We start from the raw sequence: 95,042 nt of genomic DNA, 5'->3' as shown, positions 1-95,042 counted from the left end.
TCTCAAACCGCCCCGGCCAGACCCTCGAAGAAGGCCCCGCCGCGTCGGTGAACGGGCTTATACGGCCACCCACATACACCGTCAATCAAAAAATCATATAAAAATCAAAAAACTTGCTGAAACCCTTTCTGACGGTTCGGGCCATGCTGCCATCCCCGTCTCACAGCTTTCAAAACTGCCCGCATAGCCTTACGATTTCAGAGTTATCAGGCAACGTTATAGGCCATCACGCCTAACCGTGACATTACTCACCTGAATTTAACGCTTATAGTGGATCATCATATGGCGTGCGGCACGCCACACACATTTTGTGAGCCGTTTTCGTTTCTGGAGTCCCCGAATGACGGTTGATGCACTTCTCTCAAACAGCAAACAACTCTCACCAGATGAGGTCGAGTGGCAGCTCATTATCGATGCCATTGATCCCGCAATCCGCTCCGCGGTTGCCGATATGGTAGAGAACCATGCTGCTGCGAGTGTGGAAGTCTTCTATTCGACACTTCTGACACATCCGGAAGCCACGCCGTTTCTCTCCAACCAAATTGTTAACGACCACCTTCATTCCGCTTTGCTGAGATGGCTGCAATCTCTCTTCTCATCTACAGCGCCCGACCTCGCACAGCTTGTAGCGACGCAGCGCCGGATCGGATTGGTCCACGCCCGCATGCGCGTCCCGATGCACGTCGTCATGCATGGAGCACGCCTTCTTAAAAACACACTGAGAAAACTACTTTTCGAGATTTTCCTCACGCCTGCCGATCTATCGACCGCCATCGACTACATCGAAAACATGATGGATCTGGCTATCGAAATGATGAGCCGAGAATTCGTAAGGGATCTCCAGAAAGAAATTGAGACAGACGAAGCGTATCGACTTGTTACGCTCGGACAGGACGTCACTCTTGAACGAGAGGTTCAACGTGCAGCACTCCTTGACTGGGGGCACAAGATTTTACTCGCCATTTGCTGCAACGCTCCCCCTCCCCTCCCCTCACTGGAAAGTTCAGGATTTGGGCTTTGGCTCAATCACAAAGGGAGCCTGCTGTTCCCCAATACGATGGGTATCGAGCACATTCGAACCTCAATGCGTCGTATAGATCGTGTTCTGATTCCAGCTCTATCGGCTCAGGTTCCCCCTGACACAGCTCGCATTCACGAGCTACAGGCCCAGATAGAAGAAATCCGCTTCCTTATGGACGACCTTTTTAAAGAGAGTGAGGCACTTGAAAGCGGGCGCGATCCTTTAACCTCTACTCTTAATCGCCGTTTTCTACCGACGATCATGGCGAGGGAAGTCGCTCAATCTCTCCGTCGGGAAGTTCCGTTCAGCATTCTTATGATCGACATTGATCATTTCAAATCGATCAATGATCGCTACGGGCACACTGGTGGGGATGCCGTCTTGAGAGGTGTCGCTGAAAAGCTAATCTCCTCCTGCCGGACAAGCGACTTTATCTTCCGGTATGGTGGTGAAGAGTTTCTGATCGCGTTGGTTGAGACGGATATAAAGAGAGCGTTCCAGGTTGCGGAGCATATTCGTGAAAACGTCACGCATATTCTCACTCAGCCAACAGGTTCTTCATTTTCTGTGACGGTTTCGATCGGAGTAGCCACATTTGATGGACATCCGGACTATACCCATCTCATCGAAGATGCCGATCGCGCCCTCTATTATGCCAAAGCTGAAGGAAGAAATCGAAGCGTCATTGCTACCGATGCTTTAGCGAGCCTTCCGCAGCTTCAGTAAATTTATATTCTCGGAAAAACACCCCTATCTGAATTTATTCTTATACAAAGTCAGATAGGGGAAACGCGCCTCAGAGCTTACTGCTCATTCATTGCTGTATTCAGGATCGCAGCAAGACGGACACCTGCCTGCTGCAACCGAAGCTCGATGATTGGCCAAGCAAGAGCTGTATAGGCTTCCTTAATATCTGCCCCTTTAACCTGGGGAAGTGCGCCATAAGCGACAGACCGTGCCAAGGAATGGCTTTCGTCAGCCCAATCAATAACAGCATGGCGAACATCACCACCAGAAAGATCGGCCACCCAGTATGCCGTTTCATCAGGTGTGATAGTCGCCCCCAGTCGAATGGCTTCATCACGAGCACGACTGAAGTCGATGGAATAATGAGGCCCAACAACCAAATTAGCCTGCCGATCCAGCACGCCTTCATCCCATAGGGCATGGAGATTCATATGCCCGTTTGCGGTATCGCCAAAATATGAAAGGCGGATAGCATTCCCGCCTTTATCATTATTCCGCTCCGCAGCATGCAACGGCTGATGCAAGTCGCCAACCAGATGCACAACCCACTTCAAAGCATAAAGCCGCCGCTCCGGAGAGGCCGTGTGATCAGCGAGGGTTTTTTCCAGCTCGGGCAGTTTCTCAACAACGCAGTTTCCATCCGCACAATCGCGAGCCTGGTCATATGCTGGCTGAGAAACATCTGTATCAACGTAATGCCAAAGCAGCGTCTCCGGCTCTCCCCCCTTCTTTTTAGGAACATGTCCGATCGTATCTGGCCATGATGCGACCTGATCCAGCGTTTGATGACCTTCCATTGCCAAAAGTGCAGTTGTTGCTTTCGCAGCCGCTGGCGTCAGGCGATCCTGAGCAATATCCGCGACAATAGCATGGCCATACGGTCCCCAGGCGAACGCCTGAGAAGTCATTCCTATCGTAGCAGCACAGAGCAGAGGGACAGAAAGAAGCCAGGAGCGCATAAAAGAACCATTTCGGACGTTATGAAGTCTCATTGCTTTTCTCACCCTTCCGAAACACTCACAAGTGGCTCTCTTGGTACACTGAACCGATTAAAATGACCGAACCGTTCGGCCTACCCCTTCCCTCATGGCTTCTGACCTCGTAGAGAGGATAAGGACTAAAATGACTGAAATGGCGTGACGCAATTGCAAAAGCCACCTGCCCCGCTAGACCCATCTCAATCTCCGCAGTGGAGCCTTACGTCAGAAGGGAACAGCCCTCTTCTGACACTTCGGGGTGTGTGGCTGGCAAGAACAGGAAACATTCCTCAGTTTCCGAAAGACGGGCTACGTGCAGCGCCTGCTGGAAGCACCATCACTTTTGATATGTCCCCCATCACCGACTGGGACACAGGGCTGATCGCTTTTCTTTGGGACATTAAACGCAGCGGGCACGACAGACATATCACTCTGGATGCTCAAAGCTTACCGGCCCCTGTAAGACAGCTTCTCGAACTCCTACCAGACGCCTCTGATGGCCCTCCTCCCGCGCCCGCCAAGCGTCTCCCCGTTCTTGAACGAATTGGGGGGCACACGATCAGTAGCCTCACTGAAATCGGCACCGTTACAAGTTTAGGTGGAATGACCCTTCGCGGAGGGCTTCAAGCTCTTACAGGGCGAAGCCGGATGCGTCTTTCAGATCTTTTGAGTGACACTGCAAATGCCGGCCCTCAGGCATTGCTAATTGTAGGCATCGTCAATTTTCTGATTGGTGCCATTCTGGCGTTCGTTGGGGCGGTTGAGCTTCAGAAATTTGCTGCCGGTATTTACGTTGCAAGCCTTGTCGGCATCGCCATGGTTCGTGAAATGGCCGCCGTCATGACCGCCATCATCATGGCAGGACGAACCGGAGGCGCATACGCAGCGCGCATTTCCACCATGCAGGGCAATGAAGAAATTGATGCCCTCAACGTCTTCGGCATTCCAACATCCACGTATCTGATACTTCCGGCAGTCCTATCGCTCGTTATCACGATGCCATTTCTCTACCTCTACGGCTGCCTGATCGGCATGCTGGGAGGGTTCGTGGTCGCAATTTCCATGCTCGATATTACGGCTGCTGGCTATTTCCATCAGACAATCACGTCCTTCGGTATCGGCCAGTTTATTTTTGCATTTGTTAAAAGCATTGTCTTCGGTGCCTTCATTGGGCTGACCAGCTGCCGAATTGGCTTAAAGGCAGGACGATCAGCCGCTGATGTCGGCATCGCGGCTACCCGGGCTGTTGTGGTGGGAATTGTCGGGGTCATTGCGATTGACGCCATTTTCGCCGTTATCGCCGACGTGCTGGGAATCTGACGCATGACCGATACCCGAAAAACCGTTCTTTCAATGCAGGATGTCACTCTCGCATTTGGACCGAAGGTTATTCAGAAGAACATCTCTTTAGAAGTTAAGAAGGGCAGCATTTTTGCCGTTATGGGCGGCTCTGGCTGCGGCAAGAGTACACTTCTGAAAAGTATGATTGGCCTGCTTCGCCCCACGGCTGGCGAATATCAGGTCGATGGCGAAGATTACTGGTCTGGCACTGAAGCAGAACGAACAGAGCTCAACCACAGGTTCGGCGTTCTATTCCAGAGCGGTGCTTTATGGAGTTCCATGACTCTCGGGGAGAATGTCGCTCTTCCCCTTCAGATGTTCACGGACCTCAAGCCAGATGTCATTCGTCGGCTCGTAGAACTCAAACTGGGGTTTGTAGGTCTTCTGCCAGCCATCGACATGTCTCCGTCAGAAATCAGTGGTGGTATGCGCAAGCGTGCTGGTCTTGCGCGGGCCATCGCACTGGATCCGGATATCCTGTTCTTTGACGAACCCTCTGCGGGTCTGGACCCCATCACGTCGGCACGCCTGGATGACCTGATCCTCAATCTCCGAGATGGTCTCGGCGCGACGGTCGTTATCGTCAGCCATGAACTCTCCAGTCTCTTTCACATCGCCGACGATGGAATATTCCTGGACGCGAAAAGCAAAATCCCCATCGCGCACGGCTCTCCACGAGACCTGCGCGACCACTGCGACGAACCTCAGGTCCATGCTTTCATGCATCGGGAACGCAACGAAGAAGGACGCAATTGATGAACAAGCAGGCTCTCGTAGGCGCCTTTGTTGTAGGGGGGATCGGTCTTGGCGTGGCAGCTTTTGTGCTGTTCGGCAATTTCCATCCCTTCACCCGTATGGAAAAAGCTGTCCTTATTTTCCATGGCGCATCGTCCGGCCTGTCGGTGGGTGCACCCGTTACCTTCCGTGGGGTTCAGGTTGGCGCGGTCGATAAGGTCGTCATCGAATATAACCCGCAGACGCGAGACGCCTATATTCCAGTCTATGTCACGATGCGGCCAGACAATATTACCCTGACAAACAGCAGTGCCCACCATTTTCCAACAATCCGGGACCTCGTCTCTCAAGGCCTCCGTGGAGAAATGAATCTCAAAAGTTTTGTCACGGGCTCTTCAGAGATCGACCTAGATTTTGCGCCTGATACACCAGCGGTCATGCATCCTGACATCGCCACCCTCACGGAAATTCCAACAAAACAGTCCTCCATCCAGGCGATGACCCAAACTCTGCAGAACCTGCCGTTCAAGGAACTTGGCGACAACGCCAACGCGACCCTTGCCGCTGTAAGGGAGCTTTCTGACAAGCTGGACAGGGATATGCCGACCCTGATCGAAAGCATTCGTGCGACATCCGACCATAGTCGCGACATGATCGATGCGAGCAGAGACCTTGTTACGCACCTTCAACCGGAGCTTGAACATACCCTCAACAGCCTGAACCGACTGGCTGATGCCGGGTCCGATCAGTTGACTGCACGTGGAAAAGAGCTCCAAGCGCTGCTGTTAAGCAGCAATCAGACGATCCAGAAGGCGGGTGAAAGTCTGAACAATATTCAGAGCATTACATCTCCGCGCTCAGCGGACAGGGCTAACCTCGAAGCCAGCTTGCGCGATATCGCAGCAGCAGCCTCTGCCCTACGCGGCTTTGCAAACGATGTTGAACGTAATCCGCAACTTCTTCTGACGGGACGCCACTGATGAGACTGTACCTCGCCTCGCTCACTCTTGCCGCCCTGCTTCTCAGCGGCTGCTCCTCTCCACCAGTGCGGTTTTATACGCTTGGCGCGCCCGCCATCGGAAATGATCTGACAGCCAACACCGCATCAGCAACCGTATTAGCTGTCGATTCTGTCATCGTTCCTGACTACCTCGATAGTCAGGATATCCTTGTCAGAAATGGCGATCTTCTAGATCGCAGCGCAAATGGCCGATGGGCAAGTCGTCTGTCCAGAGGCATTACAGATCTCGTGACAGCGCAGCTCTCTCGCAGCTGGCCTTCTGTGTTCGTCACAACACATCCGACAGCAGGCTCTGCACAAACCCGGCTGGTGATCACTATCAACCGGCTGGATATCACGAAGTCTGGTCAAGGTACGCTAGAAGCAGACTGGTCCTTTGTCCCTGCTGACGAGCATCACCCGGTTGTACACCAACGCGCCAGCTTCAGTACTCAGGGATCAACAGCCACGGATGACGGGATCACTGCCGTGACACGCGCGCTCGTCGATCAGCTTGCTGCGAAAATTGGAAATTCGTCCCCCGCAATGTGAGGGATTTTCAAATTTATAGAGGCCTTGAAAAAGGCCTCTTCTTTGATGTGTCTAGGCTTCTGGCTGCGCATTCATCAACGCAGCCACAGCATCCCATGCGGGAGCAGCATCAGCAGCGCCATGACGTGTCGTCGCGAGCGCTCCGCACGCTGACGCAACCCGGACAGCCTCGGAGAGTGGCCTTCCCTGCGCCAGAGCAAATGCCAGCCCGGCATTGAAACAATCCCCAGCTGCCACAGTATCAATGGGCTCTATGTGAAATGGCGCACTGTGACCGCTGCATGTTCCATCATGCCAGAAAACGCCCCGGCTTCCCATTTTTACAAGGACCGATTTCACGCCCTTTGCCAGAAGCAAGTCCGCAGCCCTTGCCGCCTCTTCCACAGTTTCTGGTCGAATACCTGTGAGCTGAAACGTTTCACTCTCGTTCGGGGTTATAATGTCGATTTCCTGCCAGAGCGCGTCCAGAAGCCCGTTTTCCGGGGCAGGTGCCGGATCGAGCACAACTATAGCGCCCTTGATCCGCGCTTTACGGGCGGCTGCCAGAACTGCCTGCTGAGGCACTTCAAGTTGCAATAAAAGTACTGCCGCGCGCTCAATCCAGTCTGAGGCTGCGTCAACATCGGCTTCATCTACGGCCATGTTCGCACCACCAACAACGGTGATGCAGTTTTCTCCGCTCCCATCTATCCCGATCAGCGCAATTCCCGTGGCATGAGAGGCGTCTTCTCGCAGCGGAGAGAGATCCACGCCGAAGCGCTCCAACTCCTGGCGCGCCTGCGCACCAAAACCGTCCTGCCCTATACGCCCTGCCAATGCCACCTGAACTTCGGAACCAGACGCCAGACGCCCAGCGGCGGCAGCCTGATTGCTGCCTTTACCACCGAGCATGACGGCATAGCTTTCACCATGCACGGTTTCGCCAGGGAGAGGCAGGCGAACAGCCCGAGCAGTTACATCAATATTGATGCTTCCGAAGGACAGAATCAGAGGCTTTGAGTTCGGCATCGGTTTAATCTCAGAGAATTCGAGGAATATTTCTTTAGCATTGGGGGCCAAGAGGCGTCAGCAGCAAAGGAACATCTTGTTTCCACGGGCTTTTTTTTCGTATTTTTGCCCCGGCAGCTTCGACGTTGTTTTTTACTAAAAAGTCGTGAATTTTCGATATTAATGGTTTCATTACTAGGATAGGGTTTCGCAGGCCTTGGGGAAACAAGGGGGCCTTTTACCGGCGTTTCCACAGCAGAACCAAAAACATTTTAACTGACAGGGTAAGTCTAATTATGTCCTCTGCCAATCGACAGACATCCTCTCGAACTGCCACGAAAAAGGTAGCGTCCGCCTCTCGTAGCAAAAAAGCCACCCCTGTCGTTCTGGAGGCCGTTATCGAAGAGTCTCCTGTCGTGGTAGAGCCAGTTGAAATCACGGAAGAGCCTGCAAGCGGCCCGTTTCTTCCTGACCTCGTCTGTGCTTTCGACAAGGCGTGGTACATGCGCGAATATCCGGATGTGGCAGCATCTGGCCTGGATCCGGCAACGCATTATCGGGAAGCCGGATATCGGGAAGGTAGAAAACCCAATCGCTTTTTTGACCCGGAAAAGTATCGTGCAGCCAACCCGGATTTAATGGAATATGAAGATGATCTTCTGATGCACTTCATCTTCTACGGTCTGAACGAAGGTCGCAGCATCAGCTAATCCGTCTTTAAGCTTATTACACAGCGGGGCGCAGACATCTGTCATTTCATGACCCCATGCGCCCTGCGGCTTGCCCTTCCCTCCTGAACAGAAGAGAGTTGTGTCTTCGAACTCTGTCAGGAGTCCCTGTCTCGTGAATAAATCTCGCCCCCGTCTCGCTATCGATATGGATGAAGTGATTGCTGACGCCTTCACCGCTCAGCGCCTGTGGTACCAAGACACGCACGGATATCGCTGGACAGAAGACGAGTTGAAAGGGCACCATTTAGGGGATCTGGCAACTCCGGAACACGCTGCGGGAATGCAGGTACTTCTGCACGAGGGACACTTCTTTGCTGACCTTGAGGTCATGCCCGGCGCCACGGATGCGCTAAAATTTTTAAGCCAGCATTTCGATATTTTTATTACGACAGCCGCGATGGAATACCCGGCGTCTTGCGCCCCAAAATTTCAATGGCTTCAGAAACACTTCCCCTTCATTCCCGCTCTGAACATCGTATTCTGCGGTCATAAAAGTATTCTTGCTGCCGATTTCCTTATTGATGACAACGTACGACATTTTCAGCATTTTCAGGGACAGGGCATTCTGTTCTCTGCCCCACACAACCTGAATGTGGAATGGTCTCCGCGGGTCGCCAACTGGAAGGATGCCGTTGCATATCTGATGCAGCCTCATCCACAAACAGAAGCTCCATAAAACGCGTCTTTGCAGCCTCAATCCCGGAAATTACAGCATTGTAAGCTAATAGGCTTTTTTGCTTTTGGATTTGTGGTTCTGTTTAAGATAGAGGTTTTCACCCTAATTTTTTCAGCTTCTGGTCAGTGAGCACATTCCGTTTATGTCCACCCCTTATCGCGCTGGTGCGTTTCGCCTCTCCCCTGAAGATTATCGCGCGCTAACGGATGCCGCCCAAGCAAATCCAGAAGCATACTGGCAGGATCAGGGAAAAAGGCTGGACTGGATTCAAGCACCATCCAGCGCGCAGGACACTGGGACGGGATGGTTTTCAGATGGAACGCTGAACGCCAGTTTCAATTGCCTGGATCGGCACCTCAAGACCCGTGCAGATCAGACGGCTCTGATCTGGCAGGCAGAAGAAGCGGAGCACATCATCCGCCTCACATATCGTGACCTGCATGAACACGTATGCCGTCTGGCGAATGTCCTGCGTGATCACGGTATTCGTCGGGGTGATCGCGTTGCAGTTCACCTGCCAACAGTGATCGAAGGCGTCGTGAGCATGCTGGCCTGTGCACGGCTGGGCGCAATCCATGTCGTGCTGTTCGGCGGCTTCTCGCCTGAGGCTATTGCAGACCGGTTGGCCGACAGTGGCGCCAGCTTGGTGATAACGGCCAATGTCGGGCGGCGTGGCGCGAAACGCATCCCTTTCAAGACGACAATGGACTCTGCTCTGAGCCTGCGTCCCGACAGCTTGTCGGTGAAGCACGTTCTGGTTGTTAGTGTCACAGACGAACCCGTCCCCATGCAGGCAGGCCGTGATGACATGCTCAATCCACTGCTGGCATCGGCTTCGGCGTCATGCCCAATTGAAACGATGGCCTCTACGGACCCGCTGTTTCTACTTTACACGTCTGGGAGCACAGGCAAGCCAAAAGGCATTGTCCACGGAACAGGCGGATACCTGACCTGGGCCTCCTACACACACGAACTTGTCTTTGATCATCAGGCTGGTGATGTGTTCTGGTGCACGGCCGATATCGGCTGGATTACCGGTCATACCTATGTAGTTTATGGCCCGCTCTCGAACGGCGGCACCGTTCTCCTGTTCGAGGGCATGCCGTCTCATCCGAAGCCCGGTCGCTGGTGGGATGTTATTCAGGCCCATAAGGTCACCACATTCTATACATCTCCCACTGCCATTCGGGCCCTGATGCGCGAAGGAAACGACGTTCCCCGCGAATACGACCTGACCTCTTTGCGGGTGCTGGGAACTGTCGGTGAGCCGATCAGTCAGGAGGCATGGTCCTGGTTCGATGATGTCATTGGTGGTGGGCGTTGTGCCTTCGTAGATACCTGGTGGCAGACTGAAAGCGGTGGCATCCTGATTTCGCCCGTTCCAGGCGCTGTCAAGGAAAAGCCAGCGTCTGCAACACTCCCACTTCCGGGCGTAAATCCCATCCTGGTTGACGACAAGGGACATCCGCTGGAGGGCGCAACAGAAGGTGTGCTCTGCATTGATGGATCATGGCCAGGTCGCGCACTGACGATCTGGAACGACGATGCGCTCTTTGAAACAACTTATCTTCGCCCCTACCCCGGCCATTATTTTACGGGCGATGGCGCACGACGCGACGAAGACGGCTATTACTGGATCACTGGCCGGGTTGATGACGTCATCAATGTTTCTGGGCATCGCATCGGCTCTGCCGAGATTGAAGATGCACTGGCTGCAGAACATGCGATTGTTGAAAGTGCCGCGATTGGTATTCCGCATGACCTGAAAGGTCAGGGCATTGTCGTGTATGCTGTGGCCCGTGATCCGTCCCATCCTGACTTGGAAATGCTTGCCGTTCGCGCCATCGCTGCGAAAGTCGGGCGTTATGCGGTGCCCGAAAAAGTATATATCGTCCCTGATCTTCCAAAGACGCGCTCTGGCAAAAATGTCAGACGCCTGATGCGCAAAATTGCCTGCGGCGAGACTGACGGCCTTGGAGACCTCTCGACTTTGGCTGATCCAGAAATTGTGGAAGTTCTGATCGCTATTGTTCAGGGCTAACCAACCGGCACAACCAGCATTTCCAACACAAGCTGGTCGTTGTCCTGCGAGGTTAATGTGATGGAGCTTCCCTGGCGCCGAAAGCTTCCCCCATCATGGCGAACGGATGTTCTGGCAGGGCTTTCGCTCGCTTTTACAAACATCCCGCAGGTCCTTGGTTATGCCCGCATTGCGGCCATGCCATCCGTCACCGGGCTTTATACAGTTCTTCTGCCTCTTGTGGGCTTTGCCGCCTTCGGCTCTTCCAGACATCTTCTTGTCGCGGCAGATTCCGCCACTGCGGCCATTCTCTCTGGCGCTGTTACAGCCATGGCTGCACCAGGAAGCGCGCACTACATGGCGTTGGTCAGCGCTACCGCGCTCCTTGCCGGGATGCTGCTTCTGGCCGCCAGATTATTTCGCCTCGGTTTCTTGGCAGACTTTCTTTCTCGAACAGTCCTTGTTGGCTTCATGACAGGGGTCGGCGTCCAGATCGCCATTTCCATGTTTCACGACATGCTCGGCATCCATACGACATCGCATAACCCCGCGATGCAGGTGGTCGAAACTCTCACTCAGGCCGCTCATCTCAACCTGACATCCACCCTTACCGCCGGTGCCATCGTAGGCGGCCTGCTCCTTCTAAACCGGTTTTGCCCACGATGCCCTGCCGCATTACTTGCTGTCGTTGGCGCTATTCTGGCAGACAGAACAGTCCCATTCCTGACGCGGAATCTCCCGACGCTTGGCCCTATCCAAAGCGGACTGCCGAGCTTCCAAATACCCATTATCAGCTGGAATGAACTGCTTGCGCTTTTTCCAGTGGCAGCCTCATGCGTCTTCGTCATCATCACCCAAAGCGCTGCGACATCCCGCGTGTACGCAACACAGTTCGACGAAGAACTGAATGAGAACAGGGATCTGACGGGATTGGCAGCTGCCAACATACTTGCGGCAGTCAGTGGTACCTTCACGGTTAATGGCAGCCCAACTCAGACAGCTATGGCAGTGCGAGCAGGTGCCCGGAGTCAGGTCGCACAAGTTGTCTTTTCTCTTTCCACCCTGATCGTGCTCCTCTTCCTCACCACGCCTTTGCAATACCTTCCACAATGCGTACTCGCTGCGATTGTCTTCACTGTCGCGCTGGGAATGATCGAAATCCGCGCACTGCTCTCAATCCGTCAGGAAAGCCCGGGGGAGTTCTGGCTTGCACTTGTGACAGCGGCAGTCGTTGTGGGCGCCGGAGTAGAACAAGGCGTTCTGACCGCCATCGCCCTGTCGCTGTTTCGTCATGTGCGCCACAGTTACGATCCTCACACGGCAGTTCTTCAGCCCTTTACTCCTCAGGGCACACTGGAAGCCGTTCCAGCCCGCGGGGGCCTGGAGAGTGAGCCTGGACTCATTATCTTCCGCTTTTGTGCTGACCTGTTTTACGCCAACTCTACTCGCTTCAACCGAGACATCCTGACGTTGCTTAGCGATGCCCCGCACCCCGTTCGCTGCATTCTCATTGAATGCAGCCCGATCACGGATATTGATTATTCGGCAGCCAACGACCTGCGCCTGTTACTCGCAACACTCAAACAGAGGCAGGTAACGATGATTTTTGGACGCGTAAGCCAGGATCTCAGGGCAGATATGAACCGGCATCATTTGATAGTCGCAATCGGTCCCGAAAATATTTTTGAAGAACTTCACACTGCCCTTGCCGCCGCCAGGCGTTATACAGACGCGACAGACCATACCCCGGGCAGCATCGCTCCCACACACACGCCATTATGATGACCTTCTGGACGACACCAAGATGATATTCCCCGCTTACTGGAAGACCGTCGGACCATGATGGATGGCGAACAGGACAAAAAAAAAGATCTCGGCAGGCGGCAAAGCAAAAAGGATCGCACCGCGACGGCCCTAGCGTGGGAGGCACTGCGGCTGTTTTCTACTCAGGGATATGAAGAAACGTCTGTCGAGCAAATCGCCGAAGCTGCCAATGTCTCCCGCAGAACACTGTTCCGATACTTTTCTGGCAAAGGGGACATCATCCTGGCCTGGACCAGCGACATGACACAGGCATTTAATGATGCGATTGCGTCTGCCAGTCCGGATGCTTCGCTGCAGGACATGGTCCTTCTGGCCCTTCTTCCGGTTGTTCGACGGATCACCGCCAACCGGGAATACGCCTACGCGCTCGTACAACTCCTTGAACACGAACCTGCACTTCGGAGTGTCAGTCTGCAAAAATATGAGGAATGGGAAGAGGCGCTTGCTAAAGCCCTCATGGACCGCCTCCCCCCAACAGATATGCCATCACTGGCTGCACGACTGATTGCGCGGACCGCGATTGCAACTTATCGCACAGCTGTAGACGAATGGATGAAGACGGAAGGCCGTACAGATCTGGAACATATCCTGCGCCGTGCCTTTACGTTTCATCCTCTTCTCTGGATGGAAGACAGCCCTCTCAGCCTTGGCTGAAAGGGCTCTATTGTCTCAGAGATCCAGTTCAATCGTGAAGTGATACGTCCGTGGCAGGCCAGCAACCGCAGAGTTTGTAGCGCTTCCACCACCGTTGATGCTCGACGGGTAAACAGAAGCCCAGTAGCTCTGGTTCGTGACATTATCGACCCCGAAGCGGAACACGAGAGGCTGATGATAAACGTGCGTTGCATAGCGCGCGCCCAGATCCAGCGTCACATAAGACGGAGCAAACGTGGTGTTATATACATTGGCCGCCCGGCGCCCCATGTAATGCACGTTTGCATTGACAGCGCCGCCTTTAAGAAATGGCAGTCGATAATCAATCAACATGTTCGCCATTAAAGGCGGTACGCCAACAACCTGCTTGTAGGACGTCTTGGCCACACCCGTGTTCAGCAGTTGAGCATCCAGCCACGTCATGCCGCCCAGGATGCTCAGATCCTGCGTCAGATTTCCTGATGCCTGGAATTCAACGCCGTAATTCCGCTGCACACCGTAATTGGAATAAACATACGTAACAGGATCTGTATAAGCGAACGGGCGAGACATTCTAAAGCCAGCAATATTCAGCTGCAGTCTCTTGGCCACCAAAATCTTGTAACCAGCCTCATACTCTTCTGAACGCAGAGGAGCTGTCACTTCGTTTTCATTCACAGCACCTGCCGGCGCCGAAGTACCAGCCTGCAAGGACCGCCCCCAGGTGAAATAAGCCGTCTGATTGGCTGCCGGCTTATAAAGCAGACTTGTCATCGGGCTAAAGGCAGCGGCACGGCTGTAGGACGACGTTTTCGTGCCACTCGTGGCATAGTTATTGGTGCTCAGCCAACTCCAGGCCAGCGTTCCCATGATAGACCAGTGCTTGCCCAGAGAAATCGTATCCCCGGCCAGCAAGGACTGCGTCATGGTATCGGCAGATTTATAACGTCCGGAATAATAAGGCTGTGCACTCGGAAATCTCTGTGGGTTGCCGATTGTCGCCTGCCCCAGAGTCAAAGTGCCGGTCGATGACGTCGGGTTGTAGTTCCCCATGACGTAACCGTTGGTTCCAATCTCGATCTGGTGCTTCAGTGGGCCCGTATGGAACGACCCATTCAAATAAGCCGTATTGCTGCCTGCCACGAAATCATTCGCCGTAGTCGCAGCTGAAATTGTCTGACGGTAAAGTCCCGCAGAGTTCAGCAGCTGATTACCCGTACTGAAAACATTTCTGGCAGCATTCTGCCACATCCCACCCAGCTTCAGGCTCCAGTCATCATTGAAGTGATGAATGATCTTCATCAGGGCAGTATCGGTTTCCATGTTGTAACCGGCTTGCTTCTGACCATATCCCTTCTGGCTAAGATCTGGAGCATCCGGTAGCTGAATCGTCGTTGCGTACGAAAAGCCACCTGGATAGCCGCGCTGGGCATATGTGTACTGGCTGGCATCAATCTGAATGACTGTCTTCGGTGAAAGGTGAATGTCGAAATCACCACTCACCAGGTTACGCCGAAGGTGGGAGTCTGCGACGTATCCCTCTCCGTTCTGGTTCAAAAGGTTCAGCCGGTAGCCGAACCACTTGTTGTGGCCGACCCGACCTGAGACATCGAGGCTTTCCATGGGCGCGCCAATGGAATCAACACCCACAACAAAACGCTCTGTCTGTCGGTCCGTCGGGCGCTTCAATGTGAAATCAAATGTGCCAGCTGGATTTTGCGGACCATACACCGCACCAGCCAACCCATTCAGAACCTGAACACTATCAAACTGCTCCGCAGCATAAGGTGTGGTGATGACCATGTTGAGGCCATCCATACGCGTATTAGCGATAACGTCGCCCTCAAACCCACGGGACTGAGGCCGACTGGTATTCGGATCACCACGCATTTCAAGCTGGGCAGATGGCACAAATGCAATCAGATCATTAATGTTTCTGGTCTGCTGGTTAACCAGAACATCATGGGGCACCACCATGACAGACATCGGCGTGTCCAGAATGGATCGCGTGCCAAGGGGGCCAAGAGAGGCTTCCTTCGTGCGATATTCTGCTGCCGTGCCACTTCCGTTACGACGATGAACAGTGATATTCTCAGGCTCAGACGCGCGTACAGACTTCTTCGCGGCTGCTTCCGGAGTAGCTTTTTCTTTGGTTTCTGCCGCATAAGAGGGAACATTGCCCATGACAGATCCAGCCAGAAGGTACAAAGCCAGCCGCGAGAGTTTCATGCCTGAATCCTGTTCGTTGTTCTAAATTCTCCGCACCTTCTACATTTTGGCACTCAGTGCCACAATTTGAGTTTACTCAAACTGCCTGATGTGGCGATCTTTTGAGGCGCACTGTCTCTTCAGAAACACAGTTCGTCATGGTCTGCATTTCAGAGCGCCGTTCTCTTAACTGGGATGTGCGGCTGGAAAGCGCCAGAAAGCGGCTTTTTTTAATGCCCGATGTATCGTCCAGGCCGATGGAACACCATGAGCACACTACTCATGGCAAAAGCGCTTACGGCAGACAGAACGGCCTTTTCCCACGGCAAAAAGAAAGCAGACAGCGTCAGAATGGCAGCATCAATCATGATTTGAACGCGGCCGGCGTTCAGGCCACGGCTTTTCTGAAGCCAGAGCGTGATAACGCCTGTCCCGCCTACACCCGCCTGATGACGAGCCAACGAGAGAATACCCATCCCAATCACTGTCCCGCCGAATATCGCCGCGAACAAAGGCTGGACATACGCAAGCTCCATAACGCTCGGAATAACACTCGCGAGGGCAGTAATACCAAAACTGGCAATCGTGGTCTTAAGCGCGAAACGGGCCCCCATGGCGCGAACGGCAAAAAGAAGAAACGGTATGTTGATGACCGTGAACAGATTTCCAGGCGTCATCGGCACGATGTAGGACAACAGCAAGGCAATACCTGCCACACCACCGGTCACAAGCCCGGCCTTGTGCAGACACATCAGCCCCATCACAATCAGAGAACAACCAATCAGGAACGCATAAACATCTTCTGCGTGGGAGTGACGCAGCCCTGGGCCATAAGGCGAAGTCATATCCGGAAATCCAGTCGCTCGGCGGCTAAAGCTTTAAAAATAGCCGCGTCAGATCCATGAGAATTTCGCCAGATAGTGTAGTCTTTGTCCCCTGCACAGCCCCTTTCATTCCAGGGGAATATTGTTTCAATCGAGCTTTCCTGATCTTGTTTGAAACTGCTGATAGAAGCCCGTTTTACGTATGTTTGGAAACACGGTTTTCACAGCCGGCGATTCTGGAACCATGCATTATGAACGCGCTGAGATGACACATTTCCTACGATACCGGGTTCGATAGCCGGACATTCGCGATATGCTCGTGAGCAACCTCCCCTTGGCGAAGGGAAACCGAGAGGATTTTTCCGGAAATCTCGCAACAAAGTCCGAGGTTTTGTCTCTCTGTTACAATGGTGACCAATTTTCGCCACATCGGGAGACCCTTGATGGCGCATTACGAACGGAGTTTTTTATGTCCACCAAGACTAAACGATCTGTAGCTTTGCTGATGGGCTTGGCACTCACTATCGCCCCCACAGTAGCTAGCGCTCAGGGAGGTCCAGGAGGCGGCCGTGATGGCGGTGGCCCGGGTGGCGGCGGGGGACATCGCGACGGTGGCGGCCCGAATGGTGGTGGAGGACATCGTGACGGCGGCGGCCCGGGCGGTGGCGGACGCGGCCAAGGTGGAAATGGTTATCGTGGAGGCCCGGGCGGAGGCGGCGATGGCTTCCGTGGCGCAGGCCCTCATCGCGGCATGTGGCGCTCTGGTGATCGTTACAATGGAGGGGGCGTGTTTGTTGATAGCTGGCACAGATACCCAGGCCTTTATGCCCCACCTCCGGGATATCGCTGGATTGATTACGGTGGAAGCTTTCTCCTCGCCGCAATCACAACGGGCATCATTAGCAACGTCATTATGGGCAATGTGAACGGCCCGGCGGTGGTCGCTCCGACGCCGTATCCGAGCTACGGGCCTACCCCCGCTCCATACCCCGCACCTGGATACTAATTTCCAAGTTTGACAAAAGGCGCGTTGAAGACGACGCGCCTTTACGAGCATTTTCCATAATAAACATCATAGACAGCCATCAGATATCGGTAGCCATACACCGTCCTAAACGGACTGCCCTTGCCCAGCGGTGAGAACCAAAAGCCAATTTCTTGAGTTAATTCAACGGCTGCGGAGGTTCTTCCAATGGAGGAGGCTCTGTTGGCAAAGGTGACGGCGGCATTGGGGGCTGAGGCGGTCGCGGGGTTGGTAAATCAACCACCCCGGCACTGACCGTCTTCAGACCAAACGGCGGATATGGCGAAGGCCCCGGCTCTTCAGGCAACTCCACATCTGGCCATTCGTCTGGCTCTGGCGTTTCCTCTTCCTCAGATGGGTCGTCAACCATCGGGTCACCATTTGGAAATAATGGATCCTCCGTACCCGGATAATCCATTCGAAAGACAGATCTGGAAAATGATGTGCTGATCAGGATCGACATGTTCGCCTCCTACAGGGTGAACACTAAATTCTTCACCACAGCAAAGGTTCAAATTATCTCAAAAGAAACCTGATAGGCGCATGATATATGAGCGCGCCGGGAGAACGGAGAAGCAAAGCGACGGAGGTCACTTTCTTCTAATATACTGCATGCCTCCCCAGTGACGGACACGGCGGTATTGGAAACGGCATCCGCACACGTCAGTTTTCTTTGCGGCCCGGATTGTCCCGTAGTACACTTGCCCTTATGCGCTACCTTCCTCTTTTTGCCCTCATTTCTCTTTCCGCATGCTCATCAGCCCCGTGGTTGACTGGCCAGACAGACAGCCATTGTGTGCGTGAGCAGATGTTTACCGGGACACAGGGCAATCCTCTTCCCTTTAGCCATGCGATGCAGGTGTGTGCGGTCGCAGCGCAGAAGAGCAACGACGGGCATCCAAGGCCTCTCGATCTTAGAGACGATGCAACGCTACAGGCGATGGTAGAAAACCCGGATTACAACACGGCCTCTGCCTCATTTGTTCACCGAGAGGCAAAAACGAAGGTTCCAGGCGGTGTTCGAAGAGTGAATATCGACTAAAAATTCCCTACGCAGGGGAAGAGGTATGGACACGAAATTTTTCAGGATGCGAGAAATAAAGCAGCTTTAATAAGATTTTTATGCATAAAATTCATACAAGTAGCGGGCATTATCTTTTATAATCGCAACAAATAAATATACGCTTTGGATAGTATTTTACAGTCTGAGTAACATTTTATTTTACTCCACTCAGATGTTTTCCCTTGCATCTTAAACGCAATACCCCCATTATCTTTTCAGCGGGTGCTTTTACTGGGGTAACCGGCGCATGTTGCGCCATTCTTTCTCCGTAAAAGTTATGATTTCGTGTGTGTTTTGTGCACGACCGCTATTGTTAAAAAAGGAGCCTCGTTATGGCAACAGGCACCGTAAAATGGTTTAACTCCACCAAAGGCTTCGGCTTCATTCAGCCGGACAATGGTGGTCAGGACGCGTTCGTTCACATCTCTGAACTTGAGCGTGCCGGCATCCACACCCTCAACGAAGGTCAGCAGGTCTCTTACGAGCTCGAAGCTGGCCGTAACGGCAAGACGTCTGCAGTAAGCATTAAGGCTCTTTGAAGCTTTAATCAGCAGCTCGTCTGTGCGAAAAGCCGCTCTTCGGAGCGGCTTTTTTTATGCCTGAACGCCAAATCTTAATTTAGGCGTATATGCTCCTTAGCCACGTTAACGCTGCACTCCCCTACAACTCGCCAGTTTCAGATTTTTAGCGCCCCGAAACAAATACAGAAAAAATATTTTACGTGTCATCAAAGGTAGAAACAGATATGTGCGAATATAATTTTATTGTCGTGTATCTCTACTGATTTGAAGAAGGTTCTGTATGGCGCTATCCGCTCAAAAGAAAGAATGGATGGGTTTGTTCTTTGCAATCTTTCTTGTCACGACCTTAGCAATATTTGGGTGGATCGGATGGCAGAAAGTATCTGGGGATGATTCCATCACACATGTCACCATCGCAAAAATCGTCTCTGTAGACAAAATTAATGCGGGTTTGGGTGCACCAACCTCATACAAAATAACGTATGACCTGCACGGAACAATGATCAGTAATTATTTTACGGATGATTGGTACCAGACACACAAAACAAGAAAGCATTTTCTTGTCACATACAGAATGTCGAACGGCTACCATATCGACAGCATTCGCTAATACCGAAATTTACAATCCACAGAGAGGGCTATTCATCGCCCCCTCCGCACAGCGCAAGATCAGGCTAAGCCTTCTTCCTGCAGCGCCCGCTTTGCAGACGGACGAGACATCACTCTCTCCCGCAACGCCCATGCTTTGCGATGATGAGAAATATCCAGTTTCTTGAAAACAGCCCATGTCATGATAACAGCTGCGTAAGCGTCGGCTTGCGTGAAGTCGTCTCCGAGCCAGTAAGCTTTGTCGTCAGACAGCATATCCTCGAACTGAGTCATCCGCCGATGGATCTGTACATGAACAGACTTCTCTGCCTCCTCCGTCAGGTTGGGGGCAAACAAACCGCCGAATGCGCTGTGCAGATCACCACAGAACCCGAGAGCTTCCTGCAGTCTCGCTCGTTCCACGGAGCCGTAGGCTGGCCGAAAAGCCAGAACGTCCGAATGATCTCCAATATACTGAAGAACTGCCGAATTCTGGGTTAAAACAACGCCCGGCTCAATCTCGATTGCCGGTACGGCTCCTCGTGGATTGATGGCAAGATAATCTGCGCCGGTCTCTGTTTTCTTCGTGGTTGTATCTACTTTTTCAAGCGTATACGGCTGACCGATTTCATTTAGAATAATATGCGCTGCAAGCGAACACGCACCAGGCTTATAGTAAAGCTTCATAATCACTTCTCCATTGCGCGAAGACGCAGGGAATAGAATGATCTTATTCCTCATCCGAGAAAAGGCGGGAAATATCCCGCCTTCTTTATGTGAGAAAAAACTCAGGGCTGCTTTTCAAAAGCTCCAGCAATGGTCAGGCTAACGTCATCGCCGACATAGGGAACATACTTTTTAACGCCGAAGTCACTGCGATGGATTGTTCCAGTAGCCTGGAAGCCAACCGTATAAGCCTTGTCCATCGGATTCACACCAGCGCCAACGAAGTGCACATGCAGAACAACGGGCTTCGTCGTGCCATGAAGTGTCAGATTACCACTGACAACTGCATCTTCAGCACCTACCGGGGAAACTTCCGTCGAGACGAAAGTCGCATCCGGATATTTCGCAGCATCAAACCACTCATTGTTTTTCAGCTCATCCGTCAACACCGAGCTGGATGTCGCCACGCTGGAAACCGGAATTGTCACTGAAAGCTTCGATTTCTCCGGATGGCTGGCATCCAGCTTCAGGCTGCCACTCACGCTGGAGAACTGTCCCGAATAGTAGGAAAAACCAAAGTGAAGGACTGAAAAATTAACCTGAGTATGGCCAGCTTCAACCTTGTAAGAGCCGCTCTTCACATCAGCCGGCGCAGCGGCAAAGGCAGTAGTGGATACCGTAGCGCAAGCAAGAGCTGCAAAAGCACCAGAGAGTATTTTCTTCATAGGAAGATCTTTCTTTTTTGAATTGAAACAGAAGCAAGTTCAACCGAAGCGGAAGCCGGACAACGCCTTCCCCATGACGGTATCACTATAATCTCGGACACCCGGGTCCGTTCCTGCCGCGCCCGCCACAAACATCAATGGTAACAGATGCTCGGCCTTCGGATGGCAGTCTTGAGCAAACGGAGCTTCTGCCCATCGCGCCAGCCGGGACGCACGCTCGTCAGGCTCCTCACTTACGGCCCGATAAAGCCAGTCATCGAAATGCCGGGACTGCTCGGCAGCCTCTGCGTCTGGACGCAGAAAACGTCGCAGATTGTGATACGTCATCCCCGCCCCCACCAGCAGCACGTTTTCATCTCGTAGCGGGGCCAAAGCTCTGCCGATTTTTATCACGTCCTCAGCCGTCGCATTCAACGGCAAAGAGATCTCAACGACAGGAATATCGGCCTTTTCGAACGCCAGCATGAGCGGAATGAACACTCCGTGGTCAAACCCACGATAGGCATCTCCACCACTCGCAATTCCAGCCTTTGCAAGAAGCTTCTGGATGTATTCAGCAAGCTTCGGAGAGCCTGGGGCCGGATACTGGAGCTCATAAGTGTGGGCAGGAAAGCCGTAATAATCATAGATCAGTTGGGGATGGGTACCGGTTGTCACAGTAACCCGGTCAGTCTCCCAATGCCCCGACATAACAGCCAAAGCAGCAGGACGCTGAGGCAACTTAGCAGCGATCCCTCGCAAATGCTCCGCCATTCGATCCCAGACATCCGGCCAGTCCATGAAAAAGCAGGGACCACCCCCATGAGGAATAAAAATAGCAGGCTGGCGTTCTATCGGCCCTGTCTGCCTCGAATTATCCGTCATGAGAAACTCCGTCGTCAGTCGATCTGTCGCGAAGGTTGTCATCAAACTGCGACAACGATAATCCTGACTACAGGAAAGTCATCTGGCACCAGGAGTGTGAAGTGCTCGACCGGATTACCAGTATGCAAGCCTTCGTTCGGGTGGTGGGACAAGGAAGCTTTGCTGCTGCCGCACGGTCTCTGGGCCTATCCCAGACGATGGTGACAAAACACGTGTCAGCGCTCGAAGCCCATCTGGGCGTGGCACTTTTCCATCGCAGCACACGCCGTCTCTCACTGACTGAATCTGGGCAACTCTATCTCGATTGGTGCCAGAAACTCCTGAGCAGCCTTGAAGACATGGAGCAGGAAGTCACCGCAGGCGCAGCCGAGCCCCGCGGGCTGCTGCGCATGAACACGCCCGTATCTTTCGCCATTCGCCACGTCGCCCCTCTTTTGCCGGAGTTCAGCCAGAAATACCCTTTGGTGACAGTCGAACTGGGCGTGGATGATCGCCGCGTCGATCCTATTGCTGAAGGGTGGGATTTAACTCTCAGGATCGGCCATCTGTTGCCCAGCAGCCTCAAAGCCCGGCGTCTGGCGCATATCAATTTCACGCTTTGTGCCGCCCCCTCCTATCTGGCCAAACATGGTACTCCAGCCACGGTCAGTGACCTCGAACATCACACCTGCCTCGGCTACACTCTCAGCGACCCCGTGGGCACCACACGCTGGAGTTTCGGACGCCGAGGAGAACGGACCATTCCGGTCAAAAGCAGCCTGCGCTCCAATAATGGAGACGTTCTGCGCACGGCAGCATTGGCGGGCCAGGGCATTCTTTACCAGCCAACATTTATTGTCGCCGATGAGATTCAGTCAGGCCTTCTCAAACCTATCACGCTAGATACTCCCTTGCTGGAAGGTCCAGATCTGCATGCAGTGTATGTGCCCACAACGCACGTACCGCTCAAAGTCCGAGTGATGATCGATTTTCTGGCGGCACGTTATGCGCCCGTTCCTCCATGGGAGCGAGCAGGTCATCAGTCCTGAAGGCGATATCTGGCTCTCACCAGCACATCCTGCTCAAGCATTTGCAGAACGTCCCGCTGCTCCTGAACACCGACAAGAACGACCACTCCCCGAATTGTCGATCTTGCCCCCGTCACATGATCCTGAAAGACTTGGGCCAAGACCATCGACAATCCCTCACGCGAGCAGCAGGAACACCCAATGCCGTGTCTCTTGCGAAATGGAGAGGGTGCCGGCAAGGACACTACGTCTGACCAGCCCTCTTCCGGTACGTCTGCTACAAGAACGACGTCTGCCCTGCGCGATGACGGCCAGTTAGAAAGATCCGTGACGACCGAGAGAAAGAGCTGAGACATCAGTTATTCAACCGGCCGCTTGGTGCCGCAACAGGGTGGCGCCCCCATGTGTTTGTGACAATAACGCCAGCCATAACAATGGCACCGCCAACGAGTGTCCGGAACGTCGGAATCTCGTGGGTCAGAATATAGGCCAGAACCATCGTGACAGGCGGGAGCAGATACAGCAGCGCAGCGCCCCGCGTAGCTCCCAGATGCCCGATCACAAAGGCCCAGGCAGCATATCCGATTGCGGCGGGGAAAATGCCCAGTTCCAGCACGGATGCCCGTCCTGCCCATGATGCATGAGAAAAGCTGGCCAATCCTTCTGGCAGCCATGGCAGCAGGAACAGAGCACCACTGATCAGAATATAAGCGATGGTTGTGAGAGCACCGTACCGGCGGATCAGCCCTTTCTGAAGATTCGTGTACAGCGCTCCGCAAACAGCGGCTCCGAACACGAATGTCGCACCTGAACCGAAAGACAATCCGCCAGACTGCCCTTGGGCGATCAGGACAACACCAGCAAAACTAAGAATGGATCCGGCCCATCCCAGAAGAGACATGCGCTCACCAAGAAACGCCATGGCGATGAGTCCGGCCATAAGAGGCGCTGCGCTGATAAGGAGGCTCGCGGCCCCCGCGGAGACTGTCACTTCGCCGCAGTTAAAAAAGATATTGTACAGCGTGATGCCAACCGCACCGCATCCCAGAACCTGCGGAATATCGGCTTTTTGCAGGCGAGCGGGACGTTTCCAGAGCAGCCAGCAACCCGCAGCAATCGCGGCGATGGCATATCGTACGGCCGCGAGCGGGATAGGTGCGAAGTCATGCAGGGCAATACGCACAACCGGATACGCACTAGCCCAGGACAGAATGGCGACTGCTATAAAGAGTGGAAGGAAACGACCAACTGAATTTGTCATTGCTGTTCCGCGAGAAGGGATTCCCAATTCAGGGAGATGCACCACATATGACAGGCCTGTTAAAAGAAGGACAGGACAGATCCGGTTTGCCAGCAGCTTCCCTCAACCGTTATACAGGCAGGCCTCCATGCCGGGCCCGATCGCCTGGCATAATATCCTGTCCTGATTTTATTCCTGAAGAGCGCCTCAATGTCCTCACGTCCCCATCTGCTTGATGCCCTGTCAGACCAGGTTCTGCTGTGTGACGGTGGTATGGGATCGCGCGTGCAGATGCTCGATCTGGAAGTTGAGAAAGACTACTGGGGGCAGGAAAACTGCACGGAAATCCTGAATCTTTCCCGCCCTGAGCTGGTTCGTGAAATTCATCGCGGCTATTTCGAAGCTGGCGCGGATATGGTCGAGACCAATACGTTTGGTGGCTCGATCGTCACGCTTGCTGAGTTCGACCTCCAAGACCGCAGCCGCGAAATCAACCGTGTTGCTGCCACGCTGGCCCGAGAGGCGGCAGAGACCTTCTGTGACGGCCGCCATCGTTACGTCATGGGCTCCATCGGCCCAGGCACAAAACTGCCAACGCTTGGCAACATCGATTATGACACGCTTGAAGCCGGGCTGATTGAACAGTGCCGTGGCCTGATTGACGGCGGTGTCGATGGGTTCCTGATTGAGACGTGTCAGGACACGCTCCAGATCAAAGCTGCCGTCAACGCGGCCAAAGCCGCACGGATCGAACTCGGGTCGGACGCTCCCATTTTCGTACAGGTAACGGTTGAAACCACCGGCACCCTCCTCGTTGGACCCGACATCGCCGCGGCAGCCACAACCGTCAACGCGCTGGACGTCCCGTCTTTGGGACTGAACTGTGCGACTGGCCCGCAGGAAATGGCAGAGCACGTCCGCTGGTTGTCTGAAAACTGGCCAGGCCTGATTTCCATGCAGCCCAATGCCGGTCTCCCGGAGCTGGTAGACGGTAAAACGGTCTATCCTCTCAGCCCGGACGAAATGGCTGTGTGGATGGAGCGTTTCATCCGTGAAGACGGCCTCAACCTGATTGGCGGGTGCTGCGGAACGTCCACTCCTCATATTCAGGCTCTGGACGGCATGCTGCGCCGCGTGGGTGGCGAAAAATACCGTCCGGCTCCGGTCAAGCGCAGCACGATCTGGATGCCTTCTGTATCCAGTCTCTACTCGCAGGTGCCGCTGCGGCAGGAAAACAGCTACTTCTCCATCGGCGAGCGCTGCAACGCCAACGGCTCCAAGAAATGGCGTGAACTTCAGGAAGCAGGCGACTGGGATGGCTGCGTCGCCGTTGGCCGGGAACAGGCTGCCGAGGGCTCCAACGCTCTGGATGTCTGCACAGCATTCGTTGGCCGAGACGAAGTCGCGGAGATGAACGAAGTCGTCACGCGCTTCACGTCATCCGTTAATGCGCCTCTGGTCATCGATTCAACGGAGACACCAGTCATTGAGGCCGCTCTGAAGCTGCATGGTGGCAAGCCGATCATCAACTCAATCAACTTTGAGGATGGTGAAGAGCAGGCGCATGCCCGCATGAAGCTGGCAAAGAAGTTCGGCGCCGCGATGATTGCCCTGACCATTGACGAAGTGGGCATGGCCAAGACGCCAGAAGACAAACTGCGCATTGCAGAACGTCTGGTTGATTTCGCCTGCAATCAGTATGGGCTGCCCCAGTCCGACCTGATGATCGATCCGCTGACCTTCACCATCGCAACCGGCATGGAAGACGACCGTAAGCTTGGCGTCTGGACGCTTGAGGGTATTCGGATGATCCGGGATAAATTCCCTGACATCCAGATCGTGCTGGGTCTTTCGAACATTTCCTTTGGTCTGAACCCTGCGGCACGTGCAGTTCTGAATTCAGTCTTTCTGGACCATGCCGTAAAAGCAGGCATGACCGGCGCAATCGTGCATGTTTCAAAAATCCGTCCGCTGCATCTGATTGCCCCGGAAGAAGTGAAAGTCGCGGAAGACCTGATCTTTGACCGTCGGACTGCCGATTATGATCCACTCCAGAAGCTCCTGGAGCTTTTTGCTGGCCGAAAAGCTGCGGATGCCGTCAAGAAGCGCCGCGCTGAAACACCTGCGGAACGCCTCAAGGACCGGATTGTAGACGGGGACCGTAAAGGCATTGAGGACGACCTGGATGCCGCCATGCAGGATATGGCCCCGCTCGACATCATCAATACCGTTCTGCTGGACGGCATGAAAGTCGTAGGCGAGCTCTTCGGGTCTGGCAAAATGCAGCTTCCGTTCGTGCTGCAATCTGCCGAGACCATGAAAACAGCCGTAGCATGGCTTGAGCCGCACATGGAGCGCAAAGAAGGCCAGCATCGCGGCACGATGGTTCTTGCTACGGTGAAGGGTGACGTCCACGATATTGGCAAGAACCTTGTGGACATTATTCTGACCAATAACGGCTATCAGGTGATCAACCTCGGCATCAAAGTGCCCCTGGCTGACATGATGGCTGCGGCCAAGGAACATAATGCTGACGCTATAGGCATGTCGGGGCTTCTCGTAAAATCCACCGTCATCATGCGTGAGAACCTCGCGGAGATGAAACGGCAGGGCTTCGATGTTCCCGTTATTCTTGGTGGCGCGGCCCTGACCCGAAACTATGTCGAAGAAGAATGCGCCCTGTCTTACGGAGACGGCGAGCCAGGCCGCGTCGCATATGCCAGAGATGCGTTTGATGGATTGTCCCTGATGGACAAGATCGCGCAAAAAGAGTTTGACGGCTATCTGGGGGCGATCCAGAGCCGCCGTGCGGGCAAGGCAAGCCGCAAGAATGCACGTGCTCCGGAAAGCGCTGAAACGCGTGGCTTCGGCGCAGTTGATCCTGCCGCCGCACGGGAGCGTCGCAATCGGATCTCAGGCGAACTGCCTCCTCTCACGCCCCCCTTCTGGGGCGCACGGGTTGTGGAAGCTGCGCCTAACGCCGTGCTGCCGTTCCTGAATGAACGCTCACTCTATCAGTTCCAGTGGGGCTTCCGGAAACAGGGACGCTCCCTTGAGGAGTTCATGGAGTATGCGAAGATGGAACTTCGCCCCGTCCTGAAGCGCATGCTGGCGCTCAGTGCGGAGCAGGAAATCCTGCGTCCGCAGGCCATCTATGGATACTGGAAAGCTGCTGGTGACGGAAACGATCTGATCCTGTTTGAAGAAGACGGCAAGACAGAAGCCGCACGCTTCACTCTGCCCCGCCAGCCGAAGGACGACGGCGAGTGCATCGCGGACTTCGTGCGTGACGTCAATGATGAGCACCGCGACGTTGTTGGGCTTCAGGTTGTCACCGTTGGGCAGAAAGCATCAGACCTTGCCCGGGAATGGTTCGAGGCCAATCGCTATCAGGATTACCTCTATCTGCATGGCCTTTCGGTCGAGATGGCGGAAGCCATGGCTGAATACACCCACAAACGGATCCGGGCAGAGCTTGGTTTTGCGGCGGAAGATGATCGTGACATGGAGAAAATGCTCTCCCAGTCCTATCGTGGGTCACGCTATTCCTTCGGCTATCCTGCCTGTCCCCGCCTTGAGGATCAGGAACCAATCCTGCGCCTTCTGGATGCCGAGCGCGTCGGGATTTCCCTGTCTGACGGGTTCCAGCTTCATCCTGAGCAGTCAACGTCTGCTCTCGTGGTGCTGAATCCGCGCGCCAAATACTTCACTGTCTGACTCAACGGAGAACCACGGTCATGGCATCACAGCAAATCGGCGGGCTTCTTGCCCAGCTTCGACTCATCAACGGTGAACGTGGCTTCTTCGCCAACTTTTTTGGCCTCTTCTGCGTGGCGTGTCTTTTGGGACTGGCCAACATGTTCAGCCGCTCTGTCCTGCACGCAGATATGGGTTGGCTGCTCAAACCACTCATGGTGGTCATGGCCCTGTATTTCTTTCTTCCCTATCTCCTGTTGCTCATCATTGACAGACGCAGCACCAACTAACGTTCATTCACCCTACACTTCCAAAAAGACGCCCCAATATGGGGCGTTTTTCTTATCTGCACTCCGTGAGACTGCCGCATATAGATTGTCTTTTCAGTCATCGGATTTATAATAATTTTACAAAATTAAAGATTTTCCATTTCGGATATTCCATGACAGTTCTTTCCCCCTCCGCAGAAGAACGCCTGCACACTGTTCTCTCCCGGCTTGAAACACGGCTGGGCAGCCAGATCAGCAGGGCCCCTTCGGTGCTGGAAGAACATAGTCACGGTGAAGCCATGGAGGCAGCTCGCCTGCCCGGAGCCGTCATCTTCGCTGAGAGCACGGACGATGTTTCAACCGTTCTGAAGGAATGTCATGCCTCCCGCGTTCCTTTAGTCGCGTTTGGTGCTGGCACTTCTGTTGAAGGGCATGTTACGCCGCCAGAACACGCCATCAGCCTCGATCTCTCCAGCATGACCGGCATTGTGGAGATGAACCCGGACGACCTGGATTGCCGCGTACAGGCGGGCCTCACCCGACAGGCTCTCAACACACAGATCCGCGATACCGGACTTTTCTTCCCCGTCGATCCGGGCGGTGAAGCTACTCTGGGCGGCATGTGCGCGACCCGCGCTTCCGGAACGGCAGCCGTGCGCTACGGCACGATGAAGGAAAACGTGCTGGGTCTGACTGTCGTGCTTGCAACAGGCGAAGTGATCCGAACCGGAGGGCGCGTCCGGAAGTCTTCCACTGGTTATGATCTGACGTCCCTCTTCATCGGCTCTGAAGGCACGCTCGGGATTATTACGGAAATCCAGCTCAAGCTGCATGGCCGCCCTGACACCCTCTCCGCTGCAGTTTGCCAATTTAAATCTTTGAACGATGCTGTTCAGACTGCAATGGAAATCATCCAATGCGGCATTCCGATTAACCGTGTGGAATTAATGGATAGTGTTCAGATGGATGCATCCATCCGATACTCCAAACTGACCGGCTATCGCCCCCTGACAACGTTATTTTTTGAATTTGCTGGCGCGCCTGCAGCCGTACAGGAACAGGTTACCGCAACCCAGGAGATCGCTCTCGCAAACAATGGGCTTGGTTTTGCCTGGGCCGAGAGCGCGGAAGACCGGGCACGTCTGTGGAAAGCGCGCCATGATGCCTACTGGGCCGCAAAGGCCATCGATCCAACCGCCCGGGTCATCTCAACAGATTGCATTGTTCCAATCTCACGGCTGGGGGAGCTGATTGCCGGTGTCTCAAGCGACATTGCCGCATCCGGTCTTAGGGCCCCTCTTCTGGGCCACGTCGGAGACGGAAATTTCCATACGCTCATCATCACCGAACATTCCCCGGAAGGGTATGCTCAAGCGCTGGACCTAGACCGGAAAATTGTCGGTCGGGCCCTGGCTCTCGGGGGTTCCTGTAGTGGCGAGCACGGTGTTGGACTGGGGAAACTGGAGTTTTTGGCTCAGGAGCACGGTGAGGGCTCACTCGGTGTCATGCGTGCGCTGAAGAATACGATGGACCCTCACCATATTCTCAATCCGGGAAAGCTGCTTCCCAACGGGCCCGTTTATCGGGGATAACACCACCCTTCTGATATTCTGCTTTTACGGACCCTGCCTGCAATGTCTTCAGCTTCTGCCGCGTTCCCGGATGTCGTTCTGATTGGAGGCGGCATCATGAGCGCAACTTTCGCCGCCCTCCTGAAAGAACTGTCCCCCGAACTCTCCATTACGCTGTTTGAAACACTGGAACAGTGTGGGCAGGAAAGTTCAAAGGCCTGGAACAATGCTGGAACCGGGCACGCAGGAAACTGTGAACTGAATTACACGCCGCAGCGTGCAGATGGCAGCGTGGATATTTCCAAGGCTCTGGCGGTCAACACCGAGTTCGATATCTCCCGCCAGCTCTGGGCGCACTGGGTGCGGACGGGCCGCATTGCAGATCCGGGCACATTCATTCATGCCTGCCCTCATGTCAGCCTTGTCTGGGGTGAAGCTGATGTTGCTTTTCTTAAAGCGCGCTACACCGCCATGGCCAACCACCACTGCTTTGACGGAATGGAATATAGCGAAGATCCTGCTGTCATTGCGAGTTGGGCCCCTCTTGCGATGGAAGGTCGGGATCTGTCTATTCCTGTGGCGGCCACCCGCATTAAAAGCGGGACGGATGTCGATTTCGGGGCTTTGACCAGAAGCCTTCTCTCTGGCTTGCAGACCGCCCCCGGCTTCCACAGCTTTTATCGTCATCGCGTGACGGACCTGACCAAAACAACCGATGGTCGTTGGCGTGTCACTGCCGTCAATATGCAAACGGGGGCGCACAGGACTGTCCTGACGCGGTTTGTCTTTATCGGCGCAGGTGGTGCAGCACTGCCCCTCCTTCAGAAATCCGGTATTCCTGAAGCACGCCGATACGCAGGCTTCCCAGTGAGCGGCTTGTGGCTGCAATGCACCAACCCTGCCATCACGCAGCACCATCATGCGAAAGTTTATGGAAAAGCGCCCGTCGGATCTCCGCCGATGTCTGTCCCACACCTAGATACGCGGGTGATCGACGGGAAATCCTGCCTTCTTTTTGGTCCGTATGCGGGGTTTTCCACCAAATTTCTTAAGAGCGGCTCTTGGAGGGACTATTTCCACTCCTTGAACAGCAGCAACATCATTCCCGCCATGACCGCAGGCAAAGATAATCTGTCGCTTTTGAACTATCTGGTGCGCGAAGTAACACAAAGCGACCACAAGCGCTTCCAGTCCCTTCTGAACTTCTATCCGCAGGCTGATGAAAGCCAGTGGACGAAAATTGTGGCCGGGCAGCGTGTTCAGATCATCAAGCCGGACAAAGGCCTTCATGGTGTCCTGCGCTTCGGCACAGAGCTGGTCCGCAGTTCCGATCAGTCGCTTGTTGCAATTCTCGGTGCATCGCCGGGGGCATCCATCGCAGCCTCAGTAGCGCTGCAAGTCGTGGAAAAATGCTTTCCTCAGAAGATTTCTTCAAATGAGTGGCTGCCACGTCTTAAAGAGATTTTCCCCGCCTATGGGGTGGATCTGAAACAGAACGCTACCCTTTGCCGCGAATTACGTACGAGCACCGCTGCTACCTTGGATATTGATGCCTGAGTGCGTCTAAAATTGTAGAAAAGCATTCATCCGTTGTGTATACACAACATTGATGCATAACCGTATTGCTCTCTTCCGGGCTGAACGAGGTCTTTCGCGTAAAGACCTCGCTGAAGCCGTAAAGGTTAACCCCCAGACGATCGGCTATCTGGAACGCGGCGATTACAAACCCAGTCTGGAACTCGCGATGAAGATCTGTGCGGTTCTGAAAGCAGAGGTCGAAATGGTTTTCTCTCTGACGCCATTTGATTCACTGGTCGCACAGATGCGCAAGCGTATGGAGGCTGGAAAGCAGTGACATTCTCTCCTCGCCCCACTGACAAATTTTTCAGCGTCATGGACAATGTAGCCAATATCGTTGGCCGTCCTGTTTTCTGGCTTGGGGGACTGTTTCCAGACGGGACACCCGTGTCACCGACAAGCACAATTCCCCTCTGGAAACCTGTCACGATTGCAGTCTGCGCGACCATACTTTTTCCAAGCGCAATATTCCTGCTGAGCCCCGGCTGGATGATGTCAGTATTCTTCATCAGCGGAACGTTTCTTTTAAATATTTGCGCCCGGATAAAACTGCAGCATCCTTTATACAAACTGAGTGCTTGGGACAGGGATGAACGAGAGCAGCAAACCATCCTGATATGCCGAAACTCTGCCCTCATCGTGATGAGTGCAGGAGCTGTCATTATGCCTCTGTTACTGGCTTTTACGCTCATTCATGACCAGTTTCAGCTGAGCCAATTGAAAACGATCAGTCTCATTACTCAAGCTTTCCTCTGCCTGAATTATCTTGTGACCCTCGCGTCGGCAGCACAAATTGGCACATTGGCCTGGCTGGAACGCGATCAGCCATCATCACCGGATGCCGCCTGAAATTCCAATTTTTCCTGTCCAGCCCAAAACATAAAAAAGGCCGGCCTTCGTCCCCCGACGAATAGACCGGCCATATCAAGCAGACCTGAAGAGCGGTCAGGCTGCCTGAACTGTATCAACCTTTGGCTTATTGGCGCGCACTGGGGCAGCACTCGCTGCATGTGGCGTCAGGGTGCGCTGAACTGCATTCTGCCAGCCGTCCAGCATGATGCGACGCTGTGCAGGATCCATACGCGGAGAGAACAGACGTTCCTGAGCCCAGGTTGCCGCAACTTCTTCCAGGCTGCCCCAGACACCAACATACAACCCGGCAAGGAAAGCAGCGCCAACGGCCGTGGTCTCAACGTTTACAGGGCGCTCCACATCGGCCTTGAGCATGCTGGCGAGGAACTGGGCAAACCAGTCGTTAGCGGCCATGCCACCGTCAATACGCAACGTCTTGGCCCGCATCGCACCGTCCTGACGCATGGCGTGAACGAGGTCATAGGTCTGATACGCAACAGATTCCAGCATCGCACGGGCAATGTGTGCCTGCGTCGAGCCCAGCGTGAGACCACAGATCATGCCGCGTGCTTCAGGATCCCAATGTGGCGCGCCAAGCCCAACAAAAGCTGGCACCATGTAAACGCCATGGCTGTCCGGAATACGGGTTGCCATATCATCGGTCTGTGACGCATGCGTGATAAGTTGCAGACCATCACGCAGCCACTTGATACCGGCACCCGCGACGAAGATGGATCCTTCGAGAGCATAGGTCGTCTTGTTGCCAATCCGGTAACCAATGGTCGTCAGCAGACGGTTATTGGACTGAATTGGCTTCTCGCCTGTGTTCAGGAGCATGAAGCAGCCCGTACCATAGGTCGCTTTTGCCATGCCTTCTTCAAAACAGGCCTGCCCGATGAGAGCAGCATGCTGGTCACCCGCCATACCACCGATCACGATGGACTCACCGAACAGGTCAGGCTCTGTTTTGCCAAACAGGCCGCTATTGTCCTGGACTTCAGGCAGAAGCGCACGAGGCACATTGAACAGGTTCAGCAGTTCATCATCCCATTGCAGGGTGTGAATGTTGAACAGTGAGGTGCGGCAGGCATTCGTGATGTCTGTTGCATGGCGTTTGCCACCCGTCAGACGCCATAGAAGGAAGCTGTCGATTGTGCCCGCGGCCAGTTCCCCTGCTTCAGCACGCTTGCGGGCACCTGAAACGTTATCAAGAAGCCAGGCAATCTTGCTTGCTGAGAAATAGGGGTCCAGCAGAAGGCCCGTCTTATCACGAACAATTTCTTCGGCGCCCTGCTCACGCAGGCGATTGCATTCCTGAGCCGTCCGGCGATCCTGCCAGACAAGCGCATTATGAATGGGCTTGCCGGTCTTGCGGTCCCAGACCACGACTGTTTCGCGCTGATTGGTAATGCCGATCACAGCAATCCGCCCAACACCACCAGCCGTGGAAATCGCTTCACGCGCCGTCTCGAGAACGTCTTCCCAGATATCTTCCACGTCATGCTCGACCCAACCCAGCTCAGGATAGTGCTGGGGGAATTCGCTACGTGAAATGGACACGGCGCGGGCATTGCTGTCGAAAACAATACTGCGGGTCGATGTCGTGCCCTGATCGATCGCGAGAATGTAGTCTTTCTTTGCCATGCTACTTACTCCGGAAACGGACAGATCAAGAGACCTTGTCGATGACGGGACCTGTTGAGGCAGGTACGGAAGGGTTCGAAACGACGAGCACAGGCTCGGCTAGGTTTAGCGCTTCAGATGATGGCGCAGATGCTACCACAGAAATCCGAGGCATGAAGGGGCGAAGACCATACTGGTAAATCGCGGCACCAATCGGACCACCGACCATTGGCGCTGCAATTGGCACCCACCAATAGTTGGACGGAGCCGGAATGGCAGCCTGCCCCCACCCTGCAAAGAAGCAGAACAGGCGTGGACCAAAGTCACGAGCCGGATTGATGGCCCAGGCTTCCAGATACCCGGCAGACGCACCAATAATAGCAACGAGAAGACCAATGATCAGCGCACCGGAATTCGCCTGCGGAGCCTGCGTATTGTACTGGCAGGTCACGGCGAAAATACCGAACACCAGAATACCGGTCAGAACAGCCTCATCCCAGAACGCATGAGCGACGCTGATGAAATCGCCCGGATGCGTGAAGAACACGCCAGCAGAGCCGCCATCCAGTGCACGCGTCAGACCATGAGCCGCATTGTAGTGGTCAATGACCGGCACATAGAGCGAGTACACGAGTGCCGCGCCCGCCAGGCCACCCAGAACCTGAGCCCCGATATAGGGTACAACCTTCTTCCATGAGAACCCACGGAAGAGCGCAAGTGAGAGCGTCACAGCCGGGTTGGCGTGCGTGCCGCTGACTGCCCCGGTCGCGTAAATCGCAACTGTAACGGACAGCCCCCAGACGATACAGACGCCCCAGTAGGCCGTCTTGTACGGGCTGGGATCGTAAAGCGAATACATGGCAGCGACGCCATCTCCGAAGAGAATGATGATGGCGACAGCAAAGAACTCAGCAAGGAGTTCACCAAGGTAGCGTTTATTCTCTGACATGACCGGATGTCCGACATGAGAATTGAAGGAAAGATCAGGCGACGTCCTGCCGCCATGTTCCGGAGGTCTCGGAGCCAGCCGAACGTTCTGTCCCGGCACGCTCCTCGATATAGGTCTGGAGTGCGGCTTTCTCGGCATCGGTCATGAACAGACCCAGCTTCGAGCGGCGCCACAGCACGTCCTGCGCAGACCGTGCCCATTCGTTGTCGATCAGATAATCGACTTCGCGCGCACTCAGTGTCTTGCCGAACCACTGCCCCATATCGGCTTCTGCCTGCGTAGCGATATCAAACGCCCGCAAACCGTAATTCCGCATGAGCCGCCACGCTGTGTAAGGGGCCAGATGAGGCGCATACGCCTGCAGCTTCGCCACCTGGCGGTCAAAATCAGCCGGTGCAAAATCACCACCAGGCAGTGGCGTCTCAGCAGTCCAGGATGGGCCGCCCAGCACAGGAAGATGTGGAACCAGCTTCTCAAGTGCATGCTCGGCCAGCTTGCGGAACGTCGTAATCTTGCCGCCAAAAACAGACAGGATCGGTGCTCCAGACGCATCAACATCCAGCACATAGTCACGCGTTACAGCGGACGCATTGCCAGAGTTGTCATCATAAAGCGGACGAACACCGGCATACGTCCAGACCACATCATCCGGGCTGACTGGCTTCTGGAAATAGCGGCTGACGCTCTCGCAAAGATACTTGATTTCATCTGCCGAGATTTCAACCTTGCCAGGGTCCTGCTCCCACGGAACGTCCGTCGTGCCGATGAGCGTGAAATCCTGCTCGTACGGGATCGCGAAGACAATCCGCTTATCAGGATTTTGCAGAATATAAGCCTGCTTGCTCTCGAACAGGCGCGGCACCACAATGTGGCTTCCCTTGACGAGACGCACCTTGTTACGGCTTTGCACGCCAACACGATCCTGAAGAAGCTCTGCGACCCATGGTCCAGCTGCATTCACAATGGTCTTGGCCTGAACCGTCCGTTCTTCACCACTGTCGCGGTCAAGAAGCGTTGCGGTCCAGAGCTGTGGCCCGCGCTCAGCTTTCACAAGTTTGGTGCGCGTGTTGATGGAGGCCCCCAGACGGGTGGCATCCATGGCATTGAGCACAACCAGACGGCTATCCTGGACCCAGCCATCGGAATATTCGAACCCACGCACGTATTCGCTCTTGAGCGGGCGCCCTGTCACGTCCGTACGGAGGTTCACCGCGCGCGTTTTCGGCAACGTCATGGTCGTGCAGAGGTGATCATACAGGAACAGGCCTGTCCGTAGCAGCCAGGCAGGACGCAGCATCTTGGAGTGCGGCAGAACAAAACGCATCGGCCAGATGATGTGCGGCGCAATCTTTAACAGACGCTCACGCTCAATCAGAGCCTCACGCACCAGCCGGAACTCGTAATATTCCAGATACCGCAGACCACCGTGGATCAGCTTGGTGCTGGCAGAAGACGTATGGCTTGCAAGGTCATCCTGCTCGACAAGGATAACCTTCGCACCACGGCCTGCGGCATCACGGGCAATGCCGCAGCCGTTGATGCCCCCACCGACCACAAGCACGTCATAAGGCGCGCTCTGCGGACTTGAAGGCGAAACTTCACGAATCGATGACATAACAATCTCCTGCCACCACGCTCCAAAACGAGCATCTGATGTTCGTTTTCGCGCATATTGAACGATAAAGTAAAGAGGGATCTTCGGTTTATAACAGATTAGTGTTCTTTTTTTCGCGCACTACTGTGATGTTTGAGCGATATGTAGCGTCACGTTTGCCGCGTCCAGAAGCGCCTGAAATGCGTCCGAGACGGGGCGATCGGTAATCAGATCATCAATATCTGCCAGTCCACCCACGCGCCCCATGGGCTGCCGACTGAATTTTGTATGATCTGCCAGCAGCAGAACACGGCGAGAATTTCGGATAATCGTACGGGCACACTGAATTTCATTCAGGTCGAAATCCAGCAGTGTCCCGTCATCTGCGATACCGCTGATACCGATGACGCCGAACTCTGTCCGAAAAGAATCCAGGGTCTCAATCGCAGCAGAACCCAGAATTGCCCCGTCCTTAGGACGAAGCTCTCCGGCCGTGATCACGGTTCTAAAATCAGGTCTTCCGGAAATAAGAGACGCAACATGGAGGTTGTTAGTCACGACCCGCAGGTCACGATGTCCACCCAGAGACCGGGCGAAAGCCTCGGTTGTCGTACCAATATTAATAAACAGGGACGAACGGTCAGGAATAAGAGACGCCGCGCAATGGCCAATCGCATCCTTGGCTTTCAGGTTCAGAATCTGCCGTTCATTGTAGGCGATATTTTCAATGGTGGAGTTCGGTGTTGCTCCACCATGATGTCGGGTCAGAAGCCCCTGCTCTGCCAGAAACCCAATATCCCGCCGAATGGTTTGAACCGCCACATCAAACTGCTGTGCCATGTCCTCGTTCGACACATAGCCCTGACTGCGAACCAGTCGGATGATCTGTTCCTGACGAGGGTTAATCCTGATGGTGGGGTTGCTCATGCACACTGACCTGAAATGATTTCCAGGACAGTGTGACAACACGAACAAAAACGCGCAATCACGAACTTTGTCAGCGACAGACCCCGTGACGCTTTTTAATCACTCCACCATCAAAGACATCTTAGATTTCGATATTTTGAAGAACTTTGAAGCCTTCAAAGACTGGCGGCCCCACGGTCAACACTTTGCCTTGTCCGGCGCCAGCATGAGCAGCACGGAACTGCTCAGACTGTGTCCAACCAACAAAGGCCTCATAAGATTCCCAGACCGTATGAGACGCATAAAGAATATGATCTTCTTTGGCTGGTCCCTGCAGGAATTGAAAACTGACAAATCCCGGGACTGTCTTCAGCAGGACTTCCCGCTCCAGCCAGCGCTGCCGAAAAGCATCTTCACTATCAGGCCGTACCTTGAAGCGATTCATTGCAATATACATGGTGTCTCTCTCTTGTTGATATCTTCCGGCATGACGAGGTCATGCGGAACAACGAACGGACGCCCCGTGCTGCAATGTTGATGAATGCAGCCATCAGGAATCCCAAAAACGTCGTGGAGGAGTTCAGAAGTCAGGATGTCACGGGGGAGACCGTGTGACTGTATCCGCCCCTGATGCATGACGACGATACGATCGGCACAGGCCGCAGCCCAGTTCAGATCATGCAGAACCAGCAACACGCTTCCACCATGCGCCGCATGCATCTTTGCAATCTGAAGAATGAGGCGCTGCCGTGCCATATCCTGTGCCGACAAAGGTTCATCCAGCAACAGACAGCCGGGCGCACCGTTCCGGGCTGCGGCCTCAAGCTGTGCCAGCACTCGCGCAAGGTGAACGCGCTGCCTTTCTCCGCCGGATAGCGTCATAATGTCGCGTTCCATGAACGATGACAGCCCGACGCGATCCAGCGTGTCCTGTGCAATCGCGACACGCTCAGCCATCGGGCAGCCCTGCCCCGAAATAGCTGTCCCCATAAGAACCAGTTCCAGCGACGTGAAGCGCGCGCGCATCGGACACTCCTGGGGCAAGAGTGCCCGGCGGCGAGAAAGTTCGCCCGCAGAAAGCGATCCAATTTTTGAGCCATCAAAGCGGATCTCACCGCCATGCAGCGGCATCAAGCCGCATGCAAGCTTCAGGAGCGTACTTTTGCCCGCGCCGTTAGGCCCTACAACAGCAACGATTTCTCCGGCCGCGAGCGCCAGATCAAGATTGTGAACAATCTCACGACCACCCGCTCTGGCTGAGGCGTTCTGAATTTCCAGTGTCATGATGGAATGTCCGCTCCATGAATACGGCTCAAGAGCCAGACAAAGACCGGGGTCCCGAGTGCTGCGGTAATTATGCCAACAGGCAGTTCCGCAGGAGCCGCAACCAGTCTGGCAATCGTATCAGCCGCAGTGAGAAGAATAGCCCCAAGAAGAGCGCTCCCAGGCAGAACCAGACGGTGGTCTGGACCGGTGACCAACCTCACAAGGTGAGGAACCACAACGCCGACAAACCCAATAGCGCCCACAAACGCGACTACCGGCCCAACGGACGCAGCCACCCCCAGCATTGCGAGCCGTTTCGTCCGCTCGACAGGATACCCCATCAAAGCAGCATCCGCCTCACCCAGAAGCATGGCGTTCAGAGGAACAGCGAGACGTGTCGCAACCACGCCTGCAAGGACAAGAAATGGCGAGAGCAGGCCAATACGTTCCCAATTTGCCCCTGAGAAACTCCCAAGAGTCCAGAACGTCAGATCTCGCAGCGCCGTGTCGTTGGCGCGAAAAATGAGAATGCCCGTCAATGCACCAGAAAAAGCTCCGAACGCGACGCCAGCCAACAGAACAGTCGTGACAGAGGTGATGCCAGCGCGGGTCGCAAAGACGTAAAGAAGGAGTGTGACGAGAAAGCTGCCCAGCATTCCAGCCAAAGGCACGGCCCAGCCGTTTAGAAACCCTGACTGAGCCATATCAACGCCTAAGACGATGACGCATGAAGCAGCCAGAGCCGCCCCGGAAGACACGCCAATCAACCCCGGATCAGCCAATGGATTTCGAAAAAGCCCCTGCATCGTTGCACCCGCAGCCCCCAAAGCTGCACCTGCCATCGCGGCGAGCACGACACGTGGCGCACGAATATGCGCGATCACCATCCAGGCCAGATTTCTGGTCGCAACGTCAGGTGCATGCAGGAGCGTACCAATGCCTGCCCCGCTTGCACCAACCTCGACTGCGACCAGCATGACAAGAATTAGCAGCGGCAGAAGCGATAGTAAGATCCAGCCCGCATGCACGCGCATTGCCCTCACGCAGGATGCTCCGCTTTCGCCATCAGTCGTGCCAGATCCAGCGCCGCTTCGGGCGTTCTCGGACCAAATCCCAGAAGGCGCTCCCCTTCCATTCCCACAATGGCTTTTTTCTGCCCCGCTGGCGTCAAACTGAATCCGGGATCGCTCAAGAGAGCTTTGCGGATATCCTCGCCCCCTTGGTTCATTGTGAGAATGATATCGGGCTTCAGGGTTACAAGGGATTCCGTGTTCAGAAGCTTGTAGCCCTGCAGATCCGCCCCAACGTTGACGCCTCCTGCAAGCCGGATAACGGCATCGGCAGCCGTGCCACGCCCGGCCGCGAGCGGACGGTTATTCGTCATTCGCATAACAAACAGGACGCGCGGTGACGCAGCATGTGTGTCGCGCCAGTCTTTAAGAGCAGAAAACTTCTGCTGAATATCCTGAGCAAGCTGCGTGCCCGCCTGCTCACGGTTCACAACTTTTGCCAGAAACTGCGTCCGGCCAATAATAGCATCGGGCGAAGGCGTTGAATCTACGAACACAGTCGGAATACCTGACGCCACCAACTGAGACATGGCATCGGCCGGGCCTGCTGCGTCCATCGCAAGAATGAGATCCGGCTTTACGGATAACACCCCTTCCGAGGAGATGGCCCGCATATAGCCCAGAGATTTTTTATCTTTCAGTGCGGCTTCCGGCCAGGTCGAAGTCGTATCAACGGCGACAATTTGATCGGCTGCTCCAAGACGATAAAGCGTCTCGGTGATTGTTCCCCCAATGCAGGCAATTCTGGAAGCGGCTCCCAGAACAACCTGACGACCGCGACTGTCCGTCACCGTCCGGGTTGCTGCATGCAGGCAAGATGGCGTCAAAGCACTGGCACAAACCAATGCAAGAAAATAGCGGCGTTCCAATCCTGATTTATTCATCGCCCCTGCCCTTCTCTTATCAGCAGACATTCGCCGCCGAAAAAATACGATATCATGCAATCAAAAGTCATTCTCATTTAAAGACTAACTCTTTCATTCTGACTGGCGGAGAAAATCTCCTCCGAATTCAGAGCGGCCATCTGATCCAGACAGCTGGAGAAGCGGCCAAAAGCCTCCTCAGCAGCCGAAACACACATTGCCCGATCCAGATCAGCGCTATCGATCGCCGCCTTAAACGTTTTCCACGACAGGCCCCGACCTTCAGGTGCAGGAGCCAGATGCCGCGCCCCGAAACTTTCTGTCAGCCCAAGAGACATTGCCATCTTGGACAGGATATTTGCGCCCAGCTTCGATCCTTCAGCAACGTATAGCCAACCTACGGCAACCGAAGGGTTGAACGGAATCACGTTCCCACGATGCGCCATTGGGGCCGCCAGACCCAGATCACGCATGTCAGCTTCCACCCAGGGAAACCGGTTGCGTGTCTCAAGATCGGGAAGAAGATTTCGTAACATTTCGTTTTCGTAAATATTTGTCATATCTCTCAGGAAGACATACTGAGACAGAAGAAAGATCCGATACCCGTCCAGACTGGAAAAAATTCCCATGGACATGATCTTGTGATCGGTCCGGTCATGAATGGATTTTGTCTTTTCCCGTAGCGCCAGGGAAAGCGTATTGTCGGTGAAAAACGCGCTCATATCCGCCATTTCTCCTTTTAATCTCAGCTTAAATGAATGCCTGAACTGTTGGCTCTCTTCCCCACAGGAAAGAGTCGACGCGGGCTCTGTGTGGCATATTCATCCACCCGCTTCAATGAAAATGAGAATCACTATCATTTAGATTGACGCCATGAAATTCCATCGCCATTAGATGCGAACAATTCTCATTTAAGGGTGTAAATTTCCATGAGCAGGCAAAGCGCTCGTCCAACACGTTTTCTGCGACAGTCCATGCTGGCAACGTCTGCGCTCGTCTGCATTTTTGCAGCTTTATCATCTGCTCAAGCCCAGACGAGCAAAGACTCTGAGAAAGTCACTGATGCAAAAACAGACGGCATCCCAGCACATACTGGGGCAGCTCCTACAGTTCAGCTCAAGCCCCTCCACGTTAGAGGGCAGGCTGCTGCAGACATCATTGATTCCATGAAGGTTGATCCGGATGCGGACTATAGTGCTGTCGGAAAGCCACGTGTCATGACTACAACGACCACGCTCAAAACCCTTCAGTCCCGCATGATTGACAGCATTTCGGACTATGCTCGTCGCGTGGACGCGGGAGTGAATTACAACAATAACAATCTCAGCATTAATATGCGTGGGCTGGATCAAAACCGCATTCTCACCACCATAGACGGCATTCGAACAATCTGGGCGAATGACGGCGCACGTGGTGTCAGTGGGGGTGTTTCGTCCTATGATTTCAATTCTCTTGGCTCGATCGACATCGTCAAAAACGCGAACTCTGGCTTTTTCGGAACAGGTGCGCTCGGCGGCGTTGTTTCACTCAAGACACTTGACCCGGAAGACCTTCTGACAGGCAACAAAGCCTACGGCGGCCTGACCAAACTGACATATGATGGGTCCAGCGAGAGCGGATATCTCAATCAGGCCCTTGCTGGACGTTACCATAATACAATGATTTTAGTTCAGGGCGGCTACCAGACTGGCAGCCAAACCGGAAATATGGGCGGCACAGGCGGCGTTGGGTCCACACGATCAGACAAAGATCCTGCTTCCTACACGCAAGGAAACTTCTTGGGTAAAATTCACCAATACGTGGAAGGCGGTCATCGCTTCGGCTTGACCGGTGAAGTATTTGATCGAAATTATAACGAAAATACCCTGAGCAGTATTAGCTCAACATACAGCCGCTATCACACACTCGAAGAAAGCAAGCGCACGCGCGTTTCCGGAAGCTACGATTATAAATCGGAAAAACCGACAGCCTTTATCAGCGAAGCGCATCTCATTGCTTATTGGCAGAAGGTCAATTCAATCACAGATACAGCCGCCAATCGTCTGACATCGCCCATTGGCGAATATGATCGGGACAGTAACCTCGCTGTTCAGTCCTATGGAACGACGGGCTCAATCACGTCCAATGTTTTCACCGGCCCATTTCATCATGTGATTACCCTTGGCGGAGAAGCGTACATCACGGATACAAGCCAGTATGCTGCTGGTCTCGATAATTGCACGGCACAGGTCTATGCGTGCAGCTTCTTGCATGTAAACCAGTCTGATATGCCCGACGTTCACGGAACTGACCTCGGGGCAATTGTTCAGGATCGTATTGGTTTCGGGAAAATGGAATGGCTGCATATCACACCAGGCTTCCGCTTCGATCACTACAGACGTAGCCCGCAGGACACGCCCAGCTACACCAAAAATGCAGCGTATGAAGGCACACCAAACGGAGCCAGTGGCTCGCATTATTCCCCGAAGGTTCTGGTCGAAGCTCGGGTCCTGAAAAACCTCACACTTTACGGGCAATACTCCCAGGCCTTCCGTGCTCCGTCTGCGACAGAAATGTATCTGACCTATGGTGGTACAGGCAGCTACGTCTCAATCGGAAATCAGAACCTCAAACCGGAAACCAGTCGTGGCTGGGAAGTTGGCGCGCGATATGGAGATTCCAAACGAGGTGCCACAGTTTCGTTCTTCGATAATTACTATCACAATTTCATCGATACGATCACAACAACGGCGGCAGCAGCTGGCATCGGCGGATACTACCCGTTCGGTGTTTTCGAATACGTTAACCGCCAGCATGTCCGTATTTACGGCGTAGAAGCACGCGCTAACTGGACTTTCGCCAATTACTGGCAGGTATGGACGTCCCTTGCGTATTCTGATGGTCAGGATACCGATGAACATGTGCACCTGAACTCCGTTGCACCATTCCGCGGAATTGTGGGCGTTGCCTATAACCGAGAGCACTGGGGCGCGAATTTCTCCACAACATTCGCGGCGGCGCGTAACAAGGTGCAGAACATGGCGTCTAATGTGAATAAGACACCGGGTTATGCACTCTTCGATTTAACGGGTTGGTACTCACCGAAATTCTTCCCGAACCTCCGTGTTCAGGCGGGAATGTATAATATGTTCAACAAGCGTTATTATAATGCCCTGGATGTGCCTGACAGCATCAGTGTTCCCAAGTCCTATTACACACAGCCTGGCCGTAGCTTCAAAGTCACGACGCTTATCAATTTCTAAACGTCAGAAACCCGTCCTGAAGCACCGTGACGCACGCCAGAACACGTCACGGTCCTTCAAAAAAAACCAAGGGTCTCGCACCCAACCCCAGCTTTCACTGTTCGCAGTACCTTACGACTGGAAAGCTGGATTTCAGTTAACGTCCCGTCATCTTCATTTGCGACAAGCACAGTTGTTCCGTCTGGACGGAAAGCAGCGTCCATTGGCTTCTGCCCCACAGGAACGGGGTACTGGTCCCACTGTGGCAGACTGATCAATGTCACAATCGGCTCGAAATCTCCGATAACCAGAAGCCATTTTCCATCGGGACTAACCCGCACAACCTGCGCACTTTTACGATGATGCTTCAGTTCAACTTCCTGACGCAGTTCTCCAGCATCCACATCCATAAGAAATAAGGTTGGTTTGAGCGCATTACTGACCACCAGGAATTTTTCATCCGGCAGATGATCGATGCCAGCAGACGGCGCGGGCAGAACGATCGTGCGCCTGACGCTGTCATCACCAATACGAAGAACGGTGAGTGTCGCATCTTCTTCGTTTTCGGTGACGATCAGCTTACGCTGCGGCAGAACAGTAAGCCTGTGTGCATTCCGAGAAAATGCCTGCAGGATATGGGTAACTCTTTTCGTCTCGGGATCAATCACCGCCACAGCAGAACTGTTCTCACAGCAAACGTAAAGTAACCCGTCCGGCCCAAACCGTAATGTATGCGGTGACTCAAGGGGTGTCAGATCAATGTCTGAAATTCTGGTTCTGGCATACAGATCTATAACGGAAACAAAATGGTTTGGTATGGGATTGTTGCCGTGAAAACCATTCCCATACGCTGGAACAAATGCAAGCCCGCGCGTCTCATCTATAGCCAGCTCATGCGGGAGACTTGGCATCCCCCCAATATGATCCAGCACTTCAAGCGTTGTAGGATGCAGGAAAAGAAGCTGTGCCCCCTTCTTGTCCACAACAATTAGCCCACTGCAATGACTAAGGGTCATAGGACTGTCCTTGCTCTTATTTGTGTCAGATTACTCCCGATATAAAACAATATAAGAGGTCTTTAGTTTTGAATGGTCTGGTCAGGATGCTGTCACAAAAATGCCAGCCCTAATAAAAACCCAGACCAAGTGTTTGGCAAAAAACACGTCAGAAAGAACTAACAGCCGACAATTCTTCTGAACTCAAAAAAAAACAGTTTCAGGCCATCATTGCCATGGGCATGTCAGCTGACGGAATGTCTGCGATATGCAATTTGACACCTGCCCCCATCATTCTGTCAGCGATCTCTCCAGAGAGACCTGAGTCCGTAATAACGGCATCAAAATCCGTCAGGTTTGCCAGATGATTTAGCGCGCTAATTCCAAATTTTCGACTATCCACCATTAAAACGCGGCGATCAGCCATGTTCATGAGCGCACTCTTGGCTTTGATCAGATCTTCGTCCTGATGATAGGCAGAAAGACCGTGAATAGCCGAGGTAGACATGAATAATGTGTTAATCCGAAGCGACGTAACGCTGCGTTCACATAAAACGCCGAGGAATGCATCGAATGTTGGATTGTAACGCCCACCCAGTGCAATCAGGCTGATGTCACGAGACCGTCCGATCTTCGTACTGATCCCAAGACTGTTCGTCACGACTGTAAGCTGACCGATTGCTGTCAGGCGTTCGGATAGAAAGCGCGATGTTGTGGAGTCATCCAAGGCAATCGTATCGCCCTCTTCGATTAAGCCAGCAGCAATCGCTGTAATACCAAGCTTTTCCTGCACAGCCTGTCGAGCACGAAGCATGATGCTGCTTGCTGCCACAGCATTCGAAAGCGTCGTAACGCTTTCACCAACTTTACGGATCAGTCCCTGTGTCGCAAGCGCGTGCAGGTCACGGTTCATGGCTGCACGGGTCATGGTGAACTGAACAAGCAGATCCTGGATCAGAACACAGCCATGCGCCGTAACGTAATCCAGAACGGCTTGACGCCGTGCGGACAAAGCACGGCTTCCATGAAGGATATCGGGCATCATGCAGGTGCTCTTTCCTCGATCACACGATCAATCAGCTTCTCGAAGTCTGGAACGGACCAGCCTGCGCGCCCTACAAATACGCCATCCACATTTGGCTGGCTCACGTAGCTGCGGGCATTATCCTGCGTAACACTTCCGCCGTAGAGCAGCGGTACGCGATCGCCGATATCCTTGCCGGCGATCTTACACAGAACAGCCCGCAATCCGGCATGGACTTTTGCAACACAATCGGTGTCGGCGGCGCGCCCGCCTGCACCGATGGCCCATACCGGTTCGTAAGCAATCAGAATATTTGGAAGGTCTGCATGTGCCACGTCATGCAGCGCAATTTTGAGCTGACGGGAGAGTGTCTCTGCCGTAACGCCAAAATCATACTCTTCGAGGCTCTCGCCAATGCAAAGCAAAGGACGCAAGCCATGACGAAGGGCCGCGGACATCTTGCGACTGACAGTCCAGTCTGTTTCCGCAAAATGCTGCCGACGCTCCGAATGGCCGATCAGTACGATATCTGCACCGCACTCTTTCACCATCCCGGGGGAAATTTCACCCGTCCAGGAGCCGCTTTCTTCCCAATGCATGTTCTGTGCGCCGACAAGCACGTCCGCGTCTTTCAGCACGCTCGCAACAGCCTGCAAGGACGTAAATGGTGTGATGATGAACGGCTTCACGCCATCCGGCGCTCGATACGCCTTAAGCGCTTCTGCAGCAGCCAAGGCCTCGGCAGGTCCCTTGTTCATCTTCCAGTTCGTACCGATCCAGACCGTTTTGCGAGTCACCATTCATCTCCCGACAAGAAGGCAGCGACCATCGAATCTTGATCGCTAAACCCAAGCCATGTTTAGCGTTAAATCATAACACTCCAAAGACATGAAGTTCCGAAGGGAGTGATATTTTCAATTCAACTCTCCGTACCTGCTCTCCAGCAAAGATCTGAAGGCAGGTACGAAGACGCTGAAAACAGGAACTTTATTGCCTCTGCGAGTTTTTTTAAGCTGCCCGCTCCAGCAGAACGCTTTCCGTCACCTGACTATCGGCATCCGCTGGGCGCAGGGTGGCAATGCCCTTGCGGGCAAGCCCATCATGATAGAAATGCGTAGCTTCGTTAGGAGAGAGGTCTCCATCCGTGACGCGACGCATCGCTTCAATCAGCAAGAGCGGGTCCGCTGCATCCACAATCTTGCGACCGAATAGTGCGGCTCTGGCACCACTGTTCTGAGCCTGATGAATCAGCTCCAGACAGTCGCGCGTCGTCCCGCTTCCACCGCCCATAATTCCCACGATAACGCTTGGGTCGTACTCGCACAGTTCCGCAAACGCCTCGCTGCCATTAAACGGCACCTTCAGGAAGACAGGCTTCTCTTCCTTGCGAAGACCCGCAAGCGCACGGGTAACCATATCGTTCAGGAACACTCCGAAATCTTCAGGAGCGATATGCCCTTCGTTTGGGTTGAAGACTTCGAGGAAATAAGAAAACCCGTTGATCTTAGCCTCTTCGCGGAACCGAGCGAACTCTTCCAGAGCCAGCGTATCCTGATCAACATCACCGTTAAACGTCATCGAATAGAGGCCAAGGTTTGTCTGCGCCCGCTCCAGTGACGCGGAGCGAAACGGAACAGACTTCTGGGATCGATAATGTCCACCCCGTCCACGCCAGAGGTCTGTCGTATCGTTGGCACGAATTGCCGTCTGAACTTTAGTCCCGTCAAACGCATCACGCTCCAGCAGATCTTCCAAAATGGAGACCGAGGTCAGCATGATGTCCACAATATCCTGACGGATAATGGACTGGATCTCTGACAGATATTGCGGCCGCGTCCGGAACAGAGACTGTCCGGCCCGAGGATTGCGGCGATTACCCATCGCACTGATCCCGGCTGCCATATCTGAGTCCTTGGCGTCAGCAAGGATGAAATCATAACGCGTGTCCTTGCCAGCGCGCATGCGTGCAATTTTTTCTTCGTAACGGTTCATGGCTCAAGCTTTCAGAATTTCCGGGGTTTCAGCCGATAGAGGGAACTCACCCTGAAGGTTGTGGCGCTGCTGCCCTTCCCTCCAGGCGTCCTGAGCCTGACGTGCGGCTTCCCGCTCATCCCAGCCCAGCGTTCCTCCGATGATATTTGCAACTTCCAGCACGACTCCTGGCGTCATGGCGCCACTGAGTGCAATGGTCGTACGGCGGTAAAGAACGTCCGACAGACGGCGAACCAGCTCATTTTCAGCAATGAACATCAGTTCACGACGTGTGTAGGAGGGGAGTGTCCGAAGAGGAGCATCTGCCGCCTCCTGACAAAATCCCGCAATCTTTCTGGCCAACGTTCCGTACCGATCCAGCAGCACGGACGCACGCGGACGCGGCAGCCCAAAAGAACTCGCAAACCTGTCCAGATAGGCTGTGTGCTGATCTGCATCCGGGAAGCCACGGCCTCCCCCGATGGCCAATTCCTGGGTTGATGTGCTTCGTGGGTGCCCCAGCAGCGCCAGTACATGATCCGCGACTTCTTCGCCTAACCCACGGAAAGTCGTCCATTTCCCACCCACGAGAGACAGAACAGGCGTTGCACCCAGCCTGTCTTCATGAACGATGTGATCACGACTGATCGCAGAAGGATCGGCAGCATTGGTAGCTGGTAGCGGACGAACGCCGCTATAACGGTAGGTGACCTGCTCGCTTCCGATATGGAAACCGGGGAACAGATCAGCCAGCATCCGCAGCATGTAATCCTGCTCTTCGTCCGTACAGACTGCCTTGTCTGGATCGTCGATCCGGATATCGGTAGAGCCAACCAGGACATGACCAAAAAACGGATATGCAAGACAGATCCGTCCATCCGGCGTCCCGAAATAGACCATCCGGCCCTTCAGTTCCCGGAGCAGGTCATCATGCTTCAACAGCAGGTGAGACCCTTTTGTGCCGCCAATATATTTCGTTGGATGCCCCAGGATCGTATTGATCTGATCAATCCAGGCGCCACCCGCATTAACCAAAACACGCGCCTTTACCGTTTTCACTTCATCGGTGAGCACGTCTCGCAGGACGAGTTGTCCGCTTTGGAAAGTCTCGGGGACAACATAGGTTACGGCCTCACAGTTCGGAGCTGTTTCCAGCGCATCCTGCACGCATTCATATCCGAGGCGTTCAGGCTGCGTGATCGCAGCATCGTAATACTGCGCTGTTGCGACAACATCCTTCGCCATATGGGGCCATTCACGGCGCGTTTTCTGGCTGAGGGAAAGGGAATGTCTTGGCATGACCCGAGCGCGGCGCCCCAGGAAATCGTAAATCTGAAGCCCGACTTCCAGAACCAGCGCGCCACGATCCGTCATTTTGCCGCCGAGGTTCAGGAAGCGACGAAATGATGTGACAATCCCTCCAAGCCATGTGCGGATCGGCAGAACAGTCGGCAATGGCCGAACGAAATGCGGGGCATTCCGCAGGAGCAGATTTCGCTCCAACGTCGATTGCGCCACAAGCTTGAACTCGCCCGTTTCCAGATACTTGATACCACCATGGATCAAGCGGGATGGTGCGCAGGATGCCCCTGTACAGATGTCGCTTCGATCCAGAATAAGCGTCTTCACGCCCTGAAGGGCAAGCTCACGAAACAGGCCAGCGCCATTAATGCCAGCCCCGATAATGACGACATCAAATTCGGCATTATCCGGCACGGCTGAAAGTGTCTTCACGAATGCATTTCCTTCGCGATTTCGGCTGAGAGCGCATAATTCATGACGGGCCCCCCCGGAGTTTCCGGAGCGCCACTGACTTCGCTACCGGCCTCATACAAACCGGACCAAAAAGGTTTCATCGCCAGCGTCAGTGCGACGTATCGGCGATAAATGCCCTCATAGATCCGTGCGCGTGCGGGGTCCGGCTGATAGACATTCATAGGAATTTCCTGAGCAGCCACAGCTTCCTCAAGACCTCCATAAAGCCCAACAGCAACACTTGCCGTCAGAGCCGCGCCTAGGGCTCCAGCCTCCCGAACGCTGGAAATTTCGACTGGCATGTTGAGAATATCCGCAAACATCTGCGCAATAGATGCCTGACTGCTACCGCCGCCCGAGACACCGAGGCGATGCACATCCCCTGTTTGACGCAGGGTCTCAACATGCTCGCGATGGTTGAAGATTGTTCCCTCAATCATCGCCTGAAACAGATCCGCTCGATCATGCCAGGACTGCACCCCGAAAAGAGAGGCACTTGCTGGCGCTTCGTAAGGCGAGCCAAAAAGAAACGGATGATACAGCGGTATCGGTCGTTCGCCGCGAGAACGCCCAAGCTTCGCCTCCACTTCCTTTGTGAGAACTTGAGCTGCCTCTTTTTCCTCTGGAAGCAGCATGCGCGCGAGCCATTCCAGATTGCTGGACGATGCAGGCGAGATGGCCATGCAATTCCACAATCCACGGCGATAACCCGCCCGGCAGGACCAGCCATCGCCTATGACAGGGCGACTGCGGAAAATTTCATTGATTGAAAAAGTACCCGCCGTAATCGAAAGATCACCTGGTCGCGTGTAGCCTGACCCCACAGCAGCTGCCGTCACATCATGCAACCCGACAGCAACTGGCGTCCCTTCGCGTAGGCCGGTCGCACGAGCAGCTTCTGCCGTGATCGTTCCACCCTGATCACAGGACAGTAGCATTTTAGGAAGCGCACCGCGGATGTCGCGCAGATCCAACACCTCAAGGATGCTGTCGCTGTAGTCCTGCGTGTAGAGATCCGTGAAAGATGTACTGGCCTCTGTCAGATCTGTCGCAATTTCCCCGGTCAGACAAAGCCGGATCCAGTCTTTGGCAAAAAAGACGGTACCAATGGCCTGATAACGATCAGGTTGATGGCGCTTCATCCATGCCAACAGGGTTGTGGCGGAGTAAGGATATGGACGCTGCCCCGCGAGAGGGACGATCTTTTCCAGCCGCCCTTCCCGTTTCCATTCATCATGAATTTCTGTGGCCCGACTGTCGAGCGACATAATCCCACGGCCTAACGGTTGACTTGAACGGTCAAGAACGAAAAGTCCATCACCGTGCGCAGTGACCCCAACGCCAGCAATATCCTCACCACTCAGTCCAGAAACGTCCAAAGCTTCCCGGACTGCCTCTACAACAGCCTGCCAAGCTTCGTGCATATCCCGCTCAACGTGGCGGGGTTCATCCGTATGCTGGGGAACACGACGACGGCCGGTCCCTACAATTCCACCTGTCTTCGAGAAGATGACAGCCTTCGTCGTAGTAGAACCGCAATCGATCCCGATCGTGAAATCCTGGCGCATTTCGCCCTCCGGACATTCTCGCCATCAGCTTTAGCAAATCGCCCAACTGATAACACCATAAATGTTATTATTAGGTGATATAAGTGTTATCATGCCTTCGTCAATGTGATAAATATCACTTTCGTCGCGTCAAGAATCTTTGTGTGATTAATCCCGTGAAAAGCACACCGCAGAGCCGATCAGAACATTACAAATTTGGTCAGCGCTGGTATGTAGATGTCGCGATGCCATAATTGGCCTTACCCGGTGACAAGGATCTTTTTGACAGATGACTGATGGTTCGGGCGTTCCAGCTACCTCTCCCGCCGTCCTTCTCAGCAAACGCCGGGATAACAGTGCCCGTCAGCAACAGATCCTCGACGTCCTTCTGGAAACAGGAAGTGCCACAATTGAGAATCTGTCTGAGCGTTTTGACGTCAGCAGGATGACAATTCACCGTGATGCTCACGCACTGGCAGCGCAGGGTCTGATCGACAAACTGCACGGCAGCATTGTTCTCAAGAATCGTGTAGTCACTCAAAAAACAGTCAATTTCCGAAAATCACGCGCGCCCGACCTGAAAGAATCAATTATTCAACGGGCCATTTCGATGATTACGCCGGAGCAAATTCTTGTTCTGGACGACTCAACAACGGTCGCAGCGATGCTGCCCCTCCTTCCAGCTCTCGCGCCCCTAACCATCATTACGAATGCCGTAGGCGTCATTCAGGCACTTGCTCCCTATCCCAACCTGAAACTGATTTGCCTGGGGGGCGACTATAACCAGCCTCGGAACGCCTTTTTTGGTCTGGTCTGTGAGCAGGCTGCAAAATCGCTTCGCGCCAATACGATGTTTCTTTCCACGTCGATCATTCACAACGAAACAGCATTTCAGAACGATCAGGACGTTGTGAAGGTCAAACAGGCACTGATGCAAATCGCGGATCAGACCGTACTATTGGTCGACAGCACAAAATTTAGAAAAGGCGGCCTGCACCGCCTCGCCGCACTCAGCGATTTCGACGTTGTTCTGACAGACTCCCAATTGAAGCCCGCTATTCGCAAAGCACTTATTCAAGACGGAATTCACGTCGAAACATGTGGCTAGGAACATAACGGCGACAGTACACAGCCCAGAATAGCAAGGCAGCTGCCCAGACAAAATTCCGGCAAAGATGCCGTAGCTCAGTTAGATACTGAAACGACGGCAGTGCATTATGAGCTTCTCGCGCTGCCTCAGGCCCATTAGCGGTCCGCTAGTCTTCTAATAAGACACTGCACCCTGACGCTATCGCCCACACCGGCACCCCTGACGGCTTGTGACAGTGTCGTCCCGGTTGAGCACCGCATATGCTCAGAAATCAACGAGAATCGGAGTGAGTATTTCATCGCCTCTACCTCCATTCAGAAAATGGAAGTTCCCTGGCGCCGACTTAATCTTCACAAATCCGCGAACATAAATTCAAGCCAGAAATATAAAGTTTCCGCCCCACCTGACGGTCACGCACCCCGGAGGCAGGCACTATCTGACAGAAACCCTCAACACAGCTTACCGCCCATGGGTATCTGGGATGGAATGGCGCTTTACCGCCAATCAGAACCATTTCTGGCGCAATGTTTCAAAAAATAACACATTCTGAAAAAACGAGATTAACGATATATTGACGAAAAAAGCAGGCTTCGCGTATCACGACGTGAGAGTTTCTTTGAGACACAGGAGATGCTGAAATGTGCGGCATTACGTTAAACGATTTCCTGAGTGTCACGAGATGGACACCTGCAGATCTGGCCATCCAGATTGATCGCCCTGAAAGCGATGTCGAATGGTGGCTCGATAACCATGACCACGTCCCTGAGCGACTAAAGCTCTGGATGAGTAAGATCGTGGACACTTTCCAGAATAATCCCCCTCCCAAAGGCTATGCCATGGAACGGTCCAAAGGATGTCTGTTTAACGATGATCCCTCTGCGACTGTGGTTTGTTCCATTTGTCGCTTCAAAGGAAAATGCCATCTCACGTAATGTCGGCCTCAGCGTAATTTTGCATCGACAGTATTTGTCGACGAAAACTGCGCTAGCCCCTTTTTAAGCGCAGTTTCGAAAGCGGCGAGAGTTTCCGGGCCAACGTAATGTTCAATGCCCTCCGCATCGATCCGGGCGTTTTCTTCACTAATTCCCAACGCCAACAGAAACGCCTCCACAATTCCGTGCCGATGACGGGCCTTATGCGCCATCTGTTGGCCAGCATCCGTCAGGAAAACGCCCCGGTACGGCTTTTGTGTCACCAGCCCTTCCGTTGACAGGCGAGCCAGCATCTTAGCCACCGTTGGCTGAGACACACCAAGACGACCGGCAATGTCGACTTGGCGCGCCTCCTGCCCCTCAGCCAGAAGATCAGAAATCAGCTCGACGTAATCTTCTACCAGCACCTTCTGCCTGGCAGCTCGATTGGCCCTGAACCCTTCTGAGTGAAGTTGCATGTCCACCAGGGATTTCTGCTTTTTCTTCTTCTGTTCCATTCTCAAGAAAACCGCTCAATCAATTATTCCCGACCGAATAAAACATTCTTCCTGTTAATTCCAGAGGCCTCTGAGCGATCTTCTTCAGAAGAAAAATAAGACGATGTTTATGAATATAGCATATTGCATATTTTACGGTTCCAAGCTTGAATGACATTCTGATGTCCGACCAACGCTCCGATGCCCCCACCCAGAACTCCGCCCCCAGCAAAGCCTGGCGCTTTTCGCGTCATGACGATGCGGAACGGCCAAGCCTGCCTGAGGTGTTTTCAAGCGTTCGGGTTCCTGAAGGGTCAACAACGTGGCTGAAGCGCTTCCTCGCTTTCGTTGGGCCCGGATACATGGTTTCAGTTGGATATATGGACCCAGGAAACTGGGCGACGGATCTGCAAGGAGGCGCGCAGTACGGCTACACGCTGCTCTGCGTCATCATGCTTTCCAACCTGATGGCGATCCTTCTTCAAGCTCTCTCTGCACGCCTTGGTATCGCCACCGGTCGGGATCTGGCACAAGCCTGCCGTGACCATTTTCCGCCTGCGCTGAACGTAGTGCTTTGGCTGGCATGCGAGTTAGCGATTATCGCGTGTGATCTGGCTGAAGTGGTTGGAACGGCCGTTGCATTGCAACTGCTCTTCGGCCTCCCTCTTCTGGGTGGCGCGCTCCTCTCCATTCTGGACGCCTTCATAGTTCTTCTGCTGATGGGCCACGGCTTCAGGTATCTGGAAGCTTTTGTCATCGGCCTTCTCTCGATCATTGCGCTCTGCTTTGGGGTACAGCTCGTTGCGGCCACACCGCCCGTTGCAGCAATTCTGAAGGGCCTTATTCCGACGCCGGAAATCGTGACCACGCCGGGAATGCTCTACATTGCGATTGGCATTATCGGTGCCACGGTCATGCCGCATAACCTGTATCTGCATTCGTCTATCGTACAGACGCGGGCCTATGAGAGAACGCCCGTTGGACGTCGTGATGCCATTCGGTGGGCAACATGGGACAGCACAATTGCTCTCATGCTCGCGCTGTTCATCAACGCGGCCATCCTAATTGTGGCAGCCGCAGCTTTTCATGAGACAGGCCACCAGAATGTAGCCGAGATCGAAGATGCCTATCATCTTCTCTCCCCCATTCTTGGGCTCGGAATAGCCTCTACGCTTTTCGCACTGGCACTGCTGGCTGCGGGCACAAACTCAACCGTCACCGGAACACTGGCCGGCCAGATCATTATGGAAGGCTTCCTGCGCCTCCATATCCCGCATTGGGCAAGACGACTGCTGACCCGCGGCCTGGCGATCATTCCCGTCGCGGTGGTAACTGTGCTCTACGGAAGCCATGGCGTAGGCACTCTGCTGATGGCCAGTCAGGTCATCTTGTCCCTTCAGCTTCCTTTCGCAGTCATTCCCCTTGTGATGTTTGTGTCTGACCGTCGCAAGATGGGCGAATTCACAATCAACCGCTTCATGACCGCACTGTCATGGATCGTCGCGGGTCTTATTCTCATCCTGAACTTTAAACTTCTGTACGACACTCTGGTCGGCTGAACGACACCCCAGAAAAATTGAGAACCAACTATGGCAACAGCATTTTTGCGCTCAAAATTCGCCCCTAGATATAGCAAATGCTATATTAAACAGCACACCGCAAATTCAAGAGTTTCAACTGTCCCCTTTCGGATAGCGATTGCAGGAACCACGCTCCTTACAGGGCTACTGGCAACTGATGTATTTGCTGCCGATAATGCGCCATCCGGCGAGCCCCAAAAGAAGATTTCCAAAAAATCTGAAAAGAGAGCTATTCAATCCAAAGACAAACCCGCTGAGCACGTAACTGTCATGGGGCACCTCGATCAGGCGCGCGGACGTATCTTCCCCGGCCTGGGCGCAGTTTCCTACGGCATCGATCAACGACAGATCCAGGCTACGCCTCAGGGGCAGAATGCTTCTTTCAGCCAGATTATGCTCAGAATGCCTGGCGTCGTGCAGGACAGCTACGGAGAAGTGCATGTCCGAGGCGAACATGGCGGCCTGACTTACCGGGTCAACGGTGTCCTGCTTCCCGAGGGCCTGAATGGTTTTGGTCAGGAACTGGATACACGCATTATCCAATCGGTTGACCTGCTGACGGGAACCCTCCCCGCTCAATTCGGGTTCCGTACGGCCGGCATTGTGGACGTGCATACAAAAAGCGGGTCCACCCTGAAAAATAACCAGCTTTCACTCTATGGCGGCAGCTACAACACTTTTGCACCATCTTTACAATTGGGCGGTTCGAAAGGGCGCTTTGAATATTTTACGACGCTGTCCATGAACCGAAATAATATTGGTATCGAGAACCCGACCGCCTCCTTCCGCGCAACACATGACACAACGCAGCAGGAAAAGGCGTTTGGCTATTTTTCATGGAAGCTGAACGACACCGACCGCATCTCACTCCTGACAAGTGCATCTTACGCAGATTTTGAACTTCCCAACACGACAGGCCTGCAACCGGTTTATCAACTTGCTGGAACTGACTGGTCACACCCCTCTGTACAATCACGCTTTCTGAATGACAGCCAGACAGAGCAAAACTATTACGCCGTCGTCTCATACCAGCACAGCGCTGACAAACTGAACCTTCAGTTCTCACCGTATTTTCGTTACGGGCGCATCGATTATACGCCAGACCCGGCTCGGGACCTTATTTTTCAGGGTGTGGCTGAACACGAGGTCAATGACTTTACAACTGGCGGCGCACAGTTCGATTTGTCTTATGATATCGCTCCGCACCATACCCTTCGGGCCGGTCTTCTGGGTCAATACACCTCCGAGCGCCTCGATACTGACTCTCTTGCATTCCCAGTAGGTGACGATGGCCAACAAACTTCGTCTACCCCGCTTCGGCTAATAGACAACACGGGCAACTGGTCCGTTGAAGCTGGGGCTTACCTTCAGGATGAATATCGCATCACCCGCAAGCTCACTTTCAATTATGGTATTCGCTACGACCGGTTTGCATCGTCTTTTGGAAACGAAGGACAATTCAGCCCGCGCGCCAACCTGGTGTGGAAGCCGTTCCGAAGCACGGCCTTGCACATCGGCTACTCCAGGTTCTTCGCACCGCCTTCTCCGCAGTACGTTTACCCCTCAACACTGGCGCGTTTTGCAGGAACCACAAATGCCGCAGCCAATTTGACAGATACGCCCACGAAAGTTGAAACCTCCAATTACGTGGACGCTGGCATTCTCCAGCATATTACCCCCGAATTACAGATTACAATCGACGCCTACAGCAAGTGGGCACACAATCTTACAGATCTTGGACAATTTGGCCGTGCGGTCATCCTCGCGCCATTCAGCTATCGCCGAGGTCACGTCTATGGTGCAGAGTTTGGAAGTTCCTGGAGGCGCGGCCCCTGGTCTCTATTTGGAAATTTCTCGTTTGTGAAAACGGCAGCTCGGGAAATAAATTCCGCCGAATACCAGTTCGATCCGGAAGAATTGAGCTACATTCGCGCACATGCCATCCAGTTAGACCATCAGGGACAGTATACCGCCAGCGCTGGCGCATCCTATTCCAGCAAGCATCACTTGGCTTATATAGATTTCCTATATGGATACGGCCTGCGGAGTGGCTTTGCCAATCTTGAGAAACAGCCCCAGTACGACATTTTTAACGTCGGATACCAGTACACCTTCACCCGCGTCCCGCTGGGGCATGATCTGAAAGTTCGCGCTGACATCGTAAATCTGTTCGACAAACGCTACCAACTTCGAGACGGTAGCGGCGTCGGCATTTATCAGGCGCAATACGGACAACGACGAGGCACTTATTTCTCACTCGTATCCGATTTCTGAAAACACCCTAGCCTCAGGCCCGCTCAGGGTCTGAGGGAAGTATTTTACGGCGCAGCACAGGCTGACCGGCCTCGGGGCGCACCGCCCAGAGCATCAAAAAGGCCCCATAAAGAATTGCAAATGCATCTACTGCCAAAGCTGAATCCTGCATGCGTGATAATGGTGTAACCACAACTGCGGAAATCGGCATCATCCATGTCAGGATTGCGGAAAATATTAGTAAAATGCGAATAGCTTCCCGCTCCTTAAGCCAGAACGCCACCCCATTGCACAGCAGAAAAACCCCAAAATAAACAAGCTGCACAGTGACCGTTTGACTGCTCGCGGGCAGCAGAGGCGCCGCGCATAACACAGCTGATATCCCCGCTACACACCCAAGCGAACATCCGATCGTCAACGCACAGAGTATTCGTGTTGATTTTGTATCCTCTACACGCCCTGTTCCGCGCTCACGACGCCTGCGCGACACCACCCAGAGCTGGTTCCCCGCATAGAACATAAATGCGCCACCGAGCCCGAGAAGCACATATCCCCACCGCACACTCTCTCCGCCAAAACTGCCAAAATGCAGAACGAAAAATGATGTCAGCACGGACTGCGACCAGCTCTGATGACCGGGCATATACTCGGTAGACACGAGCCTGCCGCTATATGGATCGACGCCTGCAAATCCTCCACCCGCCCCACGCGCGCCATAGCGTGGGTCTCGTCCCGTTATTCTGAGAGCCAAATGGCCACCATGAGCGCTGCTATAAGCCAGAGTATCGGGAATGAACCCCGGCGCTTGTGTCGCAACAGTTTTAATAATCTGATCTGGGTCGAGAGGCTTCCGTAGCTCTGCGGCTGGACCATGAGGATGCGGCCCATGACTAGGGCCTGCTGCACCATGCTGAGCCTGAGGGTGGTGTATCAGGAGCGCCTGCTCCGCCATGTAGATCTCATCATGAAATGCAAACACCACTGAGGTGAGCGCCATGATGATATGAAAAGGCAGAGAAAACAGGCCCAGCATACTATGCATGTCGAGCCACATTCTTTTGACGTTTTGACCCAGGCGAATTGCAAACAGGTTTTTCACAATCCCTGGAATAACGATGAGCGTCCCTGAAATCAGGGCCACCGCATAAAGCAACGCGACCACGCCCATAAGGAGCCGTCCGGCCTCATGAGGCATGGAAAGCCCGACCTGCTGATGAAGCATATTGATGAAATGTGCAGCCTGTGAAGGCTCCTGACGCACCGTCACCAAAGAGCCATCCGGTGCCAACGCTGAAAAATTGGCGAAAGACGGGCCGTGCATCCGCTCTGGCATTCCCCAAATCAAGGACGCGGGCTGAGAAGGCGTTGGATGCAAAACAATCGTATAATTACGTTGCGCTTCCGGATGCTCAGAAAATGTCTTTTCCAACAATGCTGGAATTTTCTCCAGTAATACTGGCGGCGGCAAAGCCACTGGTGCCGAGGCCCAATCCTGCAAAGGCCGCTCGAACATCGTTACTGAACCGGCATAAAATGCTACAAACAGGAAAAGGCCACAGACAATTCCAACCCAGCTATGGATTTCCCGATACATGCGGACAATATCAGCGCGGATTTTCACGACATCATACTCCGCACACCCATATAAATAACCCAGAGGACAGCATTCGCTCCTCCAAGCATTGCCCACGCACGCCAGCCTGATCGAAACAGAAAGCAGCTCCCGAGAATTCCCGTCCAGACCGGAACTACGAGCCACATCAGGAACTGTGAACCAACTGCCCTAGGCTGCCCGTCAACATGCACGAGCAGACCCAGAATGCCCATCAGGGCAAAGGAAAGCGTGAGTCCAAGGACAAGACCGGCGCTCGCTTTGGGAAACCAGTTCCGACTGCTTAGCATCACGGGAGTGGATGTCATGACATCCTCCTTCGCCAAACCGCGGCAGCCAGAGGAACCAAAGACCAGACAATCATGATAAGCGTCAGAAACTCGGAAACTGCGGTGCCGCTACCTTCGCTTGCGAGCAGCATGAGCAAGGATGCACAGAGGAGCGTGCTTCCGGAACTCATACAGAGCCGAAATGCTGGACGCTTCTTGCGCAATTGTTGAGCGGGCGATGCCATATAGAGCATAAGCGCACCACCTGCCCCCAGAACCGTCGCAATCCATATCGTTATCATAACGTTTTACTCGAATTACCAACGATATTCCAAACGAGCAGTCAGATTACGACCCTGCCCATAATAGCAGGCGGACACGGCTGTACAGGTCGCGACAAAACGCTTGTTGGCGATGTTTCGGGCATTAAACGAAAAGGATAATCCTTTGTAGCGCGGATGGGCCGTCGCGAAATCATACCGAAGGAACAGATCGAACAGCGTATAATCCGGAATATGCAGAGTGTTTGCCGTATCCCCGTAGCTTGTGCCTGTATAACGGACACCACCGCCAAGACCGACACCCGCAAAAGTTCCATGCTGGATGCGCTGGTCTACGAAGAGAGACGCCATCCACTTTGGCGCCTGTCCAAGATAATTGCCGACCTGAGATGCCGTATTGGAGCGAGTAATCTTCGCTTCACTGCGAGTGCCGGTAAAGATTACCGACATATCCCACGGCAGGTTTGCCTTGCCTTCAAGTTCCAACCCGCGAACCCGGCCCTGCCCTGTTTGAACCAGGCACGTTGATGTGCCACAGAGTGTGCCGTTCGGATCATAAGTCGTCATGTTATTCTGGGTAATCTGGTATCCACCAAAAGTGACGTAGATACTCTTCCCGTACTGATACCGAATACCACCTTCATACTGATCGCCAGTTGTCGGCTTGAAGGCCTTTCCCCCCAATGACGTGGATGGATCAGAGACTTGTGGTTGAAACGACTGAGCGTAACTGAAATAGGGCACGAGACCGTTATCAAACATATAAACGGCACCTGCTCGCCAGGTGAATGCATTGGAATTCGTGATGTACCGAGATTTCGTGAGAACATTAAGCGTGTTATCGCGCGCCCAGTCCTGACGTCCACCAATCGTGACCCGAAGGCGGTTGAACTTCAACTGATCCTGAAAATAAATTCCATTCTGACTGCTGATGGTTGCCGTATAGACCTGCGGGCTAAGATTATCTGAATACCCAGCACTCCCACGTGCTTTCGGATTAAAGATATTCAGGATCGGCAGAACATAGGAAGACGCCACCAGATCGCGGCTATGTCGCCAGTTCGTATAGAAATAATCAGTACCAACCAGGAGCAGATGCCGCACAGGCCCCGTACGAACATGCCCTTCAAGTTGCGTATCCGTCGTGACACCCTGAGACTGCCCTCTGCCTTCCACAGCACGCCGATTAACCGTTTCGCCTGCAATACATCCAGCCACTGTCGCCGCGCATTTGGCCAGCGTATCGCCAGAAAGCACTGTCGCTCTGTAAAGCGTGTTCAGGTACGTGTAACGCGTATTGTTTCGGACCGTCAGGAAACGGTTGAATTTATGCTCCAAAAATGAGCCTGCCAAAGCCTGGTTTCGGTCAAACGTATCCCAGTTCGGCTCACCAATATTCGCATCATTCGCAATATGGCGACCTTTGGATGCATACAGCGTGCCCGTTGCTGGAAGGAACTGGAACGTGGAGCCCCCCTGATCTCGCTGATACTGCGCAAGCAAAGTCCAGACCGTCTTGGGTGTAATTTTCCAGGTCAGGCTTGGGGAGATGTAGTACCGGCCAGTCCGTACTTCATTGACCTGAGTGTCACCATATCGAGCAAGGCCGACAATCCGACCTGTCAAAGCCCCATCATGCGTCAGTCGGCCAGACACATCCCCGGAGGCCTGCCCCTGCCAGTTGGACAGGTTGGTAAATCCGCTGCTCTGTAGAAAGAATTCGCCTTCGCTCTTTTCCGTCGGACGCTTCGTCACAAGGTTAACGACGCCCCCCGGTGCCGTCTGACCATAAAGGGCGCCGGAAGGCCCTTTCAAAACTTCAATCTGCTGAAGTGCAAACGGATCAAAGGACGTTCTGGTCCACTGCCCGCCTGATGGCAGACGCAACCCATCGACAAAGTTGTTGTTGGATGAAAATCCACCCGCACCAAACCCACGGACAGACACTTCATCCACTCGACTGTCGATGCCGGAGGGCTCAGCCTGTACACCCGCAGTATAGGCCAGCGCATCCGCAATTGACGGAGATGCGCGCAGTTCGATTTCTTCACGGCTGACGATGGAAATGGACTGAGGCGATTCAATAATCGGTGTGCGTGTCTTTGTCGCAGAAGACGCGTGGGACATGCCGGTCGCCGTCACAACAATGACTTCCGCTTTGGACTTTGGCGCCTGCGGCTGTCCGGGCTTCTGAAGTTGTTTCTGGCCCCTGGACTGAGCTTCATCCGTAACAACAGACGTATCTGCACCTGCAGCGGCGGAAGTTAGCCCTGCCAGCACAAGAGCAGGAAAGACAGTATATTTGACGACAGAAGAAGACATGCTGGCCCACCGAGAGAGGATCGGAACTGGAGCCCTCATATTTGCAATTGATAATTATTGTCAATTAGATGTTATCAAGGGAATTGCATCAAAGAATGCCTAACCCCGGCACGGCCAGATCCGTCTCAATAAATATTCTTGTTTTTCAATTACATAAAAGGAAAATATGCTATCTCCAGCTCAGTGACTGGCGCGAAAAACGTTCCATCCCGTATGCTGAACAAGACGCTCAAGGGCACGTGTTCCCAGCAGTGAATTGCCCTGCGCATTCAAACCCGGTGACCATACCGCAACCGACGCCACACCGGGAACGACGGCTAGAATACCGCCTCCGACGCCTGACTTTCCTGGCAAACCAACCCTGATCGCAAAAGAGCCGGACCCGTCATAGTGTCCACACATCATCATGAGAGCGAGTACGGTCTGGGCATTTCGCGTGGAAATAACGCGTTCGCCCGTTCGAGGATTAATTCCGCCCGTCATCAGATAGGTGCCCATTTCCGCAAGCTGCCTGCAACTCATGGTCAGCGCGCACTGATGAAAATAGAGGTCAAGCGTTTCATCAACGGGATTATGAATATTCCCGAAGGTCCGCATGTAATTGGCCAGAGCCTTGTTGCGAAATCCGGTCTCTTCTTCCTGCCGCGCCACATCCCGATCAATCAGGATGGTATCCGGATCTGAGCTCATGGGCTTCAGGAAGCCCAAAAGCTCATTCTGCGCACCGTCCAAGCCGTACTGGGACGTCAGAATATCCGATACGACGATCGCCCCCGCATTGATGAACGGATTTCTCGGAATGCCGTTTTCGCTTTCAAGCTGGATGATCGAATTGAATGCACTGCCTGACGGTTCCTGACGCACCCGGCTCCAGAGCCCGGCGTCCACCGCATTAAGCGCGAGCGTCAGGCCGAAGACCTTTGAAACGCTCTGAATGGAAAAGGCTTCTTCAGCATCCCCAACAATATGACTGCCGCCTTCTGCATCGATAATGGCCATTCCAAACCGGCCGAGATCGACGTTTGCCAACGGCGGAATATAGTTTGCCACCTGCCCCCGATCTGTCTCGGCACGCATTTCCTCTGCGATTTCCGTGATAATAGCGGTCAGTGACGGCATAAGGGGTCATCTCCAGTTCAGGCGCTTGTAAGACCTTTCACAGAGCAGCCTATTGAAAAAAGGCCTTTTTTAAGAACAGGAGCCATGCATCTTACGCGCAGCTCTTTATTCAGGGTGAAACAACGCGATGACGAACAACCTCCCCCACAATCACGAGCGCGGGGGAAGAGACCTGTGCTTCGGCGGCCTGAGCCGCCATTGTTCCGAGTGTTCCCGTCAACACACGTTGCCCGGGCTGGGTTCCCCGTTCCACAATGGCTGCTGGCCAGTCTGACGGCAGGCCATTTTTTACTAGACCCGCCATCAGAGCTGGCAACGTCGAAATTCCCATATAGATAACGACAGTCTGACGGCGATCCGCCATGTCATCCCAAGGCAGATCCAGCACGCCATCCGCCCGTGCGTGCCCTGTCACAAACAGACACGCCTGAGCACAATCCCTGTGTGTCAGGGGAATACCTGCGTAGGACGCACATCCGCTGGCAGCGGTAATGCCCGGCACAACACGAAAAGACACTCCCGCGTCCACCAGGGATTCAATTTCCTCACCACCCCGCCCGAAGATGAACGGATCGCCCCCCTTCAGACGCAGAACACGCTGACCGGCTTTCGCGTGACGGACCATCTCGCTGTTGATTTCGGACTGTGGCATCGCATGGCGATTACGCTGCTTGCCCACAAAAATCAGCTCCGCGTCACGTCGAACACGTTCGAGCAACACTTTGGGTAACAGATTATCGTAAAGCACCACGTCAGCATTCTGCATGAAGTGGAGGGCCTTCAATGTCAGAAGATCGGGGTCGCCAGGCCCGGCCCCCACAAGCCAGACCTCGCCAGAAGCCCGCTGTGCAGACAGGAGCACATCAAGCACACCGTCAGCCCGGACCTCATCGCCTGCCAGTGCAGCTTCTGCGCCTGCTCCGTCCAGAAAATCTTCCCAGATCCGTTTCCGATCCTGCACTGCAGGATATTGTGCGGACACCCGCGCCCGGCGGGACTGCATATACGCGGCGAGTTGCCCCGTCCCATGCGGCATCCAGCTTTCAATTTGTTCCCGCAGTCGACGCGCCAGAACCGGTGCTCCGCCAGCGGTTGAAATTGCAACACGTACAGCCCCACGCCGAACCTGAGCAGGCGTAATGAAGGTGGACGGCTCCGGATCATCAACGGCACAGACAGGAATATTTAACGTGTCAGCAAGAGCAGCCACTACGCGATTGACGGTCCGATCGTCTGTTGCCGCATAGACCAGACGACACCCCGGCATGACAGTCTGTAAAATATCAGCGTCAACGCGACCGCCTACATGCCGCGCCAATCCCGCATCCACCCACTCCTGAACAACGGCATTCAGGGCTTCCGCAACAATCTCGATCTGCGCACCATGATCAAGCAAAAGCCTGCCTTTGTTGACAGCAACTTCGCCGCCGCCAACCAGCAATACACGTGCGCCCTCCAGACGAAGGGAAATGGGAAACCAGCCTGTCTCAACCCCGGATGCGGGCATCTCTATATCCATGTGCGTTCAGAATAACAGTTCCAGAACGGAACGCTGTTTCTCTTCCCTACACGGCCACCCCGAACAGGCAAAGACAGGATGCCCTCAGAAAAACCCAAACTGCTTTGAGTTCAGGCTTCTCTGTAAAAGGTAAGGGTCAGCGGTGCCCATACCCTCCGCCGCCGCCAACGTAAGGTCCGCCTCGGCCTTCGTGATGATGATGTCCCCGTTCATGATCGTATGGCCCGTAGCACGCCATCAGGGGTGCCATCATGGCAAAACCCAGCACCATCATTGCAAGACGCTTCATGGGAAAATCCTTTTGAAAGACTGAACCGATAAGATTTCTATTCAGGAAATATGGCTGCTTTCCGGCGACAGTTTCCTTGATGTGACGCGGCAAGCCCTTGAAGACCCACTTGCATTTCGGTCCTACACAGACGGGGAGTTACCATTTTAACCATTTTCGCATATAATTTCGTACGACTGTAGGACAACCGTTCGCCTGCACTCGCCCCAGGAGCGCGACATGATGGCTGAATTTATCGTCAAGGCGATCAAATCGATCCAGAACGGTATGGGTTTTCCAATCCTTCTTGGAATTCTGGTTCTACTCGTGATCGCCGGATATCTGGTGCTTTACGCGCTGGTAATGTGACAGGACGCCATCTCTCAGGATCAGGCCTGACTTTGGCCTCAAATTCCTAATCGTCAGGACCTATTTTGATGACCACACACGAGATCAAGAAGCGTCTCGATTTTCTCCGCGAAGCCTCCAAGCTTAAAGATGTGCTTCGCCGCGCTTTTACTCTGGGTGGTCAAGCTGAAAGCACCGCAGAACACACCTGGGGTCTATGCCTTCTTGTCATGACTTTCGCCGACCAGCTTGAAGGCATCGATCTGCTGCGCCTCCTTAAAATCTGTATTCTCCATGACTTGGGCGAAGCCATCCATGGCGATATTCCGGCCATTTCCGTTGAAGCTTCCAGCAACAAATCCCAGCAGGAACGTGAAGATCTCCTGACCGTGATGGCCCCTCTTCCCGAGCATTTAAAAGAAGAGTTTCTTGAGCTTTGGGATGAGTACGAAAATGCCTCCAGCCCTGAGGCAAGGATGGCAAAGGCTTTCGACAAACTCGAAACCATTTCCCAGCATAATACTGGCATCAACCCGCCAGACTTCGACCATGAATTCAATCTGACTTATGGCCGCCGCTATACCGACCATTCAGCATTAACCCGTGCGATCCGCGACGTCATTGACAGTGAAACCATGCGAAACGCTGAGAAAGTCTGAACACACGCTGATTGTTGCGGAGAATTTTGTTTCTCGACAAAAAGAAACAGTTTCCCCAAAAATACCCCATTATGGTTTCTGCGTCAGGGAATGACCTGACGATCCTTCGCTGCTCCAGACACAAACGGAGCGCATAAATTCGCATTTCCGGGAGATCGGCAGGCCACAGCATGACCAGCCACCATTCTGGCACTCCAGCCGCTACACGCTCCCGATTAAATTTTAGAAAACTGACGTGTTGCGGTTTCAGCGCCGCCCTCTCCTGCGGCTCAGCCTGGGCACAAAGCACCAATACGACGGGCACAACCCCATCCAACGTATCCGGCAGCACGACATCCACAACGGAGCATATCGTCGTTACCGGCCATAAACCGGAAGGAGCCGTCATTGGTGCGCCAAAACCACTCATGCAGATCAGCGCAGATGAGATTAAATCCTATGGCGTCGATACCGTAACAGATCTGTTGAGCACCATTTCGCCTGAGACACGCTCTGGACGGGGAGCAACAGGAAATGCTCCCGTTGTTCTCCTAAACGGCAAACGAATTTCCGGCCTTCAGGAGGTTAATGACCTTCCCTTTGAAGGAATTGCACGTGTGGAAATTTTTACGGAAGAAGAAGCCCTCCGTTATGGCTATGCGGCAGACCAGCGCGTCGTCAACATCATCACCGTCAAGCACTTCCGGTCAGTTCGTGCGCGCGTATATGGCGAAACATCCACGGATGGGGGCGGAGAAAATGGTGCTCTTTCCCTCAGCTTCACGCGCCTGCAAGACGAACGGCGCATCAACCTCAGCGCTCGTTACACGGCCAGTTCATGGCTGAGAGACAGCCAGCGCAACGTGGCTCCCCCGGCGGCAAACTCACTCTATGCCACACAGGGCAACCTCAGTACGTCAGATGGTACCAGCCTGGACCCGGCCCTTGATGCTCTGTCCGGACAGACCGTCACTACGGCAGGCAGCCCATCCTTGCCTTTTGGGCAGGCTGCAACGCTGGACGATATTCTCCCCTACGCGAACAGTCCCAATACCAGCACGAATGCCTCAGCGTATACGCTTCAGCCACGCAAACACGAATTGAATCTGAACGGGGTTTACGCTGATCGTATCACTGAAAATGTCAGTTCATCTCTCAATGTGAGTTTTGATCATCAAGATCAAATCAGTCTGCAGGGGCTACCGCATGGGGTACTCACGCTGCCTGGCGGAAGTTTCTATTCACCATTTACCCAGTCTGTTCAGCTTTTCCGCAGCTTTGGAAACATCGCCCCCCTTCAGCAGACCGCACACACCGAAACAGGACACGCCGGCCTTAATTTTAATGGCGATCTCGGCGACTGGAAGTGGAATGCCAAGGGCAGCTACGATTACACTCAAACAGTCACGAACAGCCAGACTGGGCTGTCACTCACAACGGCCCAAGCAGCCCTGAATTCCAACGATCTTTCTTTCGACCCATGGACAACAGTTTCTCCAGCCTGGTTAGGCACGCGCCTCGTCAATCACGGTCGCACCACAAGTAATCAGGGTCAGATCAGCGGATTGCTCTCCGGTCCGGTTTTCACGCTTCCTGCGGGAGATGCCTCCACCAGCATTGCAGCCACGGGAACACTCAGCCAGCAGAACGCTGTATCCACCGTCAATACCGTGACATCTCGCGCGGCCATTAGCCGAGATATTGGTACAATTCGGATCAACGGCGACCTTCCGATCGCAAGCCGAAAGAACCACTTTCTGTCTTTTCTTGAAAAGCTGGATGCCAATGTGAACGGTGCGGTCAGCCAGGTGTCCCACTTCGGAACATTAGGAACCGTCGGTGGGGGCGTCACATGGGCGCCTTTCACATGGATCCAGCTGCCGCTCTCCATCACTGAACAGACAGAAGCACCCGCAGCCTCCTCCCTTGTGGCGCCCACAATCGAAACTCCGAACGTCACAACATATGACTATGTGCGTGGAGAGTCCGTTCAGGTCACGACTGTATCTGGAGGCAACCGGAACCTGCGGTCAGCCGATCGACATGAAATCAGTCTTGGTGCCATCCTGTCCCCTCCGTTTCTGGACGGATCACGACTGCACATCAATTACGTGCACGACAACACACATAACCCGGTTCTGTCTCTACCCACTGCCACCGCAGCCATTCAGGATGCTTTCCCGGATAACTACCAACGAGATGCCGACGGCGTTCTGGAACGTGTGGATTTAAGGCCAGTCAACGCCGACTATGAGAAGCGGACAGAATGGAACACCACCTTCTCGCTCTCACGTCCCTTCGGAAACGAGCCTGACAAAGCGCACCATAAAGGACGGCCAGGCAATACCACGCAGGGTCGGTATTACGTTGTCCTGACCCAGGTCTGGCGATTGAACGATACTGTGCGATTACGATCCGGCCTCCCCGCGATAGACCTCCTAAACGGCGGAACGATAGGTGGTCTTGGCGGCAAACCCCGTCATGAAGTGGAACTTCAGGCAGGGGCTTATCGAAACGGTATTGGCATCAGGCTGGACGGCAAGTGGCAATCAGGCACATCAACTCTAGGCAGCACGTCCGCAGGCAGCCTGTATTTCAGTAGCCTCGCAACCCTGGATTTTTCGGTTTTCGTTACTTTGGGAGACGTCCCCCGCTGGAAACACAGCGACTGGGCTCAGAATTTTAGAATCATGTTGTCGTTGGATAATGTCTCGAACAACCGCATTCACGTTCATAACGGAACCGGCGCCACACCGGCTGGATACCAGCCCGCCTTCATGGATCCCATGGGGCGGACTATCGGGTTGTCTCTTCGAAAATCGCTCTAAAATCGCTCATCACGCCTTCTTGGCCCTGCCGTCCAAAGATGTGCGCGAAAGTTAGATTACACACTGACACAGAACGCGGGCTTGCCTTCAAACAGTTGAGATCCTTGCAATTCTGCAAAGTTCTCGCGTGTGGGTCTCGTCCCCAAACTGTCCATGTTCATCCCTCCGTAGAGGTGAATGCAACGTTTGGTCATAAAATGTGAGTTTAGATTTTCTCTTGAGACCCTATGTGTGAAGCAGATTTGTGACAACGATTTGACAGCCATGAAAGTTTCCTGCGCCTGATGTCGGCCGAAGAACCGCCTTTACAACTCCCGAAAGTGGCCGGTGTCCGACGCGTCATGAGCAATGTTGGTGTGTTGCTTGGAGGACGTGTCGTGAATGCGCCCCTGAGCCTCCTCCATATCTGGATGGCAACACATTTCCTTGGAAGTTATGGCTTTGGTCTCATCGCCATGATGTACGCCTTCGCGCGTACCATGGGCGATCTGGTCGATTTCCAGTCCTGGCAGACAGTGCTGAAATATGGCCTTCGCCCGCTGACAGACGGAGACCGGAGAGGGTTTCAGCGCGTCATAGCGTTCAGTTTTCTGCTGGATGGCCTTGGAGGGCTGCTTGGGTTTTCTGGCGGCTTGGTCATCAGTATCTTTGCTATGAAAATGCTGGGCTGGCCGCCAGAAATTCACCAGACAGGAACAATATTCTGCCTGTCGATCCTATTCATGGCGTCCGCCACACCCACAGGTCTTCTGCGCATCTTCAACAGATATGATCTGATTTCCATTCAAGGCGTCGTCGCCACTCTCGTTCGCGTCGTGGGTACTTTTTTCCTCGCCGTAAAAGGCGCGTCCGTACCAGCATTGGCGTTCGTGTGGATGTTCGCCGAATTTGCAGCGTGGGCAACACTCGTATTTATGGCCGTCCGGGAGTTGATCCGCCGAGATCTGATGCGTGGCCTTACAAAAGAACTACGCGATCTGATCCCTGACCTGCTGAATGGGCATTTCTTTCGAACCCATCTCGGTATCAGGCGCTTTGCGCTTTCCACAAACCTCAATTCTGCCCTGGCTCTGACCTTCGGGCATATTGGGACGCTTGTAGTGGGAGCGTTCGTTGGCCCCGCAGGTGCCGGGTATTATCGGGTAGCCAGCCAGATTGCCGCGGGGATCGCCAAGCCAGCCGCACTGATTCAAACAACCGTGTACCCAGAAATGGCACGCCTTTGGCGTGATCGCGCGACAACCAAGCTTTACCGCCTGACCATTCAGGTGGCTCTTGCCGCAGGTGGGATCGGGACAGTTCTGCTTGCCGTGACCCTTCTGGCAGGGCGCCCCCTTTTACAGCTTTATATCGGCCCAACAGGTGCAACGCAGACGATGCCAGTTACACTCTGGCTTCTTGCAGCGGAAGTTGTTGCGGTCTGGGGCCTTCCGCTCGAACCCCTCCTGTTCACAACAGACCGTTCCGGCGCTGCGACATCTGCGCGTTTCCTGGACTTTCTTGTATTTTTTCCGGGGCTTGTTCTCGTTGTCCGCAGATACGGTCTCGATGGCGTTGGCCCTATTACACTCTGCGGGGTCATGCTCCTGATCGGACTTCAGCTTCTTCTGGTTCTTCGTAAGCCCTCTCTGCGCACGATTTCCCAGCCATGAAAGTCGTCTTTCCCTTAATCGCCCAGCGACACCAGACGCTACACGCTCTACCAATCGCACTGGAAATGTCAGCCCGACATCCAGAAGTCGCCGTCCATATTGCGTGCCTGACATCAAGTCATCTCGAACTCGCGCGTTCGTTGGCTACGCTCTATCCGGAGTCTCGCGTTCAGTTTGACCTGCTTCCGATTTCAGATGCACTTCGGCATCGGATTGAAGCACAGGGACTACGAGTCCTTGACCGCCTCATGGGGCTGTTTTTCTCCCGGAAGTATTTCAAGGGCTTCGATGCCATCATCGTTCCTGAAGCAACCTCTCTTCAGCTTCGACACATGGGCGTTCGTACCCCCCGTATGATCTGGACGGGTCATGGGGCCGGAGATCGTGCCATCGGCTTTGCCAAGCATCTCAGAAAATTTGATTATCTTCTGGTTCCCGGCCGTAAAGTCGAAGAGCGGATGCTGGAAAAAGGCATCATCCGTCCTGGCTTCTATCACCGTGGCACATATGCAAAGTTTGATCTGGTTCGCCGGATGCATGCACGTCGACCACCGCTTTTTAATAACGGTCGCCCGACAATCCTGTATAATCCGCATTTCGTGCAGCGTTTCTCGTCATGGCGCATGATGGGCAAGAAGCTGCTTGATTTTTTTGCAGCACAGGATCAGTACAATCTGATCTTTGCTCCTCATTTCCGGCTGTTTGATAACCATCGCCCGGAAGGAGAAGCCCTCAGACGAGAATATGCGGGTCTGTCCCATATGCTAATCGACCCAGGGAGCGAACGAAGTATCGACATGACCTATACCATGGGCGCAGACCTCTATCTCGGGGATGTCAGCAGTCAGGTGGCGGAATTCATGATACGACCACGCCCATGCCTGTTTCTCAACGCTCACGAAGCAGCCTGGCAGGATAACCCCAATTATCAGTCTTGGACGCTTGGCCCGGTGACGGATAATATTGCCAATCCTGGACAGGAAATCATGAAGGCGTTCGACACACACTCACGTTTTCTTGAGACCCAGCGCCAATATGTACTAGAGACTTTCGAAACTTTGGGCGAACAGCCCACGGCACCCGCCGCAGCGGACGCCATAGTTAACTTTCTACACAAGGCCGCCTGATGTCCGGCGATCCTAATGGAGCTAGTCTAGGTTTGACCGAGGACACCCAGAACCCAACTCTTCCCTCCGCTCCGACGCCGAGCCGCTCTGGCCTGACCAGACGGTACGGGGACTTCACGAGCTTTGCCGCAGCCCTGGACTATGCAGCCCAGGGCGAGAGTGGATTCAATATCTACTCTGGCCGCGGACAACTGCTGGAAGCCTTGCCGTATCGGACGCTCCGCGAACAGGCAATTTCCATGGCCCAGCGTCTGCTTGGCCTTGGACTGGCAGCAGGAGACCGGGTGGCCATCGTTGCAGAAAGCGATGGTGACTTTGCCCGTATCTTCTTCGGTTGCCAGTATGCAGGGCTCGTTCCAGCTCCGCTGCCGCTTCCTGTCGCTTTTGGCGGACGTGAAGGATATGTTTCCACCCTCCGTGGCATGATCCAGAGCGCTGCAGCACGCGCTGTTGTGGTTCCGGACGTGATCGGAAGCTGGACATCGGAGATCGTTGAAGGGCTGGATCTGGTTTTCGGCGGCTCCCCCGCTGACCTCTACCGTCATGCTGAAGCCAATGTAGAGCTTCCGGAAATCAAATCCGAAAATCTGTCCTATCTCCAGTTTTCATCCGGCAGCACGCGTTTCCCAATGGGCGTTTCTGTCACTCAGGCTGCTGGAATGGCCAATGCACGCGCGATTGCCCGTGACGGTCTCAAGGTTTATCCCGCAGAAGATCCCCGCGATGATCGCTGCGTGTCCTGGCTGCCACTCTACCATGACATGGGCCTGGTCGGGTTTTTCCTGACTCCCCTGACATGCCAGTTGACGGTTGATCTGCTGCCGACCCGCGAATTCGCACGTCGCCCCCATGTGTGGCTGGACCTGATTTCTCGCAATCGCGGCACGATCGCCTACAGCCCCTCCTTTGGCTACGAGTTATGTTCGCGTCGCAGTGGCCAGGCGGATCTGGACCTCTCCTGCTGGCGCATTGCGGGGATCGGCGGCGACATGATCCGCCACCATATCCTCGAAGGCTTTGCCGAGCGTTTTGAATCCAATGGATTTGATGCCCGCGCGTTCGTTGCCAGCTACGGTATGGCCGAAGCAACCCTGGCTATCAGCTTTGCCCCGCTCAACACCGGCATTCAGACCGACACGATCGATCTCCGCACTCTGGAAAAAGACGGCCTCGCACAGCCTTCCAATGACCCTTCTCACGCGCTCCGCACCTTTGTGCTTTGCGGTGAAGCCCTTCCTGAGCACGAGATTGAAGTCCGTGACCCGCTCGGTAACATTCAGCCTGAGCGCCACGTTGGCTGTGTTTTCGTCCGTGGACCGAGCCTCATGTGCGGCTATTTCCGCCGCCCCGAAGAGACCGAAGCCGTTCTAGATGCTGATGGCTGGCTGAACACTGGCGATCTTGGCTACCACCTGAACGGCCAGATTGTCGTAACGGGCCGCGCCAAGGACCTTATCATCATCAACGGCCGGAATATCTGGCCGCAGGATCTGGAATGGTCTGCCGAGAGCGAGATCAGTACCCTCCGGTCCCGCGATGTCGCAGTCTTCTCCCTGGAAACGGAAACAGGCGAGAATATCGTCGCACTTGTTCAGTGCCGTGCAACCGAAGAAGAAAACCGCAACACGCTCCGTGATGAAGTCACGAGCCTGTTCCGCCGTCAGCATGGTGTGGACGTGCAGGTTATTCTGGTTCCGCCCCGCACCCTTCCACAGACGTCTTCCGGCAAGCTGACGCGTGCCCGTGCCAAGACAATGCTTCTGTCAGGTCAGTTCGATCTGCAGACCGAGCCAACCAACTCCGCAGCCTGACGGACACACCTGACCGCTTTTCCTCTCCCTGCTCAGGGAGGGGGTGGCGAACAGACGTGCTTTGACGCATAAAGCGCTCACAAACTGCATAGTAAGACCGAGAGTTCAATTCCATGACTGACAGCGTCGCCGGCATCTCCGGAATGATCATAGAAAAGCTGCTTGCCAACCCGAAAGTGCCGCGGGACATCAATGGCAACAGCAAGATCGTCGAAGATCTGGCTTTTGACAGCCTCGCCGTCATGAACTTCGTCATGGAAATTGAAGATGAGCTGGATGTGTCTGTCCCGCTCGACAAGCTGGCAGATATCCGCACCATCAACGATCTGGCTGCCTGCCTTCATACACTGAAGGCAAGCCACGCGTGATTGATATCTTTGCAAAACACGCCGCCCTCCGGGCAGCCTATGATGGATTGACGGCAGTTTCGCCACGCAACCCGTTCGAGGTCGTGATTGAACGCCCGCTCTCAGCCACGGTCGGTCTGATTGAGGGGCGCGAGACGCTTCTGTTCGGAACCAACAATTATCTGGGCCTCAGTCAGTCAGGACACGCAGCGGAAGCCGCGATTGAGACAGCCCGCACAATGGGCGTCGGCACAACGGGCTCCCGAATTGCCAACGGCACTTTCGGCCTGCATCGCAAGCTGGAAGAGCGCCTCGCCTCTTTCTTCGGCCGCAAGCACTGCATGGTGTTTTCTACGGGATATCAGGCCAACCTCGGCACGATTTCCGCGCTGGTCAACAAGGACGATGTGCTGCTTCTGGATGCAGACAGCCATGCCAGCATTTATGACGGTGCAAAACTGTCTGGTGCGCAGGTCATCCGCTTCCGCCACAATGATCCGGTCGATCTTGAGAAGCGCCTTGCACGCCTGAGCGATCATCCTGGCGCCAAGCTGATTATCGCAGAAGGCATCTATTCCATGACGGGGAACGTTGCCCCGCTGGACAAATTTGTCGAAATCAAGAAGCGCCACGGCGCCTACCTGATGGCTGATGAAGCACATTCCTTTGGTGTGCTAGGTAAAAACGGTCGCGGCGTTGCGGAACTCCAGGGCTGTGAAGACGGCATCGACTTCGTAGTCGGAACCTTCTCAAAGTCGCTCGGGACAGTGGGCGGCTACTGCGTCACGGATCATGATGGTGTTGATCTGATGCGCCTCTGCTCTCGCCCGTATATGTTCACAGCCTCCCTCCCCCCGGAGATCATCGCGGCAACGCTGGCTGCTCTTGATGATATGGTTGCACATCCAGAACTTCGCACCCGCCTCCAAGACAATGCTGCACGTCTTCATGCCGGATTGAAGGCCGCAGGCCTACAGACAGGCGAACATGTTTCGCCGGTGGTTGCCGTAACGCTTGAAACGGTGCCTCAGGCTGTCGGGTTCTGGAATGCCCTTCTTGAGAACGGCGTTTACGTTAATCTGTCTCTCCCGCCTGCAACACCTGACAACCGTCCGCTGTTGCGCTGCTCGGTTATGGCTGCTCACAGCCCTGAAGAAATTGATCAGGCAACAGCCGTCTTCAAGCAGGTTGCCGAGCATTTCCGAGACTGAGTACGGCGTCGCTTAAAACGCAAAAAGGGGACTGTTCCAAACAGTCCCCTTTTTTTATGAGCTTTTATCCTGAGCAATAACGTCAGGCGGCTTTGCGCAAACGCTTCATACGCAAAAGCAACGCGGGCAAAGTGAGCAAGGGATGTCGCCGCTCAAAATCAGAGAGGGCCAGATCAAGCCCCGTATGACGCTGGATTTTCCACGCCAGATAAGACGCACCGTTTTCAAAAGTAAACGCCGCTTTCACGAGCCGCGCTACGTTTCGAGGCTTGCCTGACGTCCCAACAAGCGCCCAGCGCCGTGCTGCCCGTTTGCGCAAAGTCGGCGACACGGCCGGCTCAAGCATTTCGCCCACTGCAGAATAACCAAGATGCGCTCGCGCCCATCCCAGGGTCAGCATGCTACTGAACCGCGCCTCTTGGCCAGCAAGCAAACTATTGCCGCGCCCCTTCTTTTCAACACGCAATTCTGAGGCGTAAGTATGAGCAAAAAGGGTCTGCCAGTACTCAAGCGCCGTCATATGCGGCGCACCCAGGAGCGCAGCCCAGCAGGAGGCCGTCGTTACACACCGCGCCAGCAAGTCCAGCAACATATCTGCTGCATGCTCGTCTCGAACCCACACGAGACGTACAGGCTGACAGAACCGAGCCCACAGTGTCGTATCGAGCGCGCCAAGTGACGTACGGTCTTCGAACTGCTCCCGCGACAACACCGCAATCTTTGCGCGCAACGTGCGATGACCGTGTTTGAATTCAGCATAACGGACATTCGGGGGAAGAAGCAGGTTGCCGGTACGAGCCACCATACTGCCTGTAAAATCCTTTGAGCTTTCCGTCACGATATAAAAATCGAGAATACCGTCCGGGTCTGCTGCGCGCAGCACCGAACCATAAAACAGAACACCCAGAGGCGGACGTGGGAAAGCGCGAGCCAGAGCATCGGCGAAAGCTACAGCGCCCTCATCAACCGGCGTTGTCAGCTCTTCAATGAGGATTTTTTCAAGTGCATCAGGCATGGAGGAAACGGAAGGCTGGCCCACGTTCAAGTCGAATACGCCCGCTCTCTGAGGGTGTGAAAACCTCTCCGTCCAGGACAAAGTCACTTCTTGTTTCAAGCATCATGTCGTCCGTTCGGCCACTCACATAGTCAGGATGCCGCCGAAGCCACCGGGGCGCACGTCCACACAGAAGCGCAGCCGTCGCACGGGCAAGGTTTTCCGGATAGGCACTGACGTCAAGATATCGCAGACCTTCCACATTCGGCTCAGCATCCCAGAACGGCCAGATTCCATGAGAAAGCCGGGATAGTCCCGTTGAAAGAAACATGAAGCTGTTCCCGTCGTAAGCGTGGCCGGACGTTTCAACCCGTAGAGGCTCCCCCTCCAACCAGCTCTTGCGGCTTTTACGAAACAGGAGACTGACAACGGTGCTGAAGAGCGTAAAGCCTACAGCCAGATCATGGGGAGCAAACCTGACGACTGCTGGGGAATGCGCCGTACGAACAGCGCGCGCATAGCCCGTACACCCTCCAAACAATCCGAGCACTGGCTTGCGGTCTGTGTCTGGCCAAGAGAGACAAATGGGTGTGCGCGTACTCGATCGCATTGCAGCCCCTTGTTGCAAGCGATTGATAGCCTCCATCTCCCTCAGCCCGAACCCGATATCCCCAGCAATGAGATTGGTGTTCCCGGATGCGATTACGGCGATATCAGGAAGGCGATCTGCTGGATATGCACGCGCAATGGCTGTCAGCGCAGCGCTGATTGTTCCGTCCCCACCATCAATGGCAATGGTTCGGACTCCCTGCCTGCAAAGGTAATGAACATGTTCGGTCATCCCCTCACGACTGTCTGATGGAACGAAATTCTCTCCGAGAAGCGCCTTGGCCTCCGTAGCGAATACGGAACCGCCGCGCCGGTTCTTACGGCTGCGAGCATTATGAATAAGGGCAAATCGCACTATAGGGGGAATTCTTCGTTTTTGTTCGGAGCTATGCGGGCGGGTCTAGCACGGCTATGATGTTTCGGCCAGAATGCGAGCTTCCCCTTCCGGCAGAAAGACTGACAAGGCTTCATTTCCTCCATGCCCCATGATCTCCCCGCAGAAACGTCTTCTCAGCGGGAGACGTGCGCCGTCGTTCTGGCCCATCTCTCGGACCCTCACCTCCCACCTCCTCCGGTTCGCTGGTGGGAAGCTCTGAACAAGCGGGCTCTCAGTCTCATTTCGTGGAAAAAGCACCGTCGGCACGTTCACCTGGCCGCGACATGCGCGGAAATTGTACAGGATATTGCCAGAGCCAACGTTGATGCCATTCTTGTCAGCGGAGACCTGACGAACTTCGGCACGCCAGCAGAGTTCACCCTGGCTGCCGAATGGCTGAAAAAGCTCCCGGCGCAGGCACTTGTCATCCCAGGCAATCATGACTGCATGATCCGTCAGCCCCCTGAAAAAGGGATCCTGCAATGGGAGAAATGGTCTGGGGCGACTTATCCGTACGCCCGCATCCACAACGGCGTTGCCATTATCGGTGTGAACTCCGGCATCCCGACCCCACCGTTCATGGCTTATGGCCGGGTTGGTCACAAGCAGCTCACCCGACTGGAAACTCTGCTGACGCAACTGGGCGATGCCGGACTCTGTCGTGTTGTCATGATCCATCATCCCCCCCGAAAAGGGCTGGTGCCATGGCGGAAGTCGCTGCTCGATCATCCCGCCCTAGCAAAGCTTCTTCAAAGAACTGGTGCTGAAATCGTTCTCCATGGGCACTCCCATGACGCGACCCTGACCCACATCGCCGGAACTGAAATACCGCTTCTTGGGGTCGCCTCTGCATCCCTGACAGACAAACGTGCTCATCGACAGGCCTGCTGGAACCATCTGACTATTCGACCCCGAAAAAGCGGTTGGACGATTGATCTTGCCCGACATCGGCCGGATGGGAGCATTACAGAACAGGCCTCCTGGTTCCGACCGCAAGGTACGCAGGCATGAAGCAGCGCGCCTCCATTCTGGACAGATATCTGCTGTGGCAGATGATGCCACCGTTCGTTATCGCCCTCTTTGCGATGCTCGTGGCGCTCCTTCTGGAACGCCTGCTCGTCCTGTTCGATTATCTGGCCTCAGCCGGAAGCTCCCTTGCGACCTGCATCGCGCTGCTGACAGATCTTCTGCCGCATTATTTCGGGATCGCTCTTCCAGCCGCGCTCTGCATCTCGGTTTTTCTCACCATCCATGGAATGAGCGACAATAACGAGATTGATGCACTTCAGGCTGGGCGTGTGTCTCTGCTGCGGATCAGTCGGCCCTTCATGATCGTTGGCCTGCTGCTGGGGGCCGTAAGTGTGCTGCTCTACGGCTATATTCAGCCGGTTGCGCGATATGATTACCGGGCGGGCTTCTATTTCGCGGCTCATACGGGCTGGGCACCGCATCTTCAGGCAGGAATGTTCGCGTCCACGTCTGATACGGCAGTGATGACGGCAGACAGCGTCAGTCACGGCGGCACCCACATGAGGCGTGTCTTCATCCGGGAAGTGAACAAGAATGGTCTTGCTCACATCATCACCGCCCGCCGCGGCATGCTCACAATTTCAGATAAAACCCGCAGCACCCAGATGGATCTCTGGGACGGTGAAATCGTCGACGATCCCTTCCCCGGAGCTGCTAATCACAAACCGACGGTCACGCATTTCTCGCATGTCGTTCGCGTCATTGATCACCCTGCAAAAGAGACGACCTTTCGCTCTCGTGGAATTGACGAACGGGAACTGACGCTTTTCGAGCTCGCACATGACCTTCGTTATGGCGTACCCGGCATCGAATATCGGACGCTTCGTGCAGAAATCGATTTTCGCATCGCGCATGCCCTTGCCATCCCGTTTATCCCTCCCCTGGCCGTAGCGCTGGCTATTGGCTCACGGCGTAGAAAGTCGGTGTGGGGATTGATTGCGGTTTCGGGCATTCTTGTCGGGTTTGACCAGATGCTGATGTTTGGACATAGCCTGGCTGCGACAGGCCGCCTTCCCATCTGGCTTGCCATCTGGGTGCCGGAAGCGCTCTTCTGCATTGGCTGTCCCGCCACTCTGCTGCGCCGGTCGCGCGGTTCCTGGAAACGCCGCAAACTGGTTCGCCCGTCATGACCGCCCACGCACCACACTATGTTCTGTATCGTTATCTGAACCGTGCACTTCTGGGGCGCTTCATGCTCTGTGGTGGCGTGCTGGTTTCTTTGCTTGAGATCCTTGCGCTCCTTGAAAAAACGACGCCCATTCTCAACCGAAATCTGGGCTTCAAGGGCATCCTGACATTTGCGCTGCTGCATCTTCCTGCGCTCAGCGTCGAGATCATGCCTCTGGCATTCATGGTCGGGGCACTGTTCCTCCTGATGCAGATGACGCTGTCATCCGAAATGTCCGCCCTCCGTGCAGCCGGACTTTCCACGATCAATCTTTACAAGCGATTTCTGCCGGCCATCCTGATTGTGGGTCTTACCGGAACAGCCATGCAGTACTGGCTCATCCCCCCTTGCGAAAATGCGCTTGCAACATGGTGGAACAAAACAGACCCTGATGCAGCGAAGCCCGACACGCCCTCAAAGCGTATTCTCTGGTTTCGTGCAGGGCCGACTCTTGTCCGTATCGGCCAGTTTGCGCATGGCGGAGCGTTCCTGAGGGATGTTACCATTTATCACCGGGACCCGGGTGGCCTTCTGACAGGGACCGAGCACGCCGCGACCCTGACGTATGACGGCAAGGACTGGCACCCGACCGGAGCGCAGGATCTCACGCTGACGGATAATGGCGCTTTTGTAAAAATCACTGGTGGTGACAATAATTTTGCCATTCCGGCGACACCATCAATGATCATGACGTTATCAGAAGATAACGCTGCCGTGACCCCAAGTCAGATCGGGGCCATCCTCCACAAAGGGGCACCTGCCAGTCTTCCCCGCGCAACATACCGCATGGCACTCTTCAGTGGCATTATTCTTCCGTTTCAGGTCGCAGTAATGCTTTTATTAGCGCTACCAGTGATCTATATCCCCCCTCGGGCAGGACTTCGAAACCCGCTTCCGGTCTATGTGCTGGCCGCGGGAATGGGCTTCGTGATCCTGCAGGGAATGATTTCCGCACTGGGCAATGCTGGAACGCTTGCCGCGCCACTGGCTGCCTGTGCGGGCCCACTTCTGGGCGCCCTTCTTGGGCTGACCTGGGTCCTGAGGATGGAGGAAAGATGAGCAAGTCCAAACCATGGCAGAACATGTCGTCCCTCCGGACGGGGCGCAGCTTCGATCTCGGAAAGATGTCGCTGCCTCAGTTGTGGATTGCCTATCTCACCTACCCCACCATCCTTCTGTATTTCGTACTGATCGTTGCAGCAGCTTTCGGAGCACTTCACTTCTCCCATAACCTGCTGACAACGCTGATACCCATTCCTGTCGTGATCGTGGTGTATCCGCTGGCCTGGTACATGATCCATCGCTTCATCCTGCATGGACGCTGGCTATACCGGAACCACTGGACCGCTTCGCTCTGGAAGCGCATCCACTTCGATCATCACCAGGACCCCCATCTGCTGGATGTGCTGTTTGGATCACCCCTGAACACCGTCCCGACCATGGGCATCATCACCATGCCGATCGGATATCTGATCTGCGGCTGGAGCGGGGCATTCTGCGCCCTGTCCACAGCCCTCGTGATGACGTGCATCTATGAGTTTTTTCACTGCATCCAGCATCTGGCCTATAAGCCGCGCTGGAAGTGGGTTGCCCGGATCAAGCAACTTCATGTTCTTCATCATTTCCATGATGAAAATGGCAATTACGGGATTACAAACTACGTGCCAGACCGCTTTTTTGGCAGTTTCTACCGTGAAGCCCGTGACCGCGCACGCAGCCAGCACGTCTTCAATCTCGGCTACGATCTGGATGAAGCCAAGCGCTATCCCTGGGTCATGAACCTTACAGGCGCTCCGCCAAAAGATCGTCCTGATGGGGCACGCTCTTCCTCCGACAACAGCCGCACAGCGTGAGCCTTCCTGTTCTCGTACTCGCTGGTTCTCGTGACGGTGAGCGTGATGTTCTAGCACAACTTGGGAAGGTCTCGCACAAAGCGCTCCTTCCGGTCGGCGGCCAACCCATGCTGGGGCGCGTCCTGCGCGTGCTGGAGAGCATGCCTTCTCTCGGGCCGATTACGGTCAGCATCGAAGCACCCGACCGTATTCGGGACATTTCCGGCGGGGCCCATGTTCTCCAATCGGCGCGGTCTCCCAGCGAAAGCGTTGCTGAAGCTCTCAGCAAGGTCGGGACGCCCTGTCTGGTGACAACGGCCGATCACGCGCTGCTGCGTCCAGAATGGATTTCAGAATTTCTTGGTAAAACGGCTGGATGTGATCTTGCCGTGGGCGTCGCTCTTCGGGAAACTGTAGAGCGAGATGTCCCGACCACGAAGCGGACCTATATTCGCCTCGCGGATATGAGCTTTTCCGGATGTAATCTTTTCTGGATGGGCACGCCTCAGGCTGCGGAAGTGGTCGAATTGTGGAAGCGGCTCCAGAAAGACCGCAAGCGGCCTCTGAAAATGGCGCGAACACTTGGGTTCGGAACACTTCTTCGGGCCCTGACAGGCCGCCTGGACTCCACCGCTCTGTGTCGTCGGATCGAAGTTCTGACGGGGGCGAAAATACGTCTCGTGCCGCTTTCTGACGGTCAGGCCGCCGTAGATGTCGATAAGCCTTCTGACCTGACACTCGCTGAACAGCTTCTGGCACAACGGTCTTCATGAAAATTGCCTACGTCATTAACTCGCTCGAATGCGGTGGCGCACAGCTACCCATCCCGGACATTGTCTCCGTTCTCCAGCAGCGAGGTGGCGAAGTCACAGTTTTCAGCCTCGAAAAGCGTGATGGCCTGGCCATTCCCGTTCTGGAAAGCCACGGCATTGAGGTTCGTGTGCGGTCAGGCGGCAACAAAGACCATTTAGCGGCCTGGCGCTGGCTGCGTGATGAAATGGACGCATTCCAGCCGGATCTGATCTGGACGTCCCTGACCCGAGCTACGCTCCTCGGCCAGCGCGCAGCCAACAGGCTTGGTGTCCCGGCAGTCCACTGGCAGCATTCTGCCCGCCTGAAGTCCGCCAACAGCCTCCTGCTCCGGCTTCTCTGCCGGAAAGCGAAGCTATGGATTGCAGACTCCCCTACGGTTGAGGATTTCGCTCGCAAAAGTCTGGGACTAAGGAACCGCGTTCTTTCCTGGCCAATTTTCCGGGCCAATCCTCACAGCCCCACAGCAAAGGCTTGGCGTAAAGGACAAACCGTCCGTATCGGAAGTCTTGGCCGACTGCACGCCGTAAAGGGGTATGACCTGCTTTTCGAAGCACTGGATCTGCTCCGTGACCACCCGGACCTTCCCCCCTATCGACTGTCCTTAGCCGGAGACGGCCCAGAAAAAGAAGCTCTGGAGCAGATCGCCAGGGAGAAAAAACTCCCGGTCGATTTTCTCGGACATTGCGATAAGCCGTTCGAATTTCTGTCGACGCTGCATCTGTATGTTCAGCCGTCCCAGTGGGAAGGCATGTGCGTTGCCGCCCATGAGGCCATGGCCTGCGCGCTGCCCGTAATTGCCACGCCGGCCGGCGAAATCCCTCACACCATGGAAGACGGGCATTCCGGTCTTGTGGTCCCGTTCAACAACGCCCCGGTTCTGGCCAGTGCGATTGCTGAACTCATCATGACACCGGGAAAGCTCAAACCCATGGGGCGCCTCTCCCGGGAGCGTGTTCTGGAGCGGTTCGGCCCGACGGCGTTTCTGCGTCAGGGAAATGCCGTTCTGGACCGAATTCCTGGCTTCAACCCAGCCCCAGACGACGCTTCACATTCATAAGATCCCGACGTGGGCCAATTCCAACACGCTTGACGTCAACAAGTGTCACCTGCCCAGCGGCTGAGAGCGTGTGGAAACCGTCTGGAAAACGACGGCGCAGCACGGCAGGCGCATCCAGCACATCACTTGGCGTCACTTTCGGCAACCCGCGCTCAAGCCCTTCAATTTTCAGCAGACGAATGCCTTGGCCATAAGTGTCACGGCAGTCTTGCGTGGGAAGGAAGAGCTCTCCATCGACAACGACCGGAGTGCCACCCGGGCGCGCTCCCGCACGGTCATTCAAAAACAGCCCGAGATGTGTCCACGGCCCCGTAAGACTATCTGCTACGGAGATGTGCAGAGCGCTTTGTCGCTCGTCTCGTGTGCCTGCGGGCGTCCAGAACATCCACCAGCGCTCGGCGTAATGGAACGGCGTGGCGTCAATTGCGGCCTCTCGGAAATCAAATGCTTCGACCTTTTCCCATTCCAACGGAAAAGCTTTGGCCCGATACAGGGTCAGGCGGCCTGAAGCACTGGCCTCGGGCAGCATGTACGTCTCCCCCCCATGCTCAAAGACATACGGGTAAGACAGATGCCAGTCTTCACGCAGGACAGGCTTTTGCTGAATCAGCTTTCCTGTCCGGTCATAGACCAGAACATCAATGGTGCCTTTGGGGTCCCGATAGTCAAAGGCTTCCGCAAAAACATGCAGCTTTCCGTCTCGCCAGAGACCAAAAGGATCGGCCAGAAAACGATGATCTCCGATATCCGGCAGGGTCGTCACCTCAAACCCGTTGAGACTACCCGCTCGGATCAGGTCCGCCAGAGGCGCGTGGATAATGGCGCAACGCCAGTGGTCCGTGCGTAGAAACGGCATGCCGACTCTCCTTGAAAAACGCGAACAGGGGCAGACGTAAAGCGCAGATCCGGGCAATATGGAACCATGAGTTCGGTCCTTTCCGAGATCCCGCCTGGTTTCCCTGAACGACAGTTTGCCATCCGGCGTGCTGTTTTGGGGCTATGTCGCGCCATGGGCTGGGCAGCAATCAACGAATTTGCCCTTCCCTCGGCCGGGCGTCGCGCAGACGTGATGGCCCTCCTGCCCGATCACAGCCTGTCCTGCATTGAGATCAAATCCGGGCTCCGCGATTTCCAGACAGATCAGAAATGGCCGGATTACAGGAACTGGTCGGACAGGCTGTACTTTGCCGTGGATGATGGCTTCCCGCTGGAGGTTCTGCCTCCGGACGTTGGTATTATCACTGTCAGTCTCAGCATGGTGCCCAATAGCCTCTTCCACAGTGTGGTGGCAGAGTGCGCCATCATCCGTGACCCCGCAGAACACCGGATCGCACCGGCACGTCGGCGGACAATTCTGCACCTGTTTGCCACCACGGCCGCCAGTCGCCTCATGTCTCTTGAGGATCCGGCCATCACTGCCTCCCTGCGCGCAGCACGCCGCACAGAATAGGATATGTCCATGAGTTTTGACCCTATTGCCGTCCGTCTTGAAGCCGCCCGCAGTGTCGTCCGGGATGCAGCGGCCCTCGCCCTTTCCATGCGCCCTCAGCCTGGTGGCCCGACTGGCACCCTTAAAGGCCGCCAAGACTATCTGACGGAAGCAGACGGAGCCGTTGAAGCGCTCGTCAGCCTTCGGATTCAGGAGCTTTTCCCGGAAGATGGTTTCCAGGGTGAAGAAGGCGGCCTGACGCGTGAGGGGCAGTTCCGTTGGGTCGTGGACCCGATTGATGGAACCTCCAACTTTGCACGCGGGCGAGACCGGTGGTGCGTGTCGCTGGGTCTGCTTGAGGGCAATGTACCCGTTGCTGGCGTTATTGAGGCCCCGGCCCTCAATGAAGTGTTCACTGCTCAGAAAGGCAAAGGCGCCTTTCTGAACGGAAAACCTATCAAAGCCTCCCCTATCAGCAACCCGCAGGAGGCCATGATTGAAATGGGATGGTCCTGCAGGGTGTCGACCGAACTGTTTGGTGAAAAAATCGGTGCCATCATGTCTCTGGGTGCCATGCCGCGTTCAGGTGGGTCCGGAGCCCTGGCGCTGGCAGACGTCGCATGTGGCCGCAGCGATGGTTACCTGGAAATCGTGATCCAGCTTTGGGATGTGGCCGCAGCACTGATCATTCTGGAAGAAGCTGGCGCTACTGTCTCTCCGTTCCTTCAGACGGGCGGTCTGACAGGGGGAGCCACTATCCTTGCGGCTGCACCGGGCATTGCACAAATCCTGTCAAACGCCGTGAAGGTGGAAATCTGACACGACCTGTTGCCCCGCACTCGTGATTTGGCCTCATTTCACGCATAGTGCGGGACAGATCCATTTTTGCCGTTAGCAGAAGGTAAGTTTTATGACCCTGTCCGGTCTCCTGCGTTCGACCGTTCTTGCCGCCACAGGGTGTGCAACGCTCGCTGCGTGTTCTGGCACAACCACCACCACAGCAAGCGAACAGCAGATAGTTGTAGATAAAGCGACGCTGGCTGTTCAGGACCTGTTTGCCAAAACAACCTCGACATCCCGCTCACAGCAGCTTCTGGCGGAAGCCAAAGCCGTCATGGTGTGCCCGTCTGTTCTGAACATGTCTTTCGGTCTGGGAGGCTCTGGCGGTCGCTGCGTCCTCATGAGCCGCGATGCGCGTGGGTCATGGTCTGATCCGGCATTCTACCGTCTGAGCACGGGGTCTCTGGGTGTTCAGGTTGGCGTCCAGAACTCCGAGATGATTTTCTTCATCATGTCCCAGCGTGGCATTCAGGCCCTGCTGGATAGCCAGTTCAAGTTTGATGCGACAGCATCCGCCTCTTTCGCCACGATCGGAACTGGTGTTGAAAGCAGCACCGCGGGTGCAAAGAATACGGACATCTATGCGGCACAGAAAGCTCAGGGCCTTTATGCGGGCGCCGCACTTGGTGGCTCCAAGCTGACAGTGGATAGCGGCGCGAACCGCGCTTACTACAATCAGGCTGTTGGTCCTGAAGACATTATCGTGACGATGCGCGTCAACAATCCGTCTGCCGATCCGCTTCGTCGCATGATGATGAACATTGCGAAACTACCAACGGCATCCACGGCCCGCTCAACAAGCGCAACGGCTCCAGCCTCTCAGGGAAGCACCTCAACGGATATCGATCCCGTAAGCAGCAGCCCCTACCCCAGCAATTACGACACCTCGAAGCCGTACAGCACCCAAACGCGCGGCGTGCAAAGTTCATCTCTGAACCCTGTGAAGTAAGACAGCAAAAAGCCCCGCACATGAAAATGCGGGGCTTTTTTTATTGTGGGACGACCGGGATTTTTTCTCGGTATGCCCGGATATTTCGGTCCTGCTCCTGAAGTGTCTCAGAGAAACTATGACCACCCTCACCCGTAGCGACGAAATATAACGCCTTACCTTCCGCTGGATGTGCCGCCGCCTCCAAAGACGTCTTGCCCGGTGAGCAGATTGGCCCCGGTGGCAGGCCGGTTTCCAGGTAGGTATTGTATGGGCCAGGGACCTGAAGATCATCATGCGTCAACGGGCGGTCCAACGTCCCCAGACCTTCGCTAAGGCCATAAATGACGCTTGGATCCGTCTGAAGGCGCATGCCAAGTTTGAGGCGGTTCAGAAAGACGCGCGCCACCATTGGACGTTCAGTCGGTACCGCTGTTTCCCGCTCGATCAGGGATGCAAGCGTCACCAGATCCTGCGGGTTCTGAATCAGGCCATCCAGAGCTTCCACATCACGCTTGTCCCAGATGGACTGCACCTGAACGTCCATCATGCGCTTCAGGCGATCAACCATGGATTGCCTTGCAGTGCCACGAACATAGGCAATCGTCTGAGGAAGAATGCTTCCCTCCACGATTTGAGGAACGTCTCCCGTCAGGAAAGGTGCTTTGCGAAGAATATCCGCAATCTTGAGCGCAGTCAGACCTTCAGGAACAGTCAACTGATGGGAAACAGGTTTACCATGCCGCAAAATTTCCAGCACATGAGCCACAGATGCTCGTGAGGGAAACTGAAGTTCCGCCGCATGAATCTGTCCATCCCGATGCGTCAGGAAGGCTGAAAGCCGGAAGAAGGCTCCGGAGGACCATGTTGGGGAAAGAATCCCGTCATCCTGAAGAGCTTTTGTAACCGTCGCGTTATTACCGCGTGGAATGACAAAAGCTTTTGTTTCAGGAAGCGGACCAGGGTCAGTGTAATGACCGTACCCGGCCACCGCTGTGGCGACAAAGAGCAGCGGCGCCATGAAGATTGCCAGCTTACGGCCAGCCTTGGGGGGAAGAAGAGGTTTTCTGTTTTCTTCGCCGTCCGGCTGGCTTTCAGGCATAAATCAAAACGACTCCGCTCAGTCCTTGCAGCGCTTCAGGATAATGCTGGCATTCGTGCCGCCAAACCCGAAGCTGTTGGACAGAGCGACATCAACCTTACGCTTCTGAGCCTTCAGAGGCACACGATCGATTACGCTCTCGCGTGCCGGATTTTCAAGGTTCAGCGTGGGCGGCACGATGCCGTCACGGATGGCCTGAAGGCAGAAGATCGCCTCCACAGCACCCGCTGCGCCAAGAAGATGACCGATGGCAGACTTGGTGGATGACATCACCAGATTCTTGGCATGGTCGCCGAAGAAACGCTCGACTGCATCCAGTTCCAGATCGTCTGCCATGGTGGAGGTGCCATGCGCGTTAACGTAGTCGATATCGGATGCCTGAAGACCACTGTTCTTCAGGGCGGCCTTCATGGCGCGGAACGCGCCTTCATGACCTTCAGCCGGGGCTGTGATGTGATGAGCGTCGCCGGACAGGCCATAGCCGCCGATTTCGCCATAGATCTTGGCACCGCGAGCCTTGGCATGTTCGTACTCTTCCAGCACGACCACACCGGCACCCTCACCCATGATGAAGCCATCACGATCCTTGTCCCACGGACGGGACGCCTTGGTCGGATCATCATTGGAGCCGGTGGAGAGCGCACGTGCCGAGCAGAAACCGGCAATACCCAGCGAACAGATGGCAGCTTCTGCGCCACCGGCAATCATGACGTCTGCATCACCGTACTGGATCAGACGGGACGCATCACCAATCGCATGCACGCCTGTAGCGCAGGCTGTAACGACAGCATGGTTCGGTCCCTTGAAGCCGTAGCGGATCGAAAGGTGACCGGAAATGAGATTGATAAGCGCGGACGGGATGAAGAACGGTGACAGACGACGGGCCTTGCCGCTCGAAACTGTCAGGGAACCTTCATAAATCGTCTGTAGACCACCGATACCGGAGCCGATCATCACGCCTGTGGCGCAGCGATCATCTTCGTTCTCAGGCTTCCAGCCCGAGTCCTCGACGGCCTGGATGGCAGCGGCCAGACCAAGATGGATGAAGCGATCCATTTTCTTCTGGTCTTTGACCGGCACCCAGTCAGACAGCGTGAGACCGCCTTCTTCGGTCGGTCCCTCAGGAACCTGACCAGCGACCTGCGCAGGGAGTTCGGAAGGATCAAAATGGGTAATACGCCCGATACCGGACTGCCCTTCGATCAGACGCTTCCACGTCAGTTCCGCACCCACCGCAAGTGGGCTGACAACACCGATTCCGGTAACGACGACGCGTCTTCCGTTGATTGCATTCCCGCTCATCGATGCCTCATGTCTCACGTTGTAAACGACCATACGATGCGGCCTGAAGACCGCTCCGTGTATCCGCCCCTGGTAATCGAGGCGGGATGGGACCAGCCTTAGACCAGTCCCGAAAGCGCCTTAGGCAGCCTTCTGCTTCTCGATGTAGTCAATCGCGTCCTTGACGGTGGCGATCTTCTCGGCTGCATCTTCCGGGATCTCGACGGAGAAAGCTTCTTCGAAAGCCATGACCAGCTCAACCGTGTCGAGGCTGTCTGCGCCCAGATCGTCAATGAAAGACGCTTCCGGCGTGACCTTGCTTTCTTCAACGCCGAGGTGCTCGACAACGATCTTCTTCACCTTGTCAGCGATATCGCTCATCTGTTTGTTCCTTCTGCCCGTTCAGGGCGTTACAAAAAACTCGTATTGCCGTCTGCCAGTCCGGGAACCCATCAGGGCTTCCAGCGCAGGCCACCTCTCCTTTCGGAAAGGCGTTGCCACCGGCCGAACCGGACATCGGCCTTCATCAGACCGGGCAAAGCAGCGCGCGATTAGCACGCTTTGACCTGAAACGCCAAGCGTCTCAGACCATGGCCATGCCACCGTTGACGTGCAGGGTCGTTCCCGTGACCCAAGCAGCCTCGTCAGAAGCCAGATACACCACTGCCGCAGCCACGTCATCCGGGTTTCCCATCCGACCGAGCGGAATAGAGCCAACCAGCTTTTCGCGGATACCCTCAGACAGCACATCCGTCATTGGCGTTTCAATGAAACCAGGAGCCACAACATTGACCGTCACACCACGCGGACCAGCTTCCTGAGCCAGAGACTTGCTCATACCAACGATGCCAGCCTTTGCCGCTGCATAGTTGGCCTGACCCGCATTTCCTGTCGTTCCAACAACAGACGCGATGGAAATGATGCGGCCAGCGCGACGGCGCAGCATACCCTTAAGGGCAGCGCGAGCCAGACGGAACGGACTTTCCAGATCCACCGTCATGACCTGCGACCAGTCACTGTCCTTCATGCGAATGGCGAGCGTATCGCGCGTCAGCCCCGCATTGTTCACCAGAATGTCCAGCGGAGCCCCGGCTACTTCTTCAGCCTTAGCCACAAGACCATCAGCTTCAGACGCATCCGACAGGTTGGCAACTGCAATATGCGTGCGCTCCCCGAGGCTGTCTGCCAGTTCCTTCAGAGCCGCTTCACGCGTGCCGCTGAGAACAACCGTTGCGCCAAGGGCGTGAAGCTGACGGGCAATAGCTGCACCGATGCCACCGGATGCACCCGTGACGAGTGCGATCTTGCCAGAAAGAGAGAACATGGTTCGTTGTCCTTACAGAGCCTTGAGCAGGGCTTCGATTTCAGCAGGTGTGCCAGCATTGTCCGTGGCAAGATCAGGAGCAATACGACGCGCCAGACCACACAGCACCTTGCCAGCTCCCAGTTCATGCATGTTTGTCACGCCCATGGCCGCCATGGCCTGAACGCTCTCGCGCCAGCGGACCGTTCCCGTAACCTGCTTCACCAGAAGGTCGCGGATCGCATCAGGATCAGTGACCTTCGCAGCAGTCACGTTGGCAATAACCGGGACGCTTGGCGCATTCAGTGTAGCCGTTGCAAGCGCTTCGGCCATTTCACGACCGGCAGGCGCCATCAGTGACGAATGAAACGGCGCGGAGACCGGAAGTTTCACAGCCCGCTTGATGCCACGCTCCTTGGCAAGGGCAATGGCGCGGTCCACGGCATCCATGTGTCCAGACACAACGATCTGGCCACCGCCGTTATCATTGGCGATCTCAAGGACCTGTCCCTCGGCAGCATCTTCACAGATGGACTGCGCCTGCTCAGCCTCAACTCCGAGAAGGGCTGCCATGCCGCCCTCACCTGCAGGAACAGCCCGCTGCATTGCCTGACCGCGCAGACGCAGCAGACGGGCCCCTTCAGCAATACCGAGCGTGCCAGCAGCAGCAAGAGCAGAATATTCTCCAAGAGAATGACCCGCCAGCAAAGTGGCCTTGTCTGCCAGTTTAAAGCCACCTTCGGTTTCAAGGGCACGAACAGCAGCGAGCGATACGGCAAAAAGTGCTGGCTGCGTGTTCTCGGTCTTTGTCAGTTCGTCCGCTTCGCCGGAGAACATCAGCTTTGACAGGTGCACTCCAAGGGCATCGTCAACTTCCTGAAAAACGGCACGGGATGAAGCAAAGGCATCATGCAGGGCCTGCCCCATTCCGACTGACTGACTGCCCTGACCCGGAAAGACAAAAGCGTGAACCGACATGGATCCCCCTGCTGGCATGAAAAACAGGCTCAGGGTGATGCTGTTTCACACGCGATCTGTCAAATTCTGCGTTATCTGTCAGGTGTGAATGTCGCGTATGCCTCACCGGGAATTTTAACCCGGACCCGGCCAAAAGGCTTGCTGGAACGGAATACCGTATCCTCTGCATAGTCCTGCGGCCGAAGCAGAACAGTCATTGGCTCCCTACTCACGTTTGACGCCAACATCCGGACGGTGCCACTCGTCACCGCCTCAAAATTCGCTCCCGGAGCAATAACTATCTTGAGCCGATGAGCATCCGGCATGAACCAGGACAAGATCACACCCGTCAGATCACGGATGCACGCATTGACCTGACGCAGCCAATGACGGGCCTCTATGCCGGTAAATGTCTGCGCCGCAGGCAACGCGACCACCAGAGACAGCTCCGTTCTGACATTATGCCCGATGGCTTCTGTCTGAAGGACCGGCGGGTTCTCTGCCTTCAGGCGGTCTGTCAGCGGGAAATGCATGTCCCGGTCCTGGCCGAAGAACAAGGGGATATCCCCATCCCGGCTATGAACCATAAGCCGCGCTTTTGCGGGGTAATCATGGTCAGGCAGCAACTCGCCTGTGAAATGAAGTGAAAGACCCTCTTTTGCCGCCTGCGGAAAGCGCTCAAACCGCTCATAGATGCGTGCGATGTCCTGATATGTCGCAACGCGCACGTCATGTCGGCCAGCGACAATAAGATGCTCCTCAGAAGCACCGTGCGCCTCGTGAAGACCGACACAGGAAAGGAATGCGATGAAACATCCCGTCAGAAGACGATAGGTCATGAATTTACTTTACAACAAATGATGTCTTATTCAATTTTTTGCAGAACAATCAGAACCTGCGGCAGCCTTACCGGATTATCCAGATATTCGATCAGGCGAAACATACCGCCCCAAGCTTTAAGAATATAGTTCCGTGGTATGATGGCCTCTCCATAATGCGCCTGAGGCTGAGGGCGCTTTGCAGACGCGGCATGCAGGAACCGCCCTGCTTCAAAATGTGAATTCGCCTGGGCTTCATCCACAAAACTGTTTGCACAGGCTTCATGCCATGGATGCTCCAGTTGCATTCCAGAAGCACGACGCAAGCGCTGCTCTGCACAAAATGATAGAAACCGCCGGCTCTGCGTCGTAAAGACAACCAATCCATCTGGCTTCAGAAGCCGATAAAACTCCCTCATCCAGTGGCCGGCCAGAAATTCATCCAGATGTGAAAATGTCGACCAGGACGTGATCAGATCCAGCGTACCGGGCACGAGCGGCAATGGTGGCACCAGCCCTGCCTGCAAGAAGGGAAGAAATGGATTGGCGCGCCGTGCCGCCATGAGAAAGCGGTCCGTATGCTCGACGCTGACGAGGGACTGGGATCGCACATCTTTCATAAAAAGACGCGCCATCCGCCCCCACCCACATCCGAAATCAAGAACGGAAGTCTCAGGCCTCACAGGCCTTCCCGCGTAGGCGCAATACGCCTTTATTTCCCGATAAAAGACATGCGCCTCATGAATGGAAACCTCCCCGTGATGCCCATGAATTTCACGCTGTAGATCATCCGGGGGGAACTCAGGCATCCGAACGCCCCGCACCTCGTGTTCACCAAGGGACGAGACCAGAACATGCAGCCATTCTTCATCCGCAAGCCCGTGAAAGGCTTCAAAAACAGCATCCGTCCTGTCGGAGTGGGTCATTCTTCTACCGTTACGCCATGTCAGTAACGATTTATTAACGCACTTCCACCAACAAGAGAACCAAGCCGCCTACGCATGAAAAATCCTGCCCCGCGCTTTTCAGATACACCGCAAGAAAGAGTTCTCACATAAACTGGATATGGCTCTTAAACCCCAAAAGAGCGGCATCCCGCAGATTGTATTGGGCATTCGGGTGAATGTAATACTCAAACAAAGGCGTAAAAATTACACCCTTCACAACGTGGATAGCGTAGTTGAACTCCATCACGACCGCGTCCTGCTGAACACCTGTCGCATGATTGGGGAGTGATTGCCCTTTACGGATCAGCGCAGCTTCACTTCGGCTCACACCGGATGCAATCTTGGTGTAGGTCAGAGAAAATCCGAGCGTATCGTAAGGTCGAGACTTCAGAAATCCGCGGTTAATCAGTGCACCATAAACGAGATACCGGCGCAGGGATGTATGGGGATCATTGTAAATAAGCCCCGTCATCGCCGTCAGGCCCGAGCCCTTTGCCCGATAGTGCAGCAACTGCTGATCCAGCATGACCCAGGTTGACCAAGACGCGCTTCGCTTTTTATGCGCAAGTCCGCTCTCGGCATAAGAACCGTCATACAGATCGTAATAGTTGTCAGTCTGCGGCGTACTGAAGAGCTGGGCCCCGAATTTGTAATGGCCCGGCAACGTGCCATGTCCGAAGACCGGCTCCCAAGCTGTTTCGATCGGTGCCGCATACCCGATGATATTGGCCCCATTGAATTTGAATCCGGTTCGATGCTGATAGACTTGGTAAATCCCGTTTTCGATCGGATACACCCCTGTCTGAACATAGACAGATCGCACCGGCCGTCCTCGAACCCGAAATCCCCAGGTCGCAGCAGGATAGCCAGCGTCAAAATTCGTGTCCGTAATCCCTTTGGGACGACCGCAGAAACTACCGTTCTGGAAATTGCAGAACAAAGGGCTCGCCGCAAAGTCCGAAATTTCTGACATGCGGCCAGCGGCGATCGCCAGACGCCCACCGTAAAGCGTTTCTTCGCCATACATATAGACCAGATGCACGACAACATTTCCGCCACCGCCATAATCTTCGGAAGCATGATTGAGCCAGTCACCAAACATGCGATTGGCCGTCGTACCGTATCGCCCCACCGTAATCATGTGCGTCGCAAAACCACGCAGACCAGAAAGCTTTTCCCAGTCTACATCAAGCTGCATCGCATACTGGCCCGCATTGCTCGCGCCCTGCTTGTAGTTTTCAAATCCCGGCGTTGTTCCGCGCGTCGGCTTCGTTATCGCTCCGGCAAATTCATTTGTATTATCGACGAGGAAATTGATGCCACGCTTACGCAGCCAGTCTGACAGGGGATTGGAGACGATAGCCTCGGGATGGGAAAATGCTGGCACTGTTGTTTCACGCGAGGCATGGACAGGAAGAGGCGTTGAAACCAACTGACTTGGCGCAGATCCAATATCGCGGTCCATAACCTGAGCAAAAGCAGGCAGCGATACGAAAATACTGAAAAACCACACGAACCATGAGCTTTTCAGAGCATAACCCAGCACACGAAGATGCAAATCTGGCGCCCCTATTTGAACAGGAATAATGTTACATCACGACCTCTGAAACGAATTGCGCCCGATCCAGAGTGAGCATGCAAAATCCCTACGCGACGGAGCACTGTAGCGTAATTAACATTTTAGAATTTCTCGTAAATTTGATTAATAATTCACAAATATAAAATAATTAAAATATTTTTTATTATTTGTTTTAAAGTAAAAATACTTATGGAGGTGAAGTAAGTTTTATATTAATGTTCAAATATCTACAAAATCGTTAATTTAGAAAATTACTCATGTAATATTTCCTTCACACGAAACACGTTTGCGTGCCTATTTTCGAAAACATGTCTTTTTTTGTGGAAAATCAAAGCCTGAAAGCAGAAGACGTTTACCATTCGTGCGAACCACATTTCGTGGCGCATGAAGAGAGAGGAAATTTCTGCATGTCTCTTTCTGGTAAAATTGCCGCTGTAACCGGGGCGGCTCAAGGTATCGGCAAGGCCATCGCTCTTCGTCTAGCGCGCGAGGGAGCTGACATCATTCTATTGGATGTCAAACAGGAAACCGTTCAGCAAGCCGCCAAGGAAGTTGAAGCTCTTGGCCGACGTGCTATCGCTCTAACGGCTGACATCAGTAATCGCGATGAATTTCAGAAGACCCTGAAAGAAGCCTCCAGCCAGCTTGGCGGCCTCGATATCATGGTCAATAACGCCGGCATCTGTCAGGTGAAGCCTATTCTGGACGTCACCCAGGAAGAAGTTGAGAAGATTTACCGCATTAATGTTCAGGGCGTGATCTGGGGCATCCAGGCTGCGGCCAACATTTTCAAAGATACCGGCAAGAAGGGCAAGATCATCAATGCCTGCTCCATCGCTGGCCATGAAGGCTTTCCTCTTCTCGGGATCTATTCTTCCACAAAGTTCGCAGTTCGCGCACTGACGCAGTCGGCCGCCAAAGAACTGTCAGCCTTCGGTATCACCGTGAACTCCTACTGCCCGGGCATCGTCGGAACGGATATGTGGGTCGAGATCGACAAGCGCATGTCTGAAATTACCGGCGCTGAACTGGGCGCAACGTACAAGAAGTATGTTGAAGGCATCGCTCTCGGACGGGTCGAAACAGCAGACGACGTTGCTGGCTTCGTCGCATTCCTGTCGGGGAAAGATTCCGATTACATTACTGGCCAGTCCATCCTGATCGATGGCGGCCTCGTCTACCGCTAAGGCTGTAGATACAAAAAAGGGCCGGAGAAATCCGGCCCTTTTTTGAAATCCTCAGGCATCCCGCGGAATAAGACGTCCACGCTGCCATGCTTCCGCAGCATCATCAGGGTCCTGCCCTTCAACGCCAATATTATAATCCAGCGCACTCATGACCTTGTTGCCGAGCATCATCTCGGACAATTCATCAAGAAGATCCGTATCTGCCTTGCGGGCTACATCTTCCCGCAGAACCATGCGCGCAGACATTTCCCCACCAAGCAGCTTGTCAGGGTCCTCAACCAGCGTCAGCAACGCGGTGTGGAATACCGCATGAGGCTGTGTGGCGACCACAAGCGGAGATTCGCCATCTGCCTGCGCCTTTTCCAGACGACCGATCAGAGCGGCTT

At 54.5% G+C, this 95,042-nt stretch carries 88 protein-coding genes (1 of these 88 running past the window's edge); 44 read left to right on the top strand and 44 right to left on the bottom strand.

Annotation, left to right across the window (positions count from 1 at the left end; all coding sequences use genetic code 11):
- Window positions 1–340: 340 nt before the first annotated feature.
- Window positions 341–1,747, top strand: coding sequence for a diguanylate cyclase (locus R5H23_RS08175; protein ID WP_086633904.1), 1,407 nt, complete (start codon window positions 341–343; stop codon window positions 1,745–1,747).
- Between the two features lie 77 nt (window positions 1,748–1,824).
- Here R5H23_RS08175 and R5H23_RS08170 read toward each other — a convergent pair whose 3' ends face one another.
- Window positions 1,825–2,676: a S1/P1 nuclease gene (locus R5H23_RS08170; RefSeq protein WP_317215069.1), complete on the bottom strand. Its 852-nt coding sequence runs from the start codon at window positions 2,674–2,676 to the stop codon at window positions 1,825–1,827.
- A gap of 228 nt (window positions 2,677–2,904) precedes the next feature.
- On the opposite strand from R5H23_RS08170, the gene R5H23_RS08165 reads away from it, so the two are divergent.
- From R5H23_RS08165 to R5H23_RS08150, 4 genes are read left to right on the top strand one after another with little or no spacing between them, the layout of a single operon-like run.
- Window positions 2,905–4,065, top strand: a complete 1,161-nt coding sequence (locus tag R5H23_RS08165) for an ABC transporter permease (protein ID WP_408734804.1) — start codon at window positions 2,905–2,907, stop codon at window positions 4,063–4,065.
- 3 nt (window positions 4,066–4,068) lie between these two features.
- A complete protein-coding gene (locus R5H23_RS08160) occupies window positions 4,069–4,842 on the top strand; it encodes an ABC transporter ATP-binding protein (protein WP_046899474.1) in 774 nt (257 codons plus the stop codon).
- On the top strand, window positions 4,842–5,801 hold the full coding sequence (locus R5H23_RS08155; RefSeq protein ID WP_086633908.1) for an MlaD family protein: 960 nt from the start codon (window positions 4,842–4,844) through the stop codon (window positions 5,799–5,801). The genes R5H23_RS08160 and R5H23_RS08155 overlap by 1 nt, the downstream gene beginning before the upstream one ends.
- Window positions 5,801–6,373, top strand: coding sequence for a PqiC family protein (locus tag R5H23_RS08150; RefSeq protein WP_317215067.1), 573 nt, complete (start codon window positions 5,801–5,803; stop codon window positions 6,371–6,373). The genes R5H23_RS08155 and R5H23_RS08150 overlap by 1 nt, the downstream gene beginning before the upstream one ends.
- A gap of 51 nt (window positions 6,374–6,424) precedes the next feature.
- On the opposite strand, the gene R5H23_RS08145 is transcribed toward R5H23_RS08150, so the two are convergent.
- Window positions 6,425–7,381, bottom strand: a complete 957-nt coding sequence (locus tag R5H23_RS08145) for a ribokinase (protein WP_317215066.1) — start codon at window positions 7,379–7,381, stop codon at window positions 6,425–6,427.
- A gap of 275 nt (window positions 7,382–7,656) precedes the next feature.
- Here R5H23_RS08145 and R5H23_RS08140 point away from each other — a divergent pair, with 275 nt between their 5' ends.
- The 5 genes from R5H23_RS08140 to R5H23_RS08120 all read left to right on the top strand — a co-directional run bounded on the left by R5H23_RS08140 (window position 7,657) and on the right by R5H23_RS08120 (window position 13,265).
- A complete protein-coding gene (locus R5H23_RS08140; protein WP_211498016.1) occupies window positions 7,657–8,070 on the top strand; it encodes a hypothetical protein in 414 nt (137 codons plus the stop codon).
- 133 nt (window positions 8,071–8,203) lie between these two features.
- Complete coding sequence (locus R5H23_RS08135) at window positions 8,204–8,767, top strand: 5' nucleotidase, NT5C type (protein WP_317215065.1); 564 nt, start codon at window positions 8,204–8,206, stop codon at window positions 8,765–8,767.
- A 142-nt stretch (window positions 8,768–8,909) separates the two neighbouring features.
- The gene (acs, locus tag R5H23_RS08130) at window positions 8,910–10,808 is read left to right on the top strand and encodes an acetate--CoA ligase (protein WP_317215063.1); all 1,899 of its coding nucleotides are present in this window, start codon (window positions 8,910–8,912) and stop codon (window positions 10,806–10,808) included.
- A 60-nt stretch (window positions 10,809–10,868) separates the two neighbouring features.
- Window positions 10,869–12,569 carry a SulP family inorganic anion transporter gene (locus R5H23_RS08125; RefSeq protein ID WP_317215062.1) on the top strand — a complete coding sequence of 567 codons (1,701 nt, stop codon included), beginning with the start codon at window positions 10,869–10,871 and terminating at the stop codon, window positions 12,567–12,569.
- Window positions 12,570–12,626: 57 nt separating this feature from the next.
- Entirely contained in the window at window positions 12,627–13,265 is a 639-nt protein-coding gene (locus R5H23_RS08120) for a TetR family transcriptional regulator (protein WP_086633914.1), read from the top strand.
- A gap of 15 nt (window positions 13,266–13,280) precedes the next feature.
- On the opposite strand, the gene R5H23_RS08115 is transcribed toward R5H23_RS08120, so the two are convergent.
- Window positions 13,281–15,473, bottom strand: a complete 2,193-nt coding sequence (locus tag R5H23_RS08115; RefSeq protein WP_317215060.1) for a TonB-dependent receptor — start codon at window positions 15,471–15,473, stop codon at window positions 13,281–13,283.
- Between the two features lie 209 nt (window positions 15,474–15,682).
- Window positions 15,683–16,297, bottom strand: coding sequence for a YitT family protein (locus tag R5H23_RS08110; protein WP_046899483.1), 615 nt, complete (start codon window positions 16,295–16,297; stop codon window positions 15,683–15,685).
- 448 nt (window positions 16,298–16,745) lie between these two features.
- On the opposite strand from R5H23_RS08110, the gene R5H23_RS08105 reads away from it, so the two are divergent.
- A complete protein-coding gene (locus tag R5H23_RS08105) occupies window positions 16,746–17,282 on the top strand; it encodes an RcnB family protein (RefSeq protein ID WP_317215059.1) in 537 nt (178 codons plus the stop codon).
- 157 nt (window positions 17,283–17,439) lie between these two features.
- Here R5H23_RS08105 and R5H23_RS08100 read toward each other — a convergent pair whose 3' ends face one another.
- Window positions 17,440–17,763, bottom strand: coding sequence for a hypothetical protein (locus tag R5H23_RS08100; RefSeq protein ID WP_211511254.1), 324 nt, complete (start codon window positions 17,761–17,763; stop codon window positions 17,440–17,442).
- Between the two features lie 333 nt (window positions 17,764–18,096).
- Here R5H23_RS08100 and R5H23_RS08095 point away from each other — a divergent pair, with 333 nt between their 5' ends.
- The 3 genes from R5H23_RS08095 to R5H23_RS08085 all read left to right on the top strand — a co-directional run bounded on the left by R5H23_RS08095 (window position 18,097) and on the right by R5H23_RS08085 (window position 19,494).
- Window positions 18,097–18,342 (top strand): hypothetical protein, encoded by a 246-nt coding sequence (locus tag R5H23_RS08095; protein WP_317215058.1) that lies wholly within the window; start codon window positions 18,097–18,099, stop codon window positions 18,340–18,342.
- Between the two features lie 353 nt (window positions 18,343–18,695).
- Window positions 18,696–18,902: a cold-shock protein gene (locus R5H23_RS08090; RefSeq protein WP_046899487.1), complete on the top strand. Its 207-nt coding sequence runs from the start codon at window positions 18,696–18,698 to the stop codon at window positions 18,900–18,902.
- Between the two features lie 262 nt (window positions 18,903–19,164).
- Window positions 19,165–19,494: a hypothetical protein gene (locus R5H23_RS08085; RefSeq protein WP_099210114.1), complete on the top strand. Its 330-nt coding sequence runs from the start codon at window positions 19,165–19,167 to the stop codon at window positions 19,492–19,494.
- Window positions 19,495–19,553: 59 nt separating this feature from the next.
- Here the strand turns inward: R5H23_RS08085 and R5H23_RS08080 are convergent, their stop codons facing one another.
- The 3 genes from R5H23_RS08080 to R5H23_RS08070 form a co-directional block, all read right to left on the bottom strand.
- Entirely contained in the window at window positions 19,554–20,159 is a 606-nt protein-coding gene (locus R5H23_RS08080; RefSeq protein WP_317215057.1) for a glutathione binding-like protein, read from the bottom strand.
- A gap of 101 nt (window positions 20,160–20,260) precedes the next feature.
- On the bottom strand, window positions 20,261–20,863 hold the full coding sequence (locus R5H23_RS08075) for a YceI family protein (protein WP_317215055.1): 603 nt from the start codon (window positions 20,861–20,863) through the stop codon (window positions 20,261–20,263).
- Between the two features lie 39 nt (window positions 20,864–20,902).
- Complete coding sequence (locus R5H23_RS08070; protein WP_317215054.1) at window positions 20,903–21,727, bottom strand: class III extradiol ring-cleavage dioxygenase; 825 nt, start codon at window positions 21,725–21,727, stop codon at window positions 20,903–20,905.
- Window positions 21,728–21,828: 101 nt separating this feature from the next.
- Here R5H23_RS08070 and R5H23_RS08065 point away from each other — a divergent pair, with 101 nt between their 5' ends.
- Window positions 21,829–22,755, top strand: a complete 927-nt coding sequence (locus R5H23_RS08065; protein WP_317215053.1) for a LysR family transcriptional regulator — start codon at window positions 21,829–21,831, stop codon at window positions 22,753–22,755.
- Here the strand turns inward: R5H23_RS08065 and R5H23_RS08060 are convergent.
- Together R5H23_RS08060 and R5H23_RS08055 are read right to left on the bottom strand one after the other, a co-directional pair.
- The gene (locus R5H23_RS08060; RefSeq protein WP_317215052.1) at window positions 22,746–23,090 is read right to left on the bottom strand and encodes a hypothetical protein; all 345 of its coding nucleotides are present in this window, start codon (window positions 23,088–23,090) and stop codon (window positions 22,746–22,748) included. The two genes, R5H23_RS08065 and R5H23_RS08060, sit on opposite strands and share 10 nt — an antisense overlap.
- Window positions 23,090–23,995, bottom strand: a complete 906-nt coding sequence (locus R5H23_RS08055) for a DMT family transporter (protein ID WP_317215051.1) — start codon at window positions 23,993–23,995, stop codon at window positions 23,090–23,092. Before R5H23_RS08055 ends, R5H23_RS08060 begins: the two co-directional genes overlap by 1 nt.
- A gap of 189 nt (window positions 23,996–24,184) precedes the next feature.
- On the opposite strand from R5H23_RS08055, the gene metH reads away from it, so the two are divergent.
- From metH to R5H23_RS08025, 6 genes are all read left to right on the top strand, one after another.
- Entirely contained in the window at window positions 24,185–27,691 is a 3,507-nt protein-coding gene (gene metH / locus R5H23_RS08050) for a methionine synthase (RefSeq protein ID WP_317215050.1), read from the top strand.
- 20 nt (window positions 27,692–27,711) lie between these two features.
- Window positions 27,712–27,960 carry a hypothetical protein gene (locus R5H23_RS08045; RefSeq protein WP_099210124.1) on the top strand — a complete coding sequence of 83 codons (249 nt, stop codon included), beginning with the start codon at window positions 27,712–27,714 and terminating at the stop codon, window positions 27,958–27,960.
- Between the two features lie 152 nt (window positions 27,961–28,112).
- A complete protein-coding gene (locus R5H23_RS08040) occupies window positions 28,113–29,531 on the top strand; it encodes an FAD-linked oxidase C-terminal domain-containing protein (RefSeq protein WP_317215049.1) in 1,419 nt (472 codons plus the stop codon).
- A gap of 42 nt (window positions 29,532–29,573) precedes the next feature.
- On the top strand, window positions 29,574–31,067 hold the full coding sequence (gene mqo, locus R5H23_RS08035; RefSeq protein WP_317215048.1) for a malate dehydrogenase (quinone): 1,494 nt from the start codon (window positions 29,574–29,576) through the stop codon (window positions 31,065–31,067).
- Window positions 31,068–31,119: 52 nt separating this feature from the next.
- Window positions 31,120–31,365: a helix-turn-helix transcriptional regulator gene (locus tag R5H23_RS08030; protein ID WP_252349820.1), complete on the top strand. Its 246-nt coding sequence runs from the start codon at window positions 31,120–31,122 to the stop codon at window positions 31,363–31,365.
- 110 nt (window positions 31,366–31,475) lie between these two features.
- Window positions 31,476–31,937, top strand: coding sequence for a hypothetical protein (locus tag R5H23_RS08025; protein WP_317215047.1), 462 nt, complete (start codon window positions 31,476–31,478; stop codon window positions 31,935–31,937).
- Between the two features lie 96 nt (window positions 31,938–32,033).
- On the opposite strand, the gene glpK is transcribed toward R5H23_RS08025, so the two are convergent.
- The 9 genes from glpK to R5H23_RS07980 all read right to left on the bottom strand — a co-directional run bounded on the left by glpK (window position 32,034) and on the right by R5H23_RS07980 (window position 40,933).
- Window positions 32,034–33,584, bottom strand: coding sequence for a glycerol kinase GlpK (gene glpK / locus R5H23_RS08020; protein ID WP_317215046.1), 1,551 nt, complete (start codon window positions 33,582–33,584; stop codon window positions 32,034–32,036).
- A gap of 25 nt (window positions 33,585–33,609) precedes the next feature.
- The gene (locus tag R5H23_RS08015) at window positions 33,610–34,512 is read right to left on the bottom strand and encodes an MIP/aquaporin family protein (RefSeq protein WP_046899839.1); all 903 of its coding nucleotides are present in this window, start codon (window positions 34,510–34,512) and stop codon (window positions 33,610–33,612) included.
- A 34-nt stretch (window positions 34,513–34,546) separates the two neighbouring features.
- Window positions 34,547–36,127: a glycerol-3-phosphate dehydrogenase gene (gene glpD / locus R5H23_RS08010; RefSeq protein ID WP_317215045.1), complete on the bottom strand. Its 1,581-nt coding sequence runs from the start codon at window positions 36,125–36,127 to the stop codon at window positions 34,547–34,549.
- 120 nt (window positions 36,128–36,247) lie between these two features.
- Window positions 36,248–37,033 carry a DeoR/GlpR family DNA-binding transcription regulator gene (locus R5H23_RS08005; protein WP_211496404.1) on the bottom strand — a complete coding sequence of 262 codons (786 nt, stop codon included), beginning with the start codon at window positions 37,031–37,033 and terminating at the stop codon, window positions 36,248–36,250.
- A gap of 121 nt (window positions 37,034–37,154) precedes the next feature.
- Window positions 37,155–37,469, bottom strand: coding sequence for an antibiotic biosynthesis monooxygenase (locus R5H23_RS08000; RefSeq protein WP_211497999.1), 315 nt, complete (start codon window positions 37,467–37,469; stop codon window positions 37,155–37,157).
- Window positions 37,454–38,296, bottom strand: a complete 843-nt coding sequence (locus R5H23_RS07995) for an ATP-binding cassette domain-containing protein (protein ID WP_317215044.1) — start codon at window positions 38,294–38,296, stop codon at window positions 37,454–37,456. The genes R5H23_RS08000 and R5H23_RS07995 overlap by 16 nt, the downstream gene beginning before the upstream one ends.
- Window positions 38,293–39,312 (bottom strand): iron ABC transporter permease, encoded by a 1,020-nt coding sequence (locus R5H23_RS07990; protein WP_317215097.1) that lies wholly within the window; start codon window positions 39,310–39,312, stop codon window positions 38,293–38,295. The genes R5H23_RS07995 and R5H23_RS07990 overlap by 4 nt, the downstream gene beginning before the upstream one ends.
- A 5-nt stretch (window positions 39,313–39,317) precedes the next feature.
- Window positions 39,318–40,232: an ABC transporter substrate-binding protein gene (locus R5H23_RS07985; RefSeq protein ID WP_317215043.1), complete on the bottom strand. Its 915-nt coding sequence runs from the start codon at window positions 40,230–40,232 to the stop codon at window positions 39,318–39,320.
- 77 nt (window positions 40,233–40,309) lie between these two features.
- Window positions 40,310–40,933, bottom strand: coding sequence for a biliverdin-producing heme oxygenase (locus tag R5H23_RS07980; protein ID WP_317215042.1), 624 nt, complete (start codon window positions 40,931–40,933; stop codon window positions 40,310–40,312).
- Window positions 40,934–41,185: 252 nt separating this feature from the next.
- Between R5H23_RS07980 and R5H23_RS07975 the strand changes: the two genes are divergently transcribed.
- Window positions 41,186–43,453, top strand: coding sequence for a TonB-dependent hemoglobin/transferrin/lactoferrin family receptor (locus R5H23_RS07975; protein WP_408874342.1), 2,268 nt, complete (start codon window positions 41,186–41,188; stop codon window positions 43,451–43,453).
- A gap of 56 nt (window positions 43,454–43,509) precedes the next feature.
- Here R5H23_RS07975 and R5H23_RS07970 read toward each other — a convergent pair whose 3' ends face one another.
- The 6 genes from R5H23_RS07970 to R5H23_RS07945 all read right to left on the bottom strand — a co-directional run bounded on the left by R5H23_RS07970 (window position 43,510) and on the right by R5H23_RS07945 (window position 50,745).
- Entirely contained in the window at window positions 43,510–44,448 is a 939-nt protein-coding gene (locus R5H23_RS07970) for a surface layer protein (RefSeq protein WP_264648352.1), read from the bottom strand.
- 199 nt (window positions 44,449–44,647) lie between these two features.
- Window positions 44,648–45,472 (bottom strand): DeoR/GlpR family DNA-binding transcription regulator, encoded by an 825-nt coding sequence (locus R5H23_RS07965; protein WP_317215039.1) that lies wholly within the window; start codon window positions 45,470–45,472, stop codon window positions 44,648–44,650.
- A complete protein-coding gene (locus R5H23_RS07960) occupies window positions 45,469–46,251 on the bottom strand; it encodes a triose-phosphate isomerase (RefSeq protein ID WP_317215038.1) in 783 nt (260 codons plus the stop codon). Before R5H23_RS07960 ends, R5H23_RS07965 begins: the two co-directional genes overlap by 4 nt.
- 208 nt (window positions 46,252–46,459) lie before the next feature.
- Entirely contained in the window at window positions 46,460–47,443 is a 984-nt protein-coding gene (locus R5H23_RS07955) for a hypothetical protein (RefSeq protein WP_086633938.1), read from the bottom strand.
- A gap of 3 nt (window positions 47,444–47,446) precedes the next feature.
- Window positions 47,447–49,156 carry a glycerol-3-phosphate dehydrogenase/oxidase gene (locus R5H23_RS07950; protein ID WP_317215037.1) on the bottom strand — a complete coding sequence of 570 codons (1,710 nt, stop codon included), beginning with the start codon at window positions 49,154–49,156 and terminating at the stop codon, window positions 47,447–47,449.
- Window positions 49,153–50,745, bottom strand: coding sequence for an FGGY-family carbohydrate kinase (locus tag R5H23_RS07945; protein WP_317215035.1), 1,593 nt, complete (start codon window positions 50,743–50,745; stop codon window positions 49,153–49,155). The genes R5H23_RS07950 and R5H23_RS07945 overlap by 4 nt, the downstream gene beginning before the upstream one ends.
- 268 nt (window positions 50,746–51,013) lie before the next feature.
- Here R5H23_RS07945 and R5H23_RS07940 point away from each other — a divergent pair, with 268 nt between their 5' ends.
- Both R5H23_RS07940 and R5H23_RS07935 read left to right on the top strand, forming a co-directional pair.
- Window positions 51,014–51,832: a DeoR/GlpR family DNA-binding transcription regulator gene (locus R5H23_RS07940; RefSeq protein ID WP_046899512.1), complete on the top strand. Its 819-nt coding sequence runs from the start codon at window positions 51,014–51,016 to the stop codon at window positions 51,830–51,832.
- Window positions 51,833–52,452: 620 nt separating this feature from the next.
- Complete coding sequence (locus R5H23_RS07935) at window positions 52,453–52,746, top strand: hypothetical protein (RefSeq protein ID WP_046899513.1); 294 nt, start codon at window positions 52,453–52,455, stop codon at window positions 52,744–52,746.
- Window positions 52,747–52,754: 8 nt separating this feature from the next.
- Here R5H23_RS07935 and mntR read toward each other — a convergent pair whose 3' ends face one another.
- Complete coding sequence (mntR, locus tag R5H23_RS07930) at window positions 52,755–53,243, bottom strand: manganese-binding transcriptional regulator MntR (protein WP_086633942.1); 489 nt, start codon at window positions 53,241–53,243, stop codon at window positions 52,755–52,757.
- Between the two features lie 161 nt (window positions 53,244–53,404).
- On the opposite strand from mntR, the gene R5H23_RS07925 reads away from it, so the two are divergent.
- Together R5H23_RS07925 and R5H23_RS07920 are read left to right on the top strand one after the other, a co-directional pair.
- Window positions 53,405–54,781 carry an Nramp family divalent metal transporter gene (locus tag R5H23_RS07925; RefSeq protein WP_317215033.1) on the top strand — a complete coding sequence of 459 codons (1,377 nt, stop codon included), beginning with the start codon at window positions 53,405–53,407 and terminating at the stop codon, window positions 54,779–54,781.
- 291 nt (window positions 54,782–55,072) lie between these two features.
- Entirely contained in the window at window positions 55,073–57,076 is a 2,004-nt protein-coding gene (locus R5H23_RS07920; protein ID WP_317215032.1) for a TonB-dependent receptor domain-containing protein, read from the top strand.
- A gap of 13 nt (window positions 57,077–57,089) precedes the next feature.
- Here R5H23_RS07920 and R5H23_RS07915 read toward each other — a convergent pair whose 3' ends face one another.
- The 6 genes from R5H23_RS07915 to R5H23_RS07890 all read right to left on the bottom strand — a co-directional run bounded on the left by R5H23_RS07915 (window position 57,090) and on the right by R5H23_RS07890 (window position 64,466).
- The gene (locus tag R5H23_RS07915) at window positions 57,090–58,676 is read right to left on the bottom strand and encodes a PepSY-associated TM helix domain-containing protein (RefSeq protein WP_317215031.1); all 1,587 of its coding nucleotides are present in this window, start codon (window positions 58,674–58,676) and stop codon (window positions 57,090–57,092) included.
- Entirely contained in the window at window positions 58,673–58,975 is a 303-nt protein-coding gene (locus R5H23_RS07910) for a hypothetical protein (protein ID WP_317215030.1), read from the bottom strand. The genes R5H23_RS07915 and R5H23_RS07910 overlap by 4 nt, the downstream gene beginning before the upstream one ends.
- A 278-nt stretch (window positions 58,976–59,253) precedes the next feature.
- Window positions 59,254–61,539, bottom strand: a complete 2,286-nt coding sequence (locus R5H23_RS07905) for a TonB-dependent siderophore receptor (protein ID WP_211500174.1) — start codon at window positions 61,537–61,539, stop codon at window positions 59,254–59,256.
- 180 nt (window positions 61,540–61,719) lie between these two features.
- Window positions 61,720–62,658 (bottom strand): glutaminase, encoded by a 939-nt coding sequence (locus R5H23_RS07900; RefSeq protein WP_046899520.1) that lies wholly within the window; start codon window positions 62,656–62,658, stop codon window positions 61,720–61,722.
- A 109-nt stretch (window positions 62,659–62,767) separates the two neighbouring features.
- Window positions 62,768–64,165, bottom strand: coding sequence for a siroheme synthase CysG (gene cysG / locus R5H23_RS07895; protein ID WP_317215029.1), 1,398 nt, complete (start codon window positions 64,163–64,165; stop codon window positions 62,768–62,770).
- 148 nt (window positions 64,166–64,313) lie between these two features.
- The gene (locus tag R5H23_RS07890; RefSeq protein WP_317215028.1) at window positions 64,314–64,466 is read right to left on the bottom strand and encodes a hypothetical protein; all 153 of its coding nucleotides are present in this window, start codon (window positions 64,464–64,466) and stop codon (window positions 64,314–64,316) included.
- Window positions 64,467–64,685: 219 nt separating this feature from the next.
- Here R5H23_RS07890 and R5H23_RS07885 point away from each other — a divergent pair, with 219 nt between their 5' ends.
- The 8 genes from R5H23_RS07885 to spt all read left to right on the top strand — a co-directional run bounded on the left by R5H23_RS07885 (window position 64,686) and on the right by spt (window position 74,407).
- Complete coding sequence (locus R5H23_RS07885; RefSeq protein WP_256445572.1) at window positions 64,686–64,814, top strand: hypothetical protein; 129 nt, start codon at window positions 64,686–64,688, stop codon at window positions 64,812–64,814.
- A gap of 68 nt (window positions 64,815–64,882) precedes the next feature.
- A complete protein-coding gene (locus tag R5H23_RS07880) occupies window positions 64,883–65,452 on the top strand; it encodes an HD family hydrolase (protein WP_046899522.1) in 570 nt (189 codons plus the stop codon).
- A 170-nt stretch (window positions 65,453–65,622) separates the two neighbouring features.
- A complete protein-coding gene (locus R5H23_RS07875; protein WP_317215027.1) occupies window positions 65,623–68,259 on the top strand; it encodes a TonB-dependent receptor plug domain-containing protein in 2,637 nt (878 codons plus the stop codon).
- Window positions 68,260–68,600: 341 nt separating this feature from the next.
- Window positions 68,601–69,911 carry a lipopolysaccharide biosynthesis protein gene (locus R5H23_RS07870; protein ID WP_317215026.1) on the top strand — a complete coding sequence of 437 codons (1,311 nt, stop codon included), beginning with the start codon at window positions 68,601–68,603 and terminating at the stop codon, window positions 69,909–69,911.
- The gene (locus tag R5H23_RS07865) at window positions 69,908–71,038 is read left to right on the top strand and encodes a sensor domain-containing protein (RefSeq protein WP_317215025.1); all 1,131 of its coding nucleotides are present in this window, start codon (window positions 69,908–69,910) and stop codon (window positions 71,036–71,038) included. The genes R5H23_RS07870 and R5H23_RS07865 overlap by 4 nt, the downstream gene beginning before the upstream one ends.
- Entirely contained in the window at window positions 71,038–72,849 is a 1,812-nt protein-coding gene (locus R5H23_RS07860) for a fatty acyl-AMP ligase (protein WP_198150456.1), read from the top strand. Before R5H23_RS07865 ends, R5H23_RS07860 begins: the two co-directional genes overlap by 1 nt.
- Before the next feature lie 113 nt (window positions 72,850–72,962).
- On the top strand, window positions 72,963–73,217 hold the full coding sequence (locus R5H23_RS07855) for an acyl carrier protein (RefSeq protein ID WP_046899528.1): 255 nt from the start codon (window positions 72,963–72,965) through the stop codon (window positions 73,215–73,217).
- Window positions 73,214–74,407, top strand: coding sequence for a serine palmitoyltransferase (spt, locus tag R5H23_RS07850; RefSeq protein WP_264648368.1), 1,194 nt, complete (start codon window positions 73,214–73,216; stop codon window positions 74,405–74,407). Before R5H23_RS07855 ends, spt begins: the two co-directional genes overlap by 4 nt.
- Window positions 74,408–74,489: 82 nt before the next feature.
- On the opposite strand, the gene R5H23_RS07845 is transcribed toward spt, so the two are convergent.
- A complete protein-coding gene (locus R5H23_RS07845; protein ID WP_408874341.1) occupies window positions 74,490–75,422 on the bottom strand; it encodes a hypothetical protein in 933 nt (310 codons plus the stop codon).
- Window positions 75,415–76,365 (bottom strand): diacylglycerol kinase family protein, encoded by a 951-nt coding sequence (locus tag R5H23_RS07840; RefSeq protein WP_099210178.1) that lies wholly within the window; start codon window positions 76,363–76,365, stop codon window positions 75,415–75,417. Before R5H23_RS07840 ends, R5H23_RS07845 begins: the two co-directional genes overlap by 8 nt.
- Before the next feature lie 123 nt (window positions 76,366–76,488).
- Here R5H23_RS07840 and R5H23_RS07835 point away from each other — a divergent pair, with 123 nt between their 5' ends.
- From R5H23_RS07835 to R5H23_RS07810, 6 genes are read left to right on the top strand one after another with little or no spacing between them, the layout of a single operon-like run.
- Entirely contained in the window at window positions 76,489–77,397 is a 909-nt protein-coding gene (locus R5H23_RS07835) for a metallophosphoesterase (RefSeq protein WP_317215022.1), read from the top strand.
- A complete protein-coding gene (locus tag R5H23_RS07830; RefSeq protein ID WP_046899531.1) occupies window positions 77,394–78,545 on the top strand; it encodes an LptF/LptG family permease in 1,152 nt (383 codons plus the stop codon). Before R5H23_RS07835 ends, R5H23_RS07830 begins: the two co-directional genes overlap by 4 nt.
- The gene (locus R5H23_RS07825; RefSeq protein WP_215765666.1) at window positions 78,542–79,642 is read left to right on the top strand and encodes an LptF/LptG family permease; all 1,101 of its coding nucleotides are present in this window, start codon (window positions 78,542–78,544) and stop codon (window positions 79,640–79,642) included. Before R5H23_RS07830 ends, R5H23_RS07825 begins: the two co-directional genes overlap by 4 nt.
- Window positions 79,639–80,436, top strand: coding sequence for a sterol desaturase family protein (locus R5H23_RS07820; protein WP_317215018.1), 798 nt, complete (start codon window positions 79,639–79,641; stop codon window positions 80,434–80,436). The genes R5H23_RS07825 and R5H23_RS07820 overlap by 4 nt, the downstream gene beginning before the upstream one ends.
- Window positions 80,433–81,188: a nucleotidyltransferase family protein gene (locus R5H23_RS07815; RefSeq protein WP_317215016.1), complete on the top strand. Its 756-nt coding sequence runs from the start codon at window positions 80,433–80,435 to the stop codon at window positions 81,186–81,188. The genes R5H23_RS07820 and R5H23_RS07815 overlap by 4 nt, the downstream gene beginning before the upstream one ends.
- Window positions 81,185–82,285: a glycosyltransferase gene (locus R5H23_RS07810; RefSeq protein ID WP_211509127.1), complete on the top strand. Its 1,101-nt coding sequence runs from the start codon at window positions 81,185–81,187 to the stop codon at window positions 82,283–82,285. Before R5H23_RS07815 ends, R5H23_RS07810 begins: the two co-directional genes overlap by 4 nt.
- Here R5H23_RS07810 and R5H23_RS07805 read toward each other — a convergent pair.
- Window positions 82,251–83,141, bottom strand: coding sequence for a hypothetical protein (locus R5H23_RS07805; protein ID WP_317215015.1), 891 nt, complete (start codon window positions 83,139–83,141; stop codon window positions 82,251–82,253). The two genes, R5H23_RS07810 and R5H23_RS07805, sit on opposite strands and share 35 nt — an antisense overlap.
- A 66-nt stretch (window positions 83,142–83,207) precedes the next feature.
- Here R5H23_RS07805 and R5H23_RS07800 point away from each other — a divergent pair, with 66 nt between their 5' ends.
- The 3 genes from R5H23_RS07800 (at window position 83,208) to R5H23_RS07790 (ending at window position 85,503) form a co-directional block, all read left to right on the top strand.
- Complete coding sequence (locus R5H23_RS07800) at window positions 83,208–83,735, top strand: MmcB family DNA repair protein (RefSeq protein WP_086634104.1); 528 nt, start codon at window positions 83,208–83,210, stop codon at window positions 83,733–83,735.
- A 9-nt stretch (window positions 83,736–83,744) separates the two neighbouring features.
- Window positions 83,745–84,533 (top strand): inositol monophosphatase family protein, encoded by a 789-nt coding sequence (locus R5H23_RS07795; RefSeq protein ID WP_317215013.1) that lies wholly within the window; start codon window positions 83,745–83,747, stop codon window positions 84,531–84,533.
- Window positions 84,534–84,624: 91 nt separating this feature from the next.
- Complete coding sequence (locus tag R5H23_RS07790) at window positions 84,625–85,503, top strand: lipid-binding SYLF domain-containing protein (protein ID WP_046899537.1); 879 nt, start codon at window positions 84,625–84,627, stop codon at window positions 85,501–85,503.
- A gap of 40 nt (window positions 85,504–85,543) precedes the next feature.
- Here R5H23_RS07790 and mltG read toward each other — a convergent pair whose 3' ends face one another.
- From mltG to R5H23_RS07750, 8 genes are all read right to left on the bottom strand, one after another.
- On the bottom strand, window positions 85,544–86,584 hold the full coding sequence (gene mltG / locus R5H23_RS07785) for an endolytic transglycosylase MltG (protein WP_317215012.1): 1,041 nt from the start codon (window positions 86,582–86,584) through the stop codon (window positions 85,544–85,546).
- Window positions 86,585–86,602: 18 nt separating this feature from the next.
- Window positions 86,603–87,886 carry a beta-ketoacyl-ACP synthase II gene (fabF, locus tag R5H23_RS07780; RefSeq protein ID WP_064274200.1) on the bottom strand — a complete coding sequence of 428 codons (1,284 nt, stop codon included), beginning with the start codon at window positions 87,884–87,886 and terminating at the stop codon, window positions 86,603–86,605.
- 120 nt (window positions 87,887–88,006) lie between these two features.
- Window positions 88,007–88,246 (bottom strand): acyl carrier protein, encoded by a 240-nt coding sequence (locus R5H23_RS07775; protein ID WP_007282219.1) that lies wholly within the window; start codon window positions 88,244–88,246, stop codon window positions 88,007–88,009.
- Window positions 88,247–88,448: 202 nt separating this feature from the next.
- Window positions 88,449–89,189, bottom strand: a complete 741-nt coding sequence (fabG, locus tag R5H23_RS07770) for a 3-oxoacyl-[acyl-carrier-protein] reductase (RefSeq protein WP_046899539.1) — start codon at window positions 89,187–89,189, stop codon at window positions 88,449–88,451.
- Between the two features lie 12 nt (window positions 89,190–89,201).
- Window positions 89,202–90,146 carry an ACP S-malonyltransferase gene (fabD, locus tag R5H23_RS07765; RefSeq protein ID WP_317215010.1) on the bottom strand — a complete coding sequence of 315 codons (945 nt, stop codon included), beginning with the start codon at window positions 90,144–90,146 and terminating at the stop codon, window positions 89,202–89,204.
- A 71-nt stretch (window positions 90,147–90,217) separates the two neighbouring features.
- Window positions 90,218–90,964 (bottom strand): hypothetical protein, encoded by a 747-nt coding sequence (locus tag R5H23_RS07760; RefSeq protein WP_317215008.1) that lies wholly within the window; start codon window positions 90,962–90,964, stop codon window positions 90,218–90,220.
- A 26-nt stretch (window positions 90,965–90,990) separates the two neighbouring features.
- Window positions 90,991–91,869: a class I SAM-dependent methyltransferase gene (locus R5H23_RS07755; RefSeq protein ID WP_317215007.1), complete on the bottom strand. Its 879-nt coding sequence runs from the start codon at window positions 91,867–91,869 to the stop codon at window positions 90,991–90,993.
- A gap of 124 nt (window positions 91,870–91,993) precedes the next feature.
- Window positions 91,994–93,421 (bottom strand): carbohydrate porin, encoded by a 1,428-nt coding sequence (locus R5H23_RS07750; protein ID WP_408874340.1) that lies wholly within the window; start codon window positions 93,419–93,421, stop codon window positions 91,994–91,996.
- Between the two features lie 455 nt (window positions 93,422–93,876).
- Here R5H23_RS07750 and R5H23_RS07745 point away from each other — a divergent pair, with 455 nt between their 5' ends.
- On the top strand, window positions 93,877–94,656 hold the full coding sequence (locus R5H23_RS07745) for an acetoin reductase (protein WP_317215004.1): 780 nt from the start codon (window positions 93,877–93,879) through the stop codon (window positions 94,654–94,656).
- Between the two features lie 51 nt (window positions 94,657–94,707).
- Here the strand turns inward: R5H23_RS07745 and R5H23_RS07740 are convergent, their stop codons facing one another.
- On the bottom strand, window positions 94,708–95,042 hold the 3' end of the coding sequence (locus tag R5H23_RS07740; protein WP_211516421.1) for a glycine betaine ABC transporter substrate-binding protein. It continues 397 nt past the right edge of the window; only the last 335 of its 732 coding nucleotides appear in the window; its start codon lies off the right edge, out of view — the gene reads right to left on this strand; the stop codon is at window positions 94,708–94,710.

Source organism: Gluconobacter sp. GP1 (genome assembly GCF_032913585.1).
Classification (GTDB): domain Bacteria; phylum Pseudomonadota; class Alphaproteobacteria; order Acetobacterales; family Acetobacteraceae; genus Gluconobacter; species Gluconobacter cerinus.
This window is presented reverse-complemented; position numbering and strand designations above follow the sequence as displayed.

Excerpts from the sequence above, each read along its gene's own strand:
- R5H23_RS08175 (WP_086633904.1), top strand. The coding sequence starts at position 341 with ATGACGGTTGATGCACTTCTCTCAAACAGCAAACAACTCTCACCAGAT.
- R5H23_RS08170 (WP_317215069.1), bottom strand. The coding sequence starts at position 2,676 with ATGACTTCTCAGGCGTTCGCCTGGGGACCGTATGGCCATGCTATTGTC.
- R5H23_RS08160 (WP_046899474.1), top strand. The coding sequence starts at position 4,069 with ATGACCGATACCCGAAAAACCGTTCTTTCAATGCAGGATGTCACTCTC.
- R5H23_RS08155 (WP_086633908.1), top strand. The coding sequence starts at position 4,842 with ATGAACAAGCAGGCTCTCGTAGGCGCCTTTGTTGTAGGGGGGATCGGT.
- R5H23_RS08150 (WP_317215067.1), top strand. The coding sequence starts at position 5,801 with ATGAGACTGTACCTCGCCTCGCTCACTCTTGCCGCCCTGCTTCTCAGC.
- R5H23_RS08145 (WP_317215066.1), bottom strand. The coding sequence starts at position 7,381 with ATGCCGAACTCAAAGCCTCTGATTCTGTCCTTCGGAAGCATCAATATT.
- R5H23_RS08140 (WP_211498016.1), top strand. The coding sequence starts at position 7,657 with ATGTCCTCTGCCAATCGACAGACATCCTCTCGAACTGCCACGAAAAAG.
- acs (WP_317215063.1), top strand. The coding sequence starts at position 8,910 with ATGTCCACCCCTTATCGCGCTGGTGCGTTTCGCCTCTCCCCTGAAGAT.
- R5H23_RS08125 (WP_317215062.1), top strand. The coding sequence starts at position 10,869 with ATGGAGCTTCCCTGGCGCCGAAAGCTTCCCCCATCATGGCGAACGGAT.
- R5H23_RS08120 (WP_086633914.1), top strand. The coding sequence starts at position 12,627 with ATGATGGATGGCGAACAGGACAAAAAAAAAGATCTCGGCAGGCGGCAA.
- R5H23_RS08115 (WP_317215060.1), bottom strand. The coding sequence starts at position 15,473 with ATGAAACTCTCGCGGCTGGCTTTGTACCTTCTGGCTGGATCTGTCATG.
- R5H23_RS08110 (WP_046899483.1), bottom strand. The coding sequence starts at position 16,297 with ATGACTTCGCCTTATGGCCCAGGGCTGCGTCACTCCCACGCAGAAGAT.
- R5H23_RS08105 (WP_317215059.1), top strand. The coding sequence starts at position 16,746 with ATGTCCACCAAGACTAAACGATCTGTAGCTTTGCTGATGGGCTTGGCA.
- R5H23_RS08100 (WP_211511254.1), bottom strand. The coding sequence starts at position 17,763 with ATGTCGATCCTGATCAGCACATCATTTTCCAGATCTGTCTTTCGAATG.
- R5H23_RS08090 (WP_046899487.1), top strand. The coding sequence starts at position 18,696 with ATGGCAACAGGCACCGTAAAATGGTTTAACTCCACCAAAGGCTTCGGC.
- R5H23_RS08085 (WP_099210114.1), top strand. The coding sequence starts at position 19,165 with ATGGCGCTATCCGCTCAAAAGAAAGAATGGATGGGTTTGTTCTTTGCA.
- R5H23_RS08080 (WP_317215057.1), bottom strand. The coding sequence starts at position 20,159 with ATGAAGCTTTACTATAAGCCTGGTGCGTGTTCGCTTGCAGCGCATATT.
- R5H23_RS08075 (WP_317215055.1), bottom strand. The coding sequence starts at position 20,863 with ATGAAGAAAATACTCTCTGGTGCTTTTGCAGCTCTTGCTTGCGCTACG.
- R5H23_RS08070 (WP_317215054.1), bottom strand. The coding sequence starts at position 21,727 with ATGACGGATAATTCGAGGCAGACAGGGCCGATAGAACGCCAGCCTGCT.
- R5H23_RS08060 (WP_317215052.1), bottom strand. The coding sequence starts at position 23,090 with ATGTCTCAGCTCTTTCTCTCGGTCGTCACGGATCTTTCTAACTGGCCG.
- R5H23_RS08055 (WP_317215051.1), bottom strand. The coding sequence starts at position 23,995 with ATGACAAATTCAGTTGGTCGTTTCCTTCCACTCTTTATAGCAGTCGCC.
- metH (WP_317215050.1), top strand. The coding sequence starts at position 24,185 with ATGTCCTCACGTCCCCATCTGCTTGATGCCCTGTCAGACCAGGTTCTG.
- R5H23_RS08045 (WP_099210124.1), top strand. The coding sequence starts at position 27,712 with ATGGCATCACAGCAAATCGGCGGGCTTCTTGCCCAGCTTCGACTCATC.
- R5H23_RS08040 (WP_317215049.1), top strand. The coding sequence starts at position 28,113 with ATGACAGTTCTTTCCCCCTCCGCAGAAGAACGCCTGCACACTGTTCTC.
- mqo (WP_317215048.1), top strand. The coding sequence starts at position 29,574 with ATGTCTTCAGCTTCTGCCGCGTTCCCGGATGTCGTTCTGATTGGAGGC.
- R5H23_RS08030 (WP_252349820.1), top strand. The coding sequence starts at position 31,120 with ATGCATAACCGTATTGCTCTCTTCCGGGCTGAACGAGGTCTTTCGCGT.
- glpK (WP_317215046.1), bottom strand. The coding sequence starts at position 33,584 with ATGGCAAAGAAAGACTACATTCTCGCGATCGATCAGGGCACGACATCG.
- R5H23_RS08015 (WP_046899839.1), bottom strand. The coding sequence starts at position 34,512 with ATGTCAGAGAATAAACGCTACCTTGGTGAACTCCTTGCTGAGTTCTTT.
- glpD (WP_317215045.1), bottom strand. The coding sequence starts at position 36,127 with ATGTCATCGATTCGTGAAGTTTCGCCTTCAAGTCCGCAGAGCGCGCCT.
- R5H23_RS08005 (WP_211496404.1), bottom strand. The coding sequence starts at position 37,033 with ATGAGCAACCCCACCATCAGGATTAACCCTCGTCAGGAACAGATCATC.
- R5H23_RS08000 (WP_211497999.1), bottom strand. The coding sequence starts at position 37,469 with ATGTATATTGCAATGAATCGCTTCAAGGTACGGCCTGATAGTGAAGAT.
- R5H23_RS07995 (WP_317215044.1), bottom strand. The coding sequence starts at position 38,296 with ATGACACTGGAAATTCAGAACGCCTCAGCCAGAGCGGGTGGTCGTGAG.
- R5H23_RS07990 (WP_317215097.1), bottom strand. The coding sequence starts at position 39,312 with ATGCGCGTGCATGCGGGCTGGATCTTACTATCGCTTCTGCCGCTGCTA.
- R5H23_RS07985 (WP_317215043.1), bottom strand. The coding sequence starts at position 40,232 with ATGAATAAATCAGGATTGGAACGCCGCTATTTTCTTGCATTGGTTTGT.
- R5H23_RS07980 (WP_317215042.1), bottom strand. The coding sequence starts at position 40,933 with ATGAGCGCGTTTTTCACCGACAATACGCTTTCCCTGGCGCTACGGGAA.
- R5H23_RS07975 (WP_408874342.1), top strand. The coding sequence starts at position 41,186 with ATGCTGGCAACGTCTGCGCTCGTCTGCATTTTTGCAGCTTTATCATCT.
- R5H23_RS07970 (WP_264648352.1), bottom strand. The coding sequence starts at position 44,448 with ATGACCCTTAGTCATTGCAGTGGGCTAATTGTTGTGGACAAGAAGGGG.
- R5H23_RS07965 (WP_317215039.1), bottom strand. The coding sequence starts at position 45,472 with ATGATGCCCGATATCCTTCATGGAAGCCGTGCTTTGTCCGCACGGCGT.
- R5H23_RS07960 (WP_317215038.1), bottom strand. The coding sequence starts at position 46,251 with ATGGTGACTCGCAAAACGGTCTGGATCGGTACGAACTGGAAGATGAAC.
- R5H23_RS07955 (WP_086633938.1), bottom strand. The coding sequence starts at position 47,443 with ATGAACCGTTACGAAGAAAAAATTGCACGCATGCGCGCTGGCAAGGAC.
- R5H23_RS07945 (WP_317215035.1), bottom strand. The coding sequence starts at position 50,745 with ATGCGCCAGGATTTCACGATCGGGATCGATTGCGGTTCTACTACGACG.
- R5H23_RS07940 (WP_046899512.1), top strand. The coding sequence starts at position 51,014 with ATGACTGATGGTTCGGGCGTTCCAGCTACCTCTCCCGCCGTCCTTCTC.
- R5H23_RS07935 (WP_046899513.1), top strand. The coding sequence starts at position 52,453 with ATGTGCGGCATTACGTTAAACGATTTCCTGAGTGTCACGAGATGGACA.
- mntR (WP_086633942.1), bottom strand. The coding sequence starts at position 53,243 with ATGGAACAGAAGAAGAAAAAGCAGAAATCCCTGGTGGACATGCAACTT.
- R5H23_RS07925 (WP_317215033.1), top strand. The coding sequence starts at position 53,405 with ATGTCCGACCAACGCTCCGATGCCCCCACCCAGAACTCCGCCCCCAGC.
- R5H23_RS07920 (WP_317215032.1), top strand. The coding sequence starts at position 55,073 with ATGGGGCACCTCGATCAGGCGCGCGGACGTATCTTCCCCGGCCTGGGC.
- R5H23_RS07910 (WP_317215030.1), bottom strand. The coding sequence starts at position 58,975 with ATGACATCCACTCCCGTGATGCTAAGCAGTCGGAACTGGTTTCCCAAA.
- R5H23_RS07905 (WP_211500174.1), bottom strand. The coding sequence starts at position 61,539 with ATGTCTTCTTCTGTCGTCAAATATACTGTCTTTCCTGCTCTTGTGCTG.
- R5H23_RS07900 (WP_046899520.1), bottom strand. The coding sequence starts at position 62,658 with ATGCCGTCACTGACCGCTATTATCACGGAAATCGCAGAGGAAATGCGT.
- cysG (WP_317215029.1), bottom strand. The coding sequence starts at position 64,165 with ATGCCCGCATCCGGGGTTGAGACAGGCTGGTTTCCCATTTCCCTTCGT.
- R5H23_RS07890 (WP_317215028.1), bottom strand. The coding sequence starts at position 64,466 with ATGAAGCGTCTTGCAATGATGGTGCTGGGTTTTGCCATGATGGCACCC.
- R5H23_RS07885 (WP_256445572.1), top strand. The coding sequence starts at position 64,686 with ATGATGGCTGAATTTATCGTCAAGGCGATCAAATCGATCCAGAACGGT.
- R5H23_RS07880 (WP_046899522.1), top strand. The coding sequence starts at position 64,883 with ATGACCACACACGAGATCAAGAAGCGTCTCGATTTTCTCCGCGAAGCC.
- R5H23_RS07875 (WP_317215027.1), top strand. The coding sequence starts at position 65,623 with ATGACCAGCCACCATTCTGGCACTCCAGCCGCTACACGCTCCCGATTA.
- R5H23_RS07870 (WP_317215026.1), top strand. The coding sequence starts at position 68,601 with ATGAGCAATGTTGGTGTGTTGCTTGGAGGACGTGTCGTGAATGCGCCC.
- R5H23_RS07865 (WP_317215025.1), top strand. The coding sequence starts at position 69,908 with ATGAAAGTCGTCTTTCCCTTAATCGCCCAGCGACACCAGACGCTACAC.
- R5H23_RS07860 (WP_198150456.1), top strand. The coding sequence starts at position 71,038 with ATGTCCGGCGATCCTAATGGAGCTAGTCTAGGTTTGACCGAGGACACC.
- R5H23_RS07855 (WP_046899528.1), top strand. The coding sequence starts at position 72,963 with ATGACTGACAGCGTCGCCGGCATCTCCGGAATGATCATAGAAAAGCTG.
- R5H23_RS07845 (WP_408874341.1), bottom strand. The coding sequence starts at position 75,422 with ATGCCTGATGCACTTGAAAAAATCCTCATTGAAGAGCTGACAACGCCG.
- R5H23_RS07835 (WP_317215022.1), top strand. The coding sequence starts at position 76,489 with ATGCCCCATGATCTCCCCGCAGAAACGTCTTCTCAGCGGGAGACGTGC.
- R5H23_RS07830 (WP_046899531.1), top strand. The coding sequence starts at position 77,394 with ATGAAGCAGCGCGCCTCCATTCTGGACAGATATCTGCTGTGGCAGATG.
- R5H23_RS07825 (WP_215765666.1), top strand. The coding sequence starts at position 78,542 with ATGACCGCCCACGCACCACACTATGTTCTGTATCGTTATCTGAACCGT.
- R5H23_RS07820 (WP_317215018.1), top strand. The coding sequence starts at position 79,639 with ATGAGCAAGTCCAAACCATGGCAGAACATGTCGTCCCTCCGGACGGGG.
- R5H23_RS07810 (WP_211509127.1), top strand. The coding sequence starts at position 81,185 with ATGAAAATTGCCTACGTCATTAACTCGCTCGAATGCGGTGGCGCACAG.
- R5H23_RS07805 (WP_317215015.1), bottom strand. The coding sequence starts at position 83,141 with ATGCCGTTTCTACGCACGGACCACTGGCGTTGCGCCATTATCCACGCG.
- R5H23_RS07800 (WP_086634104.1), top strand. The coding sequence starts at position 83,208 with ATGAGTTCGGTCCTTTCCGAGATCCCGCCTGGTTTCCCTGAACGACAG.
- R5H23_RS07795 (WP_317215013.1), top strand. The coding sequence starts at position 83,745 with ATGAGTTTTGACCCTATTGCCGTCCGTCTTGAAGCCGCCCGCAGTGTC.
- R5H23_RS07790 (WP_046899537.1), top strand. The coding sequence starts at position 84,625 with ATGACCCTGTCCGGTCTCCTGCGTTCGACCGTTCTTGCCGCCACAGGG.
- mltG (WP_317215012.1), bottom strand. The coding sequence starts at position 86,584 with ATGCCTGAAAGCCAGCCGGACGGCGAAGAAAACAGAAAACCTCTTCTT.
- fabF (WP_064274200.1), bottom strand. The coding sequence starts at position 87,886 with ATGAGCGGGAATGCAATCAACGGAAGACGCGTCGTCGTTACCGGAATC.
- R5H23_RS07775 (WP_007282219.1), bottom strand. The coding sequence starts at position 88,246 with ATGAGCGATATCGCTGACAAGGTGAAGAAGATCGTTGTCGAGCACCTC.
- fabG (WP_046899539.1), bottom strand. The coding sequence starts at position 89,189 with ATGTTCTCTCTTTCTGGCAAGATCGCACTCGTCACGGGTGCATCCGGT.
- fabD (WP_317215010.1), bottom strand. The coding sequence starts at position 90,146 with ATGTCGGTTCACGCTTTTGTCTTTCCGGGTCAGGGCAGTCAGTCAGTC.
- R5H23_RS07760 (WP_317215008.1), bottom strand. The coding sequence starts at position 90,964 with ATGACCTATCGTCTTCTGACGGGATGTTTCATCGCATTCCTTTCCTGT.
- R5H23_RS07755 (WP_317215007.1), bottom strand. The coding sequence starts at position 91,869 with ATGACCCACTCCGACAGGACGGATGCTGTTTTTGAAGCCTTTCACGGG.
- R5H23_RS07745 (WP_317215004.1), top strand. The coding sequence starts at position 93,877 with ATGTCTCTTTCTGGTAAAATTGCCGCTGTAACCGGGGCGGCTCAAGGT.